The organism is Paenibacillus sp. FSL L8-0644 (assembly GCF_038008165.1).
Lineage (GTDB): Bacteria > Bacillota > Bacilli > Paenibacillales > Paenibacillaceae > Paenibacillus > Paenibacillus polymyxa_D.
This window is the reverse complement of record NZ_JBBOYN010000001.1, coordinates 5,202,189-5,317,531: the sequence shown is the minus strand read 5'-3', so window position 1 is coordinate 5,317,531 and position 115,343 is coordinate 5,202,189. Positions and strand designations below refer to the sequence as shown.

Genomic DNA, 115,343 nt, shown 5'->3' with positions numbered 1-115,343 from the left:
GACAGTCCGCAAAAGGTTGTATAAAAGTACATTAACCATGCACCGCTAATCGCAAGTGCGCCACTTCCCAGCATGTTACCGCTTCCATAGGCGAGTGTATGTTTCAGTGTGATTCTTCGTTCCATGATCTGTTCACCTCATATTTTGTCTGGTTATGAGGACAATCACCGGTCGCTATATTATGCAGAATTGTCTAAGTTGGTAGATGGGCCAGGGCGTCCTGATTAAGCGGGGCTTTTAACGTGCCCCTATATTTTTTCCGCTCGGAGTACCCGAGCCGATCAGATCGCTCCCTTTGGCCAGCTTAAGGAAATCACCTAGCTGGATGGAACCGTCTGCACCTCGAGTGATAGAAGGCGTGAGACTAACAAAGTCGTCTGCACTGACTACCAGACCTTTGGCATTCGTCGATTTTTTGTTTTTCCACCAAACGCTAGAGTTGTCTTGATCTGTACCGCTTGTTTTGTCACTGGCGCTTCCCTCAAAGGAAAGATTGTTAATGAACACGTGATCACCCTTGTCAAAAGCAAAATTACTTTGTCCATTGTCCCACGAGGTATTATTGGTCAACGTAATGCTGCCGGGGTTGCTATTGTAGGTGAAGCCGTGTTTTTTGTTCTGGAAAGCAATACTGTTTTTCACAATATGGTTGACTTTGATTTTGTCTCCACCCAGCTTAAAGCCATTGCCGTCGCTGTTCGCGGTAGACGTTCCATCTGCGGTCTGCCCGTTGTGGTGGGCCACACTGTTCAAGATGGTTACCTCACCGATAGGGCCTGTTTCTGTTTTGCTATACAAATCCCAACCATCGTCTACGTTGTACGCAGCCAAGCAGTTATCAAACACATTGCCTGATCCTACAGTCAATTTGGCCGCGAAGCCATCGGCATCCTCACCATTATCGGGATCAGCGTTATCATGAGAGTAAGAATTCAAAATCAAATTATTCGAAGGCCACTCACTAGTGGGAGCGTTAGGAGAGTAACGCCCAAGCTGAAGTCCAGTATCCCGGTTGTGGTGGGTTTCCACGTTTTCGATTCGGTTATTGCTACCGCCGATATAGATACCATTATCTCCGGCACCCTTTACTTCAAGGCCCTTTACCAGCCAAAAGTCTCCGTTAAGCTGAAGTCCACGATTGGCTGAACCAAAGGCTTGAGCAGAGAAATCAAGTACCGGCTTTTCACTACCGTAAGCGACCAACCCTTTGAGTGAGCCGTTATTGCCGCTATTTTCACGCTGAATTGTAATTGTTGAGGAGTAGGTGTAGTTGCCACCGCGCAGGTAAATGGTTTTACCAGGAGCAATTTGTGTAAGAGCTGCTTCGAGCGTGGTAGGACTAGATATGGTGCCCGGATTGGACACGTTACCATTTGGCGCCACATACAAATCTCCTGCCGCTAACGTTGTGGAGACGGTGGTTGAGTCAGTTGTACTAACTGCCTCTTCTGTGAGTGCGGAAGAAGGGGTGTCGTTGGGTAACGCATCTGCGTAAGCGGTTCCAATAATACAAGAAGAGGCGAAAACAAAAGAAACACTGAGTCTTAGAGCGTTAAATCCGTTTTTTGGACGATCATTCCGTTTAAACATGTAAATTCCTCCTCATTTGAGTTCTTATTTTAAAAGAAGATAGCATATATAAAAGTGGCTCATGCTGTCTTACCAGTAAAAACAGGACACCTCCTGGGGTGACAGATTGATCTAACCTATGTCTAATACGCTCTATGAAGTATATGCACAGTGTAATATATGTTAACGTTTGCATCAACAGTTTTTTACTGTTTTTTTAATGTTGTGAAAAAAAGTTCACACTTTTGTTTCAACTAAAAATGCACTTTTGTCAGACTGGGAAAATTTGATTATACTTAAACATTATACATATAATAGGAATGAAGACTGTGGGAAAGGGTGGTTTTAGCGCATGGAGAGTGGAAATCATTTGACAGATTCAACTGTCGAACAATTGCAGGAAAAGCAGCCAAGAGTGAAAAAGGAGATGATCGATTGGCTTAAGGCCATTATTGTAGCCATTGTGCTCGTGTTCATTATACGTTGGCTATTATTTGCGCCATTTATTGTTGAGGGAGCGTCCATGGAACCGAATTTCAAGACAGATGAACGAGTAGTCGTGAACAAGGTGATTTACGATTTTCGTGATCCCAAGCCGAGTGAGGTTGTTGTATTCCATGTGAGAAAGGAACAAAGAGACTTTATTAAGCGTGTTATTGGGGTGGCTGGCGATACGATTCGGTATCAAGGCGACAATCTTTATGTGAACGGTAAGAAAGTAGAGGAGTCATACATTCAGGGAGCTATTCAGGATGCGCACGCCAAGGGAGAACTATATAACAATGTGGACTTTCCAAATGGAACCATAACCGATTCCAAGGTACCTGAGGGGTATATTTTTGTGATGGGCGACCACCGCAATAATAGTAGGGATAGTCGTGCTATTGGCTTTGTTTCTATTAAAGATATTGTTGGCCGTGCGGATGTGATTTTTTGGCCGGTGGATAGCGCGCAATGGGTTAAGCATAAATAAGGCCAGAGTACAGGCATGGACATCACGAAGACAAGAGGACTTGCGTAAAGTTTACGCAAGTCCTCTTTGGGTCATCTGTAAGGGTGTAGTTGAATCAGCCTTTGACGGCTCCGGCAACAACGCCTTTGACAATGTATTTTTGCAGAAAAATAAATACGATAATCGAAGGCAGCACAGCCATTACCATCGCGGTCATGGCGTATTGCCAGTCGGATGTGTACTGTCCGACGAAGGTATAGGCGGCCAGCGTCAGTGTCTTAGTGCTGGGCGAGCCGTTAACCATGAGTAACGGAAGCAGAAAATCGTTCCAAATCCACATCACGTCGATAATGACAATGGTGGCGGTGACTGATTTCAGCAAGGGGAAAATTACGGAAAAGAAAAGCCGGAAGCCCGAGGCCCCATCGATTTTGGCGCTTTCGTCAATCTCGACCGGAATGCCCTTCACAAAGCCGTGATAGATAAACACGGCCAGCGGAGCGCCGAAGCCCCAATACAGCAAGCCAAGTCCCCAAGTGCTGTCTGCCAGATTTAAGTCTTTCGCTAGTCGCAAGACAGTGAGCATGATGGACTGAAACGGGATCAGCATCGGCATAATGCACAGCATGTAAATCACGGAGCTCCATTTGCTCTTGGTTCTTGCCAGCTTGTAGGCCGCGATGGAAGATATCAGTACGATACCTGCCAGTCCGACGACGGTAATAATGGTGTTATTCAGAAATAGGCGTGGATAGTCAATGAATTTCCATACATATACGTAATTATCCAGCGAAAGCTGCTTAGGCAGGGCAATGACGTCGGTCATGACCTCGGCGAAGCTTTTGAACGAATTGTTAATGGCGAGAAACAGCGGGTACAAAAATAACAGTGATAATACAATCATGCCCGCTTCTAGCAAAATACGTCCCGTACGGCTGCGTTGCATCAGGCTTCAACCTCCCTGCGTTTGAAAATAGACAATTGAATAATCGTAATGATCAGGACTGCAACGAATAAAATCAATGCTTTGGCTGTTCCGTAGCCATACAGATTGTTCTGGAACGTGTCCCGGTAAATATCATACGCAATGCTGTATGTCGTACCTCCCGGCCCACCGCCGGTCAGAGATAAAATGACGTCAAACACTTTGATTGAGTTGGTCAGTGCCATGAAGACTGAGATCGTAATGGAAGGTGCAAGCATCGGTAGAATAATACTGAAAAATCTCCGAATCGGCCCCGCGCCATCGACAATGGCAGCTTCTTTTAGATCCTCTGGCACAGATTGCAAGCCTGCAATATAAATGACCATGTAAAAGCCAATGGATTGCCAGATCGATACCGCCAAAATGGAAACAAACGCGAGCCCTTCCTCACCCAGCCAACTGAGCTGGAAGATGCCCCAGCCTGTACTGTGACCCAATGACTCAAAGCCTTGCATGAAGATAAATTTCCATATGAATCCAACAATTACAAGACTGAGGATATAAGGGATAAAGAAGGCCGCTCGCAACCAAGCTGAGCTTTTCAACTTCATATCGAGAACGAGCGCCAGCAAAATGGCCAGCACATTCACCAATACAATGTACAGGATGGCATACTTGACGGTAAACCAGGCTGCATGTGCAAAATTGGCGTCTCCAAGCAAGATTTGCTTGAAGTTATCCAGACCTACAAATTTCGGATGTTTGGATATGCCGTTCCACTTGGTCAGGGAATAGCGTATCGTCATCAAAAACGGAATATAAAATGCAATCGTAATGCACAAGATTACGGGCAGTGTGAATAAACCGAATTCCAGTTTACTGCCCTTGTCGCCCCGGGTTCCCCTTTTTTTCAGCATAACGCACCTCTTTTTCTCAACATTTTCCGCTCTTACGTTCCAAGCTGTTTAAGATATAATGAAAGTATAGGATAGCTCTAGGGCCGGACCAATGGATTTAAGAAAACAGTTGAGGGTAAAAATGTGTACGCTTTCAAAAGGGGCGATTATCATGATGTCAGAGCGTGTAAGAACGTTTCTTCGCTCTATGTGGAGGAGAATCACGCAAAAATTAGTGAACAAGCTCATTCTACTTTTTACCTCGGTGATTATTCTGGTGGTGGGCTCACTCACAATTATTTCCTATCAGATGATTGAAAAGGAGTCGGTTAACCATAGCATCGCCAGCACGACCAATAATCTGCTGCTGGTCAATCAGAATTTGGAGGATTACTTGGAGGGAATGCAGCAGTTGGCTCTTCCGCAGCTACGTTACAACGATATTATGAACGCGATTGCCAATGAGAACTGGGACTATGCTTCGAGAATGGTCATTGAGAATTACTTGCGCAGCATGTTTTATTCGCGTACCGATCTGGAAGCGATCTATCTGTACGTGGCGGACCGACATCAATACTATGTGGTGACCAGGGAGACGTATAACATTACGGTGCGCAAAGGAGTAAATACAGATATTCCCAAGCTTCCTTGGTATAAAGAGGCGATGGCCAGTACCACGAATGAATCATTTCAATCCTTTGTGGGGTCCCGCTCTGATATGGGCTATGTAGCGCCACAAGCCAGCTTTATGGCATACCATCGAGTGCTGAGGTCGATTGCATCCCGTCACCCGCAGGCGGTGCTGTCCTTTTATTACAATACGAGCACCGTGGATGAAATCATGCAGAACATTCCACTGGGCAAAGGGGACCAATTGATGCTAATGAGCCCTAAAGGGGTTCCCTTTTATGTGAACAGCTTTCCGCTATATGAGCGGATGCGTGATTCCGGAGTGTTGGCACAGATTGGCAAGGGAGGAAGCGGGCGAGTAACGTGGTCTGATCGCAGTGGCAATCAGGAGTATTTGGTCGTCTATGATGCTGGCGAAAAGGATGGGTGGCAGCTCATTAAGCCCATCCCATACCGCCAGATTTATGAAGCAGCTACGACAACACGAAACTGGAGCTATGCCATTGGGGCTTTATTTTTAGGTGTGTCTATTATATTAGTGACACTGACCTCGAACGCCATTACCCGACCTTTACATAAGCTGTCCACCCAGATGAAGCGGTTTAGCACCGGAGATTTTGGAGCAACAGCTCCTGTGAAGGGACATGACGAGATTGCATATTTGTCACTGCATTTTAACGAAATGGTTCAAAGAACCGAAGAACTTATTAATGAGCGCTATCGCATGAAGCTGGTCGAAAAGAACGCCATACTCAAGGCGTTGGAGGCTGAAATTAATCCTCATTTTCTGTACAATGCCCTGCAAGCCATATCCACACAGGCATTAAAGCGGGAGATGTTCGATATGGCGGATATGGTGGATGCGTTGGCCCAAACGTTACGGTATTCCATCAACGGCAAGGATATCGTAGCTGCCCGCGACGAGCTCAAGCATATTGAACGATATATAGGTCTGCAAAAAGCAAGATTCGGGGCGAGACTGCGGGTCGAAGTGGTATGGGAGGAAATGCTGATGGAGCTGCCGATTCCAAGGTTATCTGTGCAGACGTTGGTGGAAAACGCTATCAAGCATGCGTTGGAAAAAGTATCAAGCGATATTCTGATCGTCATTTCAGCCGATTCGAGTTCTACAGATGCAAATGCCACAATTGCAGTCAGGGACAACGGGCCTGGATTTTCAGAGGACAAGCTGAGACTGGTGCTGGATTCATTCCATGAAAAATGGGAAGAACGGGAGAGTGAGCATATTGGTTTGAAAAATCTGAACACACGGTTGAAGCTTTTGTATGGAGATCAGGCAGGATTATTCATCCTTACGGATGAAACGGGAACGGAAATGAGAATGCAAATTCCCCGGGGAGGAAGTAGTCATGTATAACGTATTGATTATTGACGATGAAGAGCCGTTGCGCGAAGCCATTCGTATTATCGGGGACTGGGACCGTCTGGGGATCGAACATATTTATGAAGCGACGAATGGAAGATTGGGACTGGAGCTGCTGGGTCAGCACCCTATAGATGTGGTGATGGTCGATATGAAAATGCCTGAGCTGAACGGTATCGAATTTCTCCGTGCCATCGAGAAGGCATATCCCCATCTGTTGACGATTGTCATTAGCGGCTACAACGACTTTGAATTTACACGGCAGGCGATTCAATCCCGGGTGGTGGATTATCTGCTCAAGCCTATCAATCGTCAGGATCTGAACCAGGCACTGCGCAAAGCAGTGGACATTCTGGAAAGCCGAGAGCAAAGCAAAAACAAGTCCATTAGCCAGAACATTACGCTGAATATGTCACTGCCGAAGCTGAAAGAGAAGCTATATTTGTCCATTTTGGACGGTAGCTTTAAAAGGCAGGCCAATACGGCGTTGCTCCCATTGATCGGAGCGGATCAGCCGGGGAATCGCTTTGGGGTGATCGTGCTGCGGCTGCTGAACAGGGATGAGATTCGCAGGACACGTTTTCATGGCGATGTCGATCTGATGGATTTTGCTGTAACGAATGTATTAGCGCAGACATCAGATGAACGGTTGAGTTGTTTTAGCTTCCCCCATCCGCGACGGGAGCGCGAGGTCATTTCGATCTGTACCCTGGCCCCAGGGCATGAAGAACATATGTCCCTCCTACTGGCACAAGTGGCACAGAAGGCGGTTGTGAACCTGCATGGGCTGTTCTGTATGGTAGTAGCGGCCGGAGTGGGCAAGCTCTGTACAGACGTAGTGGAGCTGGCTTCTGCCTATAGGGATGCCAAAACGCTTATTCACAGCACGGATGTATTGAAGCTGGAAGGGGAATCTATTCTCCATACGGTGCCCCGGCAAATGGCTACGTCAGAGGAAATGTCATGGACGGAGCAACTGTTGGCGATCCAAAAGGATGCTCAGACAGGTCAGGCAAACCGGGCAAAGGTGCTGCTGGGTGATCTGCTGAAACAATTGGCAACAGGTCCTGTTTTCCGTTTACAGGATGCAGATCGATTGATGCGGGAGTTCCATTTTCTACTGAAAGAGGCAGCGATTGAGTTGGGTGCGTCTACGTCAGCGTTGAATCAAGATGGAGCTTTGGAAGAACCGGAGCACGTGGGGGAAAGCGATTTGTCTGCTGATTTTACGAGCTTTGTTCACTACGGTCAGAGATTGAATCGGATGCTGGAGCTTTACATTGCTGGGGTCCAACATGCTCAAGCGGGGAACCAGCCCTTTGATATAACAGACATCAAAAGGCACATCGACCGTTATTATTTTGAGGATATTAAAATTTCGTTCTTTGCTGAAACCTATTTTTTGAGTCGGGAATACTTGATGAAGCTGTTTAAGCAGCAGTTTGGTTACGGTATTCACGAATATGTACAGAAGGTTAGGATGGACAAGGCGAAAGAGCTACTGGGCGATTCTAGCCTGAAAATACAAGAAATCTCGGATATGCTCGGCTACAAGGATAAAAATTATTTCAGTAAGGCTTTTCGTAATTATTATCAGGTATCACCGTCTGAGTATCGTGTGAGCTTGCAATAAACCACTTTTTTACCCTTAATGCTTCACTAATCTGCCTTTTTAAATTGGAGTATATTTTTTAGAATGATCGCATGGACGTTGATCACAAACAAATGGGGGAGTATCCATGTTAAAGAAGATGATGGCGTTATCCGGCAGTTTGCTTTTGACGGTCGGTTTGTTGAGCGGATGTGGAAGCAGCGGCGGCACGGATGCGTCGAAAGAAAGTGCTGGCGGCAAAGAAGATTTGAAAACGGTTACAATAAATATGTTCACAGCCTCACCGGAGTATACCGATGCCTTTAACGCGTATATCGAGGAGTATAAGAAGGTCAAACCTAACGTGAAGATCAATTTGGAGATCATGCAGGCAGACTACAACACGATTCTGAAGTCGAAAATAGCTTCAGGTAGTACACCGGATGTATTCCAAACGACGGCAGGAGGCGACATCGACACGTATGCGGATTATAGCGCCGATCTGACCAATGAGCCGCTAGCAGCAGCCATGACGGATGCTGTTCGAGCGAATATGAGTTCCAGTGACGGCAAAGTGCTCGGACTCCCGGTGAAGGGGAACCTGTTTTCGTTGATTTACAACAAAGATTTGCTTACCAAAGCTGGGATAACCTCCCCGCCAAAGACGATTGCAGAAATGCAGGACGCGGTCACCAAGCTGGAGGCGAAGGGCATTACTCCATTTGCGAACGCATATAAAGAGTGGTGGGTATGGAAGCACATCTTCATGCACTATGTAGATGCTGCTGCACAGGATGCAGGCGTGGAGTCGAAGCAGCTCGTTAGTGATTTTATCGCAGGTAAAGCAAAAATCAAGGACTACCCAGTGCTGTACAACAACTTCTTTAGCTTCATTGATTTGACGGTGAAACATGGCACAGATAAGCCGCTGGAACGGGACAGCAATGCGGGAGTAAGTGATTTTGCATCTGGAAAAGCTGCATTTATGACGGGTAAAGGTGCGTGGGATGAGGAAGCGATCAAGAAAATTAACCCTGATCTCAAGATTGGCATCATGGGGTATCCGGTGAGTGACAAAGCGGATCAATCGGTCATCATTACCGGTGCGGATCAGGCACTGCGTATCAATAAGGATTCCGAAGTATCGAAGGAAACGATTGAATTTTTCAACTGGCTGTACACTTCGGAATACGGTAAGAACTGGTTCTCCCAGGTAGCGAAGGTGATTCCTCCAATTAAGGATGCACCGCTTCCTGATCTGGAAATGCCTAAGGAAATGGAAAGCATTTTGAAAACGTCGAAGTCCGGTGATCTGTCTGTTAACTACTCCTTGGATACATTCCATCAAAAATTTGGCGAGCTGATGCAGGCTTATATCAGCGGCAACATGAACAAGGATCAGGCAGTTGCAGAGATTGAGAAGGCATGGGTCCAATTAGGCTCAGCGCAATAAACCTGGTTTCGCAGAGGCGTCCGTAAGGGCGTCTTTTTGTGTTAGAGTTAGGAGGTCGAGAGAGTGTGAACAAAAAAATATTTAATAATATTTAAATATTTACTTGCAAAAAGTTATTAGGTTGTGGATAATAGATTGTGTGCAATACATCTACAACCTTACGATATACATAATGACTGCACGGTGCAAATACGAGGGAGACCCCGGTTGGGGAATCTCTTTATTTCGTTTGGACTGTGCCGATTGTGCTTATAATAGACCGTGTAATTTGGAACGCATTTTTAGTTATGTGGTAGAGATGAAAAAGGAGATGAGCGTTTTGAAGACTTCGTTGTTTACACCGTATACAATCAAAAATTTGGAGTTAAAGAATCGTGTGGTCATGGCACCGATGTGCCAATACTCGGTCACAGCCAAGGATGGGATTCCGAATGATTGGCATCATGTTCACTACCTAAGCCGAGCAATTGGAGGCACGGGGCTGATTATTATAGAAATGACGGACGTGGAACCGGATGGACGAATTACCGATTATGATCTGGGCCTTTGGTCAGATGAACATATTCCGGCTTATAAGAAGCTGGTTGACGGTATTCATGCGCACGGGTCCAAGGTAGGCATTCAGATTGCTCACGCGGGCCGTAAAGCTGAGGATGCAGCAGAGCCGGTCGCTCCCTCGGCCATCGCATACCCGGATGCGAGTTATAAGCAGCCGCGCGCACTGACCACAGAGGAAGTCCGTGGCATGGTACAAAAATTCGCAGACGCCGCCCGGCGTGCGGTTCAAGCGGGCGTGGATACGATTGAGCTTCACGGTGCACATGGTTACTTGATTCACCAATTCCATTCGCCGGTTACAAACAAGCGTGATGACGTGTATGGTCAGGAGCTATCCCTTTTCGGCGTTGAAGTCATTCAGGCTGTGCGCAAGGAAATGCCTGCGGGTATGCCGTTAATCTTCCGCATCAGCGCGGTGGAATATGTAGATGGTGGATACGATGTGGATCATGCTATTGAGCTGAGCCGAGCATATCAGGCTGCAGGCGTAGACGTGATCCATGTCAGCTCGGGCGGAGAAGGACCGGCAGGCGCCAGAAAGCCAGGCAACTATCCGGGCTATCAAGTGCCGTTTGCTCGCCAAATCCGCGAGGCGCTGAACATCCCAGTCATCACCGTTGGCGCACTGGATGAACCGGCCTTGGCGCAGTCTGTTATCGGCAATGAGGATGCCGATCTGGTCGCTGTGGGACGCGGATTGCTGCGTGATCCATATTGGGCTACTCATGCAGCGGTGGCACTGCGCGGCGAGAAGCCTTCCATACCTGAACAATATCAACGTGGCTACTGAGGCCTAAGTAATCCCACGTTGTTTATATATAAACAAGGCACCTGCAACGAAGTGTACGCTTCGTCAGGTGCCTGTTTTGTTTTATGGATTGTCTTTATTTGTAGGATGGCTCCTGCACTCCATTTTGTAGAAAATCTTTTTGTTTCATATAAGAGTTAGAATAAGTGCTACTATAAGACATTAGATCCGCATGGCTGCCCTGCTCTACAATTTGACCATTTTGAATAACTAATATATGATCCGCATGAATGACCGTTTGGAATTTATGAGCGATAATGATGATAGTCCGTTTACCTTTAAGCTCATTTAAAAGTTGCAAGATTAGAGATTCAGTTTCAGCGTCAAGGGCAGAGGTCAGCTCATCCAAAATGAGCACAGGTGTATTGTGAAGCAATGCCCTTGCTATAGCCAGACGTTGTTTCTGGCCTACCGATAAGTCATATTTTCCAGAAATGACATTAGTGTTATATTTTTCGGGAAGGGATGAGATATAGTCATGTAACCCCACCTTCTTTGAAATATTAACAACTTCATCTAAAGTAGCATTTTTATTTCCGAAAGCAATGTTCTCGAATATGGTTCCTGTTGTTAATAATTCTTCTTGTGTGACTACCGCTATATTTTTGTAGAAGTAATTTTTATTCAAATCGTGTAATCTGTTATCGCCATAGAGGATCTCGCCCTTAGTCGGAATGACTTCCCCGGTTAGAAGCTTCACAATAGTCGTTTTACCAGATCCGCTTTCTCCTACGATACCTAACATTTGATTTTTTTTGATTTTAAATGAGATATCGTTAAGGACAGGAGTAAGATCGTTGTATGAAAAGGATATGTTTTTTATCTGAACTTCATTTTCCATACCTCCAATATTTGTGCCGTTCCAAACATCATTTAAATTGAAAAAGTTAAGAATCCTTTCAGCTGAAGCTATCGCTGATTGCACACCTACGTTTAATTGTGACAAGCGTGATACAGGTTGTAGCAACTTGACTATATATGTACTGAAAGCAACCAGTGTACCTAAAGTAATCTCTCCATAAATCAGTAAAAAACCTCCAATAACTAGTAAAAGTAAAGGGAAAAATCCGCTTAAAAAGTTACTGATTATACCTAGTAGCAGTTCTCGCGCAAAAAGTTTCTTCAAAATACGAACCAAAAGGATTTGTTCTCTGCAAAATAGGGCACTACTATATTTTTGACGGTTGAATCTGATTGCAGTCCATTTTTGTTTCAAACCTAACTGAAGGGTTTCTGTCATATTTTCATATTGTTTTTTGTAGGCCACATTTAATTGGTACACTTTCTTTTTGGAATTGTAGTATAAGAAAAAGTAAATAGGGATAAAGATCAGGGAGACCGTTGCCAGTTTCCAATTCATAAAATAGAGAACAACAACGGTTGCGACAATTGTCAGACAGTCCGTAAACATAGCTATAAATGCTTGATTTAGCAATCCAGTAAGAGCTTCAACATCATTATATAGTAAGGAAATAATTTTTCCGGTGGGCTGATAGCTTCGTAAATTTAGATTTTGTTGATGTATATCATTCCTCAATCGGAACTGTAATAAATTTTTGATTTTAAAAATAACTGAATCTCTCAGTGCTCCTGTCAATCCTCCACCAATTAGTAGCAATAAAAAAAGACTACCTAAATAGCTGATTTCTTTAGCTGAGAGTGTTTCTGTGGTATAGGAATCTATCAGCCGTTGCATTAAAATAGGTTGGTAGACCGTGAATAATATATTTATAACAATGATACAAAGTGCAATAATTTGAAGTGCTAGTAAAGGCTTAATGTATTTTTTGATTAGTTGGAACATAAAATAGGCCCTCCATATTTAGGGATAAAGCCAGATAAGATAGAATCAGAGTAGCTAGATCGGCATTGTTAATAAATGATATGAAGTCTTAGAGGCACAATGCCGAGTAGTTATTACTAACCAAAAAGGATGCTTCTTTGTTCCTGGGTAAGTTGGAGGTATAATTTTATAGTAGAGTTAATGAAGTTCTTAGTTACTTTGCAAAGTTTACCGACAGGTTGATTGACATTTCCGTTCTCCGCGAAGTTCTCTTGATGGCATCCACCACCACAAAGATTTTTGGCCCAACACTTTGAACAGGTGGTTCTATTTCTTACTGTTGAATCCTCAATGAAATTATACTGTTTGCTCAATGGATCTTCATCAAATAGATTGCCAATAGAGCATTCATCCTCGCCTACAAAACGATGGCAAGGGAACAAATTTCCCCTAACATCAACAGCGGCCGCATTCGTACCCGCTCCACAAAAGTGGAATCTAGGACCGCCGGAATGAATTTTACTAAGCATGCCAAGGACATTGGACATTTTTTTGGCTGTAACATAGTCTTCACGTTCCAGTAACTCTCGGAATTGCTCTACGAGTTTAACCATTTCTTTCGATAAAGTATCGTAATGCTCGTCCGATAGGGAATAAAGTGCTGGAGATAAATATATCTTTCTGAACCCCAGTTTCACTAAATGATCAAAAGATTTAGAAAGGTCAAGCTCTGCAGGAGTTACTGTACCGCGCGCGCCTATTTTACGATCATTTCTCATTTCTTCTGTACGCTTCAAGAGTAAATCGTAGGATCCTTGTCCACCTTTAAAAAAACGATTGAAGTTATGCGTTTTTTCATCACCATCTATGCTGGTCTGCACCGCAAAATGATGTTTGTAAAAAAAGTTTTTGATTTTAGGAGTGATAAGTGTACCATTTGTAGTTATTGAAAAAGAAAATTTCTTATTATGAATTTCGGATTGCTCATGAACATACTGCACCGTGTCTTGTATGAGAGGGAAATTTAACAAGGGTTCACCGCCGAAAAAAGTGATATTCAATTGCTCTATTTCACCCGATTGTTGGATCAGAAAGTCTACAGCTGATTTAGCAATCTCAGAAGTCATTTTCCCTTTTAGATTATATTCCCCTTCCTCTCCGTAACAGTAACTACATCTAAGATTACACTCTTGGATCATAAACAACGTTAGAGAGGAAAGCTTAAACACATTATGCGATTTATCAAGCACCCCCATTTTTTCAACATCTGATATGTTGGTATCTGTGGTAATAATGTATGCTTCCTTCATATTTTGGATGGCTTCTCTTACTTGTGATAATTCATAACGCTCCGCTAAATCCTTAACAACGTGCTCCTCGTTTTTGCCTTTACTATGTAGAATATCGATAATTAATGAGTCAATCTCAAATATGGCATTCGTTACGACGTTATAAAAGAAGGTTTTTGAGTCGACTTCAAACAATTTATAAGGGTGAAAATGAATGATTTCATCTTTTTTATCCTGAATCAGATTAACCATTTCAAAGACCTCACTTTTATTGTTGGGATATTTTAAGAAAGGGAAAACGGGATTAATTTTGTTTAATCCCGTTTTGAAAAAAGTATCAAAATAAATAAGACTTTATACTTTTATAAGTACAAAGTTAGATAAATGACCTTGAGAGTAATTCTAGGTATCCGTATATTTACAAAAATCAGACGCATCACATGCTGCACAATAATCTTTAGTATCACAGAAATAGCAGGAATCGTTTGCCGAGCAACCGTAAGCACGTACAGGCTCTTTAACTCCTGCAATGACGTTGATTTGCTTTAACATTTTCTTCACCTCCTTCTATTAAGCTATACGGAGTAAGGATATGTAAGTCATATAGAAATTATATACTCAAAAAGGGAAAAAATGTGTTACAAAATTTTGTATAATATTATTATTTTTTGTATTTTTTATGTGTATTTGAGCAACTTATATCACATCTCTAACTACTTTCAAGATGTAAAATAAAAAGTTTTGTTATATATGTAATAAAATATATAAAAAACTAAAGATGTATTTTTTTATTGATTCACTACTACAATAAATGTATGATAAATGGTGATTATTGTAATGGGAGGTTCAGAAATGGATTATATTATTGAAACGAAAAAGCTCCGTAAACAGTTTGGGATGTCAAAAGCCGTAGACGACATATCCTTACACGTGGAGCGTGGCAGTATCTATGGTTTCCTCGGTGAGAATGGAGCTGGCAAAACTACTACCATTCGCATGCTGATGAGGCTGATTGAGCCTACAAGTGGGGAGGTTTTTTTATTTGGCGAGCGGCTGGAGAAAAACTATCCTTCTATTTTCTCGAAAATAGGTGCAATTATCGAAACGCCAGGTTTATACGAAAATTTGAGTGCACGTGATAATTTAAGGATTTGCTGTATGTACATGGGGGTGCGGGATGATGGGAGAATTGAAAGAACATTAACTACTGTGGGATTAGAGCATACCGGCAAGAAGAAGTTTAAGGATTTTTCCCTAGGAATGAAGCAAAGATTAGGGATTGCGAGGGCGCTTGTTCATGACCCTGAGTTGCTCATATTGGATGAGCCGACCAACGGACTGGACCCATCTGGAATTAAGGAAATTCGTCAGCTGTTGAAGCGGTTGTGTGAGGAGAATGGGAAAACCATTCTTATTTCCAGCCACATCTTGAGTGAAATTCAGCAGTTAGCTACACACATCGGGATTATACATAATGGAAAGCTGTTAGCGGAAGATCGTTTGAGTCGGTTGGAGGAAGGTTTTGAGCAATACACAGATGTAAAGGTAGACGATGCAGAAGCAGTACAAACATTTCTGCAAGAGCACATAAAGCAGCTTCAATATGATGTGATATCCCCACAACAACTAAGAATTCATAGTCCGATTGAAAATACAGCCACCTTAAATAGACAGTTAATAGATCATCAGTTTTCGGTCTATGAGATACACACCTCAAAACAGACGCTAGAGGAGTACTTTTTGTCTCTCATTTCAGGAGAGGGTGGGCGACATGATTAGAGCAGAGCTCATTAAGCTTAAAGGTTCTAAAGCCTTCTTGTTGAGCTATATTATATTGCTGGCTGTTGTGCTGTTGGAATTCGCGACGAGCGCTATTTTTTACAGATATTCAATTGATAAACGGGGTTGGACCTACTATTTCGAGGGCATAGTTCTCTTCGTCAATGTTGCAGCCGGATTTATCAGTTACTACATATTAACCGGTCATATTTTTGCAAGAGAGTATCAGGAAAACACGCATCTGTTTATGTTTACCACGCCTGTCAACAGGATTAAATTTTATTTTAGTAAATTGATCATTATTTATGGATTTATTATTGTGTCCTTATTTCTCGTTCTGTTTTTGTCTGCATTATTAGGCATGTCCATTACAGATCGACCTTTAACGATGGCTATCTGGGTATACCAAATCCAAGTGTTTGCTAAAATGTGTGTGATGCATGCGATGTTAATCCCAATCGCCTCTTTTTTTGCTATACACTGGAAAAGTCTTATGGTGGTTGTACTCGTAGTTTGTACTGCTATATTTTTAAATTTTATATACAAAAGTGAATGGTACCCTTGGATTGTGCCCTATCTCTTATCTCCTAATGAAAGAAATGCGACTATACCTACCAATGTTTCAATAGCATGGCTCAGCTTATCCGTGATCTTTCTTCTTGGATTGTTTTTATCCATATGGACATATCAAAGAAGAGCCTAAATGAAGATTTTTTGAAAGGAGGGCTACTATGTTTGACCTGTTTAGAGCAGAGTGCTTGAAGCTGAAAGGAACTAAAATTCTTTTTCTAAGTGTGTTTATTTTAATAGCAACCGTATTTTTGACTTTTAGTACTTACGCCATAAATCCTAAACTTTCCTTGGATCGTGATGGATGGAATGAATACTTTATGGATTTGGTATCCTCCATTAATTTAATAACTGGATATATGAGCTATTACATTTTGACCTGCTATATCTATGCGAGAGAATACCAGGAGAACACTCATATTGCACTGTTTACAAACCCAGTTCGCCGAACTCGGATTTACTTCAGCAAGCTGCTCGTTATCTATATGTACATCGCTGTTAGCCTGCTGTTAGCATTTGTGCTATCTGCGATATTGGGTATGTTTATTACGGCCAGACCGCTAACCTTTGAAATCGTTATGTATCAGCTTGGGGTATTTGCTAAAATGATTCTTATGCACGCTATGCTCATCCCGATCATCACGTTCTTCGCTATTCGTTGGAAAAAATTTGTGCCTGCTATTATGGGAATGTGTACGGTCATGTGTTTAAATTTTGTTTTAATTAATATACCGGGGAATACCTTTTATCCATGGACAGTGCCGTTATTGTTTTCTCCCCATGGCGACATGGGCAGAACATTTACGTATGTTCCTGGTGGGGTCATCAGTATATGCTTCATTTTTGCGCTTGGGCTTTTTTTAGCGTTGAGAAGCTATACCCATATAGAGACACAGTAGAATGTGTAAGCAGCAAAGGACGATGAGTGTCCATATAAGATTGGCTGGATGAATCTGTAAAATGTTGTCGCTTAAGGACGGATTTACGTGCTATAATTCCAGTAACAACAGAATGGCTTAGGTGGGCGGTCGGCTAATCTCCCGGAAGGGAGGTGATGCCTGTGGAGGTTAAGGATGCTCTGACATTAATGATGATGTTCGGCACGCTATTAATAGCGTTGATCGGATTAATCGTTACGATTGTTATTGCGTTGAACCAAAACAAAAAGAAATAGACCGCCCTGCTCAAGGGGAAAACGGTCTATTTCTGTAGATCGCCTTTGAACAGCCGACCGCTCTTCAAAGCGGCTGTTGCCAAGAGTAGGGATGTTACCAGCATCCTTGCTCTTTTTTTAGTATATCCTTCTATAACTCATTTTAGCACATCTGAATAACCAATGTAACCGAATGGGACCGTTACTTGGTGAAAATTTTAACTTCCTTTGGAGCAAGAGTCACGGTAACCGAACCGTTGTTAATCTGAACGGAATCGTTGCCTAATTGGTTGGTCAGGCGAGTTCCGTTGGACAGATTATCGAAGTTGCCAATCGTGCGGGTTTGACTATTCCAGGAGTTGTTGATAAATACAATGGCCTCGTCGCCATTTTTAGAGCGCTGAAAACTGTAAAAGGAGTCGTCCACCCATTTTTCCTTTTGGCTGCCGTTTTGCAGAGCAGGGTGGTTGTTGCGCACATTGTTCAGCTTAGCGATGTACTGATACAGGTCATGGTTGGAGTTGAAAGCCATATTCTCCCGATTGCCGGGATCATCTCCGCCATTAAAGCCTTGCTCAGTACCTTGGTAGATGATTGGAATTCCGCGTGATGTCAGAGTAAAGCCCAAAGCAGTTTTGAGCTGTGGCCATTTGTCATAGTTAGCACCCGGCTTGCCGGAGGCGTCATTCAGGAAACGTTTTACATCATGATTGTCAATAAATACACCGTTGGTCTGGGCATCGCGATAGTAACGATCATCGGAGTAGCGTTCCTTGATTTTTCTCATGGATTGATCGTGTCCGAACACATCCTTGATTGTATAATACATCGGAAAATCCAATGCGGCATCGAGATATCGGGTGTAATCCCCCACATAAGCAGGGTCGCCATGGAAAATTTCACCCATGGTGAAGGTATTGGCGGCTTGGTCAAAATCCTTTAGAAAACCCTTCGGTACATGTTTGGCAGTATCCAACCGCAGTCCGTCGATGCCTGTCTCATTCAGCAGCCATTTGACCCAGTTTTTAAGCTCATTTGCAGTAGCGGGGTTTTCATGATTTAGGTCATCCAGTCCAGCCACATCACCGTTTTCAATTTTCCATTGGTTGTTAGAGTTGTAGTCCCCCTCTGTAATTTCACCATTATGATGATACCAATCTGTTTTATCAAAAGGGGCCTTGGCGATGCCGTTCCCCGGTTGGAAATCACCTGTGTGATTCACGACCACGTCCAGCATCACAGCGATATTTTTGTCATGTGCCTTACCAACCAGCTCTTTGAACTTGTCCATTGTACCGAGATGCCCGTCTACCGCATAAAAATCATACGTATGATAGCCGTGGTAAGCGTATTCACTTCTTTGCATCGTTACCGGGGTAATCCAGATCGCGGTAAACCCCATATTTTTAATGTAGTCGAGTTTGTTAATAATACCTTGAAAATCGCCACCATGCCACTTGCGTTGATCGCTGTTGTTGGAATTGAAGCCACCGTAGTTATCGTTGGACGGATCTCCGTTGCTGAAACGGTCTGTCATGATAAAATAAATACTTTGTTTGCTCCAGTCTGTGCCAAGGGGAGTGGGCTTGGAGAGGGTACCCGGATCTATAGGAGTGAAGGCGCCTAAAGGCGCCTCCGTTTGAGCAGTTACTTCAACTCCGTTAGAGTTGGGTGCATAGGTAGAAGTACTTACGTTTAAGGATACACCCGAAAGTTTTTCTGTTGGGATAGCTCCTGCCACTTCGTTGAGGTCGGTTGCGTAGGTAGAAGCCCCTACGCTGAGGACGCCCCCCGAAGGTGCCCCCGTTCGGATAGATCCTGCAGCCCCGTTCAAGCCGGGTGTGTAGGTAGAAGTTCCAGTGCTGAAAAGGTAGTTCTTCGAGTTATTGCTGTCCCAACTGTTATTGCCGTCATTAAAAGCAGCTTCCAATTGGGAGGCAGAACCGATATCGACGGTAATTTTGGCATAGCCGCTAATCTCGGCATCCTGCATTTTCACACCGGGTACGGCAGTCCAGTTTCCGTTAGCTGGGCGGTAGTGAATATAAGGCGAGTTAAAGCCTTTTTTGTAGTATACCGTTACCTTGTTAGTTGTACCGCCGCCATCCCCGGGAATCGTACCCGCTGGAGCGCCAGATGTGATCGTTCCCGCATTGCCGCTGTTACCGGGCGTGTACGTAGAAGTGCCCGTGCTGAAGGAGTAGTTTTTGGTGTTGTTGCTGTCCCAGTTGTTATTGCCGTCATTAAAAGCGGCTTCCAATTGGGAGGCAGAACCGATATCGACGGTAATTTTAGCATAGCCGCTAATTTCGGCATCCTGCATTTTCACACCTGGCGCTGCAGTCCAGCTTCCGCCAGCCGGACGGTAGTGAATGTAAGGTGAGTTAAAGCCTTTTTTGTAGTATATCGTTACTTTATTGCCTGTACCGCCATTATTGTCAGGCTTGGCTTTGCTGATGATATATTGTTTGAATCCACTCAACTCACCGGTTGGTGAGCCATCATTGTTGACGAGATTGTTGATGCGCAATAACGTAAACCCGTGATAACCGAACTTCGTGATTTTCTCCTCGATTTTTTGGAAGCCGCTGCCGCCTGTCGGGAGTGCATTTTCACCATTCAGGCGAACACCCTTGGCATTCGCGATGGAGGAGACGGTATCAACCAGGGTGGACGGCAAGGAATAATTCGGTGCTGTGCCACTGTCACTCATCTCCAGGCAAGTAAATGTCAAGTCTAGATCGGCATCCTTGAATTTCTGAATGAGACGGTTGTAATCATAATATCCACCTGCTTGTTCTGTGCTGTGCGGCATAGCAGGATTGTTCATTTGCCAGTGCAGACCGGAAACTTTGGCTCCGATCCGGACACCAAACACAGAATCGAAGTTTTTGTGGGCCGCTGCTCCGATGACGCCCAGATGCTTCTCAAGTACACTTTGGTACCACGACAGAAAATCCTTTCCATATGTGGAATTATATCCGCCGTTCGTGTAAAATCCGTCCCCATCGGTCGGTGGATTGATTTGGCTAAGACTGCTCAGCTTGGTGCCCCAAGCAGCATTAATCTTGTCCAATGATCCGTACTTGTCATTCATAGCTGTGCGGAATGCATTTTTGGCTGTTTCAGTATAAGCTTGGAACTTGCCTCGTCCCGGGTAGCTCCACCCTGCTGCTGGATAGTAGGACGGATAGCGCAATTCCCCAGAAGGACCGCCGCTCAAATAAATTTTGGGAATGATACTTTTATATCCGGCAAAGTTTTCAGCGAATGAGGCATACAGCTCGTCATATTGTTTACCGGTTCCGCTCCACAATGGGGAGAGGGCTTCACTATTGGCATAGCCGTTTTCGTCCTTGAATTGCATTTCATCTGCACTGCCCTTGCTCGGCAGCCAGCTTGGCAGTGGGATGTTACAGTCATCTCCCACATTTCCTCCACACTTATGCGTAGAGATAATAGGAACCCACTTCAGTCCCGCTTCTTTCACGGCATTTGCATAGGTCTTGTAGTAGCTCCAATCGAACTGGTTATCTCCTGCGCTCTCCACATAGCCCCACCAGACGTCGGTAGTGATGGCATACACGCCATTGTTTTTCAACGTTTGTAGCTGCTTTTTAAAGGAACCCCAGTCATTGATTTTCGCCAGCGGTCCCATGACGGAAGCTTGAAAATCATCTGCAACCGCTGCGCTCGCCGTATTAGAGGGTGAGCCAATGAAGGCAGTCAGAGACAGCACAAGGCTTAGTAGAAGCATACACCCTTTTTTCCATAGACTTCGATACAAGGTCAAACCGATCATCCTCCCCAAAGCATAGTCTAATTCGACAACATTTTGTAAACGTCTACAAAAATAGTATAAAGCAAGCGGTTGCATAAAAAGAAGAATTTATTGCGCACTCAAGGTGGACAAATATGACATTTTACGTAAGCAACCGTGTGCCTAAAAGTCTACAGGCAAAAAAATAAGGCATAGGTCTGAGGAGACGCATGCCCTTTAGTGATGTGCGGATAGCCAAGCCAGTATAGGAGAAAATGAACCTAAGCGTATAAAAGTCTTGTTCCAGTCTGTATGGAAAGTATTGCCGAGACAGCCTGCTTAATAAATAGAGCGATCCTTCTGGTCGGCAATGCCGCTTTTACGGTAGAAATACGTATTGATCCGATCCCGCCATTCTTTGGCATGCTCAGACTGATGCTCCAGCCGCTCCAACACCTGTTCATACATGGTATCATTCAGCTGCCCTCGTAGACTAACCCATGTGTCTCGAAGATGGGCCGCACGTTCTGCACCTTCAAAATGGGTATCATAAATGTGCTGTATGATAGTTTGGCCGGAATGGAGCAAGTGTGTATAAGGAACATGGTGAAAGAATAAGAGCAGCTCATCCGGACAGGTGTCCGTAGATTCATAGATATCGGCATGGGGAGCAAAATATTGTCCTGCATAGCCGGTCCCGGTTGCGGTCGTGCGATCTACTCCAATCCCTCGGCAATCAGCAAAATGGTAGGTTCCCCACTTGGAATATTCGTACCCGTCTACATCCGGCCCATAGTGGTGATCGGGACTGACCATCCAGCCGACCCCCAGAGGGGCGGTGTAGGATTCGTAGATATTCCATGAATCGAGCAGCATCTGCTTAATGGTAGAAATTAAATCTGTGTCGCCTTCGCTATTCCCTTGTCTGCCAAACGTCAGCCGAACCCACTCATCAGCGATTTCGTCCGCAGACAGCTCCGGGTCCCATGCCAGTCGACCATAGCCATAAAGATTGGACTGGGCGAGCAAATGTCCGGTCCAATTGGTGTCTGCACCAATATTGGATACAGCGGCTATTCCATAGTTGGTAGGTTTGGGAGAATGCAGGGCGCCACTCACAATACGCTTGATGGTGGAGCCTTTTCCTTGGGCATAGGTGTCAAAATCCAATACCTCCTTCCATTGGGGAACAAGGTAACATAGATGCTTCTGTTGGCCGGTGTACTCTTGTGCAATTTGAAATTCCAGCAGTACCTGAGTGGATTCCAGCGCACCGAACAGGGGGGAGACAGGCTCCCGCACCTGAAAATCCATGGGACCATTTTTGATCTGTAAAATGACATTTTCTCGAAACAGCCCATCCAGCGGTTTAAAATGGTCAAAGGCTGCGCGAGCCCGATCCGTCTTGCGATCGCGCCAGTCCTGCTTGCAGTTGTAGACAAAGCAGCGCCAAATCACACGTCCGCCATAGGGCTGCAACGCATCTGCCAGCATATTGGCTCCATCGGCGTGATGGCGCCCGTAGCTGAACGGTCCGGGCCGATTTTCGGAATCGGCTTTGACCACAAAACCACCCAGATCAGGAACGGCGGCGTAAACTTCCTGGGCTTTGGTCTGCCACCATTCAGCTACAGCTGGTTCCAAGGGATCGGCTGTAGTTAACCCGCCGAGCTGAATAGGACTGGCATAGTTAATGCTCAAGTAGATCTGTATGCCATAGGCGCGGAATACCGCAGCTACTTTGGCCACATCCGGTAGGAATTTATCTGTAATCAGCTCGGTTTCTACCTGATGGACATTCACATTGTTAATGGATAGCGCTTGAATGCCTACAGAAGCGAGTAGACGGGCATAGTCTCGCAGGCGCTCCATATTTGCAGTAAAGGCATTATTGTCGTAGAAAATGGACCCACCCGCATACCCGCGTTCAATACTACCATCCATGTTATCCCAGTGGTTGATCATACGGATGGGATTAGCTGGATTAGACAATAGGTCTAGAAGGGGAGCGTGCAATGATTCCTCGGCGGCGGGTTTCAGTTTGCCGTCTAATCCTCCTTGAAGGTAGCGCAGCAGATGAAAGACTCCATACAATACGCCTTTGGAGGTCTGCCCCGCGACTATAACGTACGGTCCTTTGAACTCATCGTTACTGTGCAAAGCTGAATATGCCGGATCTGGCATCTCTAGCCCGCGAATTCGGTAGCCTTCCGCGCCCACTTCTGCCTGTTCCGTCGCACTGAATCGTTCTGCGACCAAAGGATGCGTTGGGAACGTACCCAGCGCAATGAATGGCGCATTTACAGGAACGGTACTGATTTTCGGCTGCTGTCCAAACATGGAGGTCAATCCGTGCTGAAGCTCACTCGCAGCCGATTGAAGCACTTCATCTGTCTCATGGACCACGATGACCCTGCACCAGGCGGGCAGCTTTTGTACCTTACTATTGCGGCTGTAATGCAGCCAAGCCGCATAGCCGCTTTCTTTTGGCATATCCATAAGCTTGCTCATATTGGAGCCTCCTTTTGGGCAGGTGAAGATGATCCTCAGACATGCTGTTTCTGATCCTGACTCATATGCTCTGGGAGAGTCAGACGGTTGCCGTTGCCTTCATACAGCCACAAAATAGCGGTAACTCCGCGCGGATAATATTTACTGCCATGGGCAATACCGGAGAGTATCTGATCGCTCCAGCACCAATAGGATTCTTCAGGGTGAAGAAGCCATGAGACGTGGGCAGCGTCTGCGGCCTGCCCAGCTTCTTCCCAAGGCAGTTCCAGCAGCTCGCGGGCAATAAACTGTGACAGATAGATTTTGCTCAGCCAGGAGTTGTTACTGGTCGAGGACAGCTTCCAGCCTCCGTCTTCAAACAGACAAACTCCCGGTACCAGTACAGTTTCCAAATGGCGCCGCAGTGCTTGGATATATCCACCGAACCGTCCATCAGGCTTAAGCGCAGCCTCACATCCTGTAAAGTAAGGGAAGATCAGTCCCTCAATGGCAGGAATAATCTGCGAGTCATTACCTTCCTGAATAACTGCTGGAATATAGCCCTTGTCTGTCATATGTGCTGTGATCGCTGCTGCGCATTTGTCTGCCTGTAAGCCAGCCTCCTGTGAAAGGGAGTTAAGCCCTTTTGAGGCAAATATCTTTTCCAGAGCAACATATACAGCCCAGCATTTGCTGCCCAGATAGATGTTGTTGCGGGACTGACCCAGAGATACGTCCAGACTGTCGTAGGTCGTAATTTCCGCGCCTCCCCGGGTTCTAGAGCTGTCCAAGCCCATCAAGCCGTTTCGTTGTGCCGGGTCGGGGTGATCCCGTCGTAGCATGCTTTCGAAGCAGTCACACAAAACAGGTAGCATACGTGTCGTAAATGACTGATCCTGTGTCTGCTCGATATATACCGTGACGCAGCAAAGCCAGTTCACCAGTTCCTCGTGGCTCATGTAAGAGAAGCAGTCGTCAATCCCTGCCAGCTCATAACAGGAGTATCCCTGCCGGGAGAACACGTTGGCTACGCCCATATCATGGGTAAACGTGATACCACCGGGATAGGTCTGTTCCTCTCCCGGAAAGCGTACCTCATCCCGATAGCTGTACCTTTGGACAAACCACTCCAGCTCGTTGCGTACCGTCCATGGATTCAAAATCAATTCATAATAAAGCTGATCCGCCGTCAGATCGAGGGTATTCATCATCCGATACTCGCCTTCGTTCACAATCCAGATCGGTTCTCCGTCCGCTTGGTGACTCAGCAGTTGAGTACTGCCGTAGTAGCTGTGGATCGCCTGAGCGAGCATAAATTTCTGGTCCGGGCTCAGGTCTGCCGACTCCATCCAGCGATTAGCCTGAACACAGGCTGCAGTCAGGTCTGTAAAATGCTTCAACGCATAGTTTCCCACGTCCTCAATATCCTTGAACAGCTGGGTATAGTAATACGACGCTTCGATGCCTGTTGTCACAATGCCGCCGCGATAGAAGCATATGGCGAAGGCATATGTGCGCTTCTCACCTGCGGGAACGTCCATCAGGAGCGCACCCGTCGTGCCCAGGCCAAAGGATAAATTCTCGGCCATGGTCTCCCCAAGCAGCTTCTCCATTGCAAATCCGCTGGCAGGTACTGCTTCGCTGCTGTTGGTCACAATGGCTGTACTGCGCCCTTGGCCGATGCCTGTGAGTCTTTCCTCCAATGGGGTAGAATCCGTAGTGTCCCTGCGCGGATCTTCTCCTATAATGCGTATGCCGCTATACGGATCACTGCCCTGATAGCCGAAAAAAGCTCTTCGCGCTGCAGTCCCCTGCGTGTTATCGACGGTTAGCTCGGCGAATACCGCCGGAACCAACGCTGCTCGCAGTTCATCCATACCTGCGGTTCCCGGCTCGGGTACCGGGCGAACAGGAGAGTACAGCCGGAACGTCAAATCGCCGGCCTGCCATGTATCCGTTCCTACTTTTAGCTCACGGGTAATGTCGGAATCAGCAAAGGCCATAAGCTGCGGTTCCGTTCGTTTACCCTTTTTCTCCACGTCGTAGCGGGCACTTTCATCCTGTGTGGATGCAAAGAAGGGAAGCGCCTCGTATGATTCGCCATCTCTGGATTGCAGCCCGATATATACATTTTCGTCGGCAGGCTTGCCCAGCTCCAAACCAAGTCCGCCGCGATTACCCTTAAACCCAAGTGTAAAGCTGGAAAAAGAACCGATAGGTGCATGCTGTGTGTTATAAAATATATTTTTCGACATATAATGAAACCCCTTTCATGATAAAGTTCAACTTTGATTAACTTCACTTAGAGCCTAGCATGTCATGTGGTGGGGAACCATTGTCAAATCGCTCAACTATTTATCCAAATCGCGCTGAAGGCGATATACTGGGGTATATCCATGTAAGTAAGCCAGGAGGGAAAACATGTCGTCACCACGTTTACCGAAGCGTCCCCATCATCCGGACCTTACAGCTGCCGGAGAGGAATTCTTTTTTCCCGATGTGCGGACCACAGTCAATCTGTTTGCCATTCATACACGAAGTGTGGGAAGAGACTGGAGCTATCCGCCACACGAGCATCCTCAATATGAAATTAACATCGTGCTTGCGGGAGAACAGATCATGGTTGTGGATGGTCGTAGCTATACCCAGCGACAGGGTGATCTGGTGCTGCTGCGTCCGGGGATTGTTCACTCCAGTCATAGTAACGGAGAGGGATTTACGTATTTTTGTATGCATTTCGACATTGATGATAAGCTGTTTCTCTCGCTGCTGAGTCGTCTGGAGCAGGTGCTGTTTCCAGCTGAAGGCACAGTGGCAGGGCAGATGGGACCAGCGCTGGGCAAGTTGCTCGATCTTTCAACGCCGGAAGACATAGGAATTGGTAGTGATTCGGTGGCAAAGCGAATGCGGATTCAATCTGCTGTGTTTGAACTGTTCGCAACGTTGTGGGAGGCTGTATCCAGCGAAGCCGCTCATCTGCCGGGGCGTGGATATGTGCAGGCAGAGCTTGCCCATCAGATTGCCAGTCGTCTTCAGGGCAGAGTGAATCAGCCCTATGGGCAGGCTGGCTCGGTGGAAAAACAGGATGGGATCGAGGGGATTTCATCCGAGCTAGGTATTAGCGTATCCCATTGTAATCGTGTATTCCGTAGTGTTTTCGGCGTTTCTCCCCGTGTATATCTATCCGGGCTTGTGCTGCATGAGGCCAAGTTGCTGTTGGCTGATCCGCAATGGTCGGTGCAACAAATTGCCGATATGCTCGGCTATGGGGATATTGCGCATTTTAGCAGACAGTTCAAGCGCTGGTCGGGCCAATCGCCGACATCCTATCGCAAAAGCTCGGTGCAGGAAAGCCCATCTGAATAAAAATAAGTATTCCTTTAAAATAGTTATGATATGATCCCCATAGAGTAGCTGAGAATAATACGAATTTACATAATCAACATGCTTAATAATCAAATAGAGGAAGAGGTTCAGGCGTTTTTTGAAAAAGTCGGAGCATTCGACCATCTGTTTACCACCGGGGTGGGTATAATGAGGGAATCGCACATGCTGTGTTGTATCTGATGACGAACAAGTTTACCACCGGAAGCGTGCTGTTCCCAGATGGCGGTTATACGTTGATTCAATTCGCAACGAAGTGCAGATTTCATTCTGATCCAATCCGACAGGCAGGAATAAATCATTAAACAAAAACCGGTTCAACCCCATACAAAGTGGTTGACCGGTTTTTTTTATGATAACAGGCTTGGCCCTCTTGCAACTTTTTAGTTTTGCACATCTAACCTTTTATATTTTCGAAAAATACGTGGATAAATTGCTCTAGTCCCGATACATACCATCGCCAGCATGGCGAACAGCAAACCGCTCCACAGCGTCCCCTGGATGCCCGCTCTGGCAATAAACCATCCCCCTGCCAGCGAGCCCAGTGAAACCCCCAGGTTAATAAACGAGATGTAAAGACTGTTGGCAAACGCGGGAGCTTCTTTGGCCTCATCAATCACCCAAATCTGGGCGACAATCAGTCCGCTGGTATGAACGGCCCCCCACACAATAATGATGAAGAGCGTAGGAATAAATGAAGAACTGATCCCGTACAGCAGCAAATAGGTGCCCCCCAAGACTACTGGATGAAAAAGAGCGGTGCGAACCTTATGCAAGCCCATGAGCTTGCCAGCCAATAGATTGCCGAGCATTCCGCCGATGCCGAAAATAATAAGCAGAAAACTGATAACATTGCTGCTCATCCCTGTGTTTTGCCCCAAATATTCGGCAGAATAGCTATACACCGAGAACATGGCTGCAAATATAAAAGTAGCTGCCCCGATATTGAGCCACAGCGGTATTTTACGCAAAATGCCAAGCTGCTTCCGGTAGGAGAACATTTCGGCTTGTGGTGTATCCGGCAGCATGAATAAAATACCAATCCCTGCAATCCCATTCGCTACCGCAGTAAACCAGAAGGAGGCCTCGTATGAAATTTGATTGGCGATATAGGCCGTAATTGGAATACCGAGTACCATTCCCATGCTCGTGCCGAGAAAGGCCTTGGCGGAAGCTTGCGTTGCCTTTTCCGGGGGATACAACGCAGTAGCAGCGACAAAGGCAAGCGAGAAATACACCGGGTGAAACAGAGCCGGAATGATACGTAAAATCACTAGTATATAAAAGTTGGATGTATAGGCTGACAGCAAGCTTGTTATGGTAAAAACAAACAACGACATTGTCATGATTCGCTTGCGGTTAAACCTGGACATCAATAGCACCATGAAGGGACCGAACAGCGCGATGATCAATGCAAATGAACTGACAAGAAACCCGGCCTGAGCTGCCGTAATATGAAAACGTTCAATGATGACCGGCAAAATGCCAACTACACCGAACTCAATCGTGTATACACCGAATAGGCCAAGCGCAATGAAAAGCAGAGGCTTACTATATTTCATTAGTTTCATTCCCTCTCCATGTCTTCCTGCTTTACGTCCTTGATTTTGCATGCTAATATTTCATTGAATCATAAAATTGTAAGCCAATATCCGAAATACTACATAATAATAATTGCGTTTATGCAATATTACCTTGGATTTAAGGAGATGGATTTGATGGACCAAGTGGATCATAAAATTTTGTTGTGTCTACAAAACCAGGCGCGTATCTCCATGACCGAGCTGGGTAAGGAGGTTGGACTTTCCCAGCCTGCCGTAACGGAAAGAGTACGGCGCATGGAGGATAAAGGTATTATCACCGGGTATCGTGCCACAGTTTCACATGAGAAAGTTGGAAAACCGATCATGGCTCACGTGCTCGTGCACACGAATCAATGCAATTCATTTGTTGAGTTTTGCCAATCTGCACCTGAAGTCATTGAGTGCCATAGAATCAGCGGCGAGCAAAATTACTTACTGAAAGTCATGGTTGAGTCTATGCTCAAGCTGGAGCAGTTCGGGGATGAGTGTGGAAAGCATGGGCACTCTACCACGTTAATTGTCCTGTCCTCGCCTGTAGACCATAAACATGTAACCCCCACTTTATTAGACCCTATTTGAGCTACCGTAAATGGCTTGGCAAAGCTCGGTTGTAAACGGACCTGACATCCCTTCAAATGCTGTATTGGTAAAGGCGACCACACTGAGTCTTAGGGCGGGATCGACGAACCACGAATGACCGTAAGCTCCTCCGAGACGCCACGTTCCGGGTGATTCAGCTGTTCCGCTTTCGTCGGGATTTTGGAGTACGGTGAATCCTAATCCAAAACCCCGCCCCGGCCAGCCTGCCAAGGGAAGGTTCCCGGTCTGGATGGTGCCCATTTCGCGGACCCATTCCTCTGAAAGTAACGGATTGCCGCCGTTTCGCAGTGTTTCCAGCAGCCGCATGAAATCTTTTGCGCTGCCAATCATACCCGAGCCACCAGAGTGGAAAGCCGTGGGATCAAAGGCTCGTGCAGGCTGAAAACGAAGTCCTGCGGTGCCTTCAAAAACCTGCGCAACCTCAAGCTCACGCATTCGCCGGGGTTCTGATATATCGTTGACATAAGGAGCCGCAAGCCGTCCGGCATCCGCGACCGCGAAACTGGTGTCGTGCATACCGAGAGGTTCGGTAACGAGCTTTTTAACAGCTGCATCAAGGGTTATGCCACATACACGGCTAATGATAGCGCCGAGCACATCAGTAGCAATCGAATATCCCCATGCTTTACCCGGTGTATATAACAGAGGCACAGAAGCCAAACGTTGCAAGTTCTCCTCCAGCGTAAGATTTGAAAAATCCATGCCATCTGATACGCCTGCACGATGATAGGGACCCCCGCCTTCTTCCTCTAAAAAGCCATAGGTCAACCCGGCAGTATGTGTCAGCAATTGGCGTACTGTAATGGAGGGCTGCTCACGACTGATTAATCGGGGGCGAAAATCGGGCAACCAGCGTTCAATAGATTCATCGAGCTTAATCAATCCTTGGGCTGCCAAAACCAAAGCCGCAGTAGATACAATCGGTTTGGATACAGAAGAAAGCCGAAATAAAGCATCCTCATGCATAGGACGTTGTTCTTCTCGATCAGCCAGCCCCGCCGCTCGGACATACACGGGTGAACCATCCATATATATCATGACGACTGTGCCGACCAGGCGCTTTTCGGCAAGGGTTTGATCTATAACTGCATTTACACGTCCGTCCAGACCAGCTTGTATCGCAAAAACTCTATTATCCAAACTCATAAATATCTCATCCTCTCTATGATCCAGCGGTTACCGCTTGATGGAACTTAGTTTACAGGATGGGAAGAAGACATTACATAAGGTAACAAAGGTGTTCAGTGAGTATTTACGTTAAAATAAAATTATATTAAAGGCATGACCTTGGATTTAAATGAATGGGACTTTACAAGAAGTTATGCCGCGTTTTATAGCATCTTTTTAAGTTGAGATACGTTGAAAATAGGTGGTAAAATTTACAACAAAGAGGGTTTTGTTTATTGAGGATTGTATCGCGTAATAAGTTGGCTTGCTTGGTTGTCTTAGGAGGGGGTTTGACCGTAATTGTTACGGGTTTTGGAGGGGATAAGGAGCCTTATAAACTTCCCGATAAGCCCAAAGAGACTGCTGTCTCGACATTTTCAGAATATATGAACGCTTCTATGAGTCGCGATTACAATAAGATGCTTTCACTGTCTGATGATTATCGCTTTGAAACAGAACGGTCGAGTTTGAGCCTGACAAAGTAGACGACAATTTAGAAGATAACTTCAAGTGATTTTAGTTTTTCAATTTTCTAATCAAACGATCCAAAACGTATCCAATAAGATACCAGAAAACTAGTGTAGTGAAGTAAACAATGGCTATGGGGATGTCTGCTTCTCGCACAAATCGAAATGATTCATACATCCAAACCAACGGGCTAACGATAGCCAATAGCATATTATAGTCGTCGTTCCCCATAATATTTACAGTAATAACTAGACACGAGATTAGGACTAGCCAAAAACGAAAAGATTTCATTGCCTATACCTCCAAACCAATATTGTATCAATTTATTACCACGTACCAGCTTAGATTCTGGTCTTTATTAATGTAAGAGGAAAAGAACGCATGCAAAGTCAATTCGATCATTTTTGTTCATCAGGGATATCAAAAAAGAAATTTGTTGGATCAACTGGTTTTTGCCCTGGGTTTATCTCTTTCCCAGTATTGTCAATGAGATTGTAACTGATTTCTCCAACAGCGGCCATGAAATTAAAATGGGTTATTCGCCCTTGAATTGTAGGTTTCTGGCCGTCTTGTTCCACTAATTTATAAGGCAAAAAGGATAGACCACTGCTCTCCCTTTTGGTTGAGTCAAAACGTGCTGTCCATATTAATACACTACAATCGTTGCTGATTTTATAGTATGAAATAACATCCATCTCCTGAATAAAAAACGAATTTGATTTGCCTTCAGGAAAATAATAGTCTGTGTTCAGATTTTCATACCCTTTGGGTGTATATTCTTTTAAATTGCTAACTTTGGGAAGTTTGATTGCTGCTCCTCTGGATACATTAAGCTTATCCGAAGTATATTTGTTTTTTATTTCATTGTTTGCTTTCGCTACATAGGCCGTCTGTGATTTTGGATTCCAGGAGACATACGCATTGGATGAATCAGCAATGAATCGGAGAGGGACCATAATCCGTCCGTTTTTCAATGTAGTGACAACAGGCAAGGTTATACTTTTTGAACCAAGCGTTGCACTTTTCTGCCCAACTTTTAATAGTGTTTTTTCACCGTTACGATCTATTGTGACTGTCTTGGTGCTATTATTCCATGTGATGGATACACCAGGTAAACTTTGAACAGCGTTTAATGGGACCATGGTAATCCCATGAGATTGGTAAGTTTCATCAGAGGATACAATTGAATTATTAACGATAATATGTGTCGAAGAAGCTTGTGCTGCTCCCGCACCTAAAGTAAGACCTAAAATAGATATGCAAGCTATTTTTGAGACAGATCTCATATTCTATACCTCCACAATTGTATTTGTTGTTATAGACGAATAAAAAAGCTGAAAGCAGCTTTTATTCCAAATTTATTTAATAAAATGTATTAAAAAGAACGATATTTAAATCACTGATAGTTACTTGCAAAATAAAAATGCTGATCAAGAATAAACCGACAACTGTATGATTCAGTGAATCGGTTTATTCTGTATTTACATCGGATTGTGTCCACAATGTCAATTCGATGTGTATTGCACCTCAAAACGGAACCCGTCAGTAATAAACTGTTATTATTTTTCAACAGACTTTAGCAAGACGATGAACAGCATCCTGATCGTAGCGGCTTCTTCGGATTCTTTTTCTCTACACTTTTTTTACTGGACGTAACACTGCGTATCCGTATCCTTCTGGGAAATGCCGCTGATAATCTTGCTTTGTTTCCTCATCCCATTCATACCCCAGGCTGCTAGGGTCAAAGTTCCAAGCTTTCTCCTCCACCATTCTCATAACGTCTCCATTGTTTTTTAAATAATTGAAGGGTGGGTGGAAAAACACCAGGTAATCTGATTCGGGGATGTCCCGGCACCTCATTCCTGCGGGAATCTCTCCGGCGTAGTCAGCGGCAACCGGTATTCCATAGAGATATCCCTTCTGACCATCCTGATAGAACCAGCCCGCAGTTTGGCCCAATTGTTCGGGAAGCTTGAGATGAGACATGCTTTCCAAAGTTCCACAAATTTCATCACAATTGTGACCGTTTCTCCAGAAATCACCGTAGTTTCGAGAAGAAGTATCCCAGATTCCAATAAATTTGTGTGCTGGTATATGCTCGATTTTGACTTCAGCTTCTTGCAAATGATCCTTAACCATCTTATCCCGCTCCTTCAAATGGTAATGATAAGGAGAGAACACCTCAACGCGAATGGCTAACGGAATAGGTCGGGGCTCCTTCTGGTATACAGCCGGAGTTACCTCGAATGCTTTTACAAATGCCCGTGTAAAAGCCTCCTGTGAAGAAAACCCATACTTTATTGCAACATCGAGGATGCGGACATTGCCATCTCGGAGTTCTAGCGCGGCACGGCTAATCCGGCGCATCCACACATAATCCCTTAACGTTATTCCTGTAAGGGAATGAAACTGTTTTGTACAGTAGTAAGGGGAGTAGCCTAACTGATTGGACATTCTCAACAACGAAGGTGCTGAAGTAAGATTATTATCAATCCAATCGATCATAAGCTGAACCATTTCGTTCCATTCATACACGAGCGTTCCCTCCTTTCGACTCCATCTTAACAGCCGGAATGCAGGAATATTTGACTTGAGTTGCATGTGTTTTTTTCTCTTGTTCTGCTTTACTCCTCTACATAGCGGATATATGGGTGTTGAAAGTACCTTTGATCAGACACGAAATAATATTGTTTGCCTATAACCAGAGGAGGGATCGCGGACTTTGAGGAAATATATAATTCTTTATATCCACCTCCGTTAAAAGTATCTCTCTGTATGACCAAGTAATCATCTGTAGTTTTAACTAGCTTAGCGATTTCTGTCGAGTGATGACCTGAATAATAATAAATCCAGCTGAAAATTAGTGAAAAAAATATAATTTTTAAAATAGTTGCAGCCGTTTTATTTTTTGTAATCAACATTCGCACCAACCTCCCATAATCCATTCTTTCATTTGTAATAAAATATGTATGATTGGTTATTTATCCTGTTTATGTATATTGTAAGGTGTATGATCCGATGTTGAAAGTAACTTTTACACAAAAAGCCTATCTGCCATTCTTCCGGCAGATAGGCTTTTATAACATAAACGTCAACTTACTTTGTGTTTATACGCAGTCTGTGCCTCTTCATAGGATTGCACCGACGGCATAGCTTTATTGTCAATTATTTTTACGTTGGCGTGCGCGAGCCTCGCCGCCTTTGCGGCCTGCTTCTTCCCTACTCATTTTCCCGTCGCTATCACTTTGGTCTGAATTGCCACGGGCTTCGCCGCCCTTGCGTCCGATTTCCTGATAGAATTCCTTGTCATGGTTTTTGGAAGTGGCTTCGCCGCCTTTTTCACCAATTTCCTGGTAGAAGTCCTTGCCATGATTTTTGGAAGTGGCCTCGCCACCTTTTTCGCCAATCTCTTGGTAAAATTCTTTGTCGTGATTTTTAGCAGTAGCTTCTCCACCTAGACGTCCTGCTTCTTCGCGACTCATTTTGCCATTTTGGTTGTTGTTAGCCATGTTCAATCACTCCTCATCGAATTTTAGTAAAGCGGGTACGTGTATCTATTAACCTTTGTGTCAGGAATTAAACATGTCCCTTTTATTTTTCCAAATAGCAGATAACTGGGGATATTCACCTGATTAGCGTTCCCATGCTTCGGTGTGCAGTTGTTGCTGGCGGTTAAATAATGCCGGATAAATGAACAGGCTGAGCAGCACGCTGGTCAAAATAGCAGAGGTCATGGTGGTAAATACGATGAGCAATTGCAAACGCACAGCGGCAATCGGATTGGCACCTGCGATGATTTGTCCGGTCATCATGCCGGGAAGCTGGACAAGCCCCAGCGTTTTCTGCCCCTCAATGGTTGGAATCATACTGGAACGTATGCAATCCTTGAGTATAGGGAAGATGGCTTGTCTAGGCGTGCCGCCTAGTGCCAGAATGAGCATGATTTCAGGCTTGCGCAGCAGGACTTCCGACTTGAGCCGGGATACCAGCAGACTGGACAAAATCATGGAGCTGCCAATGATCATACCGCTAATCGGAATCATATATCGGGCTGTCGCCGGAATAATATGCAGGCCAATGAGGAATGTCTGTGTAACGATTTCCACACACAGCAAAGTCAGGAATGACTTCCACATGAGACCGGGGATAAATCGTCCTTTGCGCGCAACATTTTGTGAGGCTACGGTAATCATGAGCAGAATGAATAATACGATAAATCCGTAGCTTTGCATCCCAAAAATCAAATGCAATACATATCCAATCGCCAGCAGTTGAACCGACGCTCTGATCGTGGCGATGATCATGTCTCGGTCCAGACCGAGTTTGAAGGATTTGGACATGACGATGGCGATAAATACAAAACCGAGAGAGAGAATCAAGGCAACAATCGTCATACCCATTCTCCTGCTACAAACTTGCGGGTCTCACTATGCTGCGGAGCATTAAAAAACGTTTCCGTATCCGCTTGTTCTATCAGTCTTCCGTCGATCATCAGCCATGTTTCGTGGCCTATCCGGCGGGCTTGTTCCATATGATGCGTAATCCAGATCATCGTTGTTCCCTCTTCTTTGTTCATTTGTAGCAGCAGTTCCTCAACCTCTTTGACCGAGGCAGGGTCCAGTGCAGAAGTAATCTCATCCAGCAGTAAAATATCCGGGCGGTTCGCAAGCGTCCGCGCCAAGGCCAAGCGTTGTCTTTGTCCGCCAGACAGTTCCTGCGCCTTCTGTTCCAACAGGTCGCGGGTGAGCCCTGCGCGTTCCAACAGGCCGGCAGGATCATCCAGAACTGTACCGTGCAGCCGTTCTACGGTTTGGAGATTGTACAGGACAGTTCCCTGAAGCATGGGGGCATCCTGAAAAACCAATGCGACTTTCCGTCTCAGTTCAGGGATCTCCCACTCCGATATAGGTTTGCCGAGGACACGGATGTCCCCTTCATCCGGTGTCATTAGGAGGTTACACAGTGAAAGCAACGTGCTTTTACCAGACCCCGATGGACCGACCAACGTGGTGATTTTGCCGGGGGAAACTTTTGCCGTAATCCCGTTCAGAACAGCACGTTGCCGTCCGGACCCGGTGAAATATTTGATGATGTGGTTGAATTCAATAGCTGGAAGTGGTTTGGGTTCCATAGTTATAGCTAGCTCCTTTGTAGGGGATCGAGGAAGGGATCAGATCCGTTCTATGATCTTATTTTTTTATTATATCAGTAATGACTGCTATGCTCTTCTGTAAAGATTCGATGCAGGTTGGCTGCGGTAAACGGCATTTTCTTTGTATAAACTAACAGGATTAGTTAAAATAGAATCTGGATCGATTCTGTATATGTATAAGGAACCGAATTACATAGAAATTCGATGAAAGGAGGCTGGATGATGTCGCCTAGAAACGGAGTAAAGCTGCAAGATATTCTGCGGGCTGCCGAGGACATTGCCAATGAACAAGGGATGGGGGATGTCACGCTCACCACGCTGGCGCAAAAGTTGCACATTCGCCCTCCGTCCTTGTATAACCACGTGGACGGATTGAACGGACTGCGCCAAGTACTGGCATTGCACAGTCTCGAACAGTTGGAGGAAGCTTTGATGAGTGCAGCAGTTGGTAGAGCGGGCGCAGATGCGCTAACCGCTATGGGGAAGGCGTATATGCGGTATGCTCGCGAGCGACCCGGTTTGTATGAAGCGATGCAGTATGCAACTGATCGAAATGATACCGAAATGAGGCAGGCTGCGGATCGCGTGGCCGAGCTGGTCATTACCGTCCTGTCCAGTGGTTATGGCTTTAAGGAAGAAGATTGCATTCATGCAGCGAGGGGATTCCGTAGCCTGCTTCATGGATTTGCCTCGCTTGAACAAAAGGGCGGGTTTGGTTTGCCTGTGGAGGTGGACCGGAGCATAGAGGTGATGATGGCTACCTTTTTGGCAGGTCTACGTGTGCAGCAAGAACGAGATGGTGAGCTGACCAAAGAAGTCTGATTTCAACCTGATGCAGCTAACATGATTGCGTCGCAGACCCGAAGGGTAAAATACATCTGTATAATGTAGATGAGAGACTCTGAATACAGGGGGGATATGAGTGAACGTACTGGTGATTGGCGCAAATGGAAAAGTAGGCAGACATCTTGTTCGTCTACTGGGGCAAAATAAATCGCATCGTGTAAAGGCGTTGATCCGCCATTCGGATCAGGCTGAAGCGCTTGAACGTTTGGGAGCAGAAACGGTGGTAGCTGACCTCGAAGGGACGGTTGGTGAAATTGCCGCAGCTATAAAAGGTAGCGATGCTATCGTATTCACGGCAGGCTCCGGTGGAAAAACAGGAGCGGATAAAACGCTGCTCATCGACCTGGATGGAGCAGTCAAGGCGATGGAAGCCGCCGAACAAGCAGGTATCCAACGCTTCGTTATGGTCAGCGCCCTACATGCGGAGAAACGGGAGCAGTGGCCCGAATCCATTAAACCGTATTATGTGGCGAAGCATTACGCTGACCGCCTGTTAGAAGCGAGCAACCTGGACTACACGATTCTTCGTCCGGGTGGCCTGACGGATGATGTGGGCACCGGCAAAGTTGCTACTGGTGAGGATCGCACCAGCCACACCATTTCTCGTGAAGATGTGGCGGCAGCGGTCATAGCAGTGCTGGAGGAACAGCAGACGTATCATCGTTCAATTAATTTGGTGTCTGGCAGTACGCCTATTGCTGAGGCAATCCGGCTGTAATTACGGATGAAGTTGTTGGATCCATTTCTTTTGGGAATGTTTCTTCAAAGTTGTCTTTTTTCTCGTATAAGTTGTACCAAGTTTCTGCAATGATATCTGGATCTCCTGACATCTCGATATCACCATTCCCAAGACTGGGCAAAGGGAGCGTGCAGGAAGATTCGTATCTAAGACTAATTTTTGCTTTGAGAGGCATCCACGGAGGCAGAGTTCCGGGGATGCTTTTTTGCTGTTTTTCTCAGTGTGATCGTCCCCGTAGTAGTCCCAAGCTCCAACTCCGGCTGAATAGCAGCAAAAACAGTTGCTTAAAACTAATTATATTAATTATAATACTAATATAATTAGTTTGTGATGAAGACAAGGAGATGAGCTGAAATGCGTATTGTTCAGGTACAGCATCTGTATCAATTGACGTTTATGCCCCGGCTGTTCCCGGTGAACTGTTATTTGGTGGAGGAGAAAGAGGGGCTCACCTTAGTAGATGCCGGATTGCCATACAGTACCCGTGGTATAGAGCAGGCTGCGGCGCGGATCGGGCAGCCGATTATTCGAATTGTACTTACCCATGCCCATGGGGATCATGTGGGTGCGTTGGATAAGCTGAAGGCAAGGTATCCTGACGCGCAAGTATTCATTTCAAGGCGGGACGCACAGCTGCTACAGGGCGATGTATCGTTGGAGGCAGGGGAACCGGATACTCCAATTCGGGGCGATGTACCGAAGCATATCCTTACCCAGCCTGACATTTTTACTGGAGGATGGGGATCATGTAGGTTCGCTGTTGGCGATCAGCGCACCAGGACATACGCCGGGTTCGATGGCATTTTTGGATACTCGTACCCGAGCGTTAATTGCAGGCGACGCCATTCAGACCCGAGGAGGTATAGCGGTATCGGGAAGGCTTAAACCGCTGTTTCCTTTTCCGGCACTGGCTACCTGGAACAAGGAAATTTCGCTGAAAAGCGCCAAAAAGCTGGCGAGTTTCGAACCATCTTTATTAGCTGTCGGTCACGGCAACATGCTGAAGCATCCACAATCTCAGCTGGAAAGGGCGATTATGGAGATGGAACGACAATCTTCAGTGTGATGATTCCGTATTCAGCCAACATTCAGCCAGAACTCACAAAGTCCTAAGCTAAGGCAGATACAATATGGGAAAATAGAAACAGAGAGAGGTGCATCGGATTTGAACGTTTGGAAAGCGAACGGTCTGAAATATATACTTCTATTTAGTCTCATATTGTGTGCTGTCGTTAGTCTCGTTTCGTTATGGAGTTATTCAGGTAGCTCCGCGTCCCAGTCTGCGGCTGTTAGACAGGGCCCATCCGGCGGGTTTGGGGGAGGAGGCGGACCTGGCGGAGGTATGAGGGGGCTGGATTCGGTGAATAGCGCTGACAGCAAGGATCAGGGGACGACAGGCCAAACTACCGACTCCTCCACTGAGGGGACATCAACATCGGGTGACCAAGGTACAATGGCTGGAACGGATACGTCTGCATCGGACAGCAGTGGTGCCGCCAGAGACGGTCAGCACAGAGGCCCCGGAGGCATGTCTGGTAACGGATCTGGCATGGGCGGTCCTGGCGGTGGTATGAGTGGTGGAAGAAGTGGGAATTCTTCATTTGCTTATGCTACTCCGCTGGCGATTTTCGCCGCTTTGTTCTTCGGTGCGTTCGTGTTTATCGCGTACCGGTTTCGGGCTCGTGTATGGAAGCTCGGGGAACGTAATCGAGGACTGATGCTGTGGACTGTGCTGGGTGTGGGTTTCTTTTTAAGAATGGCGATCGCCCCATGGATTTCGGGTCACATGGATTTAATGCTATTCCGGAACTGGGCTACGACAGCAGCGGATAGCTTATCGGGCTTTTACACGAACGGATCAAGTGATTATCCGCCGTTCTATATTTATATTTTATATGTGATCGGTCAAATCGGCTCTACGGATGCTTTCAGTCCCTATATGTCCGTGCTGCTGCGGCTTCCAAATATATTAGCCGATATCGTGACAGCGTACATGCTGTACCGGTTGGCGAGCAAACGGGTCGGCTATGGAATAAGCCTTGGATTGGCTATATTCTACGTGTTTAACCCAGCTGTATTTATCAATTCGACCTTCTGGGGGCAAGTGGATTCTTTCTTTACTCTGCTGATTGTGGGCATGATTGTGCTGCTTGTGGAAAACCGGGTGGGCTGGTCGACCGTATTGTTTACGGTAGCGGTATTGATGAAGCCACAGGGAATTATTTATGGGCCAGTTTTGTTTTTCGAGCTGCTGAGACAACGCAGAATACAACCTTGGCTGTTGTCCATTGGCGGTGTCGTTGTGACGACCATTCTGGTTATATTGCCATTTTCGTGGGGGCAGGAACCGTTATGGCTACTTGACCTATACAAGGGAACGGTCGGCGAGTATCCGTATGCTTCGGTGAACGCGTATAACTTTTTTGCACTGATCGGAGGCAATTATACGCAGGACACTACAACGCTGTTCCTGTTTAGTTACCATACGTGGGGTATGATCTGCATTGTGTTGGTGACTCTGTTCACGTGGTGGATGTTTATCCGTAGTCGCAAACCACAATTTGCAGCGGCAGCTGCATTGGTACTCATTGCAGGTGTATTTACCTTCGCTTCCAGCATGCATGAAAGGTATTTGTTCCCTGCGGCGGCGTTAGCTGTACTGGCGTATCTGTATTTGCGAGACCGCAGATTTTTATGGCTTGCAGGTGGATTCAGTCTTACGATTTTCCTGAATACCTTTGATATCTTCTATAGCTCCAATTCTCGGGATCAATACGGTATTATTTTGTGTGTGACATCATTGTCGAATGTGTTGTTGTTTGGGTATTTGGTCAAAGTAGCGTGGGATTGCTCCCAATCGACCACGATTGAGACTGCTCCTTCCACAGACGGAGTTTCGCCAGAACTTTCTTCAGCGCGGCCTGCATGGGGAGCGTCTTCCCAAGGCGTGAACACGACAATTGATCGTTAGTGGAGTATAAAATACGGTAAAAAACCGCCTTTTAACGAAATGGAAGTGGTTGATAGATCAACTGCAATCCATAAGTTAAAGAAGCGGTTTTTTTGTTGTCCTCATGTTAGAGTAACATTGTATCTATGTGTCTCAATCCATATATTCGTTCAGTTTTTGTACATCGCAGATGGTAATCTCTCGTGTACCCTTGCTATGAATAATCCCCAGCTGTTCAAATTTTCCAAATTTACGGCTGATGGTTTCGCGGGTGACACCCACATAATTAGCCATTTCTTCGCGTGAAAGGGGGAGATTTATTTTAATATTGGAGCCATCCGGCTTGCCGTATTTATGTCCAAGCTCAAGAATCATATAGGCGATACGGATTTCCGGGTCTTTGGTAGCTAGGCTTTGAGCCAGATTCTCGGTATGTGCCAAGCGTTTAGTAATGGTTTTGAGCAGCTTCAAAGAGATATCGGGATTGTTGCGGATCAACTGCTCCATATCATCCTTGGTGAGCATACAAATATCAGTATCTTTTAAGGCATACGCACTAAAGTTACTCAGCTCATCGCTGTTAAATATGTTCAACTCGCCAAAAAAATCGCCAGTTGTTAGAATGTGCAGGATTTGCTCCTTGCCCTGAGGCGTCATTTTCAGCAGCTTGACATGCCCGCTTTTAATAATGTACAGCGTATCGGATGCTTGTTCCTCGATAATCAAGGCCTCGCCTTTCTGATATTTTCGGTGTCGGATCATGGAGCTGACCTTACACAAATCTTCGCAGGACAAAGAGGAAAATATAGGAACTTTGCGGGCACAGGGCTCCTTTTCGCACTGGCAGGGGCAGGACATCTCATTCACATTCATTCACTCCATTCATAAACCGGAAACTACAGGTTATAGCGCATGGTTGTTATTCTGTATCATCTATTGGGGCAAAATGACTTTGATCCTCACCGCAGACTGGACAAACCCAGTCCTCCGGGAGATCCTCAAACGCTGTACCGGGCATCACGTCTTCATCGGGGTCGCCGATAGCAGGATCATAAATATATCCACAGGGTTGACATACATATTTTTTCATCTTTAGTTCTCCTTGTCATTCAAAATTTTTGTAAGCTCTGGTGCGTCCGGTTTGAGTCTCTGCATGATAGCTGTTTTGTAGGGTAGTGAAGCAAGAGCATCCCCAAAGCCAATCACGCCGCAGATAGAGCCGTCTTGTATGAACATACGTGTATAAGAAGCTTGATTTTTAGTAATCAGGCTGGTGTCGCAGACGTGTTCATCTACTAGACCGATGGAAAAGAGAGGGGATTCGTAGCAGTTCGACAGGGTTACAGGGAGGGGACGCTGATAGCTGACGGATGCGCCCGCCATATTGGCGCCTGCTATTTTTCCTTGCTCCATTGCGCTTTCCCATAAACCATCTACTCTACCCTGAAATTCGGCTGCATCACCTGCCGCATAGATATTGGCGGCGCTGGTCTCCATCTGCGCATTCACCAGAATGCCTTGTCCAATATCAAGGCCGATTTGGCGAGCAAGCTCTGTATTAGGCACAATTCCGATAGAGTACACGACATGCTCGCAGGGGATAACAGAGCCGTCCTGTAGTTCCACACCTTCTACGTGATCTGTGCCTTTAATACGTTGTACGCCTTGCCCAAGGTGTACCTGAGTACCCCGTTCGGTCATTCGATCGGTCAAAATAGCGGAGGCCTTTTCATCTAGCTGGCGGGGCATAAGCCGATGCGAAGCTTCCAGTATGGTTACAGCATACCCTGCTTGCTGGAAGGACCAGGCGGTTTCCACGCCTTGAATACCGCCTCCGATGATGCATATCCGGTCTCCCTGTCGCAATTCCGCTTTAAGGCTATCTGCATCTTGTCGAAAACGGATATTGTGAACGTTCCTTAGAGAAGCCCCCTCTAGCACAAGCTTACGGTTGTGAGCTCCTGTACACAGCAGCAGCTTGTCATAAGCAACGGTTTGTCCATTTATGGTTTGGATAGTACGATCCTCAGGATGTATCTCGGTTACCTTGATGCCGGAATATACATGAATTCGTTGATTGGCAAACCATTTTTCCTTTTTGATCAGGATTTTGTCACTGTGCAAATCAGTGAACAGTCCCTTGGAAAGTTTGACTCTGTTGTACGGAAAGGATGCTTCCTCTCCGTAAATAGAAATTTCAGCCAGCTCATCATGATCTCTAATCGCTTTTGCTGCGTTGACGGCGGCGACACTGCCTCCGATAATAACGTAATGTGGGTTACCCATTCAGTATCTCTCCTATTCGCTATATGCTACTGTGTTTTAAATAACACTAAGCAGTAGATCTGAGACAAATTCAGCGGCATTTTTAATTTTTTTCACTTTTTCAACATCTGTAGGAGAGAAACGAATACGTACCGGGAATTCCACATGGGTCATACCTGTTGATTTGATTACATCTGAAGTGCTTTGGACCTTCATATTGGTACCGTTCAAGTAATCTTGTACGACTTCAATGGCTTCCCCGCTCCAGCCGTAGGAACCAAAAGCAGCAGCCAGCTTACCTTCCAGATTCATCTTTTGCATTTGTTGCAATAGGTCTTCCAATTTGCCCGTCATATCAGCATATTTGGTAGAGCTACCGACGAAAACAGCATCCGCTGAGGCAATACTATTCAATATTTCCGTTTCATCGGCTTTATCCACGTCCCATAGCTCCACCTTGATTTGGTTCTCTAAAAAGCAGTCTTTCAGAATGTTTGCCATTTTTTTAGTATTATTTTTTAGGGTGGCATAGACAATCGCTACTTTTTTATCCTCCTTGGTTTCTGTACTCATAGAGGCGTACAAATCGATAAACTTGGCAATATCATGCCGGATTGCGAAGCCGTGGGAAGGTGCAATCATCTCAATATCCAGATCGGCAACAGCTTCGATTAATGTGCGCACATATCTGCGATGTGGATGAATAATAGCCTGATAGTATCCGACAAAGTCCTCGGTGATATCAAAACCAGCCTCGTCGGCAAATAGATGCTCTACAGCCACGTGTGTACTGAAAATATCGCAAGGGAACAAGATTTTATCTTCTATGCAGTACGTAATCATGGTTTCTTCCGTATGCAGGTAAGGTGTTTCTTTGAACAGCAGCGTTTTGCCTCCAATGTCCAGTTGATCTCCATCCTTGATGACGAGGAAGTTGCGATGCTGAAGCTTGTACATTTGTTGAATTTCCGGAACGGCAATCTCAGTGCAGACGATCGTAGCGTTTGTTGCCTTGGAGGCGAGTGCCGCCAATCCACCCGAGTGATCTGGTTCCGTGTGATTGACGATAATATATTGAATATCCAATGGATCGATCAATTCGGCAACAGCCTCTGCAAATTCTCTACCGAACGCCATATCTACGGTATCTACAATGGTCGGTTTTCCGGTTTTCAATAGATATGCATTATAGGTTGTGCCCTTAGATAGTAGAAGACGATGAAAGGGAACCTCACGATTATCAATTTTTCCTACCCAATAAATATCCTTTGCCAGTTGGAATCCTGGTTTCATAGGAACAACCTCCTGCTTGTTTTTGTTTGTCTAACACAATTCGATTCTAGTTGGATGTGTCGATGAAAAAGATGATTGAAATCAAATTTTTAAATATTTCAAAAGTATTTTTGACTTTAGGATTTTGCAAAATTCGATTCCAGTCGCCCCAAAGTACAATATATAGACGAACTAGACCATTTCGATCTATATATTTTGTTCATTGAAAGTCGCTTATTGGATTTTTGCAAAATCCTCCTTAAATTTAGTTTTGTGATTGCAATCACAAGGCGAGCGAAATAATCCAATACAATAAAGGTATAAATCCATCTTAAGCAATTTAATTCCAAACAGGAGCGTGAACCAATATGAAAAAATCAAACCTCATTCAATTTCAGGAATATAAGGAAGCAGCCTTTACAAAACGAATTGTGCATAAGGAAGCCGACAATGTAATTTTTATTCTCAACTTTACTCCTAATGCCGAGCTGCCAACACATAATCACCCGGGAGCGAATGTATATTTGCTTGTTCTTGAAGGCAGCGGTACTGTAACTGTGAACGGCGAAGCAACGGAAGTTGTCCAAGGGGATATCATTCATGTTACGGGCGATGAGCACTTTTCCTATCGTGGCGGTGCAGAGGCGAATTCCAGTCTGCATGTAGTGTTGACCCAAACGCCAAGTGAAAGCTATGCGCAGAACATATAAAAGAAGACACAGCAACAACATGCTCATATAAAAAAAAGAAAATGGTTATTTTTTTTACACTTATATTGATAATGAATATCATTATCGTATTTTAAAAAGAGGTGTTAATGGCCAATGCAGACAGTAGATTACAATCAGGTGCCAGGGCACTGGGTATTAGCAAGTCTCGGTAAGCGCGTGCTTAGGCCCGGAGGGTTAAAAACGACACGTTGGATGATAGAGGGACTTGACGTAACCGGGCAGGATGAGGTTATTGAGTTTGCCCCCGGATTGGGTATAACTGCTCAAATCACACTACAGCTTAATCCCCGCCGTTATATTGCGATTGAACAGAATGAGAAGGCGGCCTCTATCGTAAAAACGTATGCAAGCGGAGCAAACCGGGAAGTCATTATTGCCGATGCTGAACAGGTTCCGTTGCCGGATGCCTCTGCGACGGTGGTATATGGGGAAGCCATGCTGACGATGCACACAAGGGCCAAGAAAGCGCAGATTATTTCGGAAGCCAGGCGGCTTTTGAAAGTAGGCGGGAAGTTTGCTATCCATGAGATGTGCCTTGCTCCTAGCCATATTGAGCCTGCGCTCAGAAAGCAAATTTACAAGGACTTGGCTGTAGCCATGCGAGTTAACGCGACACCGTTGACGGTGTCAGAGTGGGAACAGTTGCTGAAAGAGGAAGGCTTTAAGGTCGTTAAAATCTATACGGTTCCCATGCACTTATTGCATCTGCCACGTATCATTCAGGACGAGGGCTGGTTGAGACTTGGAAAAATCACCTTTAACCTTATGCGTAACCATGCTGCCCGGACAAGGGTTATGGGTATGCGCAAGCAGTTTGTAAAGTACGCCGACCATCTGCAAGCGGTCAGTATCATCGCTGAGCGATAGCCTGAATTCACGAATAAGAGAATAATAGAGCTTTTTACGCAATAGCAAAAAAAGGAGACGACCCCCCATTCAGGGATTCGTCTCCTTTTTGTATATTTGCTGCTTGGCTTGGCTGCTGGTGTGCGCATGCTTTGCACCCCTCTATTTGTCATATCATAGGTGTGGTGAAAATTTCCAATCCCTGATGTTTTTACATTATCATAGTGACTAAGATCGTTGGAATAGTTAACTAAAATAATAAAATAGGCGTACATCAAAAGGAGGAAGCGTGTTATGAAGCTGCATCGAGCCATTGTGGTAGATGATGAAACCTTTACTCGTAAAGGGCTGCTTCAACTCATGGATTGGCAAGCCTGTGGTTTTGAAATCGTAGGAGAAGCTGATAACGGTGAGGATGCGCTGGAGCTAATCAGCCGTATTCACCCGGACCTGGTCATTACCGATATTCGTATGCCTGTGCTCGACGGATTAGAGCTGATTCGATCTGTGCTCGAACAGAGTACAGAACATCCCGCGTTTATTATCTTAAGCGGCTATAGTGATTTCGCTTATGCGCAGCAGGCAATCCGCTATGGGGTTCATGATTTTATGCTTAAGCCGATTGATGAGGGTGACTTTTCGGCTACATTGCGCAAGCTGAGTGAGAGACTGCATCGTGAACAACAGAATGCGCAACGATATCAGAATCACCATGCAGGTGGGTTGTTAGAGACTGTGATGATGAACCCAGTGGATGATGTAGTGGTGACACAGTGGGAGCAGCAACTACGGCTTGAGGAGGCCACTTCTATGTACTATGTACTCGTCGAGCTGAATGACCAACATCCCTGGCGCTCTGGTGACAATAATATTATGCTATCGCTTTTCCAATTCAGGGAGCTTATAGAGCAAGCACTTCATCATTTAATGGATGGCAAGTACCCTCTCTATGTCCATGAGCATCGCAACCGGATCGGTCTTATCGTACCGGACTTCTTTTTGAACTATTTTGAAGGCAAGGTCGAAGTCTTTATGAAAGCGCTACAACAGGAGATAGAGGGGATGAAGTCACTAAAAGACCAGCTGGGAAGTCGGGTTTTCATTTATGCAGGAGAGCCTGTGAATCGGTTGCAGGATATCCAGCAGTCCTACGCCTGTGCGAAGGAAGCAGTGCTCCATAAATACATTTATGACCATAGCGGTATTGTTGTATATCTACAGGAGGGAATGCCACCACTCCACTATAAGACCATACATCAGGACGTACTGGATCGCATGACGGAACAAGTCGAGGAACTGCGGTTGGAGGAGCTGCGTGTGGCCGTGGATTATTTATTTAGCAGCTTTCGGGAGGAATGTTATGCACCTGAGGCTGTGAAAATGAGTTTGCATCAATGCGTACTTAGTATCGTTCGGGTCATTCAAAACATGCAGGGAGATGAGCGCTCACTTCGGTCACTAGAACCGATGATGAACTGGCAGGACATGAACCTGTCCCTGGGTGAACTACAGCGATTGTTTACAGCTTTTGCAGAGGAAAGTGGAAGGTATATTGGGGTTCTGCGCAAGGATTGTCAGCAGGGAGGCATCCAGCACATCCGTGCTTACATTGAGCAGCATGCAGCCGAGAATATAAGCCTGAAAAGTATTGCGGCTCGCTTTTACATGAACCCGGTGTACCTCGGTCAATTGTTCAGAAAAACGTATGGTGTGTACTTTAACGAATTCTTGCTGAAATTGCGCGTTCAGGAGGCAAAACGTTTGTTGCGGCAGACGGATCTGCGGATTTATGAAATTGCGGAGCGCGTGGGCTTTGGCAGTTCAGACTATTTTGTTACCCAGTTTGAAAAGACGGCGCACGCCACGCCTAGTGAATACCGCAACAGCTTGAGTATTGGCGACGAGCCAGAGAGGGCCGGCGAATGAAGATGCTGAGGACGACTCTTGATCATGTGCGATTGCGGGATAAAATGCTGCTGCTTTATTTTCTGTGTGTTTTCGCGCCTGTAGTGTTGACCAATCTGGTTTTTTACCATGTTACCTCACAAAATGTGAAAGAACAGCGTATTCAGGATATTTCGCGTGCACTGGAACAGATTAAAATTGAATTTTACCGTGAATTTGAAGATGCGATGGAAATCTCGTCTATCTTTTATACCGATCATCAGCTCAATGAGGTGTTGGAACAAACATATCCCCACCCTGCTGATTATATTGCTGCCTATGACTCTTATTTACGTCGTATCTTGAACAATAATTACAGTCCTGTATACCATTCCGTAGGTGGAATTACGATCTACACCGATAATTCAACGCTGCTGGATTCCGGGGGAGTCAGCTTTATAGATGAGAGGGTCAGAAGCTTGCCCTGGTATACCAAAATCCCGTCTGGGCGCCAGTCCAAGCCTATATTTGTACGTACCGATGACAGTACAGGCGAACAGCTGCACCCTTTCAGCCTGATTCGGCGGATGAACTACTTTTATTCCCAAAATGGTCGTGAAAAAATACTAAAAATAGAACTGCGAATGTCGTCCATTCGTGAGATTTTCAACAACCTGAATTTGCAGGGAAGTCTCTTTCTGCTGAACGAACGAGGGGAAATCGAATATACAACGGATCCCAAAGTTGCTATAAACCACAAAAGTGTGGCCTATAGCACCCTCAAGCTGCCCGAGGACACGATGGAGTTCAAGACGAATTATGTGCTTACGAGCAATCTGAACGGCTGGAGCATTGTGGCAGCGGTATCCAGAGATGAAATGCTGTATGAAATGCAGGAATCCCGCAACTTTGTGCTCTTGTTAACCTGTGTAAATATGCTGTTACCTACATTAATTATTATCTGGATTACACGTTCGCTGAACGTGAGGATTCATCGTATTTTAAAGCACATGAAAAAGGTGAAAAACCAGCATTTTGAGCTGATTCCCGATACAGAGTCGCGAGATGAAATCGGGCAATTAACAGGTGAGTTTAACCGGATGACGCTGAAAATAAAACGACTGATTAACGATGTGTATATGGCCGATATTCAACGAAAAAATCTGGAAATTCAGCGCAGACATGCCCAGTTGAATGCACTTCACAGCCAGATCAACCCCCATTTCCTGTTCAATGCGCTGGAGACGATTCGCATGAGGAGCTTGATGAAGCATGAGGATGAGACAGCGCACATTATTCATAACATGGCACGGATATTCCGCAATTCGCTGGTGTGGAACAAGGATCGGGTTACTTTGCGGGAGGAGCTGGAGCTGATCCGTTGTTTTCTGGAAATCCAGCAATATCGCTTTGGTGAGCGAATACAGTACGAAGTGCAGGCGCGCTCTGAAGACTTGGACAATCTGCTTCCCAAAATGGTCGCGCTGACACTGGTTGAAAATGCAAGTATCCACGGCATTGAGCCGCTAAAGCATGGGGGACGCATTGAGATTCATTTTGAGCAGGAGGAAGGGCAACTGATTCTAACGGTTCGAGATGATGGGGTGGGCATGTCTGAGGAACAGGTACAACGTTTATATGGTTACATGCAAAGGCAGGAAGAAATGGGTGAGCGTATAGGTCTGCAAAATGTCATCTATCGTCTTAAACTTTACTACGGGAGCCGCTTTGAGCTTGCCATACGCAGTGCCCCCGGCGTGGGTACGGAGATACGAATTAGGATTCCTGCGGATCGGGAGTGAGGTGGAGAGCGGTACCTATTTTGCTTTGAAGGACCTTTACCTATAGTTTCCTAAGTAACACCTTTAGATTGGCAGGTGAACGAAATGGACGGCATTTTATAAAATGAAAGTGCTTACAATTTAGGGTGTGCGGGATTCCCAGTGCTTGCGGTACGTCCGCACGATATTCACACACAATCGACAAAAGAGGGCGAAAGGGGAAGGTCTGGCATGACAAGCAAAAGGTTCGGAATCATCGGTCTGGTAATGGTTATGATGGCATCTATGATCACTGCTTGCTCAGGGAGCTCGGGCAAGGAGCCAGCGTCAGGAGATAGCAAGGAGAAGGTCACATTCACGTATTTTAATGCCACTGCGGGCAGGGACATTAATACCAATGAAACGCGGATCGGCAAGATCCTGGAGGATCAGACGGGGGTAAACTGGAAGCTGGAGCATTTGGTGGGTGATTCCAATACGAAGATCGGTACATTTATTGCCAGTAACGATTTCCCGGATGTGATAGTACCGGATGGCACGATCGATAAGCTGCTGGATGCCGGGGCTTTTATTCCCCTGAATGATTTGATCGACAAATACGGACCGAATATTAAGCGTGTATATGGACCGTACTACAACTTGATGAAGGCGGAGGATGGGAACATTTATTTTCTTCCGCTCAGTGCGGTGGTAGGCGATTATTTACCTGCGCCTAACTTGGAGCAAGGAGCCTTTTGGGTGCAACGCAGGGTATTAAAAGAAGCGGGATTTCCAAAAATCAAAACACTTGACGAGTATTTAGCCCTGATTCGTAACTATGCGAAAAAACATGCAGATGAGGGCTTGACTGGGTACCTGGCGTTAACCACGCAGGATAGGTTTTATGCTCTTACGAACGCGCCGATGCATCTGGCAGGCTATCCGAATGATGGCGGCACGATTATTGATATGAAGACACACCGGGCCACGGATTATGGAGATATGGAAATCACAAAGCGGTATCTGAAAGAGCTAAATCAGCTCAATGTAGAGGGCCTATTTGATAAATCGTCCTTTGTGGACAATTACGATCAATATTTGGCGAAGCTGACTTCGGGTAAGGTGCTGGGCTTTTTTGACTACCGCTGGCAGGCGGGGCAGGCCCTGAATAATCTGCAAGAGGCTGCCAAGCAATCGGGCAATGATGATATGGAGTATATAGGGCTGCCTATTGTATACGACCAGAATATAAAGGATCAGTACATTGATCCGTCGTCATTCGTTAATAACCGAGGCATAGGAATTACGGTCAGTGCCAAGGACCCGGTACGTATCATCAAATTTTTTGACAACCTGCTGACGGACGAAAACCAGATATTATCCAACTGGGGAATCAAGGGGGAAACCTATGATGTAGATAAAAAAGGACGCTTTTACCGGACTGAGGAGCAAATTAAGCAGACTGGTCAGGACGCGTTCCGCGAATCATTCGGGTTCAAATATTTTGAATATAGTTGGCCGCGATACGGTAGCGGTTCTACCCTGCCTGACGGTAACTCGGTTGGCCCCGGACGGCAGCCTGAGGTTGCGCGTATGTCCTACACCGAGGGAGATAAAAAGCTACTAAAAGTCTATGGTGTAGAGTCCTTCTCGCAAATGTTTTCCGCACCTGACGAGCGCCCATGGTATCCGGCCTGGAGTATTCCGATTGCTCAAGGCTCAACTGCGCAGCTCTTCCAGCAAAAGAAGGGGGACCTACAGCGCAAATATTTCCCGCGTTTGGTGCTGTCTGCACCGGAACAGTTTGATGCGATTTGGAATGAATACACTACTGAATTCAACAAGCTGGATGTAAAGGCGTATGAGGAGTTGATCACGAAGGAGGTTGCCAAAAAAATCGAAAATCCCGGTAAAAAATAAAGGAGGAAGCAGCTATGGGCCACTCGTCACCACCACCTGTCACGATCTCCCCGGATCATTTTCCGCCCTCGCGGCGAACCGGCTTTAGGGGATTTATGCACAAGCTGAATCAGCAACGGGCACTAGTATGGATGTCCGTCCCTTTTTTAATCTGGCTGTTCATCTTCAAGTATTTGCCCATCTGGGGCTGGACGATTGCCTTTCAGGATTTTAAGCCTGCCCGCAAGTTGCTCGATCAGCAATGGGTTGGATTAAAGCATTTCCATTTTCTGTTTCAGGATGAACACTTTCTGCGGGTCATGCGCAATACGCTGGCGATGAGCTTTATTAATTTGGTGTTGGGCTTTGTCACCGCTATAACACTAGCAATTTTGCTGAATGAGCTTCGTCAGCTCGTATTTAAGCGGGTGGTACAGACGATCAGCTATCTACCGCATTTTATTTCGTGGGTGGTCGCGGCCAGCATCATTAGTACGGCGCTATCTGCGGATGGCGGCATCATCAATGAGGTGCTGATGTGGCTGGGATTGATTAAGGAGCCTATTCTGTGGCTGGGCGAAGGAAGCTATTTCTGGGGCATTCTCGGTGCATCGGAGGTATGGAAAAATGTCGGCTGGAATACCATCATTTATTTGGCCGCGATGACGATGATTGATCCCTCGCAGTATGAAGCGGCTGAGATGGATGGAGCAGGGCGTTTTCAGCGGATTTGGCATGTGACATTACCCGGATTGAAGCCTGTATTTATCATCCTGCTCATTATGAACATCGGCAATCTGCTGGAATCCGGCTTTGAGCCGCAATACTTACTGGGCAACGGTATGAACGTGGATTACTCGGAGAATCTGGATATTTTTGTGCTGAAATATGGTATCCAGATGGGTAATTTCTCGCTTTCCATTGCTGCCGGGATGTTCAAAACGGTGGTCAGCTTCATCTTACTGTTTAGCGCCAATCATATTGCGAAGCGGTTAGGGGAGGAGAGATTGTTCTAAAAAAAGAGTGAGTTTCTGGGGAGGGCTCGTTGTCGCTTCGCGTGCGGATTGTTCTTCCGATCGCTGTTATCCCCGTATTTTCTTATTGGAATAAAGATCATAGGTTAAAATCCGGGGATAAAGGCGAACGCTCCGCTTCTTCAGAACAATTCCGCCCGCTCCGCTGCTACCCGCCGTAAAGTCACTTTTTTTGAGAACTGAGGGTAGTGGCAAGGGGAGAACTTAGGGAAGGCGCGTGACTCGCGCTTCCTTGGGTAAATGCGCCATGATGGTTGGCTCAGCTTCGCTTTCGCTTGTTTTTAGGACTGCTAGTGGTGGTGATAACAGAAGGTGCGAGCTCATTCATACTACGGGTGCAGGTCAGTGGATTTTTAACAGGCCGCTTCGCTGACCTCATTAACTGCTTGAAAAATAACTTTTCTAATAACAACTGACATTAACAAAATAATTGACACAAACTACAACTCATATCACAGCACCAACAACGGCTCCAATATCAATGATCCTACCCATCGTATGGATTACATGCCTGGGTGCTTAAGCTGTTTTTTAGAAAGGAGCGGAAGTCATGGGTAAAGGGAAGGCTGTACACGGGCGATTTCGGGCGCCCTCGGATCGGATTTTTGATGCGTGCAATATTCTGTTTATGCTCTGCCTGATGGTGTTCACGCTCTATCCGTTCTTGAATACGCTGGCGGTTTCGTTGAATGAAGCGAATGATTCGATACGGGGCGGGATTTATTTGTGGCCACGTGAATTCACGTGGAGTAATTATGAATTTGTGTTCAAGGAAGCAACGATTTTCCATGCTACGCTGATTTCTGTATTACGTACGGTTGCGGGCACGGTGACTTCGGTGTTTTGCTGCGCGATGGTGGCGTACACGATCAGTCGGCCGGAATATGTGCTGCGTAAATTTGTTTCGATTGCTTTTATTTTAACGATGTATTTTAGCGGTGGACTGATTCCGAACTTTCTCCTGATTCGTGAGCTTGGGATGCTGGGGACTTTCTGGGTGTATGTCGTGCCGGGATTGATTGGGGTGTTTAATGTGATTGTTATTCGCTCCTTTATTGAGGGATTGCCGGAAGGGATTTTAGAGTCGGCGCGTATTGACGGGGCTGGGGAGTTTTCCACTTTTATGCGCATCGTTTTACCGCTGTGTGTTCCCGTGCTAGCGACGGTGTCGCTGTTTACAGCAGTCGCGCAATGGAATTCCTGGTTCGATGTGTTTTTGTACAATTCGTCATATGAACAATGGAGCACTCTTCAATATGAGTTGATGAAAATACTGCAAAATTCCAACACGTCTGTTAACACTCAGGACTATGCGAGCCAATTCGCTGGTTCGGAAAATCTAGCGAAGTCGGTCACGCCTACCTCAATTCGGGCCACGATGACGATTGTCGCTTCAGTGCCTATTATTTTAGTTTATCCCTTTTTGCAAAAGTACTTTGTGAAGGGTATGACCTTGGGCGGTGTCAAAGGTTAGTAAATGAAAACCATGGTGCCAAATACCAATTCCAAAAAAATTGAAGTACGGGAGGGATTGTTTTGCGGTCATGTTGGGTTAAGCCTTTTTGTCTGGTACTGGCTGGAGCGCTGTTGTTATCGCCTGTTGGTTGGTGGGGGGCGTCTGTACTAAAGGCAGCTCCGTCTATAGAACATTCCCCGCTCGTTTCGGATACGGTGCTGCCAGCGGGTGGTGTCCATAAAACCATTGGAACGTATGGATTTGAGCAAGGAAACAGCGACGGCTGGAAACCCCGGGGAACTTATACCCAAATTGCATCCGTCACGGAAGCAGCATATGGCGGCACGCACAGTCTGAAGGCAACCGCCCGCACAGCGGCTTGGAACGGGGCGGAGCTGGATGTGAAGTCGCTATTGCAGCCGGATGTAGAGTATGAAATTAGTGGCTATGTGAAGCTAGATGGTCATTCTGCGGTTCCGAGCATGGTTAAACTTACAGTGGAGCAGCAGCCGACAGACGGGACTACGACATGGAAGACGGTAGCGCAGACGGAGACGGCGGATACATCGTGGATTAAACTTCAGGGGAAATATACTTTTACCGGGGGGATGGATGCATTGAAGCTGTATGTGGAAAGCTCGAATCCCGCACAGGCCTACTATGTGGATGAGGTAGAAATAACACAGGTATCGAAGACGCCAACGGAGCCGGCCCATGGTATCGTATCCGGGTTTGAAGAGGGTACGGCTCAAGGATGGGTGTCCCGTATGGGAGCCGAGACCGTGCAGGTTTCGGATGCCGATGCACGAAGCGGCTCATACAGTCTGCTGACAACAGGCAGACAAAAGACATATGCCGGACCGAAGCTGGATGTGACTGCTACGATGCAAAAGGGCAGCCGATATACGGTCAGTGCCTGGGTGAAGCTGGCGCCGGGTGAGCAGCCTGCCAAGGTGAGGCTCAGCGTGCAGCGTGATCACCAAGGGAATAGTTCGTATGAAACTGTTGTAGGCGACACGGCTACTACGACAGGGGGATGGATGCATTTATCTGGTACGTATACGCTCGCGCATGATGCAGACACTGTTTCTATGTATTTGGAAACGGCAGAAGGAACGTCTTCCTTTTATATGGATGATTTCGAACTGTCACTTGTACCACCACTGGCTATTGAAAAGGACATTCCTTCTTTGCATGGATTATATGGGGGACAGTTCAGCATCGGCACGGCGATTGAAGCTTTTCAGACCGAAGGGGCTTACGGAGAGTTGGTACAGAAGCATTTTAACAGCGTCGTTGCAGGGAATGCGATGAAGCCAATCTCCTTACAACCGTCCGAGGGACAGTTCCATTGGGAGGAAGCAGACCAAATTGTGCAGTTTGCTAGACAGCACGGACTAGAGATTCGCTTCCATACCTTGGTGTGGCATAACCAAACTGGGGATTGGATGTTCAAGGATAAGAATGGACAGCCGATGACACCGACTGCTGAAAATAAAAAGCTTTTGCTGGATCGGCTGGAGACGCATATTCGCGCTGTTGCAGCGCGGTATAAAAATGTCATCACCGATTGGGATGTGGTGAATGAGGTCATTGATCCTGATCAGCCGGATGGCATGCGCCGCAGCAAGTGGTATCAGATTACCGGTACGGATTATATTGAAAAAGCATTCCGTGTCACGAGGGAAGCGGCGGGCCCGAACGCACGACTATTCATTAACGATTACAACACGCATGAGCCGAAGAAACGGGATTTTCTGTACAATTTGGTACGTGATCTGCTCGCTAAAGGTGTACCGATTGACGGGGTAGGCCACCAATCGCATATCCGCCTAGAGTTTCCCGCTATTAGCGAGATTGAGCAGTCCATCGAAAAGTTTGCTTCGCTTGGTCTGGATAATCAGATTACCGAGCTGGATATGGGTCTTTATTCCAATGACACAGATCGCTATGAAACGATTCCAGAATCTATGCTGATCCGGCAGGCTCACCGCTATCGGGCGCTGTTCGATATGTTTTCAAGGCAGCAGGATCATATCAGCAATGTGACGATTTGGGGTACGGATGATGGAAATACGTGGCTCAGCACGTTTCCAATAGCCCGGCTGGATAAGCCGCTATTATTCGACGAACAGTTAAAGGCCAAATATGCCTATTGGGCACTTGCTGATTCGTCCAAAGTCCCGCCGTTGCCAGCAGGGAATAACGAATAAATGGTTTGAATACATGCCGGCCTTTGTTATCTCACCTGAACGCAATGGCGGTTTTACGGAAGTATGGATTGGCATGTATGCTGTATCGAACGTCCGCTTATACAAGCATAAAAGCAGGCTGTCCTTTACATTTCACATGTGAAGGACAGCCTGCTTTGTTATCGTAAAGGAATCGCGGTTTATTCCAAGTTAGCGTGTTGGCCAAACATAGATTCGGAGGTCAGCTTGCGCAGCTCCATCGTTCTGAGTACCAGTGCATCACCGTACAACAGCAGGGTTTGCTCAAACAATGAGCCCATAGGCTGAATCGTCTGGTAATCCTTGTTGGAAGGATCCTTGGGTGCACCGGGCAGCTTGACGATGATATTGGCCAGTTTGCCGATGGTAGACTCGGGGGACGTGGTTAGAAGCGCCAGAGAGGCCCCGAGTTTCTTTGCTTTTTCTGCCATGGAGGTCAGGCTTTTGGTTTCGCCAGAGCCTGAACCAATAATGAGCAGGTCGCCCTCGCCCAAGCCGGGAGTTACGGTTTCACCCACCACGTAAGCTTGAATTTCCATGTGCATCAGTCGCATCGCCAGCGAGCGAATCATGAACCCTGAGCGGCCCGCACCTGCCACGAATACCTTATTCGCAGCGTTGATGGAGTGGATCAGCTGTTCCGATTCCGCATTGCTGATCAACTGTGGAACCCATTGTAGCTCGTTGAGTACCTCAGATAAATATTGAGAGGTTTCCATTGGGGTTAACCTTGTTTGATGAGCTGTTGCATTTGGGAAGCTACAGCCTTTTTGTCGTCCTCGCCAGTGATACCACCGCCGACGATAACCAGATCCGGTTGAGCCTTCACGACTTCAGCCAATGTGCTCAGCTTAATACCGCCAGCCACGGCAGTTTTGGAGTTTTTCACGACTTGTTTGACGGTTTGCAGTGCTTCGAACGGGCTTTGTCCTTCAGCTTGTAGATCGTAGCCTGTATGCACACAGATGTAGTCAACGCCCAGAGCGTCAATTTCTTTCGCGCGTTGCTCCAGGTTTTTAACACCGATCATATCCACCAGGATTTTTTTGCCGCCTTGTTTTTTCGCTTCTTCTACTGCACCTTTGATTGTTGCATCTTCAGCTACAGCCAAAATCGTAACGATATCTGCACCAGCCTCGGAAGCTTTTAGCACTTCATAGCCCCCTGCATCCATAACCTTCAGGTCAGCCAGCACTTTCAGATTCGGGAATGCTTCTTTCATTGCTTTTACTGCATGAAGTCCTTCATTGATGACAATCGGCGTACCGATTTCTACGATGTCAATATACGACTCTACTTCTTTTACCAATGCAATCCCTTGCGGGATATCTACTAAGTCTAAAGCCAATTGAAGTTCCATGGTATTAACTTCACTCCTTAAGTGAATTTGTATTTTGATGAACAGGTACATGCTCTGTTGAGTATTACTCTATACTTTAATATCATGCACAGGTTTGATTGTAAGGCCCAGCTATCCGGTTGAAAAGTACGCACTAATTCGTAACGTAGTTACCCCCACGATACTATAGCATCATAAAAACCATCCATGAGAGAGCCTATACTTTGTCTTTTTTAGTATTATTTCTATAAGGAGAGTCAACTATTCGTAACCGAGGATTTTGCAAAAATCCCATAAGCGACTTCCAATGAACAAGATATAGATCGAAATGGTTTGGTTCGTCTATATCTTGCACTTCGAAGCGACTGGAATCGAATTTTGCAAAATCCATAACCGTACACAGCAATGTAAGGTTGCAAAAAAAAGAAGATAGCGATGATTGAATTGACTTCAAGTTAGGTTTTGACTATATTTGCAATATACGGTATGCAAAAATGGAGGCTAGCAGCATAACTGCCCTGAAAAATAGCCATTGGGCTAGGGGTAACCGCAATTTTCAGGCTAGGGAGGCGGGGTCTAATGGAAGAGGTCTTGAACCAAAGGGAAGCCATTTATTTGTTGTCGGACAGTCACGAACTCGATAAAGCTTGTGAGTTGTTTAGACTCAGCTACACACATAATGATTGGGATGAAGCGAACAAAGTAGCAGACTTTCTGCATACGTTGGCTGAAAACCTGTATCACACCCAACTGAGAAATGCTGCAGACGGCAAGTATGAGACATTGGACACCAAACACCCGCTAGTGTTTTATTATGCTTACAGTTATCTGGCGAAGTCTATTTACTATCAGAATATGGGCAAGTATGAGGAAGCTAGAAACTATATTATGAAGTATAGCGAAATGGGCTGGTTTATGGGGCTGGATCAGAGCGGTCACGAAGAAGTAGAGAGATTCCGTTTCCTCGCCAAGGCCAATTTATTTACGATTGAGTTACTTTCGGGGAGAAGGGAACTTTTGCCTGAGTACGTTCAATTTCTTCATGACAATGAAGAGGAGTTACTTCCAGGATTGGTTGGTATTGCGGAAGCGGCTAACTTGAATAATTGGAATATAGACGACCTGCTGAACGATTTTGCTGATGATATTAAAATATTTGAAGGTTATGAAGATAGAGCAAACCGCGTATATTATCTAAAACTGGTCAACCAATTGGCCATTTACCATTTCAAGAAGAAGCAGTACTCCGTTGCCTTAAATTATGTTCTTGATTCTCTGCAATTCTCTGCCAATGTAGAAGTGGATGCCAATTTCAGGACATTGGTTGCTCTGTTTGAGACTTATCGAGATTGGGCAACACCATCACAGCAAGAGCAATACCAAACCATTTTATTAAGGGGGCTTCATAATGAAAAAGGCATTAATCTCGGTAACTATGGCCTTGGCGTCTCTTAGTATTGCTCTTCCGGTGGGAAATATTTGGGGAGGGTTAGACCCCGTGATTCCTTCAAATCATGGCGTTTTTTCTTATCCTGCTTGAGTTTCAGATTTAGATCCTTAAGCCCGATAGGCCTTTTGTACATAAAGGGAGCACACTTTTACGCATTTTGCGATCCGTGTGCTCCCTTTTTTATGCCAAAATTTATTTTACGACATACGAAGTCAGGCTATTGGCCAGATGTTGCATCGTTTCACTCGCCTTTTGCATACGGTCCATCACTTCAGTGAAAGAGCCTACCAGAGTCGCCTGCTCTTGAGAAGAAGAAACAATTTGCTCAATTTCCTGCTCCATTTGATGAATGGAGTTCTGTACATCCTTAAGGGCCCCTTCAATATCGACCGTCGCCTTTTTGGATTCTACGGATAGCTTGCGCACCTCTTGAGCGACGACACCAAAGCCTGCTCCTGCTTCTCCGACACGCGCGGCCTCAATCGCTGCATTCAATCCAAGCAGGTTGGTTTGATCGGAAATTTCCTTGATGAACACAGCTACCTGATTGATTTTACCCGAGTTTTGCACAGCGATTTGGGTGTTTTTCAAAATTTGTTCACTGGTTGCCTGAAGTTCCTCGGAATGAGCTGCTACATGCTGTACCATATCAATGAGCTGCTCGGTGATGGAGCGGTTCTCGGATACGAATTGATCCAGTTGATTTTTGTTAGTCAAATTATAAGAGGCCGCAAATGCTGCAATGACTTCACCTTTCTCGTCCAATACAGGAATACTGATCATATCCAGAGGAAAACCTAGAATTTCAGCTGGAATGTGGGTCAGGCTGGTCTCACGTCCATTTTTAAGCATGGCAAAATTCTTATAGTCCTCGAGTAGCTCCGAGCCTGTTTCAAAGCCGAGGTCCATACCCTCCGATTGGGTATACATAAGGACATGAGTTCGGTCGAAGAGAGCAAGGGTCACTTTCTCACGCATGATCTGTTGTATGTAGGGAATGGCTGCAATTAATGCATCTATTGTATTCAAATAGATAACCTACCTTTCTTTACTAGGTATATTTTTTATAGTCTCGTATATAGTTGTCGGTCTAAAGATGGATAAAAGTTATAAAGATATTGAATCTTTAAGGAAGTGAAAGCATCAGAAAAAAAGGCATACCATTTCCATTACGAAACGATATGCCTTCTATTTAATCTGAACGTGTCAGTGCTGCGTATAGGTAGTTCACTTGCCGCGTTGCTCGAACAGTTGTGCGATTTCCACAATAACCTTGGTAGCGAGCACCATGTTGTCCACCGACACATATTCAAACTTACCGTGGTAGTTCTCCCCACCTGTAAAAATATTCGGTGTAGGCAGTCCCATGTAGGATAGCTGTGAACCGTCTGTACCGCCACGGATCGGCTTGATAATGGGTTCGATATTCAGCTTTGTCATTGCTTCATAAGCGACATCGACGATATGCTTGACTGGCTCTATTTTCTCTTTCATGTTGTAATATTGATCTCTCAGCTCCAGCGCAATACGGTTTTCTCCATATGCGGCCTGCAGCTCTTTGACTACATTTGTTAAATAAGCTTTCCGGTTTTCAAAGCTCTCGCGGTCAAAATCACGGATAATATAGTACAGTTTAGCTTGTTCTGCGGTGCCTGTAGAATCCAAGAGATGATAGAAGCCATCATATCCGTCTGTATATTCCGGGGCTTCGTTTGCAGGTAACCGACTGTGCAGCTCCATAGCGATTTTGGCAGCGTGAATCATTTTGTTTTTAGCCGTACCAGGATGCACATTCACACCGTGAATGGTAATATGGGCGGCTGCGGCGTTAAAGCTCTCATACTCCAGTTCTCCGAGCGGTCCGCCGTCTACCGTATAGGCATATTCAGCGCCAAAAGCGGCTACATCAAAGCGTTCCGGTCCTCTCCCAATCTCTTCGTCCGGTGTAAAAGCAACGCGAATTTTGCCATGTTGAATTTCTGGATGGTCAATCAGGTAGTGGATAGCTGTCATGATTTCTGCGATCCCGGCTTTGTTGTCTGCACCGAGCAGGGTGGTACCATCTGTTGTGATCAGGGTGTGGCCTTTATATTGAGTCAGTTCGGGAAACTCACGTGGAGAAAGAACCACACCAAGCGAAGCATTCAGCGTGATATCGCCCCCATCATAGTTTTCCGTCAATTGCGGCTTTACCCCTGCACCAGTCAGCTCGGTAGCCGTATCGAGGTGAGCGAGAAAACCGATGACGGGAACCTCTTTATCCGTATTGGAAGGAAGGGTCGCCATCACATAACCATGATCATCAATAGTTACGTCTGTCATACCAATGGCTTTCAATTCGCCCACCAAGAGGTTGCCCAATGTGAGCTGTCCGGGTGTAGTGGGGCAAGTGTGACTGCTTTCATCAGATTGGGTATCTACCTGAACATAGGTAGTCAGGCGGTCAATCAGTTCCTGTTTCATGTGTGTATCCTCCTTGGTGTCATTTCTATTATGGTACGTATTTTATCATGATTAGGCTTATAATATGAAAAAAATGGTTGAACCTTTTAGGGATAATAGTAAAATAAAAGTAAAAATAGAGTAAAACGATTAAAGGAGTCTGCAATGCCTACGTTAAAAGATATCGCCCAGGAGGCAGAGGTTTCGATATCCACGGTCTCCCGAGTGCTGAATTATGATGAAACACTGTCTGTATCAGAGGAAACGCGGCGTAAAATTTTTGAGGTTGCCGAGCGTATGAAGTATACGACTGTTAAACGTAAAAATGGCGGTATTGGTCGTCAGCCCCGCAAGAAGGCAGATGGACCCATTCGGTTGGGCATGGTGCACTGGTTTAGTACGTACGAGGAACTGGAAGACCCTTATTATCTGTCTATCCGGTTTGGCGTGGAAAAAGAGTGCCGCCAAAGCGGGGCACAGCTGGAGCGTATTTTCAGAAGAGAGGACCTGACTGCGCTGAAGGCGTCATCCGAAGGGCTGCATGGGCTGATCGTGCTGGGGCATTTTAGCAGCGAAGAGGTAGAACGTATGCTGGAACTGCCCATTCCTTGCGTTTTTCTGGATCATTCGGTAGAGCGCACAGGGGCAGACTATGTGGTCATTGACCTTGCTCGCGCTACAGCTGATGCACTGGATTATTTGATGGGCGCAGGCCATCGTCACATCGGATATGTAGGTATGGGCAAGGATGAGCAGTCCCATGATTTCGAACGAGCGGATCTAGATGCTCGCTATGAGACATTTTTGCGGTATCAGGAACAGCACAGGCTGTGCACGTCGGATGATATTCATGTGTGCGGCGGAACGGCGGCAGACGGCTTCCGTGCGATGGAAGCGGCTATTCTGGCAGGACCCGAAAATCTGCCTACAGCTTTCTTTGTTGCGAGCGATTCGGTGGCTATTGGGGTGTTAAAGGCACTGGAGCGGCATCACCTTGCGGTGCCGGAACGGATCTCCATTGTTGGCTTCAATGATATTCCGACAGCGGAATATTTGACCCCATCTCTGTCAACGGTCAAAACACATACCGAACTGATGGGAGAAACGGGTGTTCAGTTCTTGCTGCATACGGTACGCAACGGTCCCAACGAGGTAGGGCGCAAGGTCATCATTCCGACCGAGCTAATGATTCGCAACAGCAGTGCGCCGCTACATACCGATGCCCAATAAAATCAACGTTATGGATTTGGACAGCCCTGCCTTCCGGGGCTGTTTTTTTGATTGTAAAAAGATACAAAAATGGATTGACAATTGTCTTGTAAATGCTTACATTTAACATATATTTATTTTACTAAGTTTTACTCATTATTTTTACTCAAATATTTTACTATGGTATAAGAGTGAAAAATAAAAGGTTGAGGTGACTGCCCATGCGTACCATTTTGCCGTTGAATGACCAATGGTTTTACCTTCCTGAATATGTCGAGAGCGAAGTAAGCGCAGGCATTGATGCGAGTCGGTATGAGCCAGTTCAGCTGCCGCACACGAATGTAGAGCTGCCGTACAATTATTTTGACGACAAGGCATTTCAGTTTATTTCTACGTATAAAAGAGAGCTGGACATTCCGGCAGATGCCAAAGGTAAGCGAGTGTACGTTGATTTTGAAGGAGTCATGACCTATGCCCAGGTATATCTAAACGGGGTAAAAGCGGGTGAGCATAAAGGTGGATATACACCGTTCAGCGTTGAATTGACCGAAGTTGCCGAGTATGGCGGCTCCAATGTGCTCACGGTCATCGTCGATTCCACGGAACGGGACGACATCCCTCCCTTTGGGGCAGTCATCGACTATCTGACCTACGGCGGTATTTACCGCGAAGTGCAGCTGCGAATAGTGGAGCCTGTACACCTCGGAACGGTATTCGTCCAAACGCCGGAGCCGCTTGCAGCAAGTAAGACGGTACGCGTCGTCGTGGAGCTGGAGGGCGCCAGCGATCAGCAGGACGACTTGACGGTCGCGCTGCAACTGCTGGACAGAGCGAGCGTGAAGGCGGAGACCGAGCTGGCAGTGGTGACGGCGGCGGAAGTGACGCTGGAACTAGGCGAATTGAACGGCCTGCAGCTTTGGGATATAGATGATCCCAAGCTGTATGAAGTGAAGCTGACGCTGCTACGAGGCGGAGAAGCGTTGGATCAGGTGACCGTGCGCTTTGGCTTCCGCGAGGCCAAATTTCAGCCGGACGGTTTTTACTTGAACGGGCGGAAGATCAAGCTGCTTGGCTTGAACCGTCACCAATCCTATCCGTACGTTGGCTATGCTATGCCCAAAAGAGCGCAGCGTCGTGATGCAGATGTGCTCAAGGAGGAGCTGGGGCTGAATATGGTACGGACATCCCACTACCCTCAGTCCCGTCATTTTCTAGACCGCTGTGATGAGATCGGATTGCTCGTTTTCGAAGAGATTCCGGGTTGGCAGCATATTGGCGGTAAAGCGTGGAAGGACCAGGCGGTGAGGGACGTCGAGGACATGATTATCCGTGATCGTAATCATCCCTCCATCGTCATCTGGGGCGTACGAATTAATGAGTCGCAGGATGATCATGATCTGTACACGCGTACCAATGAGCTGGCACGAAAGCTAGATCCGACCCGTGCTACGGGTGGTGTGCGTTATATTGTAGGCAGTGAGCTGCTGGAAGACGTATATACGATAAATGATTTTGTTCATGATGGTGGGCACAAAAAATATTTGGCGAAGGAAATCCGCAATTTTGATACGTATGACGATACAGAAGGCGTAGATGGCGAAACGACAGGCTTGCGCCAGCCGTCTTTCGTTACAAAGCTGGATCATCCGGTCCCTTATCTGGTAACGGAATATAACGGGCATATGTACCCGACCAAGCGTTTTGACCAGGAGGAACGGGTAATGGAGCATGCACTGCGCCATACGCGGGTCCAAAATGCTTCCTATGCCGATGAGGGCATTGCCGGAGCGATTGGCTGGTGTGCTTTTGACTATAACACGCATGCTGATTTTGGTTCCGGTGATAAAATCTGCTACCACGGTGTCATGGATATGTTCCGCCTGCCTAAATTTGCAGCGAGCGTGTACCGGAGCCAGAAGAACGTCGAACAGGAAGTCGTTATGGAGCCGGTCACTTACTGGTCGCGTGGCGAGCGGAATATCGGAGGCATCGTGCCGCTGGTCGTGTTCACCAATTGCGATGAGGTGGAGTTCATCTACGGTCATGAGCGCAAAGGTGTTTATCGTCCGAACCGAGAGAAGTACCCAGCGCTTCCTCACCCCCCTGTCGTGATCGACGAGTTGACAGGCCACTGGGGCATGAAGTGGGAAGACGCTGTATTCATTGGGTACATAAATGGGCAAGAAGTAATACGTAGATACTATTCACGTAATCCGGTGCCGACAGAGCTGCGCGTAGCTGCAGATGATACAGTGCTGGAAGCCGGCGATTGGGATGTCACTCGAGTGGTAGTCGATGCTCTGGACGAATACGGCAATGTATTGCCGTTCTATGCAGATCCCGTTTCGGTGGAGGTCGAGGGAGTGGGTGAATTGATCGGTCCTTCGAGCTTATCTCTGATTGGAGGACGTATTGCATTCTGGATTCGGTCGAAGGGGGAGGCTGGACAAATTCGTGTGAAGGTTTCTGCGCCTTCCCGTTTCGGTCCGCAGGAATTGAGCATTCACGTGCAATAATGAAGCAAAGGCAACATACAATCCTACTAGCCACTTTTTATAACGTTTGAGCCTTCCATTATTTAAAAAAGGAGTTGTCCGCAGATTCTGTAAAGGATCTGAGAGGGCAACTCTTTTTTACATATATAGGGTACGTTAATCTATGAGTCTTTTAAATTGTGTCTTATTACTGAGTCACTTAACGTTACGTTCATAGATTGGAAGCATAGAATACACTATCAAAAGCAAGGGAGGTGAAAACTATGGCGATTCTTTTACCTTCGCAATTCTACAATCTTGCTGCTGGTGTGGGTAAGTCCTTTTTTGAAAACCTGAGAGGCGGTAATAATGCTACAATTACCGTGAATAATACGGGTGCCAATCCGGTTGATCTTGTGGTTACCCGTGTCAATGCTCCTGTGATCACTTATGTTATCCCGGCGGGCAACAGTCTAACGTTAGAAGTTGCTTTGCTGCTGGTAGCTGCTCTTCAGGCGACTCCAGTTGGAGCAGTAACAGGTACAATCCAAATTGCTACATCTGATTTCTAACTTGTAACGACCTGACTCTCTAACTCTAGCTTTGCCGAAAGGCAAGGTTAGAGCTTTTTTTGTTTGAAATTTTCTGAAACTTTTTTCATATTGTGCCGATATATACATATAGCATAGCAAACAACAACATCGAAAAGGAGTACCCTGTATGAGCTTTAGCAATCCGGTTTTACGTGATGACATCTTTTTGCGCGAAGATGAAAGAGAAGCTAGTGAACAACGCATGACCATTGGAGGAACGGTGAACAAAACGTTGCTTCTGCTGGTTCTGCTCATCGTCTCTGGCAGTATTACCTGGTACATGACCTATGAAGGAACTGTAGAGGTGCTATCTTTGCTGACGGCAGGATTTATTGGTATGGCAGGCGTAGCACTTGCGATATCCTTTTTTCCCAAGACGGCTCCGTTACTCTCTCCTGTATATGCGATTCTGAGTGGTTTTGCTTTGGGTGGCGTTTCAGCCTTTATGGAGTATGAGTACCCGGGAATTGTGGCTAATGCCATTTTGCTGACCGTGGGTATTTTGTTCTTGATGCTCTTTATGTATACACAGCGAATCATCAAGGTGACACGCGGCTTTATCTCATTCGTGGTCCTGTGTACGATGGCGATTTTTCTGGTGACACTGGTTGATTTTATTTTGAATTTTTTCGGTATGAATGTTCCGTATATCCATGAAACAGGTTGGCTGGGCATCGGCATCAGTTTATTTATCGTGATCATTGCGGCTTTAAATCTGCTGGTTGATTTTAATTTTATTGAAGAGCAAGCAGATCAAGGCGCACCCAAATATATGGAATGGTATGGTGCTTTTGCATTGCTGGTGACTCTGGTATGGCTGTATGTACGGATTTTGGACCTGTTGGCCAAGTTCAGTAAGAGGGACTAAGTGCAGGGTGAGAAGAAAGGGATGGCTGAATGCCGTCCTTTTTTGTATTTTAAATAGACGGTTTAAAAATTGCATTTTACGTTAAATACATAGAAGTTGGGTAAAACATTAAGACAGACAGGAGAGGAGTGAGTACATGTATCAAGTAGTGCTGGTTAGGCATGGAGAAAGCGTGTATAACCGACAAAACCTGTTTACGGGCTGGACGGACGTGGACCTGACTGAACAAGGGACTCATGAGGCCATTGAGGCGGGACGTATTCTCAAGGAGGCTGGTTATACGTTTGATTTGGCATTTGCCTCTGTGCTAAAACGATCTATCCGCACGTTGTATCACATCTTGGATGAACTGGATCATCTGTGGATACCTGTGCAGAAGTCATGGAAGCTGAATGAACGCCATTACGGTGCTCTTCAGGGGCTTAGCAAGCTGGATTCTGCCGTTGAATACGGCGAGGAGCAGGTTCATATCTGGCGGCGTAGCCTGACAGTGCGGCCCCCCATGCTGGATGAGAAAGACGAGCGGAGTCCGCATCGGGAAGAGCGTTATCGCAATATTAAGCCAGAAGAGCTGCCGCTTGGGGAAAGTCTGGAGGACACAGTGCATCGGGTCGGCGAGTTTTGGAAGCAGCGGATTGTACCTTTGATTCTCAAAAAGGATCGAGTTATCATTTCTGCACATGGTAACACTTTGCGGGCTTTAATCAAGTATATGGAGAATCTGGACGAAACCGCATTGCTGGATTTGAATATTCCGACAGGTATTCCGCTGGTGTATGAGCTGGATGAGCATATAGATCCCATCCGGCGCTTTTATCTCGGTGATCCGAGTCATGTAGAGGCTAAGAAGCAGGCTGTGGCCAACCAAAGCAAGGTAACGGAGTGAGTTTTCATACACAAAGAGGACAGGGCGCTTCCTCGCATCCTGTCCTCTTTGTGTTGGGTATAGATTAAGCGTTCGCTTCTTCTTCTTCTGATTCCTGGCTGTCTTCCTCTGCGGGAAGTGCCCACACCGACACACTGCCGGCACGAACGGGAAATATGCCGTAGCCATCCTGCCCGATCTTTACGATATGATCGTGATGCCCGGTCAAATCTATCCATTCTTCCCCTGCACGTTGTTTACCTACGAACATGCGCTTTTCCCCGTCATTTGCGTTGGTGATCACCACAGCACATCCGGAGCCTTCCAACTCAGGCACGCCTTGACGAACCCATCCAATCGTATGGGGATCATCGAAATAATCTTTTTGCTCACCATAAGCTTTATGGTACCGGGCATATAGTAGCGGGTCTAGCTCAGCTTGCTTGCCTTTCACGGGCGTTTGCCCCTGAATACCGTAGTAATCGCCGTAGAACACGCAGGGATAACCGTCCTTGCGCAGCAAGATAAGTGCATAGGCGCTGGGCTTAAACCAGTCCTCCACCCAGGATTCGAGCGCTTCGTGCGGCTGGGAATCATGATTATCGACAAAAGTAACCGAGTTCAGGGGATGGGTATGAACCAGCGTATCCTCGAAAATGGTGCTTAGATCGAAATCCTTGCCACCCAAGGAAGCGCTATGTAGTTTGTAGTGGAGGGATACGTCAAACAGGTCGATTTTATAATCAATGGTATCCAGGAACTTTTGACATGATTCCAGATCCGGTTTCCAAAACTCGCCTACCATATAAAAATCCTGCCCGCGTTTTTTAATCATTTCTGTAGCAAACTCTCGTACAAATTCATGATTAATATGCTTGATTGCATCCAGACGGAATCCGTTGCATTGCAGAGTATCCACCAGCCATTTGCCCCAGCGGATCATCTCTTTGCGCACATCCTGATGATTATAGTCAATATTGGCGAACATTAAATAATCATAATTGCCGAATTCATCATCTACATTTTCGCTCCAGCTTTTATTTTTACCTAAAATACGATAGATTCCTGTCCGGTCCTGGCTCGCATCGTAATCGGTTCCGTTAAAATGTTCAAAGTTCCATTGAAATGTGGAATACTTCCCTTGTCGGCCGGGGAATGTAAATTTAGTCCAGCCTTCGATATCAAAGGGCTCGGAAATGACCTCATTGCGGTTATCCGGGTTGACCTCGACGACCTTGAATACTTCGGTTTCATCCGCACCAGCTTTATGGTTCATGACCAGATCGACATAGACGGCCACACCGTGACGAACGCAGGCAGCAACAGCTTCCAGCAGGTCTTCCCTGGTTCCGTATTTGGTGCGCACCGCGCCTTTTTGGTCAAATTCGCCCAGATCGTAAAGGTCATAGACGCCGTATCCCGTATCCTCGGGCGACTGGCCTTTGGTGACAGGTGGAATCCATATCGCGTCAATTCCTTTGGCCTTCAGTTCCGGTGCCAGGCGGGCAAGCTTCTTCCAGTGAGAACCGTCAGCTTCGACATTCCACTCGAAAAATTGCATCATCGTATGGTTCCTTTTCATGTGCGTCCCTCCTTTATATATAACAAGTTACCCACCAAGTGAGGGGGGCTAAACGTCAGACGGTCAATATGATGCTGAATGAAGAACAAGGATCGCTGTATAACGTATGCTAAATCATTAAAATTTGTTATACCTGAGTGTTCATAATGGCTCAATAGCTAGAAAAGGGAACGTGAAAACGGTAAAATGAATCTAACTTAACAATAGTTCGGGTTTTGGGCAAACCGTGGAGCGCAGGCAATAGAAGAAAGGAGGGGTGGACGTGACAGAACCGCAGCAGAATAAGGATGAAACGAGCAAACCGCTGATAAAAAAATGTACGTATTGTCAGAAGATGAAGCCTCTAACGGACTTTCAGCGCAGAACGGGTCGCCGGGCGGGTCCTTATTCCCGGCGTGGTCCTTGCCGTTCCTGCCGGGGGTTGGCCCCGCAAGAACGTGCGGCTACGTCCGCTCCTTCCGGCGAGGAAGCGAACCTCTCGGCTGCTCCCGTGACGCAACATAGCCTTGAAGCAAATACGGCTGTGCACAGCCTGGAGGCGTCACTACCTATGGAGGCACAGCGCCCCCGCAGGAAGCCGGTCACGGATAAAGCACGTGAGCGCCATCGGCAACGGGTTCGGCATCTGCTTAGCAGGCTGAAGCCTGCGGATACTCGGGCGTTGCGGCTCAATCGTAATGGCATGATTCGGCTAAGAGGTAAAACCGATCAGGGGAGACGCTGGCATCAAGAGATTGAGCTTGATCTGGCCATGACCCTGGTCAGAGAGCGTATGGCGGTGATTGTTAATCCTTACACCGTGCGTAGACTGTATAGCAACAAGGAGTTTCGCCAATATGTGCTTAAGCGTGACCGCTATACTTGTTTCTTTTGCGGAGGCTACGGTGACACGATTGATCATTTACTGCCTCGGGCAAAAGGGGGTCATACGACGCCCGTCAATTGTGTATGTGCTTGCAATGAATGCAATCAAGTTAAGGCTGCCCGCGATGTAGATGAGTTCATTGAGTCTGGTGTGCCACAGCCGTCTCCTGATGATTTCGAACCACCTGATATTCCTGATGCTTCTGAAGACACCCTACGTAGGTAGGGCGATTCTGCCAATGCAGCTTGTTCGCCCGACCCACAAGTGGTGATGATCGGGCCTCCGTATGAATATATTTTGGGTTATTTTCATATTATCGAACTGAAACGTACGCTCTCTATTACCCTCCTCTAGTCTAAAATGACCCTTTTTCAAGGGAAACTTGGACAAAAATCGAGCTTATTCTAATTTTTATCTAAAATAACAATAAAAAATTTGCAGAAATTTGTGCAAATTTAAAATTTCTTCGACGATTGTGTTGTGAAAGGTGTAATATAGAGGTATAGGGTTCCGTTTCGGCCTGTTGTAGTCACGAAGGAACGCTTCGTGGGATATTCCGCAGCAGTAACAACAGAATAACGTCTGAGCAATATACAATTGGCATCTGCGATAAATCAGTCTTGCCCTTTAGGGTATAGGCCGGTTTAAGCTGTGCTTCTTGCATGTTTAAGGGCGTGAATTCAATGAACGTTTTATTGCTAGAGTTTATGGATACAGGTTACGAGAGAGGATGGACTTCTATTTTCACAGTAAAGGAGGACGTTCACGCATGTCTGAAAACCAACAAGAGGTGGCAGTAACACAAGAAGCTACCAAAGAGTCTCGGGATGTACTGGACCAATTGATGAAACCGGAGGTTCAGCAATCGCTGACCGTACTGGTAGAGAATCTGCCAAAGTTGACTGAGATGGTTACTTTGATGACCGACGCTTATGATGTAGCTCGCAGTCTGGCAACTGACCCTGTCTTTATCGGAGATATGAAAAACTCCATGGGAGAGTTTGTGAAGCCTGTAACAGAATCGGCTAAAGGATTGGCTTCTGCTGCGATTGAAGCAAATGACCGTGTACAAACTACGGATGGCAGTGTAGGTCTGTTCGGCCTGCTCAAAATGCTTAAAGATCCGAATGTACAAAAAACGCTGCGTTTCAGCCAGGCTTTCCTGGATATTCTGAATGAGCGCCAACGCGAAAGCAAATAATTACCTGATCGAGAACGGAGGATGGACATGTCGAAGCAAATTTTGATCTTGGGCGGCGGATACGGCGGATTGCTGGCCGCTCTTACAGCACGCCAGCATATGGACGCTAGTCAAGCAACCATTACAGTGGTTAACCGCTTTGCGTCGCACCAAATTATTACGGAACTGCACCGTTTAGCGGCAGGTACAATTGCCGAAAAAGCTGTGGCGCTTCCTTTGGAAAAACTGCTGCGTAACAAAGAAATTATCCTGAAAGTGGATACGGTTTCGGAAATTAAGCCTGACGATAAAAAAGTAACCCTGGCCAGTGGTGCTACATTGAGCTATGACGCTCTCGTTATCTCCCTGGGAAGCGAAACGGCATACTTCGGTATTCCGGGACTGCAAGAGCATAGCTTCACGCTGAAATCCGTGGCAGAAGCCAATCGCATTCGCGCACATGTGGAAGCTCGTCTGGATGCTTACAAGCAATCCGGTAACCAAGCGGACGCTACAATCGTTATCGGTGGTGGCGGTCTGACTGGCGTTGAGCTGGTGGGCGAATATGCTGACAAATTGCCTGCAATTTGTCGCGAAAAAGGTATTAACTACGAAGATATCAACTTGTATTGTGTAGAAGCTGGACCATCTATTTTGGCAGGCTTCCCTCAACCACTGGTTGATCGTGCAGTTACAAGCCTTGAAAAACGTGGCGTTCAAATCGTAGCGGGTGTTCCGATTACAGAAATGAAAGCAGACGAAGTTCTCCTGAAAGACGGACGTTCGATCAAAACGAACACACTGATCTGGACAGGCGGCGTACAAGGTAATGCACTGGTTGGCGCATCTGGTATCGAAGTAAACCGTGGTCGCGCAACTGTGAATAGTGCACTGCAATCGACTTCTCACGAAGACATCTTCCTCGCTGGCGACAGCGCAGTGGTGTTCCCGGCTGAAGGCGAGCGTCCATACCCTCCAACTGCACAGTTGGCTTGGCAAATGGGCGAATTAGTTGGTTACAACATCTTCGCTTATTTCAACGGAGCGAAAATGGAAAGCTTTACACCGGTATTCTCCGGAACACTGGGCAGCTTGGGCAGAACAGACGCGATCGGTACTGTAGGCGCGAATGGCACCCAACTGAAAGGCGCTGTAGCTACTTTGATGAAAGAAGGCAGTAACATCCGTTACTTGTCCCATATCAAAGGACTTTTTGCATTGGCCTATTAATATTTCTTACTTTTATATGCTTTATCCAAAGAGAGTGCAATTCTGTACTCTCTTTTTGTTTTGCAGTTTAATCCATTATAAACCAGTATATGTAAAATGTCATGTGTATTTTTGGATATATGTTGAAAATTATGGTTGATCTGATATTTCTGTGGCAGTACACTAGTAACGAACAATACGAGGAGGGCATTATGAAAATCAGGTTATTAATCTGCTTTATGATTGTATTAAGTTTTGGTGCTACCAACATGAATTTGGTATCTGCTCAAGCTCAAGGACAAACGCCCATACACCTGAAGGTCAATGATCATTACGTTTTATATACCTATCCTGCATCACCTTTTGTGGATAAGAAGGGGAGACTGCTTATACCGCTCCAAGCGGCTGAGGATATACTGGGCGGCAAAGTAAGTTATAATGCAGCGAACAAGACGGCTGCTGTTGATCTGTTGGGGCGTAATGTAACGGCTACGATCGGGTCACCCGAAATATCAGTTAACGGTGAGTCGGTGACAATGGACACAGTCCCCATCATGCTGAGTAATGCAATGTTTTTACCGGTATCCATTTTGTTGAAAGATACAGATGCGAAGATGGAGTGGGACCCTAAGCGTGAATTATTGTCACTAAAGCACGATAGCTTTACGGAAAGTCCTGTTCTTATGAAATTTAAGGGACAAGACCTGGCTCAGGTCATGGATGCGAACGCGTTTAATCTTACTTCCTTTGATTGGGATCGAAAAAAAGGCGTATTGGATATTTATGCTACGTACGAGAGCAGCTTATCACCCGACTTCAAGCAAATCGACTTTAATCCCATGATTGTGTTCAGCAAAGGGGGCCATAGCGTATATCCTTATTCTAAACCCAGTATGTTTTACAAAGTGAAAATCACCACTCCTGGTAATTTGGTTTATACGAGAAATATCGATACAACCGATGCGGATAAAGACTATATAAAATATATTACTTCTGTAGGCAGATTGATTGAGTAGTGGAATATATGTTGCTTGTACATCACAAAAAAGCGACAAAGGCTTAAGGGCCTTTGTCGCTTTTTTTGAGAGATTAATCTTAGAAGGTAATGATTTGACTATTGTTTCCTTTATTACGTACATATCCAACGACTTTGGATACAGACTGTTTATCTTTAAGATAATCAGTAACGCCATCTGTCAGGTTGTTTCTTTGATTGTTCGAAAGTTTATTCCAGTCATCCGAATTTACATAAACCTCGACGATAGCTTCATTGCTGTCGCCTCTTACGGTGAAATCAAAGCCGACCCCATTATAGGTGCCATATCTATCGGACAAGTTACGTTGGATCGTACTTGCATCCAGAGAAGAAGCTACATCCCTCAAAGAAACCTTGCCTCTGCTGTTGATTGTAAAGGTTGCCATTTTATCCCTATTACTGGAGTTTTTAACCGTACCCTCTATATCGGCATCTTTATACTCTTTCAAAATATCTTCACCGATGTCTTCAAGGAAGGTTTCCTTTCTGCTGTCAGATAGCTCAGTCCATCTGGATTTTGTCATTTCGATGGTCACTGAAATATCTTTTTTGTTACCATCCAGCGTGATATCCGAGTTGGTGTTGTAATCATCGCTGTGATCATCGTTCAGTTTCTTTTGGAGATCCTTCAAGGTACTAGAGCTATTTTTGCTCGCTTCATCTTTTAGCGTCTGATTGTCTTTTTGCAATTGAGCGATGGTAGCGTCCTTCGTCGTGTTTGCTGCTTTTGCTGTGTTGAGCTCCTGAGTCAGCGTCGTAATCTGGTTGTTCAACGCCGTAACTGTAGATTGATCAATCGGAACGCCGTTGTCAGCAATGACTACGCGTTTGTTTGTACCATCCCATGTTACTTTTTTATCCAAAGCTGTACCTGCCAGCTTCAGTGGGATATACGTTACGCCATCCAGCAGGAACGGTTCTGTTTTGGCATCAGTAGGAACCTCGGTTCCGTTGTAGATGATTTTAATATTGTTATATACTGCTTGGATCGGCTTAGTCACTTGTGCGGCATATGTGGATTGGCTGAAAAGAGCCCCGGATATGGCCAAGGCGGATACGGCAGTGATGATGACAGGTTTTTTGATAGATTTCAGTGATTTCATTCGTTGGTCTACCCCTTTATTTAAGAATTATAGCCTGGTTCATAGACTAGAGTAACATTAATGCCTACAAAATCCAACAGCTTGGAGAGTCATTATGGGTTGTGCTTATATTGGTTAGACGCAACAGCAACCATAAAAGTTGCCCTGTTTGCGCAAAAGTTTTTCCAAAAGTATCCGAACAACACAAAACAAGCCCGCTGCACAAGACAGCGAGACTTGTAGGTAAAACAGTGCGCCGAAGTTATCCATTCAGGATTATTTGCCGTCCTTCAGTTTGCCTGCTGTTTCCTGAAGATGGCCTTTGGCCTTATCCAGTTTACCTTCGGCTTGAAGGGATTTATTATCGGTAGCGTTTCCGATTTGGTCCTTGATTTCACCTTTGGCTTTGTTCACATTACCTTTGATTTTATCGCTAATTCCGTTATCCTTCATGTTGAAGCCCTCCTTATGTGATCGAACTTTCATTCAGCATGCTGTAGTTAGTCATTACCCGAGCAAGGGTAATACGAAACCAGAGGCTGTATATCACAGACGGGGGTATAATGTTGGATACGGGTTAAATCAGAACGTGAAGTGGGGAGTGAGCGCATGCTCAAAATTTTATTATTTATTCTCGTTATTCAAATTATTTACGTATCGGCGTATACACTGCGCATGATTCTGACGCTGAAAGGACAGAAGTACATTGCTGCGCTCATTAGCACCGTAGAAGTTACGGTCTATGTATTGGGCTTGAATGTTGTGCTTAAGTATCTGGATCAAGTGGCAAGTCTAGCGGTATACGCCATTGGCTATGCATTGGGTATTCTGATTGGAGCATGGATTGAGGAAAAAATAGCGCTTGGTTATGTCACTGTTAAGGTGATCAGCAATGAGATTAATGGAGGAATTGCCAATGCGCTGCGGGACAAAGGATACGGCGTTACAGCCTGGCTGGGCAGTGGGCGTGATGGAGAGCGCCTGGTGATGGAAATTTTGGCTAAACGGAAAAACCAGAATAGGCTGTATCAGTCCATTCTGGAGCTGGACCCTAAGGCTTTTGTCATTACGGTAGAGCCGAAGCAATTTCATGGCGGCTTCTGGACCAAGGCTATCCGTAAATAAACATTTTGGTAAATTGCGCATATTTTTTGGAGCTTGGAGCATATTAATACCCGCACAGGTGAATTTTTTAAAAATCCTGGCACAGGTGGGGATTAACAGTAAAATGACAGGGGATATTACCCTATAAAAAACCGAGGGGGGATATAGATGTACAGACGCCAGGCCCCGGAAATCATTCCAGAGGAAAATACGGCTATTTGGTCGTGTACAAATGAGGGTTGCAATGGCTGGATGCGAACGGATTTCACCTTTTTGAACGAGCCAGCTTGTCCATTTTGCCAAGCCTCGATGGGGCAGGAAATGCGGATGTTGCCGATTCTCAATCGGGCGGGCAATTCCTTTGTCGCCCAGCGCTCCTAATCCAGGATTCTGCAAGATCCACAATGGAAAGTGAGTACGATGATCACACTGCAATACTTATGAACGTCAAAAGCCGCTCCAGCGACATGCTGAGCGGCTTTTGGTTGTGGAATATTTGATGATCATGGCCTCTCGATGGGCTGCACGGAGTCACGATATACAATATGACCCTGCACCAGGACCCGACCAAAGCGACTGCCGGGATGGCTTATTTTTTTCATCATCGAATCAATTGCGGTACGTGCCATCTGCTCGATGTCTACTCCGACTGTGGTCAGTTGCGGAACAATAAGAGTGGCGTATACATCATTGTCAAAGCCGACCACAGAGCAGTCTTCAGGTACGCGGTATCCCAGAGCAATGAGCTTGTGCACCAGATTGTGAGCGACCTGATCGCAATTACATACAAAGGCAGTCGGCAGCGGCTGAGGAAGCTCCATTTCAACATAAGAGCCTTCGTCGTCCCGGTCACTGAGAACCCACTCGTTACGGAGAGGCAACCTGTGCTCCAGCAAGGATTTATAGTAGCCGAGGAAACGATCCTGAATACTACTGGTGGAATAGAGGTTGCCCACATATGCAATATCCCGGTGTCCCTGGGCGATCAAATAGTTGGTCAGCTCATAGGCTCCGTAAAAATTATCCGTCACCACGGAGTCGATATCGGCATGCTCATCATAAAAATCGAGAAACATTTTGGGCAGTTCCATGGTTTGTACAAGCTCAATATATGGCTTGCTCACTTGGCCTAGGAGAATGAAGCCGTCCACCTTACGGTCGTAATAGATACGTGGCAGATTAAGCTGTTCCTCGTCTTCGCGATGGAGGATGTGAAGGATGCCGTAGTAGCCGTATGGCTCCAGTGCCCGTGAAATTTGCTGGTAGATGTGCAGATAAAACGATTGGCCAGGGCCGGTAAAACGTTCCGGAATGACAACACCAATGTTATAGGTGAGGCCCTCCTTCATGGACTTGGCAACGGTATTGAAACGATAACCCATTTCGCCCGCGAGCGTCTTAATACGCTCTTTTAGCTCCTCGCTAACCCCATCCTTGTCATTGAGCGCCTTCGACACGGTCACGCTGCTTACTCCCAGCTTATCTGCAATATCCCGCATCGTTACGTTGCTCTTCATTCCTGTTCCGCCTTCCAATTTTAAAAAGATAAGCATCTTGCCTAAATCCAAAGAATGGATGCAAAATGCTGGGGGAATATATTAGTAGCTTAGCTGCCTGTAAAGATACAAAGACTGGCAGCGTAGCTGCCCATAGAACAACAATTAGCCTGCGGGTAACAGTTGTTCTATGGATAGTATACATGGTTCCGCAAGCAGGATAAAGCCTGCGGCTTATGTCTGCTGAGAAGGACGGGAGTGCGCTTTCAATAGCGCTTCATTGTGATGAATCAGATCACGGCGAACAGCGGCGCTGCTGAGAGAGCGCAGCGGGTCGGATGGTGTATTGAAGGTGTAGTCCTCCAGTCGAGCGATGGTGGTTGTCGCTACGTGGATACGGGTGTCACTGGAAGCGTAGTAGATAAAGACTTCATCTTGCTCGTTAACAACAGCCCCGTTGCAAAAAATAACATTCGAAACGTCGCCCACGCGTTCCTCATCATAAGGAGCTAGAAAGTGCCCACCGGGCTTAGCAATGACGCGCGTAGGGTCTTCCAGACTGGTGGCAAAGGTATACAGCACATACCGCAGCCCGGCGGCCGTATTGCGTACCCCGTGAGCGATATGAATCCAGCCGCGGCTGGTCTTAATCGGGGCAGGCCCCTGTCCGTTCTTGGCTTCGTACACCGTATGATAACGGCGCTCATCAATGACGGTTTCGTGTTCAATCACGGGCTGTGTAATATCTTTGCACAGGCCGAAGGCAATGCCACCGCCCGAGCCGGTGGAAATAAACCCGTCCTGAGGACGAGTATAGAAGGCGTATTGACCGTCCACAAATTCAGGGTGCAGAACAACGTTGCGCTGCTGTGGGGACTGGGTAGTAATGTTGGGAAGCCGGGTCCATGTACGAAGATCACGAGTACGGACCAGTCCGGCCTGAGCGACAGCACTGGAGGTATCGTGAGGTGGCGCGTCAGGATCCTTTTTTTCAGAGCAATAAATACCGTAAATCCAGCCGTCCTCATGCTTCACCAGCCGCATATCGTACATATTTGTTTCTTCTGGGTCGATATCCTCCCATACTAGGGGGGCGTCAATGAATCGAAATTGATCAATGCCGTTATCGCTTTCTGCCAAAGCGAAAAATGATTTTCGATCCAGTCCTTCGGTACGCGAAACAAGAATGTATTTTCCTTCATGATAGATCGCCCCTGGATTCAATGCTGCATTTACACCCAGCCGCTCCATGAAAAAGGGATTAGTTTGCGCATCCAGATCGAACCGCCAGTGAAGTGGAACATGATGGCGTGTGAGCACTGGATAGAGGTAGCGTTCGTAGATACCATTGTAAAAGGTAGTTTTAACCTCATTAGGGCGTGTAATCAGTTCCTCTTGCTGCAATAGTAGCTCATCGTATTTGCTATGAATCATTGGTTTTCCATCCTTTCTAGCATTTCTATGCAAAATCGGCTGTTGTGATAAGGGCACTTCCAGGGTCCTGCAATCTCTCTCGCATCAGGCTTACCATCCGCTTGAACTGACCAGAACCATTCGCCTCCGGGGCGAGGATCTATGATATATTGCCGAGTATAGGCCCACAGATTACGCACAATTTGCAAAAATCGTTCGTCATTTGTACGTTGAAACGCATTGTAAAAACCAACCATCCCCTCGGCCTGCACCCACCAAATACGTGAGGTGTCTACCCGCTCTCCTTCTCGCTCGTTGATGAGCGATCCGTCTGGCTGAACAGCACGCTCTGCTACCGCATTGGCAATATCCATCACCATGTCCAGGTATTCTGACGGGTAATAACCCAGCACATTCATAGCGTCCTCAATCAACCAGCTGGCTTCGATGTCGTGACCATATGAGGTCAGGTCAAGCAGAGAGCGCCATTCACGATCGAAGAATACCCCCAATCGTCGGGCAGAAGCATCGTAAACACGACGATATAAAATATCCAGTACGTTCGTCAGTGCATCTCGAACCTCTTCATTTGGCCAGACGCGCAGCAATTGGGTATACGCTTCCAAAACATGAATATGCGTATTCATGGTGATATGCGCGGTAACTCCATTTTCGCTGAGCAGCTCATTAGGCTGCGTGTTCCACAAGCGGTCATATTGCTCGCCGTATGCCTGCCGGGCGGGATCATATCCTTTTTGCTCCAGCAGGTGGAACAGCTCCATAGCTAGTGGCAATGCATTCGGGTCGTCTGTGGCACGTGCATACTCTGCTAGCGCATAGATCGCGAATGCCTGCGCGTATACATGCTTGCACGTGTCCACGGGTTGCCCGGTGTAGTCCACCATCCAATACATTCCTCCATGTAATGGATCAAGCAGGTGATCTCGCAGGAATGTGAATGCATCTCGTGCGGCTTCTGCATAGGTATCTTCCCCTGTTACACGAGCAGCCGCCGAGAAGGACCAGAGTAGCCGTGCAGTGGCAATCCCGCCTTTGTCGGCTTGGTTATGAGTGTGCAGATCCACATCCACCTCGCCGTAAAACCCACCGTGTGTCTCATCCTTCAGTCCAAGCCAGAATGGGAGTATGTGTTCCTTCCATTCCTGTCTAATTTCGTCCAGTAGTGTTGCCAAGAGACAAAGCCTCCTTCGGGAAAAATATTAGGTTATCGTTAACTTTACAGAATTATCATATCTAGCTGTTTGTAAACTGTCAACCATGCTAAATTGGTGTTTTTTCATAAGATGCGGCCCATTCCATTTCACAAAAAAGAATATTGCAATTGACATAGTAAGCGCTAACATAATAAAATGATTTTGTTACTTTAACGATAACCTTATTAAAAAACAACAGGAGGAGTCGTCTCATGAAGTTGTCCAAGGTTTTGATGTCATTACTATCTGTGGTTTTGTTAGCGGGGCTGTTTACTGGCTGTACCTCAAAGAAGGATGAGCCAGCTGCCAGCTCTGATCCAAAGGCCGTGGAAGGTGAAATTACGGTTATCACACAGCGGACAGATATTGTGGATACGGTATTTCAGGACTACGCCAAGGAATTTAACAAGCTTTATCCGAACGTGAAGGTCAATTTCCAGGCATTGGCCGATTATGATGGTCAAATTAAAATTCGGATGGGGACCAGGGATTACGGGGATGTTTTGCTGATCCCTGGCAGTATTCCAGTTGAAGAGCTGCCCAATTTTTTCGAACCACTGGGTACTTATGAGGAGATGAAAAACAAGTATACCGGCATTGAAGAACGTACGGTGGATCATAACAGCTACGGTATTCCGATTGCGATGGTTTACTCTGGTGTGATTTATAACAAAAAGGTGTTCAAGGACGCAGGAATCACGCAGCTTCCCAAAACACCGGACCAATTCCTGACAGCGTTACAGCAGATTAAGGACAAAACCAAGGCAGTGCCGCTGTTTACGAACTATGCCTCTGGTTGGGCACTGACCCAGTGGGAGTCTAGTCTGGCAACATTGGCGGGTACAAAGGAATACGTGAATGTCACACAACCGAATACAGATGACAATTTCACAAAGGGCCAGCCTCACTATGAACTGTATAAGGTCCTATACGATGCAGCTAAAAAAGGCCTGATTGAAAAAGATCCAACGACTACGGATTGGGAGACCTCCAAGGCAGATCTTGCTCAAGGCAAAATCGGTACGATGGTGCTTGGCTCTTGGGCAATTGACCAGATCAAAAGCACAGCTCCTAACAAGGATGATATCGGTTTTATGCCTTTCCCGACGAATGCCTCCAAGGTACTTGTGCCGCTGGCTGGTGACTTTAACCTCGGTATTAACGTAAACAGTGAAAATAAAGCGGCGGCCCGTGCCTGGGTGGACTGGTTTACCGAAAAGTCCAACTATGCTGTAGAGCAGGCAGGCAGTATTAGTCCGCTGAAGGGTGCTCCAATGCCTAGCATTTTGAAGCAATACGAAGATCAGGGGGTCGTTTTTGAAACACTTACTCCATCTCCAAAAGGACAGGAAGGAATTGTTGATAAAATAGATAAAATGGGAGAAATTGGTCTATGGCAGCCTGATTTCAAGAAACGCATTATTGAGGCAGCGGTGGGTAACCGCCCGGAATCGTATGACGCCATTATGAAGGATCTGAACGATGCATGGGTGAAGGCGCGTGCTGAAGTGGCTGCTAAGGAAGCAAAATAGCCATCTGAACTGACGAAAAGAAAGGATCGACGTAGCAGTCGATGGACGGATAGCCAGGAGGTGCAGCATGTTAAAATTTTCGAATCTCAGCTACTCCAAACAAAGATTGGCGATTATTGTTGCCTTTTCATTTATTCCGCTAGCGCTGCTGATCACTTTTGCGTACTTGCCAGTGATCAATATGTTTAAGTACAGCTTTTCGGACTGGAACGGCTATAGTAAGCGTCTGGAATATGTGGGTTTTGAAAACTATATCAAAATCTTTACCGATCCCGAGTATTTCTCGGTGTTTAAGGTCAGTCTGTATTACTTTGTAGCCACGTTTGTACAGATGGGTCTAGCCCTTTATTTTGCAAGCATTCTCAGCTTTCAGACCTGGTTTAAAAATTTCTTTAAAGGCGTTTTGTTTTTTCCTTCCCTGATGAACGGGGTGGCCATTGGTTTTATTTTTCTATTCTTTTTTAAGCCAGATGGCACGCTCGATACACTGCTTCAGGCAGTGGGGCTGGGTTCGTATGTCAAGCTGTGGCTGGGCAACCCGGAGATTATCAATATTTCGCTAGCGGGCACGTCGATCTGGAGATACATGGGCTTTAACTTTATTGTATTTCTAGGTGCGATTTCTTCCATATCCAGTGATCTGTATGAAGCAGCCGATATCGATGGGGCCAACCGCTGGCATCAGTTCCGCTCAATTATTTTGCCGAGCATCAAGCGGATTTTGCAGTTGAACCTCATCTTGGCCATTAGCGGTGCGGTCAGTGCATTCGATATTCCGTATATTATGACCGGTGGCTCCAATGGTAGCGAAACATTCGTCATTCAAACGCTTGATGTGGCATTCAAATACAGCAAGGTCGGTTTGGCCTCGGCGATGGCGGTTGTTCTGCTGCTGATCGTAATCGCTGTTACGCTGCTTCAACGGTTGCTAATTCGGGGAGAGGAGGACTAATCATGTATAAGCTGAAAAGAATACTGGCTAGCAGCATCAAGTATGCGGCGCTACTACTAGGTGCGTTCATTGCACTGCTACCGATTGTCGTAATTTTGTTTGCATCTTTGAAGACGAAGACTGAATATGCGGCAACCAGTCCTCTGACTCCCCCCGTGAACTGGCTGAATTGGGCTAACTATACCAAAGCCTTTATTAACGGAAATATGCTGACCGGATTTGTGAACACAGCTTTTATCCTGTTGATTTCGATCATCGGAGCCACGTTAACGGGTTCCATGATCGCGTATATTTTGAACCGTTTTAAATTTAAGGGCAAAAGTCTTATGCTAGGTGCGTTCCTGCTCGCGACCCTCATTCCGGGGGTAACGACACAGGTATCAACATTCCAGATTATTAACAAGCTGGAGCTGTTTAACACGCCTTGGGCGGCGATCTTGCTGTATTTGGGAACGGATATTATTGCGGTGTATATTTTTCTGCAATTTCTGGATTCCATTGCGGTGGCGCTGGATGAATCGGCCATGCTGGATGGGGCCTCCTATCTGACGATCTACTGGCGGATTATCTTGCCCCTGCTGAAGCCTGCCATTGTGACGGTGATCATTATCAAGGGCGTTAATATTTACAACGACTTTTACACCCCGTTCCTGTATATGCCCAAAACAAGCCTTCAGGTCATATCGACGGCGCTGTTCAAGTTTAAAGGCCCCTATGGATCACAATGGGAAGTCATTAGCGCGGGCATTATCATTGCCATTATTCCGACGTTGATTGCCTTTTTATCCTTACAAAAATATATCTATAACGGATTCGCTCAGGGTTCGGTGAAATAGAATAACGACGAAATAAAAAAAGATGAGATCAAGTATCTCGGTGAGAGGAGAATATACGTATGAATAAATTGAATGTGGATTTGGGAGTAAATAGCGTGCGAATCTTGGGAGACAGTCTGCCGAAAATGCCGTGGCAGGATAAGCCAGAGGGCAGTGAGGCTCCGGTATGGAGACATACTGAGAATCCGGTCATTGGGCGGAATCCGGTGCCGGGCATTGCCCGTATTTTCAACAGTGCAGTAGCTCCGTATGAGGGACGGTTTGTAGGGGTATTCCGGGCTGAAACAATTAACGGACGTCCGCATTTGCATCTTGGCTGGAGTGACGACGGGTTGGCTTGGGACATTGAGACAGAACGGTTGCATTTGGTTGATGAGGAAGGGAACGATTACCAACCTAATTATGCTTACGATCCGCGTCTGGTCCGCGTGGAGGATACGTATTATATCATCTGGTGTACAGATTTTTACGGTGCAGCGTTGGGGATAGCCAAAACAAAGGATTTTAAAAGTTTTGTACGATTGGAAAATCCATTCTTGCCGTTTAATCGTAATGGTGTGCTGTTGCCCCGTAAGCTAAACGGAAACTTTATGTTGCTATCCCGTCCGAGTGACAGTGGACATACACCGTTTGGCGACATTTTTCTGAGTGAAAGTCCTGACTTGGTCTATTGGGGCAAGCACCGTCATGTCATGAGTAAGGGCGGACAGGGCTGGTGGCAATCGGTAAAAATTGGCGGCGGACCGGCACCGATTGAGACGACCGAGGGCTGGCTGATGTTCTACCACGGGGTGACAGGCACGTGCAATGGGCTGGTATACAGCATGGGGGTAGCCGTTCTTGATCTGGATGATCCATCTAAGGTTAAATATCGTTCCTCCAACTTCGTGCTGACCCCGGAGGAATGGTATGAGGAGCGGGGCTTTGTGCCGAATGTGGTGTTCCCGTGTGCTACGCTGCATGATGCGGACACTGGAAGAATCGCAATTTATTATGGAGCCGCTGATACGTATGTAGGTATCGCATACACGACAGTATCCGACATTATGAAGTATGTCATCGCAACGGATGAAGTGGTCGGAGACGACCGTGAGTCGGGCCGGATGTAGCATGTAGGAGGGAACGTGAATGCCGGAGGATATGTCTTTACAGCAATTGCAGTCGTACATGGGGAGCAGCCCAAAGCCCCCTGATTTTGACACATACTGGGAACGGGCGCTACTGGAGCTGGAGCAGCAGCCACTGGAATATACACTGGAGCCTGCTGATTTTGTCTCTCCGCTGGTGGAGTGTTACCATCTATATTTTACCGGAGTGGGCGGAGCAAGGGTTCATGGGAAGCTGGCTCGTCCCAAGCATCTTACGGAACAAGGTCCAGCTTTGGCCATGTTTCATGGATATTCCTGCGACAGTGGTGATTGGTTCGACAAGGTAAGCTACGCGGCACACGGATTCACCGTGCTGGCTATGGATTGCCGGGGGCAAGGAGGGCTGTCCGAGGACAATTTGCAGGTTCAAGGAACGACGGTGCGCGGCCATATCATTCGAGGGATTGACGACCCGGACCCGGATCGGTTGTATTACCGCAATGTATTTTTGGATACGGTACAGGCGGTGCGCATTCTAATGTCTATGGAGCAGGTCGACCCTGAACGGATCGGTGCATTTGGCTGCTCTCAGGGAGGGGCCTTAACGGTTGCCTGCGCTGCATTGGAGCCGCGTGTCCGTGTGGCGGTCCCGGTATATCCGTTCCTGTCGGACTATAAAAGAGCTTGGGCGCTGGATGCTACTACATCTGCATATGAAGAACTGGTTTATTATTTTCGTTGGTTTGATCCGAACCATCTGCGCGAGGAGGAACTATTTCACCGACTAGGCTACATCGATATTCAACATTTGGCAGACCGTATTCGTAGTCGTGTGTTGTTTGTGACAGGGCTGTCGGATATCATTTGTCCACCCTCCACGCAGTTTGCGGTGTACAATAAAATCGTATCAGGCAAGGAAATACTCCTGTATCACGAATACGGTCATGAGTATCTACCTTATCTGTCGGATCGTGCCATGAGTGAATTTTTGCGGCTGTAGGGGGTTGAACTTAGCCACAGGCTCCTTTATAGTAATAGCTATAACCTTCGTGAATGCGTAATAAATGAATGCCCCATTTGTATAACCTCAATAATATGGTTTGAGGGTCTCTACCAGGAACCGATAAATCCTGATTACAAAAAGTGTACGTCTTGTACATTTCTTGTGGTCAGGATTTTTTTGCGTAATACGAGGGAATTTACATGACAGCAAAGGAGCTAATGTAATGAACTTCAAAGTAGTTATTTTAACGATTGCGACCTTTACGGTGGGGTTGGTGGAGCTGATTATCGGTGGCGTGCTGCCCCAAATTGCACAGGATTTGAATGTCTCCGTAAGTACGGCAGGACAGCTTATCATGATCTATGCGCTCGTGTACGCTATTGCTGGGCCAACTTTGTTGGCGTTGACCGCCAAAATCGAACGAAAACGACTGTACCTGTGGTCGATGTTTATCTTTATTCTGGGAAGTCTGCTGGCCTTCTGGAGTCCGAATTATGCAGTCTTGTTTGTATCCCGTATCATTACCGCTGCAAGCGGGTCGCTGATCGTGACATTGTCACTGACCATTGCAGTCAAAGTGGTGTCCAAGGCTTATCAGGCCCGTGTCCTCGGTGTCATCTCCATGGGGGTTAGCTCCTCCATCGTGCTTGGTATTCCAGCCGGGGTGCTGATTGGAAATGCGTTTGGCTGGCGGGTGCTTTTCCTGATTATTGCCTTGTTGACGGTCGTTGCTATGATCGTTATCAACTTGTTTATGGAACGGATTCCGACGGAACATGTTGTGCCTATGCGTGATCAATTGAAATCCTTAAAAAATGTTAAAGTCATCAGTGCTCATCTGGTGACCACGCTGACACTGGCGGGCCACTACACGCTATATGCGTATTTCACTCCGTTTTTAGAAAATATGATGGGTTTAAATGCTTCGTGGGTTAGTGTGGCCTATTTTGTCTTTGGGCTGGCGGCAGTGAGCGGTGGTTTTATTGGCGGTTCTTTGGCAGATAGGTTCGGGACAGCGAAAAGTATTCTAGTCGTCGTAGGCGTGTTTATCGCCGTGATGTTCCTGCTGCCACTCTCAATCCACTCGGTTTATGTATTTGCGCCATTATTGATCATCTGGGGCATACTGAGTTGGGCCTTGTCGCCCCCGATGCAAAGCTATCTTATTGAAAATGCGCCCGAATCGGGTAGTATTCAGCAAAGCTTTAATTTCTCCGCACTCCAGGTCGGGATCGCTCTGGGTTCTGCCCTGGGAGGCGTAGTAATTGAGAATAGTGAATCTGTTGCCACGAACGCTTGGGTGGGTGGGGCATTTGTGATTGTTGCTTTTGTCTGCGGCGTATTTTCGATTACCAGAGTCGGGACATCGCAGGCTGTCAGAGGGCACCACTCTGTTTCATAGTTCGCTGAACCATCGCCCTCTTTTATAATACGAGCAAACATGATATACTACACACAATTATGAAGAAGGAGGTGAGGTAGGTGAATCACGAGATGCTGAACAACCGTATTAGCCAGCTGCCGATTGCTATGGCTGGCATTGTTCATGCTTTTCCATACAACGGGAGAAGTCTGTCCAATTTTAATCATATGGTTGTAAACATCGCGAGAAGACGCCTACCTTAACTCGAACGGATTGCTGTATCTTCCGAAGAGTCGCGGGGTTGCACCTGCGGCTCTTTTTGTATTACCCGGGTAAGGGTCTTCCTAAATAAAGGAGAGCCTGAACATGTATATAGTTAACGGTCAACAATTGAAAAAATACCACGCTGCCAATCTGATTTTGGATGGTGCATCGTTTGAAATCCATATGGGAGAAAAGGTGGGACTCATCGGCCGCAACGGAAGCGGTAAAACCACCCTATTACGCCTGATCGCACGTTTGTCCCGCCCGGATGAAGGGCAGCTCGTCATCGCCAAGGATGCGAAAATCGGCTATTTACCGCAAATTCCGGCGGAGTTTGAGAGCTTCACCGTGTACGAAACGCTGGCTTACGCCTATCGTGAGCTGAAGGATTGCCGCAATCAGATGAGCACACTGGAACGGGAAATGTCAGATCCGATTGTGGTAGCGGATACGGGTCTTCTGGAGAAGCTGCTGCAATCGTATGCTTCCCTACAGGAACGGTTTGAGCGCAACGGCGGCTATGAAATGGATGCAAATATTGATCAGGTAGCGGATGGTCTGCGTATTCCCAAAGGAATGTATACGCGCAGCTTCGGCTCGCTGTCTGGTGGAGAGAAAACAAAAATAGCGCTGGCATCACAGCTCATCGGACGACCGGATTTGCTGCTGCTGGATGAGCCGACCAACCATCTGGATTTGAAAGGGCTGGAATGGCTGGAGCAATTTTTGCAGGGCTACACAGGCGCGTGTGTGGTTGTATCTCATGATCGTTATTTTCTGGATCGGGTTGCCGTTAAAATGATTGAGCTCGAGGATGGCGAGGCGTTTACGTATTATACGAACTACAGCGGCTATGTTAAGGAAAAGGAAGAACGGTTGCTACTGCAATTCGAAGACTATAAGGAACAGCAGAAGCGAATCAAAAAGATGAAAGAGGCCATTCGGCGTTTTGAAGAGTGGGGTCGCAACGGTGATAACGAAAAGTTTTTTAAAAAAGCAGCCTCCATTCGTAAAGCACTGGACCGTATGGAGCTGGTAAAGCGGCCTGTACTGGACCCGCAGGGGGCAGAATTTCACTTAAAGCTGGAGGATCGTTCCGGTCGCCGGGTGCTACAGTTTGAAGAAATCGTTAAAGCCTATGGAGAGCGTCAGATATTAAACGGGGCAACGGGCAGCCTGGAATTCGGTGAAAAGGTAGCCTTGTTGGGCGATAACGGCGCAGGTAAAACGACGCTGCTCAAGCTGTTGCTTGGTCAGGAAAGCGTAGATGCAGGCACGGTCCAGTGGGGCACGCGCGTAGAGTACGGATATTTGGCGCAGCAAGAGAGAGAACGGAATAGCCGGGCGACTGTGCTTGCTTACTTCAAGGAAGAAGCAGGGGTGGAAGAAGGCGAGGCACGCGGATTGCTAGCGAAGTATTTATTTTACGGTGCCGATGTGTTTAAACCCGTGAGCATGCTGTCCGGTGGCGAATGGTCCCGCTTGCGGCTGGCGTTGCTGGTCATGAAAAAGCCAAATTTGTTGGTGCTGGATGAGCCGACGAACCACCTGGACATTGACTCACGCGAGGCGCTGGAAGAAGCGCTGGACACCTACACGGGAACGGTGCTGGCGATTTCGCATGACCGCTACTTTGTGAACAAGCTGGCAGGGCGCGTGTGGGAGCTGGAGGCTGGAAAGCTGACCTTTTATCTAGGTAGCTTTGATGAGTACCGAGCGAAGAAGCGTGAGCTGGAGAACGCTCGTTTACAGAGCGACGGGGATACCGGGACACGCCCGACATCTGCAAGCAGAGCCGCATCGGGTGGCAGCTCAGGCTCGGGCACAGCTGCACATTCTAGCGCAGCGAGCAATGGCGCGGGGACGGCTGCGCGGGCAGGAGCGACCAGCGGAGCCGATGCGAGCCGTGCTCGCTCCGGGTCGGCAGGTCGCTTGGGGGCACCCGGAGCGAAGGCCGCGAAGCCAACCCGCTCGCCCGCTGTGTCCAGCGAGCGCTTGGAGCGAGCGATTGCCGCCAAAGAAGCAGAATTGGCGGCGACAGATGCCGAGCTGGAGCTGCTCGGCACAAGCAGCGACACGATGCACATGGCGGAGCTGTGGGACGCGCGTGAGCGACTGCAAGCTGAGCTGGACACGTTGCTCGGCGAGTGGGTTGAACTGGAGTAGGTGACAGACCGGTTGCTGGAATGGCAACGGTATATTTACTATAGAGGGTAGTCCTGAGGTAGAACGTTTACTGAAGGGCTACCTTTTTTTACAGTGTAAAGAAAGACAAAGATATCCTTAAAAAAATTAATGACCATTAATTAAGATAAATGGTATTGATGTATTATTGTTATTATATTTTACATATAAAGAGAGTTGTTTGCATTTCGCAACATGTGATACTTTTTAAATGAATAAATAATATGAGTCATTGTTAAAAGAAGTTTATGTTATCCATCATGATCTTACATATCAAATGCACGCGTTGGGACTATGTTGTGATTTGTTATGGATGGAGGGAATCGTATGTCGGACTTCTTACTGGAGGTCAGTCAGGTAACGAAAAAAATGGGGAAAAGGCATTTGTTAGACCGTGTTTCCTTTAAGCTTCAGAAAGGGAAGATATATGGATTCATCGGACCTAATGGAGCTGGCAAAACCACAATGATGCGAATCATGACCGGATTAATGCAGCCAACCAGCGGCTCTGTAAAGATAGCTTCATATGATGTACAGACGGATCGGAAAAAGGCGTTGTCCAAGGTGGGGGCTATTATTGAATCTCCAGTCTTTTTTGATTATATGACAGGCAGACAGGTTTTGCGCAATTTGTCGCGGTTACACTCTGAGATTGCGCCCTCAGATCGGGAGATACATATTGAAGAGTTGCTTACAAAGGTGAGGCTGGAAACACGGGGAGATGACAAGGTGAAAACATACTCGCTGGGAATGAAGCAAAGGCTAGGTATTGCGCAGTCCATGCTGGGTGCTCCAGAGCTTTTGTTGCTGGATGAACCGTCCAATGGACTTGATCCTATGGGAATGCGGGAGCTGAGAGATATTGTGCTTCAACTACGTGATTCAGCGAATTATGCCTTTTTTATCTCCAGTCATCTGTTGGATGAACTGCAACAGATGTGTGACGAGCTCATTGTTATCAAAGAGGGCAGGCTAGTTTGGCAGGGGCCTGCTGATCAACTCGTGGAGGACGGTCAACGGCTAGAGGATGCTTTTATGGGATTGATGGGACTATGAAATCATTAATATACAGTGAGTTCGAGCGATTATGGAGACGAAAGTGGTTCTGGCTCATGGCGTTATGTACGCCGATCCTAGCCTGTTCAACAGGAGTATATTTCTTGCGCACGAGGAAGGTTCCTGTAGAGGTATTATCTTTAAACTTTGTCGTTACTGGTCTGCGTGAGAATTTGTTTTTAGTATGCAACATAGCTGTAGCTGCTTTAGCTGCTGCTGTATACACAGAGGAATTTCGAAGCGGGCAACTGCGTTTGTTATTTGTGCGCCGATTTACCCGCGGGCAGATTTTCTGGAGTAAGTTACTGGTTTTGAATGCGTCTATCTTGTTTCTTCTCATTGCATTTGCAGTATCCTCGCAGGTGATCGTCGAAGTATGGACTCTGTCATATGATATAAGTGATGCGGGGCTGTCTGGATATCAAGGACTGCAGATGCTTGAATACTATGGTTGGGCACTTGCCTCATTATTAGCAATAAGCTCCTTCTATTGTTTTATCGCGATGTACAGCAAAAGTGTAACGTATGCCATCGGTGTTTGTATGGTATACAATCTGGGCTCTCTGTTGTTTGATTCGTTGTATTTAAAACTGGCCTCTTTTGTTTCTCATATCCCATACCTGCACAATGTGATCGCATTTATGATTGTTCCGTATATGCAGCATACAGGATTAGATAGGTCCTTAATGGGGAATTTGTCTGTGAATGGGGCGATTATTACCGTTGTTAGTCTATATCTTATCTTGTTTACTTGGGGCGCATACCGCCGTTTTGTGACCGATGATTATCTGTATTAGGGGGATTTCCTCATGCTAGCAATCTGGCAAAGTGAAATGGAACGGATTTGGAATCGCAAATCCACTCTTTTATTATATATAGCCTATATATTCCTCGTGGTTGCAATTATATGGAGCCATAAAGTAACGGGTACGAAGGTCTTACGTTTTGGTGAAGGAACTGTGGTCGTAAATAATCTGAACCTGCCGTGGCTGATGATGAGTGAGGTTGCTTTATTTCTAATTACAGCAATCCTGCCCATTCTGTACGTGGATCAGTTAAGCGGCGATCTCTATTCTGGAGCGTATAGGCTATATATGCTACGACCGTATCGACGTTTTCAGTTTTGGCTTGCCAAGTTGCTCGCACTATCGGCCTCAACGGTCATTTTTATGGGGACAAGTTTGCTTATAGGTGTATTCGCTGGATGGCTGTTTTTCCCGCACAGCTCTACTTTTTTTAAATATGGTTCATCTATTGCCTCTTCCCCCTCAGACGCCGTACTCTACATACTTTCGTTTTATTTGGTATTAATGCTGGTTTGCTTGGTAAAGCTCATGTTGAGTAGCGCTGTATGTTTATTTATGTCACGGCCGCTATTTGCTTATATAGTGATTCTTATCCTATCCGTATTTCTCTTCGACTTGTTTAGGCCACTCATTATGTTAATGGACCCATTTCAGCAAATAATGCTTGCTTTAAGAGTAGAGGGTTCCTTTAATTTTTGGATGTGTGCAGGAGGGTTGATTCTGATAAGTATCATGATTAGTTTTACACGATGGCAAAAAAAGATTATTTAGAAATAAGACTATGTAACCTGAACATCATAAAAGTAAAAGAAAGATCCAATCGACCGCTTGAGGTCAATTGGATCTTTTTTTAACATTCAGTCCCCCAGAGCCGATTTTATTATTGTAATGCTTGAAATCCGTTGTATCGTTTCTTTTCCATAAGGGACGGGTATTAATTGTTTAGTCCTGCATAGATTGACATAGGAGAAAAGGAGGTATGAGCATGTGGAGTTGGGCCAAAAAGCTGTCTACACTGGCGGCGATCCTTTTGTTGGCTGTTTTTGTGAGCGCATGCAACAAGGGCGATGATTCAGGTAAGGTGAAAATTGAATTCTTTCAAAACAAGCCGGAGGCCAAGGGTTCATTCGATAAGCTAATCTCTCAATTCAATCAGGAACATCCCGGTATTGAAGTGACACAGGTCAATCCGCCAGAGGCAGAGACCGTGTTATTGACACGGGTTGTCAAAAACGATGTACCTGACATTGTGGGGCTTGGGGCCACCGATACCTACTCCATTTTGGCACAAAGCGGTATTTTTACGGATCTGGCGAATACAGAATTGCCACGTACGATTGATCCGATTTACCTCAAGATGCTTAAGGATGTGACCGGGGTCGATCCCGTGTATGGAATTCCTTATGCTGCGAATGCGAATGGTGTGATGTATAACAAAACGCTTTTTAAAGAAATGGGATTACAGGTGCCCAAAACATGGGATGAGCTGATTGCAACAGCGCAAAAGATCAAGGCTGCTGGCAAAATTCCTTTCTATTTTACATATAAAGATGATTGGCAAACGAACCTCCCCTTTAATGCGTTGGGTCCGAATCTGGTGGGCATTGATTTTTTCCTGCAACGGCGTGAGAATCAGGTCACCTTTCAGGGCAAGTACCGCGAGATTGCGGAAAAGCAGCTGGAGCTACTGAAATACGGACATAGTGATAATTTTGGCAAAAACTATGCTGACGGTAATCGTGCTTTCGCTAACGGGCAGGGACTGATGTACATTCAGGGCTCGTGGGCTATATCTGAAATTCGCAAAGCTAACCCGAAAGTGGAACTCGGATTTTTCCCGTTACCCACAGGGAATGACGCAAAGGCGGTCAAGCTGGTGTCTGGTATAGATACGCTATTGGCCGTTTCGGAAGGCACGCCGCATAAAAAGGAGGCGGAGGAGTTCCTTGCCTTCTTATTAAAACCGGAGAACAGCAAGCAATACATTACGGAACAAACGTTGTTTTCAGCGGTGAAGGGAGTCACGCAGGATGATCCGAGTGTGGCAGAGCTGCTGCCGTATTTTAAATCAGGCCGTGTCATTGATTTTGCCGATCATTATATTCCCAAAGCGGTCCAATTGAATTCTATTGTGCAGGCTTTCCTACAAAACGGAGACATCGATGCCTATCTAGCCAAGCTCGACCGGGAGTGGAATAAGGTAGCTAACCGCCGATAAGAGAGGAGGAGGAGACATGAATAAGCGACTAACGACTTTTTACTGGATGACGGTGCCGGCGGTGCTATTGTTTTTTGTATTTTTGACCCTGCCTGCTTTGCAGGGATTTTATTATTCACTCACGAACTGGAACGGCTTTGGTCATCAGTACCACTTTGTCGGGTTTAAGAACTATATTAATTTGTTTCAAGACGACAATGTGGGCAATGCTTACTGGTTTACTTTCAAATTTGCGATTGTGGTTACCATTGCGATTAATATTCTCAGCTTGCTGATTGCCATGGGGCTGAACGCTAAAATACGTTTCCGTAATTTCTTTCGCGGGATTTATTTCTTACCTAATATTTTGAGCGTGTTGATCGTAGGTTACATATTCAATTACCTGTTCTCAAACGTGTTTACGATTTGGGGGCAAAATTTAGGTATTACTTCATTGTCGACGAACATTTTGGGCAGCGAACAACTGGCTTGGGTGGGGGTTGTCGTCGTAGCTGTATGGCAGGGGATTGCCTTTAATACGATTCTCTATCTGGCTGGGCTGCAAACCATTCCGACAAGTCTGTATGAGGCGTCCAATTTGGACGGTGCGGGTAAATGGCGCGAATTCTGGAGCATTACCTTTCCATTAATTGCCCCGTTTTTTACGATCAATATGGTATTGGCGATGAAAAATTCCTTGATGGTGTTCGATCAGATCGTGGCTTTGACGAATGGTGGGCCGGGACGGGCCACGCAGTCGATATCCCACCTGATATACACCGGGGGCTTTAGAGGTGGAGAATTCGCTTATCAGTCGGCTAACTCTGTTATTTACTTTATTGTGATTGCGATCATTTCCATCTTACAGCTTCGATTCCTCCAGAGAAGGGAGATGGATAACTGATGAAAACTAGTAGACGTACGAACTGGCCTGTGCTGCTTCTGGTAGCATTGGGGACAATATTCATTCTGTTTCCCCTCTATATGACGGTGACGATAGCCCTTAAAAATCCCGAGCAGATGGCACATTCTGCCTTTGCCTTTCCGACCGAACTGCATTGGGAAAATTTTAGTCGTGCAGTGGAAATGACCAATTTCTTCAGCGCTTTTCGGAACAGTGTGATGGTCACGACATCGACGGTTATACTCACTTTGCTAACCAATTCGATGGTTGCTTATGCCATTGCTCGTAATATGCAGCGGCGTTTCTTCAAGGGGTTATATTTTTATTTTGTGAGTGCCATGTTCATTCCGTTCCCCATCATCATGTTGCCGATTGTAAAACTGGCCTCGGGCCTTCATATGACTAATCTGTTGGGTCTCATTATGCTGCATACGGTGTATGGTTTGGCGTTTAATGTCTTCGTGTATGTCGGTTATATTCGCTCCATACCGGTGGCATTGGAAGAGGCAGCTACGGTAGATGGTGCGACGACATGGGGGACATTTTGGCGCATTATATTCCCGCTGATGGCGCCGATTAGTGCTACGGTGGGGATTCTCACTTGTCTGTCCACCTATAACGACTTCCTGCTGCCGCTCATTATTATTAGCGATGCGGAGCAGTATACGCTACCGCTCGTCCAGTATGTATTTCAGGGGCAGTTCAATACCGACTTTAATTTGGCCTTTGCCTCATATCTGATGGCCTTGCTGCCGATGATTATCGTCTATCTGATTGCACAAAAATGGATTATCAATGGCGTTACGCAAGGTTCTGTGAAGTAGGGTAGGAGTCAATCGTTCCAGGCAGACTGTGCCTTACTAGGAAAATAAAGAGGGGCTCCCTATACCACGGTTCACACAGGTATAGAGGGCCCTCTTTTTATAGCATTGCTATTTAGATGCTTCACTGTTGCTTGTCATGGGCTGCAAGGGTACGGTTGTCTCTGCTTCCGGGTCGTCCGTTGTATAGTAGAACATATAGATAGAAGCTTCCTTCCCTTTGAAGTTCTTGTAGACATCCACTGCCTTGTTATTGCCGTCTCCGGCAAAATTGGCTGTGATCGGCTTGCCAATGATCCGTTCTTTACCCAGGCCAATATGCGTCTGGTTAATCCCTCCAAACCGAGCATCTTCGCTCTCTGTTTCCACAAACAAATCTGCCCCTTGTTTGTAGTAAGTCCACTTCACAGGATAGCCACCGATTTGCGTGGTTAGCGTCTGCTTCTGGTCCGAAATATCAGTTAAACGCTGGGGCGTTTTGTCATCCGAATGGATCGTGACTTTATATTTGCCTGTAAAAGTAATAGGAGTGTCCTTGGTAATCACAAGATGGGACGGTCGTTCAAAACGGATCGTATTCAGATCGTGCTCCTGATCAGGTGAAGACCAACGGCTACCCTCTAACGTTGTGCCGTTCACAGAAAGAAAGTACTTTTGATAAGGTAACATGGCGAATTTCTTTTCGCTTCTGATCGTGACACGGATTTGTGTAGGTGTGACAATCATTTGTTCTAATGTAAAATTCGGATTGCCGTTCTCCAACGGGGTATTCAGCACACTTTTAATCGTCCCGCTTTCCATTTTCTTCTTGCTTAGCTGTAGATCAAAGTTTATGGGTTCATGTATACTTTTCTCAGTTTGCGCATATTGCAGTTTGAAAGCAGTCTGTCCTTCTGGTATATCTGCTTTAGAAAAATACTGCTGTGCTGTATACTCCCCGTTATCTCCGGGTTTGCCAAAAGTCCCCCCAGGCTGCGACATCACAGGCTTGTTGCCTTTGTAAGCAACGATTTGTGGATTGTCCCATTTCTTGGGTATGGAGGAATCGAAGGTGATTGCCGAGGACAGCATCAGCTTATCCTTCCCTTGTTGAAATACCTGTACCTTCATATCTTGTAAGCCGTTACGATCCAGCTTGAATGTCTGCATCTGAGGCGATGTGACATCGAGCGGCAATTCCAGTTCCTGAACGCTGGTGAGCTCTATATGATCTACGGTCAGCCGCATGTTCTCTGTTTCTTGCTGCGGTGTCCAGTCACTTTCAAAGTATCCGTTGTACCGTTGATTTTTCGGGTCCCATTGCTGAAAGTTATATTCCCCTGCACTGCTTTCCCCCGCAGCACCTTTTAGCGATACACCTTTGACATTCCAAAACTCGTTGTCTGCCCGTTTTCCGACCTCCAAGCTGTACAGAATCACGGTCCGGTTCTCATCGACAATAGCGGTATGCAGCGTCAGCTTCACTCCGTCTCTGGTTACGGATTGCTCCAAGGGCTGTCCAAGGTCTTGATTTAGTGCCGTCTGAATGCCGCTTCTTCCGTGCAGCAGATTGCCCCAATTATAATGGATGGCGGCATAGACGGGAACGGCAACGAGAAGCGCACTCAGAGAGGCGGCGATAGCTATTTTGCGCCAATTTCTATGTCGGTGCGGAGTGAATGAATCGAAAGTGTCGGTTAGCGTAGGGGCAGTATGCCCTGTCTGTTCCATCCGGTTCCACATCTCATCGAAGTCAGGATAGGCCATTTCCGAATCATTATTTAACTTGCGCTTCAATGCCTTTTCTACGTTGTTCATAGTTCTCTCCTTCCATCTCGGGAATTTCTACACCTGCATCCCGCAGTATTTGCTCCAATAACTTTAGCCCTTTATGAGTCCTCGATTTGACGGTTCCCAGCGGAATTTCCAGCAGTTTTGATATTTCTGCCAGTGTGAAATCATGCATATAGCGGAGGGTCAGCACAGCGCGGATTTTGGCTGGAAGGCGATTCATATAAACGATCCATTCTTCTGTCGATTCGCGTTCTTCCACCAGCTTGTCTACAGGCTTACCTTCCGCCCCGCTAAATAAATAGGGATTAGCCGATACTTTCAAATGCAGGCTTTTCCGGCGTTTAAGGTAATTCAGACAATGATTGACCGTAATTTTCATAATCCAGGCTTTTAGTTGTTCGATCTGTTCACGATTGCTGCGAAACAGGGTGATAAACACTTCCTGCGTTAAATCCTCTGCATCCGATGCGTTATGTACCATGTAGTAGCAGGTTCGGTATACATCTCGTTGATACAAATCAAACAACTCTCGATTACTCTCCAATGATGTGCTCTCCTTTCTTGTGCAGTTTATCTATATAACAACTGAGGCCCTCATAAGGTTCATTTGGTTGCGAAAAGTAAACCGTCTGATTCGATATATTTTGTTTTTCTTCAAATGTATCACACGAAAAAAGAAGCCTGTAAATCTCAAAAGTTCAGATTTACAAGCTTCTTATGTTTTGCAAAGCTAGACCCTACGGAATGAATATTTCCTCACGCAAAACCAGGTTAACAGATAGATTGCCGATATCTTTCTGCTTAGTCAGCCAGTCGTACAAGCGTTCTTCCTTGCGAGCGGGCTGCAAGGATGTCTTCGAGCGCGCTGGGCAGGTCGGCCAATCCGACTTCGCGCTCAACGAGCTGCTCTAGCTGTTCCGGCTTCCATTCGCTGCCAAGTCGCTTCCAGATCGCTACACGGGTGTCGTATGGGCAGAAGACAGAGTCTATGCCCAGCAGACTTACGCCGCGCAAAATAAACGGCAGCACCGTCGTAGGCAGCTTGGTTCCTGCCGTCAGGCCGCTCACGGCAACGGAGCCGTTGTAGGCGATCTGGCTGAGCAGCGAAGCGAGCGGCTTTCCGCCTACAGGATCAACAGCCGCTTGCCAAAGCTGCTTGCTCAGCGGGCGGATGCTCTCCGCGCCGTCGTAGACCTCCTCGCGAGAAATAACCTCGGCTGCTCCGAGCGCCTTGAGGTAATCATGCGCATCGGCCTTGCCACTGCTGGCTACGACATGATAGCCTCTCTTGTTCAGCAAGGCAATAGCTGCCCCGCCTACGCCGCCCGTCGCTCCGGTGACAAGTACCTTCCCCTGCTCCGGAGTAACGCCGTTTTGCTCCAGCCGATATAACGACAGAGCTGCGGTGAATCCGGCTGTCCCGAAAATCATCGCCTCTCTCGGCGTGAGTCCGTCTGGAAGTGGAACCACCCAGTCCGCAGGCACGCGTGCATATTGGCTGAATCCTCCGAATTGAGACACACCCAGCCCGTATCCGGTAACGAGCACCGCTTGTCCTTCGCTAAAGCGGCTATCCTCCGAAGAGACGACGGTTCCCGAGCAATCTATGCCTGGTACGAACGGATAGGATTTGACGATATTGCCATCCTTGCGGGCAGCAAGCCCATCTTTATAGTTGATGCTGGAATAAGCGACACGAATCAATACTTCTCCAGCAGGTAAACTGCTAGCTTCCAGAGAACGTACCTCTGCTTGAACTTCACCGTCCTGCGTCTGATCGACGACAAGGGCTTGAAATGATTGAGTCATCTGTAAAAGCCTCCTTTATTACCTTTTAACCCTATGAATGTCCTATATATTCCATCTTTAATTCGCGAATTATGCTTAGGAAGCGTACAACAATTTTCACAACTTGTCAGCGGCAATGCTCACAGGCTCGTATTCTATTATACTCTTTAGCTCATAATTGCGTCGAAAAGCCCAGATTTGCCGGTATACTCTTGTAATATCCTGTTTCAATAAAGTTCGATAATCAAATATAAAGAAGGTGATAAATGAATTCTTACGTATTTTTCAAATCAATTTACGTAAACGGGATGTATTTTCAGAATGACTATGCTAACATACCTTTTGATCGTTAAATAAATCTATGAAGAAAGGTGAATGAATGACAACCAGAGCACTAAAAAATGGTTCGGTATTGTCCGAAGCCAAGGAACTGAATTTGTTCCGTTTGACATGGCCTATTTTCCTTGAATTATTCCTGTTTATGTTAATGGGAAGCGTCGATACATTCATGCTCAGCTCTGTATCTGATAATGCAGTGTCGGGTGTGGGCGCGTCCAATCAAATTATTTCAATCGCTATCCTTGTACTGGAGGTTATCGGCAACGGCGCTGCTATCGTCGTAGCTCAATATATCGGTTCTAAGAAACTAGTCGAAGCGGCCCAGGTTACAGGTACGGCCATTACGTTGAATTTGATGGTAGGTCTTTTGCTAAGCGTAATTTTTCTTGTGTTTGGTACGCATATGTTGCAATGGTTGAATGTCCAGGGGGACATTCTTACGTATGCGGAATCCTATATGAGCATCGTCGGGGGGGCTATTTTCCTTCAGGCATTGATTAACGCGCTGGCGGCGACCATTCGTACGCACGGTTTTACCAAAGAAACGATGTATGTATCGGTTTTTATGAACGTGATCCACGTGGTCGGCAACTATGTTTTGATTTTGGGGCATTGGGGAATGCCAGCACTCGGTGTAGAAGGTGCTGCTATTTCCACAGTAGGTAGCCGCTTTATTTGTCTCCTGATCTTCTTCTGGCTGATGTACCGGGTCACTGAGGTTCGTGTCGAGTGGAAATATTACGTCCAATTGTCCAAAAAGTTTATCTCTAAAATATTGCGTATTGGTGTACCATCCGCGCTGGAGTCTATCATGTATCAGTCGTGTCAGCTCATATTCACACTGTATGTGACCTATCTGGGAGCAGAAGCGATGGCGACACGTCAATATGCCAATAATATTTCGAGCTATATTTATTTGTTCAGTATGGCCGTTGGTATGGGAACGGCTATCGTAGTGGGAAGGCTCGTGGGAGCCAGAGAGAAGGATACGGCTTATAAACGTGTATTGAACAGTGTGAAATGGGCGCTACTCGTGACTGTGATTATTGATGCGGTGGTTATCTTTTTCCGTGTACCTTTGCTCGGTTTATTTACAGAGAACCCTGAAATTATCCGCTTAGGAGCGCAAGTCATTTTACTTAGCATTCTGCTAGAAACTGGCCGGACGACGAATATCGTCATTATTAACTCGTTGCGTGCTGCTGGAGATGCCAAGTTCCCGGTTTTTATGGGACTAATCTCTATGGTCTGCATGAGCTTGCCGCTGGGTTATCTGCTGGTGTTCAAGCTGGATATGGGGCTCGCCGGTGTGTGGCTGGCGATTGCTGCTGATGAATGGACTCGTGCTGTCATCATGTATGCCCGCTGGAAAAGCCGGTTATGGGAAAAGCATGCGCTGATCGAGCACGATACACCAGATCAGTCTGCAACGCCTGTTCCAGCACACTGATCCGAGTAGTATTTAGGGCCAACTGGAACCTAGCTTTTCGATAGAGTTGTATACGTGGAGGCAGTTCAAGAGAACATCTTGAACTGCCTCTTTTGCTGCCGGGAGAACCATCCTTTTATACAGTGGCACGATAGGCAATTTTGAAGTTCAACTTATATCATAATGGCTTTCATAAATAGAAGTCTGGTAAATTTACTAAAAAAAAGATATACTTTTGTTGCACTAACGCAGTACATGAAAGACAAGGAGTGTACCGATGAAGAAGCCGACGATTGAAGATGTTGCCCAGAAGGCAGGAGTGTCTAAAAGCACTGTCTCGCAATTTCTGAACAAACGATATAAATATATGAGCGACCAGACAAGGGACCGGATTGCCGAGGTTATTCAAGAGCTGAATTATCAGCCTAACGGGCTGGCCCGCAGCTTGAAGCAGAACCGGACGTTTATGGTGGGAGTCATTGTAGCCAACATTGATTATACGCTGTCGATCCAGTCTATCCGTGCGATTGAGGAGGAATTGCAGCTTTTCGGCATTCAGGTGATCATTTGCAACGCCGATGAAAACCCCGACAAGGAAGGCCAGTATATTGAGATGCTCAAGGCCCGTCAAGTGGACGGCTTAATTATCTTCCCGACAGGAAAGCATGCAGACATTTACAACCAGCTCATTCGTGAAAAGTATCCATTGGTGTTTTTGGACCGCTTGGTGGACGGTGTCAATACACGTAGCCTGCTGCTGGATAACGAAATGGCGATTAAGCTGGCGATTCAGGAACTTGTGGCTCACAAGCATGAGCGAATTGCGCTGATTACCTTGCCCCTTGGCTTGAATCGGATTACTCCACGAGTGGAGCGGCTCAGCGGATACAAGAAGGCGTTGGAAGAGCATGGTATGCCATTTCGAGAAGAATATATGCACAGCGTGCCGAGAGAAGAAATCCAGCAGACGCTGAAGGAGCTTTTCCAACTGCCTGAGCCGCCGACTGCGCTGTTGGCCGGGAATGATATCGTGTTGGCTGAGGTGTTGAAGTATGTGAATGCCCGCCGTATACGCATTCCGGCAGAGCTGTCCATTATCGGAATTGACGATGCGGAGTTTGCCCATATTTACAATCCGCCGATTACGACCATTACGCAACCGATTGCGGATATGGGGAAGCAGGCGGCAAAAACGCTGCTGTCCAGTATTGAGGAAGGCGGCGAATCGGTTCCGATTATTTACCGATTTGTGCCGGATATCAATCGGGGAGAATCCGTCAAAACGCTGTAGACGAGCATCATGTCTTATATTATAAAATAGCCCGTATTCCTTTGTACGACCTGAGTATGCGTATGCTGCTCAGGTCACACAAATGCGAATACGGGCTATTGGAAGTTAAGCCGACTTTGGATGCGGCCTTTGTTGAGCTTGCGCTCATAGCAGTGAAGGTTACGCGGGGGATGATCCCGGACTAATTTGTGCTGGCGCTGAGCAAAAAAGATTCCAGTTCGGCTCGCGTCGGATAGCCATCCATGTCTCCGGCTGACATGACAGCCAGCGCACCAAGTGCATTACCGCGTTTGACTGCCTCTGCCAGGGGCAAGCCTTCCAGTAGCGCGCTGATAACACCTGCGGCAAATCCGTCACCCGCACCGACGGTATCCACGACATGATCTACGCGGAAGCGTTTGACATATCCCTCAGCATCTGCGGATTTGTAATATGCGCCTTCGGTTCCCAGCTTGATGATGACCAGTGAGGTACCACGGTCAAGGTAGAACGAAGCAATATCCTCGGGCGAAGTATAGCCCGTCAATATTTTACCTTCATGAATCCCCGGTAGAAGCCAGTCGCATCCCTCAGATGCTTCGTTAATCGCCTCCACCATCGTTTGTGTGTCAGGCCATAATTTGGGTCTTAGGTTAGGGTCGAAGGATACAGTTTTGCCTGCCTTCTTCATGAATTGCCGCGCATGTCGTGCGAATTCGCGGCATTCAGCGGAGAGGGCAACGGAAATACCTGTAAAATGCAGATGGCGAGCCCCGGCAAAGTAAGCTTCGTTAAAATCAGCGATGCTCAGTGTGGAAGCGGCGGAATGCTTGCGGAAGTATTCCACCTCGGGGTCCCCACTTATAACTTTGGATTTAATCAGCATCCCGGTAGAGTGGTCTTTGGTAAACATGACATTCTGGGTGTCGATTCCTTCCTGACGTAGCGCATCGGCAATGAACTTGCCGAACGTATCCTCGCCGAGTTTGGTTACGAGTCCGGCTCGTAGCCCCAAACGCGACAAACCTGCCGAAACATTCGTCTCTGCCCCGGCCAACGCTTTGGTGAATGAACGCACCTCATCCAGAGAGCCTGCTTCATTGGCGTAAAACATGGCCATCGGTTCTCCGAAGGTAACAGCATCCAATGTTGCGGTCATTTGAATTCCTCCTTGTGTTTAGTAAACTTAATCTGTAAGCGCATGCACCAACTGAATAAATTGAAATTATCACATAAATCGGTTTTTCACAATGATGAAGTTGATATATTTGCTAAAAACTTTTTGGGTAATATAGATAAAAAAATGTGGTTTTGTTTATCAAAAGGTAAAAAACGTGTGAAACTTCGTGTGTATTAAGGGTTTTTCTAGGAAAATCGAAGTTTTAGGTTGACACCCCCTTAGATAATTATTACAATTCTAGCTAAGAAGTAGAGTTAGAAACCGCTTTTATAACAATTCCGTTGATAAAAAAGTTTATCTAAACAGGAGGAATGTTTTTATGGAAATGCGTTATTCAACTCATCCCGAACATGCCAAACATTTTACGACTGAAGAGTTGCGTCAGCACTATCTAATCCAGGAACTGTTTGTACCTGAGGAGGTAAAGCTGGTCTATACGCATGAAGATCGTGTCATTATCGGGGGCATTTATCCCGTGAATAAATCTGTTGCACTGGAAGGTAACGATCAAATCAAAGCGGAAACTTTCCTGGAGCGCCGCGAACTGGGCATTTTTAATGTTGGGGGTAGCGGTACGGTCAAGGTGGACGGTGAAACTTACGAGCTGGCCACAAAAGACTGTCTCTACGTAGGTAAAGGTGGCAAGGAGTTGATCTTTGAAAGCGATTCCAGTGGAAAGCCTGCGAAATTTTATATCGTTTCGGCCCTGGCTCATACCACGTATCCGACGACGAAACAGTCTTTTGCCGATGTACCGTCTGAAAGTCTGGGTTCGCAGGAAACAGCTAACAACCGTACGTTGCGTCGCTTTATCCATGATGGAGGCATTCAAAGTTGCCAATTGGTTATGGGGATGACGACGTTGGAAAACGGCAGTGTGTGGAACTCCATGCCGACACATGTTCATGACCGTCGGATGGAAGTATATTTCTACTTTGAACTGGATGAGAACGCAAGAATGTTCCACCTGATGGGTGAACCGAACGAAACGCGCCATCTGGTAATGAAAAATGATGAAGCCGTTATTTCTCCACCTTGGTCTATCCACTGTGGTGCGGCTACGGGCAGCTATACCTTCATTTGGGGCATGGCCGGTGAAAATAAAACATACAAAGACATGGATCAGGTTGCCATGAGCGAGTTGCGTTAATCCGATTAGTGTATTGGAGCGTAAACCTGCAAGCGGCTGAGGTACATGGTCATCCCATTCGTGGAAAGGATCAGGAACATGACGAAAAAGAAAGTTTTGGAACATATCACTTCGGTAGGTGTCGTCGCAGTCATTCGGGGAAACACAGCGGAGGAAGCGTATCTCATGTCTAAAGCCTGCATTGAAGGCGGCTTGGATAATATTGAGCTTACATTTACGACGCCGGATGCGGATCAGGTCATTCGAAGATTGAAAGACGAATTTAAGGATCGGGCAGTGATTGGTGCAGGAACGGTACTGGAGTCACTGACGGCGAGAATTGCTATTCTGGCCGGAGCAGAGTTTGTCGTGAGTCCTTCTTTTGAAGAAGAAACAGCGAAGCTATGCAATTTGTACGCGATTCCTTATATGCCTGGCTGTATGACGCTGAATGAGATCAAGGAAGCCATGAAATTGGGTAGCGATGTCGTGAAGTTGTTCCCAGGCAGTGCAATGGGGGCGGACTTTGTGAAGGCCGTTAGAGGTCCAATGCCTCATGTACAGATTATGCCAACGGGTGGTGTTGATCTGGATAATATGGAAACCTGGCTGCGTAACGGATGTGTAGCTGTGGGAATTGGGGGTAATTTGACGGCTCCAGCCAAGGAAGGTCGCTACGACTTGATCACAGAAAATGCAGCACGTTATGTAGCTAAATATAAAGAAGTACGCGCAGCGCTGTAGGCTTCAGGAAATATAGGTTTTTATACTAATTTGTGATGGAGGCGTAGACATGGGTCTGGACCATTTTTCATTGGATTTTTTCAGTCTAAAAGGTAAAACGGCGATTGTAACAGGAGGCAACACTGGTTTGGGTCAAGGGTATTCCGTAGCTTTGGCCAAAGCGGGTGCAGACCTGTTCATTGTAGCTAACAATGATGAATATGAAGAAACAAGACGTTTGCTGGAGCCAACGGGTGTGAAGGTTGCCTTTTATCAGGCTGATCTGACAGAGAAAGAATCCATTAAAAAAATTGTAGAAGAATGCGTCAATGAATTCGGTAAAATTGATATCCTTGTAAACAATGCAGGTACGATTCGTCGCGCCCCTCTGCTGGAGTATAAAGACGAGGATTGGGACGCTGTCATGGAGATTAACCTGAATGCCGTATATCATCTGAGCCAGGAAGTGGCAAAGGTGATGGTAGAGCAAAAAAGCGGGAAGATTATCAATGTCGCTTCTATGCTTGCTTTTCAGGGTGGCAAATTTGTTCCGCCGTATACAGCGAGTAAGCATGCGGTAGCTGGTTTGACCAAGGCATTTGCGAACGAGCTGGCAGTTCATAACGTTCAGATTAATGCGATTGCGCCGGGTTATATTGCTACGGCAAATACAGCTCCAATCCGTGCGGATGAAAGTCGCAATCAAGAAATCCTGTCGCGTATTCCTGCGGGTCGTTGGGGCGATCCGTCTGATTTGATGGGAGTTGTGGTTTTCCTCGCCAGTCAGGGTTCCGACTATATGAACGGTCATATCTTGGCGGTGGACGGCGGCTGGCTGGTACGTTAAGCAGCGCTGGTCGCATCGAAGTTTATGAACTGAAAGCTGCCTCAAAAGGAAACTATCCTTTCAGGCAGCTTTTATTTTTTCAATGAAGCTATATGCTGAACCTGATTTGGAGTGCTGTGTCGATCTGTCCTATGCATATGGTACGAATGCCTTTATAATTTAATGAGATAAAAATTGCTAGGCTCCAGCCGTACACTTGGTTGGAGCCTTTGAGCATAACACAGATAGATTGGAGAATGGAGAGATGAGTTCACAGCAACACCAACGAGCTTTGGTATACAAATCTTTGTGGCATGCCGGTCCTTGGGTGCTTGCCGTAGGGATCATTCTGGTAGGTGCCAATCTGCGCGCCTCGATTACCTCGGTAGGACCTCTTATCGGTTTGATTAAGGATTCTTTGCATATTTCGAATACACTGAGTGGCCTATTAACGACATTGCCGCTGCTGGCTTTTGCCCTGTTGTCGCCTTTTGTAGCCAAACTGTCGCGCCGCTTCGGATCGCCTCTTATTATTTTTGCAGCCTTGCTGCTGTTGACCGCAGGTATTGTAGTGCGCTCAACGTTAGGGGTTACTGCATTATTTGTCGGGACCGCCATGCTGGGACTGGCTATTGCCGTGTGTAATGTGTTGCTGCCCAGCTTGATCAAAGAGGAGTTCCCTCGCAACAGCGGACTGATGACCGGCGTATATTCCGTATCCATGAATGTGGTCGCTGCAACCGCATCCGGTCTGAGTATACCGCTGGCTATAAATGGAGGTATGGGATGGCGAGGTGCCTTGGGAATATGGGCGATTGTGGGTGTCGTAGGTATTTTACTCTGGGTGCCCCAGCTCCTTAAGGCTCGCAAAACAGCCAATAACGCAGCAGTATCTGTCCAAACCGTGAATGTGTATAAATCGTCTTTGGCCTGGAAGGTGACGCTGTTTATGGGGCTGCAATCTGCCTTGTTCTATGTTCCTGCCGCCTGGTTTCCTGAAATGATGAGCGGACAGGGAATGGATTCAGAAACTGCGGGCTGGATGCTGTCTGTGATGCAGTTTGCGCAAATGCCATTTACTTTTATTGTGCCTATTTGGGCGGCGCGAGTGAAGGATCAGCGGGTATTGGTTCTGATTATGGCTGCGCTGTATTTTATCGGTCTGGGTGGATTTCTGCTTGGGGCTACACAGTGGAGCGTGATTTGGGTCATATGTATCGGTATAGCGGGTGGTTTTGCTTTCCCGTTAGTGATGATGTTCTTCAATTTGCGGACGCGGACACCGCAGCAGGCAGCAGAGCTGTCGGGTATGGCTCAATCCTTTGGGTATTTGTTGGCCGCGACAGGACCGACGCTGTTCGGTTATTTGCATGATGCGACACAAGGCTGGACAATTCCGCTGCTACTGCTCTTATGCCTGAGTGTTCTGCTTATGTTTATAGGGCTGGGTGCAGCCAAGAAACGATATGTCGGAGGCGAGGTGGATGATCAGACTGCAATTTGATGCAGACGGTTACAGTGTGATTTGTAGTGCAGGTCGTGTTATGTTGTTGGCTAAAGAGTTTGCGCTGTTGCGCTTTCTGTACGATAACCGGAACCAGGTGTTCACCCGTGAACAACTGCTGGATCGGGTGTGGCCGCTGGAGTATCCGGTGGAGCGTACGGTAGATGATCATATCTACAGATTGCGCAAAAAACTTAAGTCATGGGATGGTCTCCGTATTCATACGGTCAGAGGGTATGGCTACAGCTTGACCTTGACTGACGTGCAGCCACAGAATCATCCGTCCTTGCACGATCAGGAGGTGCAAGACGCCGTACATGGACTATTCCGCAAATACCAGCTGTTGGGGCAGGGAAATTCCATCGTAGCGCTGGCTGCCCAGCAGGAGCAGATGGGTTTTGAATTGTCTGTCTTTTATCAAATGTATACCCGTTTTGTACAGGCGGATGTGCCTTGGTTCTTGGAACGGGAGGACTTTGCTCCCGCAGATCGATTGTATTGGATGCTACTGCTATATATGTGCACAGCAGGGGTGACGGATGAGGGGCTTGTCCTATGTGAGCGTGCGCTTTCCAGTGGATTGCTATCTGAAGCGCAGGAGCGGGAATTGCGTATTCTCAACATTCTGGAGGCTTATGTAGAGAACGGACAACCTGAACACGCCCAGGAAGGTCTGCCACTGACCATGATGGTCATGGAACGGGATAATCTCGATAATTTTGTGATGCCTGTTGCGCTGATGGAGATGTATATGCATCTGGTTGCCAATCATATGGAAAAGGCTGCCGAACTGTCTGATCGTCTGGAAGGCATGCTGTCGGAGGCCCCGTTTTTGCGCGAGCTGGGCCGTTATCGGATGATGCGCGGGCTTATGCTGTTGCGTACTGGAGATGTGGATAACGCCGAGCGGCTCATGGATGAGGGATTGGATACCCTTGATATGGCTAAACAGGAATTGCTACAAATCAAAGCGGTATGTCAAATTCGCTCGTTCCTGAAGCTTTGCGGTTCCTATCCAGCGCTGGAAGAGAAGTATGCCGCTCAATATGACCAGCTTGACCGGGATAACAGTTTAATACTGCATCGTCCAGCGCTAAGGCGCTGGCTGGAGCAGACAATCTCAATGGCCTGATTTTTTAGCTGTCTGACTTTTCTCTGATATAGACCCGCTAGAATGTTCTTATTGCTAAAAAAGCTGAAAATGAGAGCAGGGTGAGTAGATAATGAAGGAAAAGAAGGAATTCCAATCCGCGCCTAGCATTTGGCGCAATGGCCGTTTTCGGCGGATGTTTGCGGCGCACACGGCTGCTTCCTTTGGCGATTGGTTTGATGCTATCGCCATTCAGGTGCTTGTTGCTTATCGCTGGGAAGCTGACCCTATGCTGATTGCGCTGATTCCGGTAGTGATGGCGCTACCGGGTCTGCTGCTCGGTTCCATCGCGGGCACGTTAGCTGACCGGGTACACAAGGCCCGGCTGATGATCGTCTGCGATGCAGCTATTGCCTTATTGACGCTGGCCATTCTCGCCGTCCCGGGTCCGGTGTGGCTACTGCCTTTGCTCGGTCTGCGCGCGGCGGCTGGCGTATTTCAAATGCCTTCACAGCAAGGCTTGACCCGCACGGTAGTCGCCAGCGACGACCTGTTTCGGGCCACCTCGCTGAATGGGTTGGTCAATCAGGCCTCCAAAGTGGCGGGGCCATTACTGGGCGCTATGACCTTGACTGTGTTGTCTCCCCAGGCATGCATTATTCTCAATGCATTGCTGCGCCTCTGTTCCGGACTGCTGCTGTGGCCGCTGCGCGGAATCGGTCCGGCGCTGGTCAGCGCAGACCAACAAGCTGTTGCAGCCGAGCAGCAAGGAAAGTCGGCTACGCATACAGCGCCTGAGGCTGATGAAGTCCAAATGCGGGAGGAGCATGTTCGCGCATCTCGTTTTTTCAACCAATGGCGTGAGGGCTGGGCGTTCTTATGGCGCAGTCGAATGCTTTTGCATACGCTCATATTCGGACTTTTCGGCTTAATCGCCATTCTCATGATCGACTACCAGTTCCCTACGCTGCTGCGAGTGCTCGCTCCAGGTAATGAATCGCTGCTTGGCTGGCTGGTTTCAGCCATTGGTGCTGGCGCCGTCGGCTGTATGCTTGTGCTTAATCGCTTGAATCGCATAAGCGCAGGCTGGGGGCTCGGTGGTGGGTATGTGCTGGTTGGCGGAGCTATTGCTGCTTTAGGCTGGGCGCAGCCCGGAACAGGATGGCCCGTCCTACTTATGATCGGGGCTGTGCTGGGCGTGGGCAACGGCCTGTACATTATCACCCAGAATTATATATTACAAGCCAAAACCCCTGCTGATATGGTAGGACGCGTCTTCGGTATCCAAAGTACCGTGATTGGAGCAATCATGGTCGTTTCGCCGCTTGCCGGGGGAGTATTGATCCGAATAGCAGGGGCGGGAACGGCTTTTGTCTGGATCGGAATGACTGTTGGAATTCTGGGTTTGGCAGGACTACTGCTTCAATCCGTAATTTGGCGCGAGTCCCTCGCTGATTCTAGCCTGACTACGGAGCAAAATGCAGACCTTGCGTAGTCGAACTTGCGCAATAATTTACTTCGATTTACGTCATTTATATTTTTTAGCATGGGAGAGATCATGATGGCTCAACAAACTTCAGCCCCAGAGCCTGTGGCACGATTACTTGAAGGATCACGGGTATACTTGCGTCCCGTTAACGTGGAGGACACGGAGCTATACTATAATACATTGTTCCATCAGGATGTGCGGAGACTGACAGGCACACAACGCAGTTTTACCAAGGATCAAATTGCCCGTTATATTGAAGCTAAAGGACAGGATTCCTCAAGCCTGCTGCTCTTGATTGCGCTTCGCGAAGATGATCGTGTCATCGGAGATATAGCTCTGCAGGATATGGACAGCCTGAACCGCAGTGCCAACATCCGTGTTGCGATCAATGAGCAGGGAAATCAGGGGAAGGGCTACGGCACTGAAGCGCTTGTACTCATGCTGGGTTACGGATTCGGTATCTGTAACCTGCATCGGATTGAGCTGAATGTATTTGACTTTAATGAACGTGCCATTCGTTGTTATGAAAAAGTAGGCTTTCAGCGTGAAGGTGTACAGCGGGATGCTTTATTCTACAATTATGAATACCATGATTCGATTCTGATGAGTATGCTGGACCACGAATACCGCGACCGCTACGTGAAAAAAGTAGAAAATTGATTCAACACGTTTACACGGGTTTACAGAAGAGATATAATTAAAAGATAAAGTTGCTTGTTTGCGCAAATATGACCGACAACATCAAATGAATATATGAATTACCGGAGGAGCCTGTCACCAAGGCTCCTTTATGTCTTTTTAGGGGAACCTGTGCTGTATTTCGGGTTCCCCTTTTTATTTTGCGAGCTGTCCGTTAAGGTCAGACACATATTTTGCACGTTTGTTTTACATTTTATGATTAGGATTTGCAAAATTCGATTCCAGTCGCTCCGATCTATATCTTGTTCATTGGAAGTCGCTTATGGGATTTTTGCAAATAAGTTCAAGGACTAAACAAAAGGAGGTTATCAGCCTATGCAATTTATATTGTATCTTCTGCTGATTCTGTTGTTCACAAAAGTCGCGGGTCATGTGTCTGTCAGGCTCGGTCAACCAGCAGTGCTAGGAAAGCTGATCGCAGGAATTGTGCTGGGCCCAGCGGTATTAGGATGGGTTGAGAATGATTCGCTGATTCATGATATGTCTGAAATCGGCGTGCTGTTGCTGATGTTCATTGCTGGACTGGAGACGGATCTGGATCAACTTCGACGTAATTGGAAGCCTGCGGTAGCTGTGGCGGTTGGAGGTATTATTTTACCGCTAATTTGTGGTTTTGGTGTAGGGGAAGCCTTTGGATTCTCGGTGCATGAAGGCTGGTTTCTAGGGATCATTCTGAGTGCTACCTCGGTAAGTATTACCGTACAGGTGCTCAAGGATATGAACAAGCTGAATACCCGAGAGGGCTCGACCATTTTGGGTGCGGCGGTGCTGGACGATGTGCTTGTTGTGGTACTGCTAGCGGTAGTAATGAGTATATTCGGTATGGGTGGAGAGACTTCGCTGGGACTTCTTGTTGGCAAAAAGCTAGTTTTCTTCGTCGTAGCTATTCTGGGGGGCTGGTTCGTTGTTCCGTGGATTATGAAAATACTCGCTCCACTCAAGGTGACTGAAGCAGTCATCACGACTGCGTTGATTATTTGCTTTGGGTTTGCGTATTTTGCAGATATGTTGGGGATGGCGGGCATTATCGGGGCTTTTGCTGCCGGGATTGCCATTGCACAAACAAGCTTTAAGCACGTCGTAGAAGAAAAGGTGGAACCCATCGCTTATTCCATCTTTGTTCCTGTTTTTTTTGTCAGCATTGGATTAAATGTTTCCTTTGAGGGAGTAGGGCAGCAGCTCGGATTTGTTGTTGTTTTGACACTGATTGCGCTGGTGACGAAGTTAGTGGGAGGAGGCCTCGGCGCGCGGCTGACGGGCTTCAATAACCGTTCTTCTCTTGCGATTGGCTCCGGTATGATATCACGTGGCGAGGTCGCACTTATTATTGCAGCTACCGGTCTACAGTCGGGTCTGTTGGCACAGCAATATTTTACATCCGTGATCATTGCCGTCATTTTGACAACGTTGGCTGCACCTCCAATTCTCAAGCTGTGTTTTAGCGATAAGAGGGAGACTTCCGCTCACGATACAGAAAAGAAGGCCAGCATTGATAAGTTGTAATGAGAGTATCAACAGGTCATAACAAAAAGACCCTTCGGGTTCAGTTTCTCATAGTGTGCATGGAAAGTCCGATTTTAGAGTAGAGCGGACTTTCCATGCAGCATGAGAACATGGGCGAAGGGTCTTTTTTATGCTAAATGTGCTGCAAGAATAGAGAAATTAGGACTCGGACACCACTGTGAAGCGTTGGTTCAGATGTTGTGGTTTTTCGATTTCGTCCACTACGGCAACTGCATAATCTTCGTAACTGACATAGCTTGCACCTTTGGAATTAACCAACAGTGTGTCTTTTCCTACTTGGTAAGAGCCTGTACGTTTACCCAGTGCAAATTCCGCAGAAGGGCTAATAAAGGTCCAGTTCAGGTCGCTGGTACCACGCAAAATTTCCAGGTTTTTTCCTTGGTTGTTGGCTGTTGGATATACGAAATCAGGGAAGCCAGGAGCGTCTTTTACCAAAAGTGTTTGGGATTCATCAGTGAACAAGCTGCCTGCACCACCTACGACAATCAGGCGAGTACCGGATACATTACGCAGGGCTTCGATCAGTACGTTACCTGCATCGACATGCAGATGCTCTTGTCCGAGTGGAGCGGCAAATGCATTAACAACTACGTCAAAACCTTTCAGATCATCTGTTTTCAGATCAAAAACGTCTTTTTGTACCACAGTAGCACGACTTTCTGTTACTTTGGACGAGTCACGGACGATGGCGGTTACTTCATGCCCTCTGTCTAATGCTTCTTTTACGATATTATTTCCTGCTTTACCGGTTGCACCAATAACTGCAATTTTCATAATAGATAGCCTCCTATAAATATGATGTGGATGATTCATTCGTTTGATCGTAAGTGTACTCAGTGCATTTACGAACTTTAATATGTAACTATTATAGTTACAATATAAAATAAAAGTCAAGCTCTTCTGTTGGGCAAACTAAAGTCCTCCGATTGGAAAGAGAGGAACTCGTTTAAATATATAAGGTAAAACTGAATGAGCAAACTTAAGCCAAAATGGATATATGTAGACCACAGAAAAGAAAGGAAGAGTGAATCGATATGAGTAAAAAAGTACAGCTTGAACCCGCAGCACAGAAATTTGCAGACGATAATGCCAAGCCTCCGTTTCTATATGATTTGGGTCCTGAAAAAGGACGTGAAACGGTCAATGAGGTTCAATCCGGCCCAGCAGACAAACCTGCCGCAGATGTAGAAGATCTAACTATTCCAGGCGGGCCTGGCGGTGAGGTGAAGGTCAGAATTGTTCGCCCACAACAGGTGACAAGCGATCTCCCGGTCATTGTATATATTCACGGAGCAGGCTGGGTATTCGGTAATGCTCATACGCATGATCGCCTGATTCGTGAATTGGCAGTCGGCTCACAGGCAGCAGTTGTATTTCCAGAATACAGCTTGTCCCCTGAAGCTAAATATCCGACGGCGATTGAGGAAATTTACGCGGTCGTTCAATGGGTGGCACAGCACGGACGCGAGCATGGGCTGAAGCCCGATACGCTGACGGTAGCCGGAGACAGTGTGGGCGGTAATATGACGGCGGCCGTAACGCTGCTGGCCAAAGAACGTAGCGGCCCTACCATTCGCCAGCAGTTGCTGTTCTATCCAGTGACGGATGCTTCCTTTGACACAGAATCATATCATGAGTTCGCCACAGGATATTTCCTGAGCCGCGAAGGAATGCAATGGTTTTGGGATCAATATACGACGGATCCCAACGAACGAGCGCAGATCACGGCGTCTCCATTACGTGCCACCACAGAACAGCTCGAAGGGCTACCACGTGCGCTGGTCATTACAGGTGAGGCCGATGTGCTGCGCGATGAAGGCGAGGCCTATGCGGACAAGCTACGTGAAGCGGGGGTGGATGTGACCGCTGCACGCTTTCAGGGCATCATCCACGACTTTGTGATGCTGAACCCATTGTCTGAAACCGCGGCCAAGCGCGGTGCGATCATGCTCGCTACCTCATGGCTGCGCCAAGGGTTTGAGGGCTAGTACACTATAGAGCATTTTAAGGGTGTCGTCGTGTGATTTGATCCAGTTCTTTGAATGATTAGGCTGTCTTCTTCCTGCTGACATCTATTGCAGGGAAGGCAGCCTTTATACATATCTGCAATGAAACCGCTTCACGTTCGTCGAACAGAGTGATAATATAAAATTTGAACGAGTTTGACCGACATTCAGCCTAAGGGGGATATCCATGCCATTTCAGGGACAACGCATTTTACCTGCAGCTAAGCATATGAAGCAGCTGGAGGGTATTTTGGACAGTTCTTATGAGTATGCGGTTTTTCTGGATACGCATGTAGCGCAGCTGCGTAGCCTGTACCAGATGGCTAGAAGTCGCAGCAAGCAAATGCTCCTGCATGCCGATCTGGTGCAAGGCTTGAAGAATGACGAGTATGCGGCTGAATATTTGTGTCAGGAAATTAAGCCATTTGGGATTATTTCGACCCGGTCCGGGGTGATCGCAACTGCTAAAAAGAAAGGAATTCTTGCTGTACAGCGGGTGTTCCTGCTCGATACGATTGCACTGGAAAAAAGCTACGCGCTGGTAGAAAAAACGCGTCCGGATTATATTGAGGTGCTGCCCGGTGTTGTTCCACCGATGATTAAGGAGGTCAGCGAACGCACTGGCATTCCTATTTTGGCAGGCGGACTTATTCGCACCCCTGAGGATGTGGAAGCAGCGTTGGCCGCGGGAGCTACAGCAGTTACGACCTCCAATAAACAGCTGTTCGAACACTATAAGCAATAGCTTTTATTTGTATCAAGTGGGTAACCATACATAATAAGCAAGGAGGCTGGGAAACGATGGAGCAATACATTCTTGCCTTAGATCAGGGCACAACCAGTTCGCGGGCCATCTTGTTTGATCGGCAGGGAACAGTGGTATACAAGGCACAACGGGAGTTCCCACAGTATTTTCCCCAGCCCGGGTGGGTAGAGCAAAACGCCAATGAAATATGGAGCTCTATTTTGGCCGTCATCGCCTCCTGCTTGTCAGAATCAGGTGTGAAAGCCAGCCAAATTGCCGGGATTGGTATTACGAATCAACGGGAAACCGTAGTAGTGTGGGATAAACATACGGGTCTGCCTGTATATCATGCACTGGTATGGCAGTCACGGCAAACAGCCGGGATCTGCGAGGAATTGAAAAGCCGTGGATTTGATCATATTTTTCATAGCAAAACGGGACTACTCATTGATCCCTACTTTTCTGGCACCAAGGTCAAATGGATACTCGACAACGTCGAAGGGGCACGAGCTCAAGCGGAGCGTGGGGATTTGCTGTTTGGTACGATTGATACCTGGCTAATCTGGAGATTGTCTGGTGGTAAAGCACATGTAACAGACTACTCCAATGCGGCCCGCACACTCATGTACAACATTTATGAGCTAAAATGGGATGAGGAGCTGCTGGATATTCTCGGCGTTCCTGCGTCTATGCTACCAGAGGTGAAATCATCTTCTGAGATATATGCGCATACGGTGGATTATCACTTTTTCGGACAGGAAATCCCTATTGCCGGAGCGGCAGGCGATCAACAAGCAGCTCTGTTCGGTCAGGGATGCTTCGACAAAGGTATGATTAAAAATACATACGGTACGGGATGCTTTATGCTGATGAATACCGGAGATGAACCCTGTGACTCGGGACATGGACTGATTACGACCATTGCATGGGGGCTGAATGGTCAGGTGAAGTATGCGCTGGAGGGCAGCATTTTTGTAGCCGGATCTGCTATTCAGTGGCTGCGTGATGGGTTGCGTATGTTCCGCGAAGCCAAAGATAGTGAAGCGTATGCGGCGCGTGTGACCTCCACAGAAGGGGTATATTTTGTCCCGGCCTTTGTGGGTCTGGGCAGCCCGTATTGGGATAGTGACGTGCGCGGTGCGACATTTGGTTTGACGCGGGGAACGACCAAGGAGCACTTTATACGAGCGGTACTGGAATCGCTGGCCTACCAGACTAAAGATGTCCTAACTGCCATGGCGAGCGATTCGGGTGTACCTGTGCGTTCATTGCGTGTAGATGGAGGTGCAGTGATGAACGAGTTCCTGATGCAGTTCCAGAGCGATATTCTCGATCTGCCAGTAGAACGACCTGCTGTGAACGAGACAACTGCACTCGGTGCGGCGTATTTAGCAGGACTGGCAGTTGGGTTCTGGAGCAGTTTGGATGAGGTCCGGGGGTATGCGCAAAGTGATCATACCTTTACTCCGTCCATGAGTGAAGACGTGCGGGCTGATCTTTATGGTGGCTGGAAAAAGGCAGTTCATGCCGCAATGGCGTTCAAGT

99 protein-coding genes, 2 pseudogenes and 1 riboswitch (2 of these 102 cut by a window edge) are annotated in these 115,343 nt (G+C 46.6%); of the genes and pseudogenes, 64 read left to right on the top strand and 37 right to left on the bottom strand.

All coding sequences use genetic code 11. From position 1 onward, the window contains the following. Positions 1-125: the 5' portion of an MFS transporter gene (locus NSS94_RS24085; RefSeq protein ID WP_341040298.1), read on the bottom strand. 1,408 nt of this gene lie to the left of the window's left edge; the window shows 125 of its 1,533 coding nt (coding positions 1-125); it begins with the start codon at positions 123-125; the stop codon falls past the left edge of the window. Positions 126-237: 112 nt separating this feature from the next. Further along, positions 238-1,590 carry a right-handed parallel beta-helix repeat-containing protein gene (locus NSS94_RS24080; protein ID WP_341040297.1) on the bottom strand — a complete coding sequence of 451 codons (1,353 nt, stop codon included), beginning with the start codon at positions 1,588-1,590 and terminating at the stop codon, positions 238-240. A gap of 331 nt (positions 1,591-1,921) precedes the next feature. Between NSS94_RS24080 and lepB the strand changes: the two genes are divergently transcribed. Further along, on the top strand, positions 1,922-2,542 hold the full coding sequence (gene lepB, locus NSS94_RS24075; RefSeq protein WP_029518758.1) for a signal peptidase I: 621 nt from the start codon (positions 1,922-1,924) through the stop codon (positions 2,540-2,542). A gap of 94 nt (positions 2,543-2,636) precedes the next feature. Here lepB and NSS94_RS24070 read toward each other — a convergent pair whose 3' ends face one another. Further along, entirely contained in the window at positions 2,637-3,467 is an 831-nt protein-coding gene (locus tag NSS94_RS24070; RefSeq protein ID WP_039271872.1) for a carbohydrate ABC transporter permease, read from the bottom strand. Then, positions 3,467-4,363 (bottom strand): carbohydrate ABC transporter permease, encoded by an 897-nt coding sequence (locus tag NSS94_RS24065; RefSeq protein WP_029518756.1) that lies wholly within the window; start codon positions 4,361-4,363, stop codon positions 3,467-3,469. Before NSS94_RS24065 ends, NSS94_RS24070 begins: the two co-directional genes overlap by 1 nt. A gap of 121 nt (positions 4,364-4,484) precedes the next feature. Between NSS94_RS24065 and NSS94_RS24060 the strand changes: the two genes are divergently transcribed. From NSS94_RS24060 to NSS94_RS24045, 4 genes are all read left to right on the top strand, one after another. After that, complete coding sequence (locus tag NSS94_RS24060) at positions 4,485-6,350, top strand: cache domain-containing sensor histidine kinase (protein WP_341040433.1); 1,866 nt, start codon at positions 4,485-4,487, stop codon at positions 6,348-6,350. Then, on the top strand, positions 6,343-7,989 hold the full coding sequence (locus NSS94_RS24055) for a response regulator (RefSeq protein WP_341040295.1): 1,647 nt from the start codon (positions 6,343-6,345) through the stop codon (positions 7,987-7,989). The genes NSS94_RS24060 and NSS94_RS24055 overlap by 8 nt, the downstream gene beginning before the upstream one ends. Before the next feature lie 106 nt (positions 7,990-8,095). Then, positions 8,096-9,400, top strand: coding sequence for an ABC transporter substrate-binding protein (locus NSS94_RS24050; protein WP_039271867.1), 1,305 nt, complete (start codon positions 8,096-8,098; stop codon positions 9,398-9,400). Positions 9,401-9,719: 319 nt separating this feature from the next. Then, the gene (locus tag NSS94_RS24045; RefSeq protein WP_341040294.1) at positions 9,720-10,748 is read left to right on the top strand and encodes an NADH:flavin oxidoreductase/NADH oxidase; all 1,029 of its coding nucleotides are present in this window, start codon (positions 9,720-9,722) and stop codon (positions 10,746-10,748) included. Between the two features lie 94 nt (positions 10,749-10,842). Here the strand turns inward: NSS94_RS24045 and NSS94_RS24040 are convergent, their stop codons facing one another. The 3 genes from NSS94_RS24040 to papA all read right to left on the bottom strand — a co-directional run bounded on the left by NSS94_RS24040 (position 10,843) and on the right by papA (position 14,390). Beyond that, positions 10,843-12,570, bottom strand: coding sequence for an ABC transporter ATP-binding protein (locus NSS94_RS24040; protein ID WP_341040293.1), 1,728 nt, complete (start codon positions 12,568-12,570; stop codon positions 10,843-10,845). Between the two features lie 116 nt (positions 12,571-12,686). Further along, entirely contained in the window at positions 12,687-14,090 is a 1,404-nt protein-coding gene (gene papB, locus NSS94_RS24035) for a PapB family radical SAM/SPASM ranthipeptide maturase (protein ID WP_341040292.1), read from the bottom strand. Between the two features lie 150 nt (positions 14,091-14,240). Continuing rightward, positions 14,241-14,390 (bottom strand): freyrasin family ranthipeptide, encoded by a 150-nt coding sequence (gene papA / locus NSS94_RS24030; protein ID WP_341040291.1) that lies wholly within the window; start codon positions 14,388-14,390, stop codon positions 14,241-14,243. 300 nt (positions 14,391-14,690) lie between these two features. Here papA and NSS94_RS24025 point away from each other — a divergent pair, with 300 nt between their 5' ends. From NSS94_RS24025 to NSS94_RS24010, 4 genes are all read left to right on the top strand, one after another. Beyond that, on the top strand, positions 14,691-15,617 hold the full coding sequence (locus tag NSS94_RS24025) for an ABC transporter ATP-binding protein (protein WP_341040290.1): 927 nt from the start codon (positions 14,691-14,693) through the stop codon (positions 15,615-15,617). Beyond that, positions 15,610-16,320: an ABC transporter permease gene (locus NSS94_RS24020; RefSeq protein ID WP_049817042.1), complete on the top strand. Its 711-nt coding sequence runs from the start codon at positions 15,610-15,612 to the stop codon at positions 16,318-16,320. Before NSS94_RS24025 ends, NSS94_RS24020 begins: the two co-directional genes overlap by 8 nt. A gap of 28 nt (positions 16,321-16,348) precedes the next feature. Beyond that, complete coding sequence (locus NSS94_RS24015; RefSeq protein ID WP_029518749.1) at positions 16,349-17,086, top strand: ABC transporter permease; 738 nt, start codon at positions 16,349-16,351, stop codon at positions 17,084-17,086. A gap of 161 nt (positions 17,087-17,247) precedes the next feature. Next, positions 17,248-17,361 carry a putative holin-like toxin gene (locus NSS94_RS24010; RefSeq protein WP_016822651.1) on the top strand — a complete coding sequence of 38 codons (114 nt, stop codon included), beginning with the start codon at positions 17,248-17,250 and terminating at the stop codon, positions 17,359-17,361. 181 nt (positions 17,362-17,542) lie between these two features. Here NSS94_RS24010 and NSS94_RS24005 read toward each other — a convergent pair whose 3' ends face one another. From NSS94_RS24005 to NSS94_RS23995, 3 genes are all read right to left on the bottom strand, one after another. After that, on the bottom strand, positions 17,543-21,133 hold the full coding sequence (locus NSS94_RS24005; protein ID WP_341040289.1) for a family 14 glycosylhydrolase: 3,591 nt from the start codon (positions 21,131-21,133) through the stop codon (positions 17,543-17,545). A gap of 306 nt (positions 21,134-21,439) precedes the next feature. After that, complete coding sequence (locus NSS94_RS24000; RefSeq protein WP_341040287.1) at positions 21,440-23,611, bottom strand: alpha-glucuronidase family glycosyl hydrolase; 2,172 nt, start codon at positions 23,609-23,611, stop codon at positions 21,440-21,442. 35 nt (positions 23,612-23,646) lie between these two features. Further along, complete coding sequence (locus NSS94_RS23995; protein ID WP_340957352.1) at positions 23,647-25,845, bottom strand: glycoside hydrolase family 52 protein; 2,199 nt, start codon at positions 25,843-25,845, stop codon at positions 23,647-23,649. Between the two features lie 166 nt (positions 25,846-26,011). Between NSS94_RS23995 and NSS94_RS23990 the strand changes: the two genes are divergently transcribed. Beyond that, positions 26,012-26,956 (top strand): helix-turn-helix domain-containing protein, encoded by a 945-nt coding sequence (locus tag NSS94_RS23990; RefSeq protein ID WP_209947625.1) that lies wholly within the window; start codon positions 26,012-26,014, stop codon positions 26,954-26,956. Positions 26,957-27,099: 143 nt separating this feature from the next. Next, a pseudogene (locus NSS94_RS26295) lies at positions 27,100-27,210 on the top strand (SDR family oxidoreductase); the annotation flags it as partial. A gap of 147 nt (positions 27,211-27,357) precedes the next feature. Here the strand turns inward: NSS94_RS26295 and NSS94_RS23975 are convergent. Further along, positions 27,358-28,587, bottom strand: coding sequence for an MFS transporter (locus tag NSS94_RS23975; RefSeq protein ID WP_341040281.1), 1,230 nt, complete (start codon positions 28,585-28,587; stop codon positions 27,358-27,360). Between the two features lie 105 nt (positions 28,588-28,692). Between NSS94_RS23975 and NSS94_RS23970 the strand changes: the two genes are divergently transcribed. Next, positions 28,693-29,136: an Lrp/AsnC family transcriptional regulator gene (locus NSS94_RS23970; RefSeq protein ID WP_029518733.1), complete on the top strand. Its 444-nt coding sequence runs from the start codon at positions 28,693-28,695 to the stop codon at positions 29,134-29,136. Here the strand turns inward: NSS94_RS23970 and NSS94_RS23965 are convergent. Next, positions 29,122-30,303 carry a serine hydrolase domain-containing protein gene (locus NSS94_RS23965; protein WP_341040279.1) on the bottom strand — a complete coding sequence of 394 codons (1,182 nt, stop codon included), beginning with the start codon at positions 30,301-30,303 and terminating at the stop codon, positions 29,122-29,124. The genes NSS94_RS23970 and NSS94_RS23965 overlap by 15 nt on opposite strands. 311 nt (positions 30,304-30,614) lie before the next feature. Between NSS94_RS23965 and NSS94_RS23960 the strand changes: the two genes are divergently transcribed. Then, on the top strand, positions 30,615-30,809 hold the full coding sequence (locus tag NSS94_RS23960; protein ID WP_340957347.1) for a hypothetical protein: 195 nt from the start codon (positions 30,615-30,617) through the stop codon (positions 30,807-30,809). A 381-nt stretch (positions 30,810-31,190) separates the two neighbouring features. Here NSS94_RS23960 and NSS94_RS23955 read toward each other — a convergent pair whose 3' ends face one another. From NSS94_RS23955 to NSS94_RS23930, 6 genes are all read right to left on the bottom strand, one after another. Beyond that, positions 31,191-32,078 carry a copper amine oxidase N-terminal domain-containing protein gene (locus NSS94_RS23955; protein ID WP_341040278.1) on the bottom strand — a complete coding sequence of 296 codons (888 nt, stop codon included), beginning with the start codon at positions 32,076-32,078 and terminating at the stop codon, positions 31,191-31,193. Between the two features lie 346 nt (positions 32,079-32,424). After that, positions 32,425-33,327, bottom strand: coding sequence for an AraC family transcriptional regulator (locus NSS94_RS23950; RefSeq protein WP_029518728.1), 903 nt, complete (start codon positions 33,325-33,327; stop codon positions 32,425-32,427). 89 nt (positions 33,328-33,416) lie between these two features. Further along, positions 33,417-33,713, bottom strand: coding sequence for a hypothetical protein (locus tag NSS94_RS23945; RefSeq protein WP_029518727.1), 297 nt, complete (start codon positions 33,711-33,713; stop codon positions 33,417-33,419). 240 nt (positions 33,714-33,953) lie between these two features. Further along, entirely contained in the window at positions 33,954-34,301 is a 348-nt protein-coding gene (locus NSS94_RS23940) for a KGG domain-containing protein (RefSeq protein ID WP_029518726.1), read from the bottom strand. A gap of 123 nt (positions 34,302-34,424) precedes the next feature. Then, on the bottom strand, positions 34,425-35,186 hold the full coding sequence (locus NSS94_RS23935) for an ABC transporter permease (protein ID WP_029518725.1): 762 nt from the start codon (positions 35,184-35,186) through the stop codon (positions 34,425-34,427). Beyond that, complete coding sequence (locus NSS94_RS23930) at positions 35,183-35,923, bottom strand: ABC transporter ATP-binding protein (protein WP_341040277.1); 741 nt, start codon at positions 35,921-35,923, stop codon at positions 35,183-35,185. Before NSS94_RS23930 ends, NSS94_RS23935 begins: the two co-directional genes overlap by 4 nt. Before the next feature lie 243 nt (positions 35,924-36,166). Here NSS94_RS23930 and NSS94_RS23925 point away from each other — a divergent pair, with 243 nt between their 5' ends. The 4 genes and pseudogenes from NSS94_RS23925 to NSS94_RS23910 all read left to right on the top strand — a co-directional run bounded on the left by NSS94_RS23925 (position 36,167) and on the right by NSS94_RS23910 (position 40,500). Next, positions 36,167-36,766 carry a TetR/AcrR family transcriptional regulator gene (locus NSS94_RS23925; RefSeq protein ID WP_165145764.1) on the top strand — a complete coding sequence of 200 codons (600 nt, stop codon included), beginning with the start codon at positions 36,167-36,169 and terminating at the stop codon, positions 36,764-36,766. Between the two features lie 100 nt (positions 36,767-36,866). Beyond that, the gene (locus NSS94_RS23920; protein WP_209947640.1) at positions 36,867-37,508 is read left to right on the top strand and encodes an SDR family oxidoreductase; all 642 of its coding nucleotides are present in this window, start codon (positions 36,867-36,869) and stop codon (positions 37,506-37,508) included. Positions 37,509-37,883: 375 nt separating this feature from the next. After that, positions 37,884-38,595: pseudogene (locus tag NSS94_RS23915) on the top strand (MBL fold metallo-hydrolase). A gap of 99 nt (positions 38,596-38,694) precedes the next feature. Further along, the gene (locus tag NSS94_RS23910; RefSeq protein WP_341040274.1) at positions 38,695-40,500 is read left to right on the top strand and encodes a glycosyltransferase 87 family protein; all 1,806 of its coding nucleotides are present in this window, start codon (positions 38,695-38,697) and stop codon (positions 40,498-40,500) included. A 132-nt stretch (positions 40,501-40,632) separates the two neighbouring features. On the opposite strand, the gene NSS94_RS23905 is transcribed toward NSS94_RS23910, so the two are convergent. The 4 genes from NSS94_RS23905 to NSS94_RS23890 form a co-directional block, all read right to left on the bottom strand. Continuing rightward, on the bottom strand, positions 40,633-41,337 hold the full coding sequence (locus NSS94_RS23905) for a Crp/Fnr family transcriptional regulator (protein WP_029518719.1): 705 nt from the start codon (positions 41,335-41,337) through the stop codon (positions 40,633-40,635). 61 nt (positions 41,338-41,398) lie between these two features. Then, positions 41,399-41,569, bottom strand: coding sequence for a rubredoxin (rd, locus tag NSS94_RS23900; protein ID WP_007432984.1), 171 nt, complete (start codon positions 41,567-41,569; stop codon positions 41,399-41,401). Positions 41,570-41,571: 2 nt separating this feature from the next. Continuing rightward, positions 41,572-42,765, bottom strand: a complete 1,194-nt coding sequence (locus NSS94_RS23895) for an NAD(P)/FAD-dependent oxidoreductase (protein ID WP_341040273.1) — start codon at positions 42,763-42,765, stop codon at positions 41,572-41,574. 36 nt (positions 42,766-42,801) lie between these two features. Continuing rightward, on the bottom strand, positions 42,802-44,037 hold the full coding sequence (locus tag NSS94_RS23890) for an FprA family A-type flavoprotein (RefSeq protein ID WP_039271834.1): 1,236 nt from the start codon (positions 44,035-44,037) through the stop codon (positions 42,802-42,804). Between the two features lie 347 nt (positions 44,038-44,384). Here NSS94_RS23890 and NSS94_RS23885 point away from each other — a divergent pair, with 347 nt between their 5' ends. The 8 genes from NSS94_RS23885 to NSS94_RS23850 all read left to right on the top strand — a co-directional run bounded on the left by NSS94_RS23885 (position 44,385) and on the right by NSS94_RS23850 (position 55,839). Next, positions 44,385-44,726 carry a cupin domain-containing protein gene (locus tag NSS94_RS23885; protein WP_025721355.1) on the top strand — a complete coding sequence of 114 codons (342 nt, stop codon included), beginning with the start codon at positions 44,385-44,387 and terminating at the stop codon, positions 44,724-44,726. Positions 44,727-44,840: 114 nt separating this feature from the next. Continuing rightward, positions 44,841-45,614, top strand: coding sequence for a class I SAM-dependent methyltransferase (locus NSS94_RS23880; RefSeq protein WP_029518715.1), 774 nt, complete (start codon positions 44,841-44,843; stop codon positions 45,612-45,614). Between the two features lie 273 nt (positions 45,615-45,887). Next, positions 45,888-47,519: a response regulator gene (locus tag NSS94_RS23875; RefSeq protein ID WP_341040272.1), complete on the top strand. Its 1,632-nt coding sequence runs from the start codon at positions 45,888-45,890 to the stop codon at positions 47,517-47,519. Continuing rightward, positions 47,516-49,279: a sensor histidine kinase gene (locus tag NSS94_RS23870; RefSeq protein WP_341040271.1), complete on the top strand. Its 1,764-nt coding sequence runs from the start codon at positions 47,516-47,518 to the stop codon at positions 49,277-49,279. Before NSS94_RS23875 ends, NSS94_RS23870 begins: the two co-directional genes overlap by 4 nt. Positions 49,280-49,489: 210 nt before the next feature. After that, positions 49,490-51,157 (top strand): ABC transporter substrate-binding protein, encoded by a 1,668-nt coding sequence (locus tag NSS94_RS23865; protein WP_029518712.1) that lies wholly within the window; start codon positions 49,490-49,492, stop codon positions 51,155-51,157. A 14-nt stretch (positions 51,158-51,171) separates the two neighbouring features. Then, positions 51,172-52,152: an ABC transporter permease gene (locus NSS94_RS23860; protein WP_029518711.1), complete on the top strand. Its 981-nt coding sequence runs from the start codon at positions 51,172-51,174 to the stop codon at positions 52,150-52,152. Between the two features lie 568 nt (positions 52,153-52,720). Next, positions 52,721-53,644: a carbohydrate ABC transporter permease gene (locus tag NSS94_RS23855; RefSeq protein WP_029518710.1), complete on the top strand. Its 924-nt coding sequence runs from the start codon at positions 52,721-52,723 to the stop codon at positions 53,642-53,644. A 62-nt stretch (positions 53,645-53,706) separates the two neighbouring features. Further along, the gene (locus NSS94_RS23850; RefSeq protein WP_341040270.1) at positions 53,707-55,839 is read left to right on the top strand and encodes an endo-1,4-beta-xylanase; all 2,133 of its coding nucleotides are present in this window, start codon (positions 53,707-53,709) and stop codon (positions 55,837-55,839) included. Between the two features lie 179 nt (positions 55,840-56,018). Here the strand turns inward: NSS94_RS23850 and hxlB are convergent, their stop codons facing one another. Together hxlB and hxlA are read right to left on the bottom strand one after the other, a co-directional pair. Beyond that, positions 56,019-56,576, bottom strand: coding sequence for a 6-phospho-3-hexuloisomerase (gene hxlB / locus NSS94_RS23845; protein WP_341040269.1), 558 nt, complete (start codon positions 56,574-56,576; stop codon positions 56,019-56,021). A 5-nt stretch (positions 56,577-56,581) separates the two neighbouring features. Continuing rightward, positions 56,582-57,217 carry a 3-hexulose-6-phosphate synthase gene (gene hxlA / locus NSS94_RS23840; RefSeq protein ID WP_029518706.1) on the bottom strand — a complete coding sequence of 212 codons (636 nt, stop codon included), beginning with the start codon at positions 57,215-57,217 and terminating at the stop codon, positions 56,582-56,584. 558 nt (positions 57,218-57,775) lie between these two features. Between hxlA and NSS94_RS23835 the strand changes: the two genes are divergently transcribed. Further along, positions 57,776-58,651 carry a DNA-binding protein gene (locus tag NSS94_RS23835; RefSeq protein ID WP_340933623.1) on the top strand — a complete coding sequence of 292 codons (876 nt, stop codon included), beginning with the start codon at positions 57,776-57,778 and terminating at the stop codon, positions 58,649-58,651. A 187-nt stretch (positions 58,652-58,838) separates the two neighbouring features. Here the strand turns inward: NSS94_RS23835 and NSS94_RS23830 are convergent, their stop codons facing one another. Beyond that, positions 58,839-59,675 (bottom strand): methyl-accepting chemotaxis protein, encoded by an 837-nt coding sequence (locus NSS94_RS23830; protein ID WP_069011007.1) that lies wholly within the window; start codon positions 59,673-59,675, stop codon positions 58,839-58,841. Between the two features lie 198 nt (positions 59,676-59,873). After that, positions 59,874-61,109, bottom strand: coding sequence for a peptidase T (gene pepT, locus NSS94_RS23825; RefSeq protein ID WP_209947651.1), 1,236 nt, complete (start codon positions 61,107-61,109; stop codon positions 59,874-59,876). A gap of 144 nt (positions 61,110-61,253) precedes the next feature. Between pepT and NSS94_RS23820 the strand changes: the two genes are divergently transcribed. The 5 genes from NSS94_RS23820 (at position 61,254) to gpmA (ending at position 67,118) form a co-directional block, all read left to right on the top strand. Continuing rightward, positions 61,254-62,318, top strand: coding sequence for a LacI family DNA-binding transcriptional regulator (locus NSS94_RS23820; RefSeq protein WP_341040267.1), 1,065 nt, complete (start codon positions 61,254-61,256; stop codon positions 62,316-62,318). A 200-nt stretch (positions 62,319-62,518) separates the two neighbouring features. Beyond that, positions 62,519-64,813 carry a glycoside hydrolase family 2 protein gene (locus NSS94_RS23815; protein ID WP_341040266.1) on the top strand — a complete coding sequence of 765 codons (2,295 nt, stop codon included), beginning with the start codon at positions 62,519-62,521 and terminating at the stop codon, positions 64,811-64,813. Positions 64,814-65,055: 242 nt separating this feature from the next. Further along, positions 65,056-65,343: a hypothetical protein gene (locus NSS94_RS23810; protein ID WP_029518700.1), complete on the top strand. Its 288-nt coding sequence runs from the start codon at positions 65,056-65,058 to the stop codon at positions 65,341-65,343. Positions 65,344-65,491: 148 nt separating this feature from the next. Then, a complete protein-coding gene (locus NSS94_RS23805; protein WP_023990900.1) occupies positions 65,492-66,232 on the top strand; it encodes a Bax inhibitor-1/YccA family protein in 741 nt (246 codons plus the stop codon). Between the two features lie 136 nt (positions 66,233-66,368). Next, positions 66,369-67,118 (top strand): 2,3-diphosphoglycerate-dependent phosphoglycerate mutase, encoded by a 750-nt coding sequence (gene gpmA / locus NSS94_RS23800; protein WP_029518698.1) that lies wholly within the window; start codon positions 66,369-66,371, stop codon positions 67,116-67,118. 64 nt (positions 67,119-67,182) lie between these two features. Here gpmA and NSS94_RS23795 read toward each other — a convergent pair whose 3' ends face one another. Continuing rightward, positions 67,183-68,679, bottom strand: a complete 1,497-nt coding sequence (locus NSS94_RS23795) for an alpha-amylase (protein WP_029518697.1) — start codon at positions 68,677-68,679, stop codon at positions 67,183-67,185. Between the two features lie 262 nt (positions 68,680-68,941). On the opposite strand from NSS94_RS23795, the gene NSS94_RS23790 reads away from it, so the two are divergent. The 4 genes from NSS94_RS23790 to NSS94_RS23775 all read left to right on the top strand — a co-directional run bounded on the left by NSS94_RS23790 (position 68,942) and on the right by NSS94_RS23775 (position 72,949). Beyond that, entirely contained in the window at positions 68,942-69,769 is an 828-nt protein-coding gene (locus NSS94_RS23790; RefSeq protein ID WP_341040265.1) for an HNH endonuclease, read from the top strand. A gap of 544 nt (positions 69,770-70,313) precedes the next feature. Beyond that, a complete protein-coding gene (locus NSS94_RS23785) occupies positions 70,314-70,745 on the top strand; it encodes a DUF1641 domain-containing protein (RefSeq protein ID WP_029518696.1) in 432 nt (143 codons plus the stop codon). A 27-nt stretch (positions 70,746-70,772) separates the two neighbouring features. After that, positions 70,773-71,954 carry an NAD(P)/FAD-dependent oxidoreductase gene (locus tag NSS94_RS23780; RefSeq protein ID WP_029518695.1) on the top strand — a complete coding sequence of 394 codons (1,182 nt, stop codon included), beginning with the start codon at positions 70,773-70,775 and terminating at the stop codon, positions 71,952-71,954. Between the two features lie 191 nt (positions 71,955-72,145). Further along, entirely contained in the window at positions 72,146-72,949 is an 804-nt protein-coding gene (locus NSS94_RS23775) for a copper amine oxidase N-terminal domain-containing protein (RefSeq protein ID WP_341040264.1), read from the top strand. A gap of 79 nt (positions 72,950-73,028) precedes the next feature. On the opposite strand, the gene NSS94_RS23770 is transcribed toward NSS94_RS23775, so the two are convergent. Then, on the bottom strand, positions 73,029-74,072 hold the full coding sequence (locus NSS94_RS23770; protein WP_341040263.1) for a stalk domain-containing protein: 1,044 nt from the start codon (positions 74,070-74,072) through the stop codon (positions 73,029-73,031). Positions 74,073-74,327: 255 nt separating this feature from the next. Next, positions 74,328-74,504, bottom strand: coding sequence for a CsbD family protein (locus NSS94_RS23765; protein ID WP_068939077.1), 177 nt, complete (start codon positions 74,502-74,504; stop codon positions 74,328-74,330). Between the two features lie 156 nt (positions 74,505-74,660). Between NSS94_RS23765 and NSS94_RS23760 the strand changes: the two genes are divergently transcribed. After that, positions 74,661-75,176: a DUF2179 domain-containing protein gene (locus NSS94_RS23760; RefSeq protein WP_013312523.1), complete on the top strand. Its 516-nt coding sequence runs from the start codon at positions 74,661-74,663 to the stop codon at positions 75,174-75,176. Positions 75,177-75,323: 147 nt separating this feature from the next. Beyond that, positions 75,324-75,536, top strand: coding sequence for a cold-shock protein (locus tag NSS94_RS23755; RefSeq protein ID WP_025721956.1), 213 nt, complete (start codon positions 75,324-75,326; stop codon positions 75,534-75,536). A gap of 122 nt (positions 75,537-75,658) precedes the next feature. Here NSS94_RS23755 and NSS94_RS23750 read toward each other — a convergent pair whose 3' ends face one another. From NSS94_RS23750 to NSS94_RS23740, 3 genes are all read right to left on the bottom strand, one after another. Then, positions 75,659-76,672: a substrate-binding domain-containing protein gene (locus NSS94_RS23750; RefSeq protein ID WP_029518692.1), complete on the bottom strand. Its 1,014-nt coding sequence runs from the start codon at positions 76,670-76,672 to the stop codon at positions 75,659-75,661. Positions 76,673-76,885: 213 nt separating this feature from the next. Further along, entirely contained in the window at positions 76,886-78,085 is a 1,200-nt protein-coding gene (locus tag NSS94_RS23745) for a glycoside hydrolase family 130 protein (protein ID WP_318627716.1), read from the bottom strand. Beyond that, entirely contained in the window at positions 78,082-79,257 is a 1,176-nt protein-coding gene (locus NSS94_RS23740; RefSeq protein ID WP_165145809.1) for an AGE family epimerase/isomerase, read from the bottom strand. Before NSS94_RS23740 ends, NSS94_RS23745 begins: the two co-directional genes overlap by 4 nt. A 233-nt stretch (positions 79,258-79,490) precedes the next feature. Here NSS94_RS23740 and NSS94_RS23735 point away from each other — a divergent pair, with 233 nt between their 5' ends. The 14 genes from NSS94_RS23735 to NSS94_RS23670 all read left to right on the top strand — a co-directional run bounded on the left by NSS94_RS23735 (position 79,491) and on the right by NSS94_RS23670 (position 94,287). Next, positions 79,491-80,810 (top strand): ABC transporter substrate-binding protein, encoded by a 1,320-nt coding sequence (locus tag NSS94_RS23735; protein WP_341040262.1) that lies wholly within the window; start codon positions 79,491-79,493, stop codon positions 80,808-80,810. A gap of 67 nt (positions 80,811-80,877) precedes the next feature. Then, positions 80,878-81,762 (top strand): carbohydrate ABC transporter permease, encoded by an 885-nt coding sequence (locus tag NSS94_RS23730; protein ID WP_039271802.1) that lies wholly within the window; start codon positions 80,878-80,880, stop codon positions 81,760-81,762. 2 nt (positions 81,763-81,764) lie between these two features. Next, positions 81,765-82,598, top strand: coding sequence for a carbohydrate ABC transporter permease (locus NSS94_RS23725; RefSeq protein WP_023990883.1), 834 nt, complete (start codon positions 81,765-81,767; stop codon positions 82,596-82,598). Positions 82,599-82,657: 59 nt separating this feature from the next. Beyond that, positions 82,658-83,707, top strand: a complete 1,050-nt coding sequence (locus NSS94_RS23720) for a glycoside hydrolase family 130 protein (protein ID WP_341040261.1) — start codon at positions 82,658-82,660, stop codon at positions 83,705-83,707. 19 nt (positions 83,708-83,726) lie between these two features. Continuing rightward, positions 83,727-84,686 carry an acetylxylan esterase gene (locus NSS94_RS23715; protein WP_341040260.1) on the top strand — a complete coding sequence of 320 codons (960 nt, stop codon included), beginning with the start codon at positions 83,727-83,729 and terminating at the stop codon, positions 84,684-84,686. A gap of 57 nt (positions 84,687-84,743) precedes the next feature. Further along, positions 84,744-84,843: riboswitch (purine riboswitch) on the top strand. Positions 84,844-84,912: 69 nt separating this feature from the next. After that, entirely contained in the window at positions 84,913-86,091 is a 1,179-nt protein-coding gene (locus tag NSS94_RS23710) for an MFS transporter (RefSeq protein WP_209947677.1), read from the top strand. Positions 86,092-86,171: 80 nt separating this feature from the next. Further along, positions 86,172-86,315, top strand: coding sequence for an RAxF-45 family protein (locus tag NSS94_RS23705; RefSeq protein WP_165145821.1), 144 nt, complete (start codon positions 86,172-86,174; stop codon positions 86,313-86,315). A 103-nt stretch (positions 86,316-86,418) separates the two neighbouring features. Beyond that, positions 86,419-88,482: a ribosomal protection-like ABC-F family protein gene (abc-f, locus tag NSS94_RS23700; RefSeq protein ID WP_341040259.1), complete on the top strand. Its 2,064-nt coding sequence runs from the start codon at positions 86,419-86,421 to the stop codon at positions 88,480-88,482. Positions 88,483-88,827: 345 nt separating this feature from the next. Further along, positions 88,828-89,556 (top strand): ABC transporter ATP-binding protein, encoded by a 729-nt coding sequence (locus NSS94_RS23695; protein ID WP_318627712.1) that lies wholly within the window; start codon positions 88,828-88,830, stop codon positions 89,554-89,556. Beyond that, positions 89,553-90,353 carry an ABC transporter permease gene (locus tag NSS94_RS23690; protein ID WP_318627711.1) on the top strand — a complete coding sequence of 267 codons (801 nt, stop codon included), beginning with the start codon at positions 89,553-89,555 and terminating at the stop codon, positions 90,351-90,353. The genes NSS94_RS23695 and NSS94_RS23690 overlap by 4 nt, the downstream gene beginning before the upstream one ends. Before the next feature lie 12 nt (positions 90,354-90,365). Next, the gene (locus NSS94_RS23685) at positions 90,366-91,133 is read left to right on the top strand and encodes an ABC transporter permease (RefSeq protein ID WP_318627710.1); all 768 of its coding nucleotides are present in this window, start codon (positions 90,366-90,368) and stop codon (positions 91,131-91,133) included. Between the two features lie 214 nt (positions 91,134-91,347). Continuing rightward, positions 91,348-92,580 carry an ABC transporter substrate-binding protein gene (locus NSS94_RS23680; RefSeq protein ID WP_029518674.1) on the top strand — a complete coding sequence of 411 codons (1,233 nt, stop codon included), beginning with the start codon at positions 91,348-91,350 and terminating at the stop codon, positions 92,578-92,580. Between the two features lie 16 nt (positions 92,581-92,596). Beyond that, positions 92,597-93,463 (top strand): carbohydrate ABC transporter permease, encoded by an 867-nt coding sequence (locus tag NSS94_RS23675; RefSeq protein WP_341040256.1) that lies wholly within the window; start codon positions 92,597-92,599, stop codon positions 93,461-93,463. After that, positions 93,463-94,287, top strand: coding sequence for a carbohydrate ABC transporter permease (locus tag NSS94_RS23670; RefSeq protein WP_029518673.1), 825 nt, complete (start codon positions 93,463-93,465; stop codon positions 94,285-94,287). The genes NSS94_RS23675 and NSS94_RS23670 overlap by 1 nt, the downstream gene beginning before the upstream one ends. Positions 94,288-94,395: 108 nt before the next feature. On the opposite strand, the gene NSS94_RS23665 is transcribed toward NSS94_RS23670, so the two are convergent. From NSS94_RS23665 to NSS94_RS23655, 3 genes are all read right to left on the bottom strand, one after another. Next, positions 94,396-96,081: a DUF4179 domain-containing protein gene (locus tag NSS94_RS23665; protein ID WP_341040254.1), complete on the bottom strand. Its 1,686-nt coding sequence runs from the start codon at positions 96,079-96,081 to the stop codon at positions 94,396-94,398. Beyond that, positions 96,041-96,601: an RNA polymerase sigma factor gene (locus NSS94_RS23660; protein ID WP_029518671.1), complete on the bottom strand. Its 561-nt coding sequence runs from the start codon at positions 96,599-96,601 to the stop codon at positions 96,041-96,043. Before NSS94_RS23660 ends, NSS94_RS23665 begins: the two co-directional genes overlap by 41 nt. Positions 96,602-96,858: 257 nt before the next feature. Then, entirely contained in the window at positions 96,859-97,866 is a 1,008-nt protein-coding gene (locus NSS94_RS23655; RefSeq protein WP_165145886.1) for an acrylyl-CoA reductase family protein, read from the bottom strand. Between the two features lie 358 nt (positions 97,867-98,224). Between NSS94_RS23655 and NSS94_RS23650 the strand changes: the two genes are divergently transcribed. Next, complete coding sequence (locus NSS94_RS23650; protein WP_307351082.1) at positions 98,225-99,634, top strand: MATE family efflux transporter; 1,410 nt, start codon at positions 98,225-98,227, stop codon at positions 99,632-99,634. 256 nt (positions 99,635-99,890) lie between these two features. Continuing rightward, positions 99,891-100,904 carry a LacI family DNA-binding transcriptional regulator gene (locus NSS94_RS23645; protein ID WP_029518668.1) on the top strand — a complete coding sequence of 338 codons (1,014 nt, stop codon included), beginning with the start codon at positions 99,891-99,893 and terminating at the stop codon, positions 100,902-100,904. A 181-nt stretch (positions 100,905-101,085) separates the two neighbouring features. On the opposite strand, the gene NSS94_RS23640 is transcribed toward NSS94_RS23645, so the two are convergent. Next, the gene (locus NSS94_RS23640; protein ID WP_039271772.1) at positions 101,086-102,042 is read right to left on the bottom strand and encodes a sugar kinase; all 957 of its coding nucleotides are present in this window, start codon (positions 102,040-102,042) and stop codon (positions 101,086-101,088) included. Positions 102,043-102,382: 340 nt separating this feature from the next. Here NSS94_RS23640 and kduI point away from each other — a divergent pair, with 340 nt between their 5' ends. The 8 genes from kduI to NSS94_RS23600 all read left to right on the top strand — a co-directional run bounded on the left by kduI (position 102,383) and on the right by NSS94_RS23600 (position 111,026). Beyond that, a complete protein-coding gene (gene kduI / locus NSS94_RS23635; RefSeq protein ID WP_341040253.1) occupies positions 102,383-103,213 on the top strand; it encodes a 5-dehydro-4-deoxy-D-glucuronate isomerase in 831 nt (276 codons plus the stop codon). 78 nt (positions 103,214-103,291) lie between these two features. Continuing rightward, positions 103,292-103,936 carry a bifunctional 2-keto-4-hydroxyglutarate aldolase/2-keto-3-deoxy-6-phosphogluconate aldolase gene (locus NSS94_RS23630; protein WP_029518665.1) on the top strand — a complete coding sequence of 215 codons (645 nt, stop codon included), beginning with the start codon at positions 103,292-103,294 and terminating at the stop codon, positions 103,934-103,936. Between the two features lie 49 nt (positions 103,937-103,985). Continuing rightward, positions 103,986-104,762 carry a 2-dehydro-3-deoxy-D-gluconate 5-dehydrogenase KduD gene (gene kduD / locus NSS94_RS23625; protein WP_029518664.1) on the top strand — a complete coding sequence of 259 codons (777 nt, stop codon included), beginning with the start codon at positions 103,986-103,988 and terminating at the stop codon, positions 104,760-104,762. Positions 104,763-105,006: 244 nt separating this feature from the next. Next, complete coding sequence (locus NSS94_RS23620; RefSeq protein WP_029518663.1) at positions 105,007-106,245, top strand: CynX/NimT family MFS transporter; 1,239 nt, start codon at positions 105,007-105,009, stop codon at positions 106,243-106,245. Then, the gene (locus tag NSS94_RS23615) at positions 106,226-107,377 is read left to right on the top strand and encodes a winged helix-turn-helix domain-containing protein (protein WP_029518662.1); all 1,152 of its coding nucleotides are present in this window, start codon (positions 106,226-106,228) and stop codon (positions 107,375-107,377) included. Before NSS94_RS23620 ends, NSS94_RS23615 begins: the two co-directional genes overlap by 20 nt. 91 nt (positions 107,378-107,468) lie before the next feature. After that, positions 107,469-108,830, top strand: coding sequence for an MFS transporter (locus NSS94_RS23610; protein WP_341040252.1), 1,362 nt, complete (start codon positions 107,469-107,471; stop codon positions 108,828-108,830). 63 nt (positions 108,831-108,893) lie between these two features. Further along, positions 108,894-109,484, top strand: coding sequence for a GNAT family N-acetyltransferase (locus tag NSS94_RS23605; RefSeq protein ID WP_069010986.1), 591 nt, complete (start codon positions 108,894-108,896; stop codon positions 109,482-109,484). A gap of 354 nt (positions 109,485-109,838) precedes the next feature. After that, positions 109,839-111,026, top strand: a complete 1,188-nt coding sequence (locus NSS94_RS23600) for a cation:proton antiporter (protein WP_029518659.1) — start codon at positions 109,839-109,841, stop codon at positions 111,024-111,026. Between the two features lie 159 nt (positions 111,027-111,185). Here NSS94_RS23600 and NSS94_RS23595 read toward each other — a convergent pair whose 3' ends face one another. Next, on the bottom strand, positions 111,186-111,821 hold the full coding sequence (locus NSS94_RS23595) for an NAD(P)-dependent oxidoreductase (protein ID WP_029518658.1): 636 nt from the start codon (positions 111,819-111,821) through the stop codon (positions 111,186-111,188). A gap of 260 nt (positions 111,822-112,081) precedes the next feature. On the opposite strand from NSS94_RS23595, the gene NSS94_RS23590 reads away from it, so the two are divergent. The 3 genes from NSS94_RS23590 to glpK all read left to right on the top strand — a co-directional run. Next, the gene (locus NSS94_RS23590) at positions 112,082-113,035 is read left to right on the top strand and encodes an alpha/beta hydrolase (RefSeq protein ID WP_029518657.1); all 954 of its coding nucleotides are present in this window, start codon (positions 112,082-112,084) and stop codon (positions 113,033-113,035) included. Positions 113,036-113,240: 205 nt separating this feature from the next. After that, a complete protein-coding gene (locus NSS94_RS23585) occupies positions 113,241-113,798 on the top strand; it encodes a glycerol-3-phosphate responsive antiterminator (RefSeq protein ID WP_029518656.1) in 558 nt (185 codons plus the stop codon). A 56-nt stretch (positions 113,799-113,854) separates the two neighbouring features. Next, a protein-coding gene (gene glpK / locus NSS94_RS23580) for a glycerol kinase GlpK (protein WP_165145910.1) crosses the window boundary here: on the top strand, positions 113,855-115,343 show its 5' portion. Its footprint extends 2 nt past the window's final position; only the first 1,489 of its 1,491 coding nucleotides appear in the window; its start codon is at positions 113,855-113,857; only part of the stop codon is in view: it crosses the right edge, with 1 base visible at position 115,343.

Excerpts from the sequence above, each read along its gene's own strand:
- NSS94_RS24080 (WP_341040297.1), bottom strand. The coding sequence starts at position 1,590 with ATGTTTAAACGGAATGATCGTCCAAAAAACGGATTTAACGCTCTAAGA.
- lepB (WP_029518758.1), top strand. The coding sequence starts at position 1,922 with ATGGAGAGTGGAAATCATTTGACAGATTCAACTGTCGAACAATTGCAG.
- NSS94_RS24070 (WP_039271872.1), bottom strand. The coding sequence starts at position 3,467 with ATGCAACGCAGCCGTACGGGACGTATTTTGCTAGAAGCGGGCATGATT.
- NSS94_RS24065 (WP_029518756.1), bottom strand. The coding sequence starts at position 4,363 with ATGCTGAAAAAAAGGGGAACCCGGGGCGACAAGGGCAGTAAACTGGAA.
- NSS94_RS24060 (WP_341040433.1), top strand. The coding sequence starts at position 4,485 with ATGTGTACGCTTTCAAAAGGGGCGATTATCATGATGTCAGAGCGTGTA.
- NSS94_RS24055 (WP_341040295.1), top strand. The coding sequence starts at position 6,343 with ATGTATAACGTATTGATTATTGACGATGAAGAGCCGTTGCGCGAAGCC.
- NSS94_RS24050 (WP_039271867.1), top strand. The coding sequence starts at position 8,096 with ATGTTAAAGAAGATGATGGCGTTATCCGGCAGTTTGCTTTTGACGGTC.
- NSS94_RS24040 (WP_341040293.1), bottom strand. The coding sequence starts at position 12,570 with ATGTTCCAACTAATCAAAAAATACATTAAGCCTTTACTAGCACTTCAA.
- papB (WP_341040292.1), bottom strand. The coding sequence starts at position 14,090 with ATGGTTAATCTGATTCAGGATAAAAAAGATGAAATCATTCATTTTCAC.
- papA (WP_341040291.1), bottom strand. The coding sequence starts at position 14,390 with ATGTTAAAGCAAATCAACGTCATTGCAGGAGTTAAAGAGCCTGTACGT.
- NSS94_RS24025 (WP_341040290.1), top strand. The coding sequence starts at position 14,691 with ATGGATTATATTATTGAAACGAAAAAGCTCCGTAAACAGTTTGGGATG.
- NSS94_RS24020 (WP_049817042.1), top strand. The coding sequence starts at position 15,610 with ATGATTAGAGCAGAGCTCATTAAGCTTAAAGGTTCTAAAGCCTTCTTG.
- NSS94_RS24015 (WP_029518749.1), top strand. The coding sequence starts at position 16,349 with ATGTTTGACCTGTTTAGAGCAGAGTGCTTGAAGCTGAAAGGAACTAAA.
- NSS94_RS24000 (WP_341040287.1), bottom strand. The coding sequence starts at position 23,611 with ATGAGCAAGCTTATGGATATGCCAAAAGAAAGCGGCTATGCGGCTTGG.
- NSS94_RS23995 (WP_340957352.1), bottom strand. The coding sequence starts at position 25,845 with ATGTCGAAAAATATATTTTATAACACACAGCATGCACCTATCGGTTCT.
- NSS94_RS23990 (WP_209947625.1), top strand. The coding sequence starts at position 26,012 with ATGTCGTCACCACGTTTACCGAAGCGTCCCCATCATCCGGACCTTACA.
- NSS94_RS23975 (WP_341040281.1), bottom strand. The coding sequence starts at position 28,587 with ATGCAAAATCAAGGACGTAAAGCAGGAAGACATGGAGAGGGAATGAAA.
- NSS94_RS23970 (WP_029518733.1), top strand. The coding sequence starts at position 28,693 with ATGGACCAAGTGGATCATAAAATTTTGTTGTGTCTACAAAACCAGGCG.
- NSS94_RS23965 (WP_341040279.1), bottom strand. The coding sequence starts at position 30,303 with ATGAGTTTGGATAATAGAGTTTTTGCGATACAAGCTGGTCTGGACGGA.
- NSS94_RS23955 (WP_341040278.1), bottom strand. The coding sequence starts at position 32,078 with ATGAGATCTGTCTCAAAAATAGCTTGCATATCTATTTTAGGTCTTACT.
- NSS94_RS23945 (WP_029518727.1), bottom strand. The coding sequence starts at position 33,713 with ATGTTGATTACAAAAAATAAAACGGCTGCAACTATTTTAAAAATTATA.
- NSS94_RS23940 (WP_029518726.1), bottom strand. The coding sequence starts at position 34,301 with ATGGCTAACAACAACCAAAATGGCAAAATGAGTCGCGAAGAAGCAGGA.
- NSS94_RS23935 (WP_029518725.1), bottom strand. The coding sequence starts at position 35,186 with ATGACGATTGTTGCCTTGATTCTCTCTCTCGGTTTTGTATTTATCGCC.
- NSS94_RS23930 (WP_341040277.1), bottom strand. The coding sequence starts at position 35,923 with ATGGAACCCAAACCACTTCCAGCTATTGAATTCAACCACATCATCAAA.
- NSS94_RS23925 (WP_165145764.1), top strand. The coding sequence starts at position 36,167 with ATGTCGCCTAGAAACGGAGTAAAGCTGCAAGATATTCTGCGGGCTGCC.
- NSS94_RS23905 (WP_029518719.1), bottom strand. The coding sequence starts at position 41,337 with ATGTCCTGCCCCTGCCAGTGCGAAAAGGAGCCCTGTGCCCGCAAAGTT.
- rd (WP_007432984.1), bottom strand. The coding sequence starts at position 41,569 with ATGAAAAAATATGTATGTCAACCCTGTGGATATATTTATGATCCTGCT.
- NSS94_RS23895 (WP_341040273.1), bottom strand. The coding sequence starts at position 42,765 with ATGGGTAACCCACATTACGTTATTATCGGAGGCAGTGTCGCCGCCGTC.
- NSS94_RS23890 (WP_039271834.1), bottom strand. The coding sequence starts at position 44,037 with ATGAAACCAGGATTCCAACTGGCAAAGGATATTTATTGGGTAGGAAAA.
- NSS94_RS23885 (WP_025721355.1), top strand. The coding sequence starts at position 44,385 with ATGAAAAAATCAAACCTCATTCAATTTCAGGAATATAAGGAAGCAGCC.
- NSS94_RS23880 (WP_029518715.1), top strand. The coding sequence starts at position 44,841 with ATGCAGACAGTAGATTACAATCAGGTGCCAGGGCACTGGGTATTAGCA.
- NSS94_RS23875 (WP_341040272.1), top strand. The coding sequence starts at position 45,888 with ATGAAGCTGCATCGAGCCATTGTGGTAGATGATGAAACCTTTACTCGT.
- NSS94_RS23870 (WP_341040271.1), top strand. The coding sequence starts at position 47,516 with ATGAAGATGCTGAGGACGACTCTTGATCATGTGCGATTGCGGGATAAA.
- NSS94_RS23865 (WP_029518712.1), top strand. The coding sequence starts at position 49,490 with ATGACAAGCAAAAGGTTCGGAATCATCGGTCTGGTAATGGTTATGATG.
- NSS94_RS23860 (WP_029518711.1), top strand. The coding sequence starts at position 51,172 with ATGGGCCACTCGTCACCACCACCTGTCACGATCTCCCCGGATCATTTT.
- NSS94_RS23855 (WP_029518710.1), top strand. The coding sequence starts at position 52,721 with ATGGGTAAAGGGAAGGCTGTACACGGGCGATTTCGGGCGCCCTCGGAT.
- hxlB (WP_341040269.1), bottom strand. The coding sequence starts at position 56,576 with ATGGAAACCTCTCAATATTTATCTGAGGTACTCAACGAGCTACAATGG.
- hxlA (WP_029518706.1), bottom strand. The coding sequence starts at position 57,217 with ATGGAACTTCAATTGGCTTTAGACTTAGTAGATATCCCGCAAGGGATT.
- NSS94_RS23835 (WP_340933623.1), top strand. The coding sequence starts at position 57,776 with ATGGAAGAGGTCTTGAACCAAAGGGAAGCCATTTATTTGTTGTCGGAC.
- pepT (WP_209947651.1), bottom strand. The coding sequence starts at position 61,109 with ATGAAACAGGAACTGATTGACCGCCTGACTACCTATGTTCAGGTAGAT.
- NSS94_RS23820 (WP_341040267.1), top strand. The coding sequence starts at position 61,254 with ATGCCTACGTTAAAAGATATCGCCCAGGAGGCAGAGGTTTCGATATCC.
- NSS94_RS23815 (WP_341040266.1), top strand. The coding sequence starts at position 62,519 with ATGCGTACCATTTTGCCGTTGAATGACCAATGGTTTTACCTTCCTGAA.
- NSS94_RS23810 (WP_029518700.1), top strand. The coding sequence starts at position 65,056 with ATGGCGATTCTTTTACCTTCGCAATTCTACAATCTTGCTGCTGGTGTG.
- NSS94_RS23805 (WP_023990900.1), top strand. The coding sequence starts at position 65,492 with ATGAGCTTTAGCAATCCGGTTTTACGTGATGACATCTTTTTGCGCGAA.
- gpmA (WP_029518698.1), top strand. The coding sequence starts at position 66,369 with ATGTATCAAGTAGTGCTGGTTAGGCATGGAGAAAGCGTGTATAACCGA.
- NSS94_RS23795 (WP_029518697.1), bottom strand. The coding sequence starts at position 68,679 with ATGAAAAGGAACCATACGATGATGCAATTTTTCGAGTGGAATGTCGAA.
- NSS94_RS23785 (WP_029518696.1), top strand. The coding sequence starts at position 70,314 with ATGTCTGAAAACCAACAAGAGGTGGCAGTAACACAAGAAGCTACCAAA.
- NSS94_RS23780 (WP_029518695.1), top strand. The coding sequence starts at position 70,773 with ATGTCGAAGCAAATTTTGATCTTGGGCGGCGGATACGGCGGATTGCTG.
- NSS94_RS23775 (WP_341040264.1), top strand. The coding sequence starts at position 72,146 with ATGAAAATCAGGTTATTAATCTGCTTTATGATTGTATTAAGTTTTGGT.
- NSS94_RS23770 (WP_341040263.1), bottom strand. The coding sequence starts at position 74,072 with ATGAAATCACTGAAATCTATCAAAAAACCTGTCATCATCACTGCCGTA.
- NSS94_RS23765 (WP_068939077.1), bottom strand. The coding sequence starts at position 74,504 with ATGAAGGATAACGGAATTAGCGATAAAATCAAAGGTAATGTGAACAAA.
- NSS94_RS23760 (WP_013312523.1), top strand. The coding sequence starts at position 74,661 with ATGCTCAAAATTTTATTATTTATTCTCGTTATTCAAATTATTTACGTA.
- NSS94_RS23755 (WP_025721956.1), top strand. The coding sequence starts at position 75,324 with ATGTACAGACGCCAGGCCCCGGAAATCATTCCAGAGGAAAATACGGCT.
- NSS94_RS23750 (WP_029518692.1), bottom strand. The coding sequence starts at position 76,672 with ATGAAGAGCAACGTAACGATGCGGGATATTGCAGATAAGCTGGGAGTA.
- NSS94_RS23745 (WP_318627716.1), bottom strand. The coding sequence starts at position 78,085 with ATGATTCATAGCAAATACGATGAGCTACTATTGCAGCAAGAGGAACTG.
- NSS94_RS23735 (WP_341040262.1), top strand. The coding sequence starts at position 79,491 with ATGAAGTTGTCCAAGGTTTTGATGTCATTACTATCTGTGGTTTTGTTA.
- NSS94_RS23730 (WP_039271802.1), top strand. The coding sequence starts at position 80,878 with ATGTTAAAATTTTCGAATCTCAGCTACTCCAAACAAAGATTGGCGATT.
- NSS94_RS23725 (WP_023990883.1), top strand. The coding sequence starts at position 81,765 with ATGTATAAGCTGAAAAGAATACTGGCTAGCAGCATCAAGTATGCGGCG.
- NSS94_RS23720 (WP_341040261.1), top strand. The coding sequence starts at position 82,658 with ATGAATAAATTGAATGTGGATTTGGGAGTAAATAGCGTGCGAATCTTG.
- NSS94_RS23715 (WP_341040260.1), top strand. The coding sequence starts at position 83,727 with ATGCCGGAGGATATGTCTTTACAGCAATTGCAGTCGTACATGGGGAGC.
- NSS94_RS23710 (WP_209947677.1), top strand. The coding sequence starts at position 84,913 with ATGAACTTCAAAGTAGTTATTTTAACGATTGCGACCTTTACGGTGGGG.
- abc-f (WP_341040259.1), top strand. The coding sequence starts at position 86,419 with ATGTATATAGTTAACGGTCAACAATTGAAAAAATACCACGCTGCCAAT.
- NSS94_RS23695 (WP_318627712.1), top strand. The coding sequence starts at position 88,828 with ATGTCGGACTTCTTACTGGAGGTCAGTCAGGTAACGAAAAAAATGGGG.
- NSS94_RS23690 (WP_318627711.1), top strand. The coding sequence starts at position 89,553 with ATGAAATCATTAATATACAGTGAGTTCGAGCGATTATGGAGACGAAAG.
- NSS94_RS23685 (WP_318627710.1), top strand. The coding sequence starts at position 90,366 with ATGCTAGCAATCTGGCAAAGTGAAATGGAACGGATTTGGAATCGCAAA.
- NSS94_RS23680 (WP_029518674.1), top strand. The coding sequence starts at position 91,348 with ATGTGGAGTTGGGCCAAAAAGCTGTCTACACTGGCGGCGATCCTTTTG.
- NSS94_RS23675 (WP_341040256.1), top strand. The coding sequence starts at position 92,597 with ATGAATAAGCGACTAACGACTTTTTACTGGATGACGGTGCCGGCGGTG.
- NSS94_RS23670 (WP_029518673.1), top strand. The coding sequence starts at position 93,463 with ATGAAAACTAGTAGACGTACGAACTGGCCTGTGCTGCTTCTGGTAGCA.
- NSS94_RS23665 (WP_341040254.1), bottom strand. The coding sequence starts at position 96,081 with ATGAACAACGTAGAAAAGGCATTGAAGCGCAAGTTAAATAATGATTCG.
- NSS94_RS23655 (WP_165145886.1), bottom strand. The coding sequence starts at position 97,866 with ATGACTCAATCATTTCAAGCCCTTGTCGTCGATCAGACGCAGGACGGT.
- NSS94_RS23650 (WP_307351082.1), top strand. The coding sequence starts at position 98,225 with ATGACAACCAGAGCACTAAAAAATGGTTCGGTATTGTCCGAAGCCAAG.
- NSS94_RS23645 (WP_029518668.1), top strand. The coding sequence starts at position 99,891 with ATGAAGAAGCCGACGATTGAAGATGTTGCCCAGAAGGCAGGAGTGTCT.
- NSS94_RS23640 (WP_039271772.1), bottom strand. The coding sequence starts at position 102,042 with ATGACCGCAACATTGGATGCTGTTACCTTCGGAGAACCGATGGCCATG.
- kduI (WP_341040253.1), top strand. The coding sequence starts at position 102,383 with ATGGAAATGCGTTATTCAACTCATCCCGAACATGCCAAACATTTTACG.
- NSS94_RS23630 (WP_029518665.1), top strand. The coding sequence starts at position 103,292 with ATGACGAAAAAGAAAGTTTTGGAACATATCACTTCGGTAGGTGTCGTC.
- kduD (WP_029518664.1), top strand. The coding sequence starts at position 103,986 with ATGGGTCTGGACCATTTTTCATTGGATTTTTTCAGTCTAAAAGGTAAA.
- NSS94_RS23620 (WP_029518663.1), top strand. The coding sequence starts at position 105,007 with ATGAGTTCACAGCAACACCAACGAGCTTTGGTATACAAATCTTTGTGG.
- NSS94_RS23615 (WP_029518662.1), top strand. The coding sequence starts at position 106,226 with ATGATCAGACTGCAATTTGATGCAGACGGTTACAGTGTGATTTGTAGT.
- NSS94_RS23610 (WP_341040252.1), top strand. The coding sequence starts at position 107,469 with ATGAAGGAAAAGAAGGAATTCCAATCCGCGCCTAGCATTTGGCGCAAT.
- NSS94_RS23605 (WP_069010986.1), top strand. The coding sequence starts at position 108,894 with ATGATGGCTCAACAAACTTCAGCCCCAGAGCCTGTGGCACGATTACTT.
- NSS94_RS23600 (WP_029518659.1), top strand. The coding sequence starts at position 109,839 with ATGCAATTTATATTGTATCTTCTGCTGATTCTGTTGTTCACAAAAGTC.
- NSS94_RS23595 (WP_029518658.1), bottom strand. The coding sequence starts at position 111,821 with ATGAAAATTGCAGTTATTGGTGCAACCGGTAAAGCAGGAAATAATATC.
- NSS94_RS23590 (WP_029518657.1), top strand. The coding sequence starts at position 112,082 with ATGAGTAAAAAAGTACAGCTTGAACCCGCAGCACAGAAATTTGCAGAC.
- NSS94_RS23585 (WP_029518656.1), top strand. The coding sequence starts at position 113,241 with ATGCCATTTCAGGGACAACGCATTTTACCTGCAGCTAAGCATATGAAG.